Origin of the sequence: Saccharomonospora amisosensis, from assembly GCF_011761185.1 — a bacterium.
Classification (GTDB): domain Bacteria; phylum Actinomycetota; class Actinomycetes; order Mycobacteriales; family Pseudonocardiaceae; genus Saccharomonospora_A; species Saccharomonospora_A amisosensis.
Genome location: NZ_JAAOYM010000001.1, coordinates 3,857,197 through 3,970,983 on the forward strand (window position 1 = coordinate 3,857,197; position 113,787 = coordinate 3,970,983).

The 113,787-nt window shown below is 68.8% G+C and carries 111 protein-coding genes, 1 tRNA gene and 3 pseudogenes (2 of these 115 cut by a window edge); 48 read left to right on the forward strand and 67 right to left on the reverse strand.

Annotated features, from left to right (window positions below; genetic code table 11):
• Window positions 1–769 carry the 5' portion of a threonine ammonia-lyase gene (locus FHU38_RS18730; RefSeq protein ID WP_167173216.1) on the reverse strand. The gene continues 191 nt to the left of window position 1, outside the view, so the window shows 769 of its 960 coding nt (coding positions 1–769); its start codon is at window positions 767–769; its stop codon lies off the left edge, out of view.
• Window positions 770–1,240: 471 nt separating this feature from the next.
• On the opposite strand from FHU38_RS18730, the gene soxR reads away from it, so the two are divergent.
• Entirely contained in the window at window positions 1,241–1,705 is a 465-nt protein-coding gene (gene soxR, locus FHU38_RS18735) for a redox-sensitive transcriptional activator SoxR (RefSeq protein ID WP_167173218.1), read from the forward strand.
• Window positions 1,706–1,719: 14 nt separating this feature from the next.
• Here the strand turns inward: soxR and FHU38_RS18740 are convergent, their stop codons facing one another.
• On the reverse strand, window positions 1,720–2,292 hold the full coding sequence (locus FHU38_RS18740) for a TetR/AcrR family transcriptional regulator (RefSeq protein WP_167176277.1): 573 nt from the start codon (window positions 2,290–2,292) through the stop codon (window positions 1,720–1,722).
• 203 nt (window positions 2,293–2,495) lie between these two features.
• On the opposite strand from FHU38_RS18740, the gene FHU38_RS18745 reads away from it, so the two are divergent.
• Window positions 2,496–4,673: an MMPL family transporter gene (locus FHU38_RS18745; protein WP_167173220.1), complete on the forward strand. Its 2,178-nt coding sequence runs from the start codon at window positions 2,496–2,498 to the stop codon at window positions 4,671–4,673.
• A gap of 7 nt (window positions 4,674–4,680) precedes the next feature.
• Here FHU38_RS18745 and FHU38_RS18750 read toward each other — a convergent pair whose 3' ends face one another.
• From FHU38_RS18750 to hisD, 4 genes are read right to left on the reverse strand one after another with little or no spacing between them, the layout of a single operon-like run.
• Window positions 4,681–4,833, reverse strand: coding sequence for a hypothetical protein (locus FHU38_RS18750; RefSeq protein ID WP_167173222.1), 153 nt, complete (start codon window positions 4,831–4,833; stop codon window positions 4,681–4,683).
• Window positions 4,834–5,433, reverse strand: coding sequence for an imidazoleglycerol-phosphate dehydratase HisB (hisB, locus tag FHU38_RS18755; RefSeq protein ID WP_167173224.1), 600 nt, complete (start codon window positions 5,431–5,433; stop codon window positions 4,834–4,836).
• Window positions 5,430–6,527, reverse strand: coding sequence for a histidinol-phosphate transaminase (locus tag FHU38_RS18760; RefSeq protein WP_167173226.1), 1,098 nt, complete (start codon window positions 6,525–6,527; stop codon window positions 5,430–5,432). Before FHU38_RS18760 ends, hisB begins: the two co-directional genes overlap by 4 nt.
• Window positions 6,524–7,849: a histidinol dehydrogenase gene (gene hisD, locus FHU38_RS18765; RefSeq protein ID WP_167173228.1), complete on the reverse strand. Its 1,326-nt coding sequence runs from the start codon at window positions 7,847–7,849 to the stop codon at window positions 6,524–6,526. Before hisD ends, FHU38_RS18760 begins: the two co-directional genes overlap by 4 nt.
• A 48-nt stretch (window positions 7,850–7,897) precedes the next feature.
• Between hisD and FHU38_RS18770 the strand changes: the two genes are divergently transcribed.
• On the forward strand, window positions 7,898–8,698 hold the full coding sequence (locus FHU38_RS18770) for a carbon-nitrogen hydrolase family protein (protein ID WP_167173230.1): 801 nt from the start codon (window positions 7,898–7,900) through the stop codon (window positions 8,696–8,698).
• Window positions 8,699–8,721: 23 nt separating this feature from the next.
• Here the strand turns inward: FHU38_RS18770 and nadC are convergent, their stop codons facing one another.
• From nadC to nadA, 3 genes are read right to left on the reverse strand one after another with little or no spacing between them, the layout of a single operon-like run.
• Window positions 8,722–9,588, reverse strand: coding sequence for a carboxylating nicotinate-nucleotide diphosphorylase (nadC, locus tag FHU38_RS18775; protein ID WP_167173232.1), 867 nt, complete (start codon window positions 9,586–9,588; stop codon window positions 8,722–8,724).
• Window positions 9,585–11,225 (reverse strand): L-aspartate oxidase, encoded by a 1,641-nt coding sequence (locus FHU38_RS18780; RefSeq protein ID WP_167173234.1) that lies wholly within the window; start codon window positions 11,223–11,225, stop codon window positions 9,585–9,587. The genes nadC and FHU38_RS18780 overlap by 4 nt, the downstream gene beginning before the upstream one ends.
• Window positions 11,222–12,229: a quinolinate synthase NadA gene (gene nadA, locus FHU38_RS18785; protein ID WP_167173236.1), complete on the reverse strand. Its 1,008-nt coding sequence runs from the start codon at window positions 12,227–12,229 to the stop codon at window positions 11,222–11,224. The genes FHU38_RS18780 and nadA overlap by 4 nt, the downstream gene beginning before the upstream one ends.
• 93 nt (window positions 12,230–12,322) lie before the next feature.
• Between nadA and FHU38_RS18790 the strand changes: the two genes are divergently transcribed.
• Complete coding sequence (locus FHU38_RS18790) at window positions 12,323–13,048, forward strand: NUDIX hydrolase (RefSeq protein WP_390623326.1); 726 nt, start codon at window positions 12,323–12,325, stop codon at window positions 13,046–13,048.
• Window positions 13,049–13,057: 9 nt separating this feature from the next.
• Window positions 13,058–13,771: an LON peptidase substrate-binding domain-containing protein gene (locus tag FHU38_RS18795; RefSeq protein ID WP_167173238.1), complete on the forward strand. Its 714-nt coding sequence runs from the start codon at window positions 13,058–13,060 to the stop codon at window positions 13,769–13,771.
• A gap of 123 nt (window positions 13,772–13,894) precedes the next feature.
• On the opposite strand, the gene FHU38_RS18800 is transcribed toward FHU38_RS18795, so the two are convergent.
• The 6 genes from FHU38_RS18800 to FHU38_RS18820 form a co-directional block, all read right to left on the reverse strand.
• Complete coding sequence (locus FHU38_RS18800) at window positions 13,895–14,482, reverse strand: DUF2567 domain-containing protein (RefSeq protein WP_167173240.1); 588 nt, start codon at window positions 14,480–14,482, stop codon at window positions 13,895–13,897.
• Window positions 14,483–14,521: 39 nt separating this feature from the next.
• Window positions 14,522–14,731 (reverse strand): biotin synthase auxiliary protein BsaP, encoded by a 210-nt coding sequence (gene bsaP, locus FHU38_RS28045; RefSeq protein ID WP_313886826.1) that lies wholly within the window; start codon window positions 14,729–14,731, stop codon window positions 14,522–14,524.
• Entirely contained in the window at window positions 14,728–15,744 is a 1,017-nt protein-coding gene (gene bioB / locus FHU38_RS18805) for a biotin synthase BioB (protein ID WP_167173242.1), read from the reverse strand. The genes bsaP and bioB overlap by 4 nt, the downstream gene beginning before the upstream one ends.
• A 108-nt stretch (window positions 15,745–15,852) precedes the next feature.
• Entirely contained in the window at window positions 15,853–16,575 is a 723-nt protein-coding gene (gene bioD, locus FHU38_RS18810; RefSeq protein WP_167173245.1) for a dethiobiotin synthase, read from the reverse strand.
• A 34-nt stretch (window positions 16,576–16,609) separates the two neighbouring features.
• Window positions 16,610–18,883 (reverse strand): SulP family inorganic anion transporter, encoded by a 2,274-nt coding sequence (locus FHU38_RS18815; protein ID WP_243852295.1) that lies wholly within the window; start codon window positions 18,881–18,883, stop codon window positions 16,610–16,612.
• A 258-nt stretch (window positions 18,884–19,141) separates the two neighbouring features.
• The gene (locus FHU38_RS18820) at window positions 19,142–20,467 is read right to left on the reverse strand and encodes an adenosylmethionine--8-amino-7-oxononanoate transaminase (protein ID WP_167173247.1); all 1,326 of its coding nucleotides are present in this window, start codon (window positions 20,465–20,467) and stop codon (window positions 19,142–19,144) included.
• A gap of 83 nt (window positions 20,468–20,550) precedes the next feature.
• On the opposite strand from FHU38_RS18820, the gene FHU38_RS18825 reads away from it, so the two are divergent.
• Window positions 20,551–21,198 (forward strand): uridine kinase, encoded by a 648-nt coding sequence (locus FHU38_RS18825; RefSeq protein WP_167173249.1) that lies wholly within the window; start codon window positions 20,551–20,553, stop codon window positions 21,196–21,198.
• Here FHU38_RS18825 and FHU38_RS18830 read toward each other — a convergent pair.
• The 6 genes from FHU38_RS18830 to FHU38_RS18855 all read right to left on the reverse strand — a co-directional run bounded on the left by FHU38_RS18830 (window position 21,195) and on the right by FHU38_RS18855 (window position 28,335).
• Window positions 21,195–22,361, reverse strand: a complete 1,167-nt coding sequence (locus FHU38_RS18830) for a glycosyltransferase family 4 protein (RefSeq protein ID WP_167173251.1) — start codon at window positions 22,359–22,361, stop codon at window positions 21,195–21,197. The two genes, FHU38_RS18825 and FHU38_RS18830, sit on opposite strands and share 4 nt — an antisense overlap.
• Window positions 22,362–22,399: 38 nt before the next feature.
• Window positions 22,400–23,449 carry a C40 family peptidase gene (locus FHU38_RS18835; RefSeq protein ID WP_313886827.1) on the reverse strand — a complete coding sequence of 350 codons (1,050 nt, stop codon included), beginning with the start codon at window positions 23,447–23,449 and terminating at the stop codon, window positions 22,400–22,402.
• 438 nt (window positions 23,450–23,887) lie between these two features.
• Window positions 23,888–24,121 carry a hypothetical protein gene (locus FHU38_RS18840; protein ID WP_167173255.1) on the reverse strand — a complete coding sequence of 78 codons (234 nt, stop codon included), beginning with the start codon at window positions 24,119–24,121 and terminating at the stop codon, window positions 23,888–23,890.
• Between the two features lie 43 nt (window positions 24,122–24,164).
• Window positions 24,165–25,943 carry a D-alanyl-D-alanine carboxypeptidase family protein gene (locus tag FHU38_RS18845; protein WP_167173257.1) on the reverse strand — a complete coding sequence of 593 codons (1,779 nt, stop codon included), beginning with the start codon at window positions 25,941–25,943 and terminating at the stop codon, window positions 24,165–24,167.
• A 118-nt stretch (window positions 25,944–26,061) separates the two neighbouring features.
• Window positions 26,062–27,453 carry an NYN domain-containing protein gene (locus FHU38_RS18850; protein WP_167173260.1) on the reverse strand — a complete coding sequence of 464 codons (1,392 nt, stop codon included), beginning with the start codon at window positions 27,451–27,453 and terminating at the stop codon, window positions 26,062–26,064.
• Window positions 27,454–27,462: 9 nt separating this feature from the next.
• Complete coding sequence (locus FHU38_RS18855; RefSeq protein WP_167173262.1) at window positions 27,463–28,335, reverse strand: endonuclease/exonuclease/phosphatase family protein; 873 nt, start codon at window positions 28,333–28,335, stop codon at window positions 27,463–27,465.
• 116 nt (window positions 28,336–28,451) lie between these two features.
• Here FHU38_RS18855 and FHU38_RS18860 point away from each other — a divergent pair, with 116 nt between their 5' ends.
• Window positions 28,452–30,143, forward strand: a complete 1,692-nt coding sequence (locus FHU38_RS18860) for a DEDD exonuclease domain-containing protein (RefSeq protein ID WP_167173265.1) — start codon at window positions 28,452–28,454, stop codon at window positions 30,141–30,143.
• Between the two features lie 128 nt (window positions 30,144–30,271).
• Window positions 30,272–30,556: an Lrp/AsnC family transcriptional regulator gene (locus tag FHU38_RS18865; RefSeq protein ID WP_167176283.1), complete on the forward strand. Its 285-nt coding sequence runs from the start codon at window positions 30,272–30,274 to the stop codon at window positions 30,554–30,556.
• A gap of 75 nt (window positions 30,557–30,631) precedes the next feature.
• Here FHU38_RS18865 and qcrB read toward each other — a convergent pair whose 3' ends face one another.
• The 4 genes from qcrB to ctaE are packed head-to-tail and all read right to left on the reverse strand — an operon-like array spanning window position 30,632 to window position 34,955.
• Entirely contained in the window at window positions 30,632–32,293 is a 1,662-nt protein-coding gene (gene qcrB, locus FHU38_RS18870; protein WP_167173266.1) for a cytochrome bc1 complex cytochrome b subunit, read from the reverse strand.
• Window positions 32,290–33,438, reverse strand: coding sequence for a cytochrome bc1 complex Rieske iron-sulfur subunit (qcrA, locus tag FHU38_RS18875; protein WP_167173267.1), 1,149 nt, complete (start codon window positions 33,436–33,438; stop codon window positions 32,290–32,292). Before qcrA ends, qcrB begins: the two co-directional genes overlap by 4 nt.
• A gap of 14 nt (window positions 33,439–33,452) precedes the next feature.
• Window positions 33,453–34,280 carry a cytochrome bc1 complex diheme cytochrome c subunit gene (gene qcrC, locus FHU38_RS18880; RefSeq protein WP_167173269.1) on the reverse strand — a complete coding sequence of 276 codons (828 nt, stop codon included), beginning with the start codon at window positions 34,278–34,280 and terminating at the stop codon, window positions 33,453–33,455.
• 45 nt (window positions 34,281–34,325) lie between these two features.
• Window positions 34,326–34,955 (reverse strand): aa3-type cytochrome oxidase subunit III, encoded by a 630-nt coding sequence (gene ctaE, locus FHU38_RS18885; RefSeq protein ID WP_167173271.1) that lies wholly within the window; start codon window positions 34,953–34,955, stop codon window positions 34,326–34,328.
• A gap of 172 nt (window positions 34,956–35,127) precedes the next feature.
• On the opposite strand from ctaE, the gene FHU38_RS18890 reads away from it, so the two are divergent.
• Window positions 35,128–35,538, forward strand: coding sequence for a response regulator (locus tag FHU38_RS18890; protein WP_167173273.1), 411 nt, complete (start codon window positions 35,128–35,130; stop codon window positions 35,536–35,538).
• A gap of 6 nt (window positions 35,539–35,544) precedes the next feature.
• Window positions 35,545–36,573: an anthranilate phosphoribosyltransferase gene (gene trpD, locus FHU38_RS18895; RefSeq protein ID WP_167173275.1), complete on the forward strand. Its 1,029-nt coding sequence runs from the start codon at window positions 35,545–35,547 to the stop codon at window positions 36,571–36,573.
• Between the two features lie 55 nt (window positions 36,574–36,628).
• On the opposite strand, the gene FHU38_RS18900 is transcribed toward trpD, so the two are convergent.
• Entirely contained in the window at window positions 36,629–37,045 is a 417-nt protein-coding gene (locus tag FHU38_RS18900) for a cytochrome c oxidase subunit 4 (protein ID WP_167173277.1), read from the reverse strand.
• A 65-nt stretch (window positions 37,046–37,110) separates the two neighbouring features.
• Window positions 37,111–38,058 carry an aa3-type cytochrome oxidase subunit II gene (gene ctaC / locus FHU38_RS18905; RefSeq protein ID WP_167173279.1) on the reverse strand — a complete coding sequence of 316 codons (948 nt, stop codon included), beginning with the start codon at window positions 38,056–38,058 and terminating at the stop codon, window positions 37,111–37,113.
• Window positions 38,059–38,193: 135 nt separating this feature from the next.
• Here ctaC and asnB point away from each other — a divergent pair, with 135 nt between their 5' ends.
• Complete coding sequence (gene asnB, locus FHU38_RS18910) at window positions 38,194–40,122, forward strand: asparagine synthase (glutamine-hydrolyzing) (RefSeq protein WP_167173281.1); 1,929 nt, start codon at window positions 38,194–38,196, stop codon at window positions 40,120–40,122.
• Window positions 40,123–40,358: 236 nt separating this feature from the next.
• Here asnB and FHU38_RS18915 read toward each other — a convergent pair whose 3' ends face one another.
• On the reverse strand, window positions 40,359–41,348 hold the full coding sequence (locus FHU38_RS18915; RefSeq protein WP_313886828.1) for a carbohydrate kinase family protein: 990 nt from the start codon (window positions 41,346–41,348) through the stop codon (window positions 40,359–40,361).
• Between the two features lie 95 nt (window positions 41,349–41,443).
• Between FHU38_RS18915 and FHU38_RS18920 the strand changes: the two genes are divergently transcribed.
• Window positions 41,444–41,611 (forward strand): hypothetical protein, encoded by a 168-nt coding sequence (locus FHU38_RS18920; RefSeq protein WP_167173283.1) that lies wholly within the window; start codon window positions 41,444–41,446, stop codon window positions 41,609–41,611.
• 171 nt (window positions 41,612–41,782) lie between these two features.
• Here the strand turns inward: FHU38_RS18920 and FHU38_RS18925 are convergent, their stop codons facing one another.
• Window positions 41,783–42,160 (reverse strand): HesB/IscA family protein, encoded by a 378-nt coding sequence (locus FHU38_RS18925; protein ID WP_167173285.1) that lies wholly within the window; start codon window positions 42,158–42,160, stop codon window positions 41,783–41,785.
• A gap of 137 nt (window positions 42,161–42,297) precedes the next feature.
• Here FHU38_RS18925 and FHU38_RS18930 point away from each other — a divergent pair, with 137 nt between their 5' ends.
• Window positions 42,298–42,957: a DUF3043 domain-containing protein gene (locus FHU38_RS18930; RefSeq protein ID WP_167173287.1), complete on the forward strand. Its 660-nt coding sequence runs from the start codon at window positions 42,298–42,300 to the stop codon at window positions 42,955–42,957.
• Window positions 42,958–43,024: 67 nt separating this feature from the next.
• Here the strand turns inward: FHU38_RS18930 and FHU38_RS18935 are convergent, their stop codons facing one another.
• Both FHU38_RS18935 and FHU38_RS18940 read right to left on the reverse strand, forming a co-directional pair.
• Window positions 43,025–43,513, reverse strand: a complete 489-nt coding sequence (locus FHU38_RS18935) for a hypothetical protein (protein WP_208415733.1) — start codon at window positions 43,511–43,513, stop codon at window positions 43,025–43,027.
• A 108-nt stretch (window positions 43,514–43,621) separates the two neighbouring features.
• Window positions 43,622–44,194, reverse strand: coding sequence for a hypothetical protein (locus FHU38_RS18940; protein WP_167173289.1), 573 nt, complete (start codon window positions 44,192–44,194; stop codon window positions 43,622–43,624).
• Window positions 44,195–44,248: 54 nt separating this feature from the next.
• On the opposite strand from FHU38_RS18940, the gene FHU38_RS18945 reads away from it, so the two are divergent.
• Both FHU38_RS18945 and FHU38_RS18950 read left to right on the forward strand, forming a co-directional pair.
• On the forward strand, window positions 44,249–44,944 hold the full coding sequence (locus tag FHU38_RS18945) for a TetR/AcrR family transcriptional regulator (protein ID WP_167173291.1): 696 nt from the start codon (window positions 44,249–44,251) through the stop codon (window positions 44,942–44,944).
• 51 nt (window positions 44,945–44,995) lie between these two features.
• Window positions 44,996–45,988, forward strand: coding sequence for an aldo/keto reductase family protein (locus FHU38_RS18950; RefSeq protein WP_167173293.1), 993 nt, complete (start codon window positions 44,996–44,998; stop codon window positions 45,986–45,988).
• A 13-nt stretch (window positions 45,989–46,001) separates the two neighbouring features.
• On the opposite strand, the gene FHU38_RS18955 is transcribed toward FHU38_RS18950, so the two are convergent.
• The 10 genes from FHU38_RS18955 to srlA form a co-directional block, all read right to left on the reverse strand.
• Window positions 46,002–46,352: a hypothetical protein gene (locus tag FHU38_RS18955; RefSeq protein WP_167173295.1), complete on the reverse strand. Its 351-nt coding sequence runs from the start codon at window positions 46,350–46,352 to the stop codon at window positions 46,002–46,004.
• Window positions 46,353–46,357: 5 nt separating this feature from the next.
• Complete coding sequence (gene ispD / locus FHU38_RS18960) at window positions 46,358–47,095, reverse strand: 2-C-methyl-D-erythritol 4-phosphate cytidylyltransferase (RefSeq protein ID WP_167173297.1); 738 nt, start codon at window positions 47,093–47,095, stop codon at window positions 46,358–46,360.
• A gap of 7 nt (window positions 47,096–47,102) precedes the next feature.
• Window positions 47,103–48,239 carry a dihydrolipoamide acetyltransferase family protein gene (locus FHU38_RS18965; RefSeq protein WP_167173299.1) on the reverse strand — a complete coding sequence of 379 codons (1,137 nt, stop codon included), beginning with the start codon at window positions 48,237–48,239 and terminating at the stop codon, window positions 47,103–47,105.
• Window positions 48,233–49,237, reverse strand: a complete 1,005-nt coding sequence (locus FHU38_RS18970; protein WP_167173301.1) for an alpha-ketoacid dehydrogenase subunit beta — start codon at window positions 49,235–49,237, stop codon at window positions 48,233–48,235. The genes FHU38_RS18965 and FHU38_RS18970 overlap by 7 nt, the downstream gene beginning before the upstream one ends.
• Entirely contained in the window at window positions 49,234–50,205 is a 972-nt protein-coding gene (locus FHU38_RS18975; protein ID WP_167173303.1) for a thiamine pyrophosphate-dependent dehydrogenase E1 component subunit alpha, read from the reverse strand. The genes FHU38_RS18970 and FHU38_RS18975 overlap by 4 nt, the downstream gene beginning before the upstream one ends.
• The gene (locus FHU38_RS18980; protein ID WP_167173306.1) at window positions 50,196–51,503 is read right to left on the reverse strand and encodes an NAD(P)H-dependent oxidoreductase; all 1,308 of its coding nucleotides are present in this window, start codon (window positions 51,501–51,503) and stop codon (window positions 50,196–50,198) included. Before FHU38_RS18980 ends, FHU38_RS18975 begins: the two co-directional genes overlap by 10 nt.
• A gap of 167 nt (window positions 51,504–51,670) precedes the next feature.
• Entirely contained in the window at window positions 51,671–52,066 is a 396-nt protein-coding gene (locus tag FHU38_RS18985) for a transcriptional regulator GutM (RefSeq protein ID WP_167173308.1), read from the reverse strand.
• Window positions 52,063–52,437, reverse strand: a complete 375-nt coding sequence (locus tag FHU38_RS18990; RefSeq protein ID WP_167173310.1) for a PTS glucitol/sorbitol transporter subunit IIA — start codon at window positions 52,435–52,437, stop codon at window positions 52,063–52,065. Before FHU38_RS18990 ends, FHU38_RS18985 begins: the two co-directional genes overlap by 4 nt.
• A gap of 81 nt (window positions 52,438–52,518) precedes the next feature.
• Window positions 52,519–53,565: a PTS glucitol/sorbitol transporter subunit IIB gene (srlE, locus tag FHU38_RS18995; RefSeq protein WP_167173312.1), complete on the reverse strand. Its 1,047-nt coding sequence runs from the start codon at window positions 53,563–53,565 to the stop codon at window positions 52,519–52,521.
• Window positions 53,565–54,212: a PTS glucitol/sorbitol transporter subunit IIC gene (gene srlA / locus FHU38_RS19000; RefSeq protein ID WP_243852296.1), complete on the reverse strand. Its 648-nt coding sequence runs from the start codon at window positions 54,210–54,212 to the stop codon at window positions 53,565–53,567. The genes srlE and srlA overlap by 1 nt, the downstream gene beginning before the upstream one ends.
• A gap of 125 nt (window positions 54,213–54,337) precedes the next feature.
• Between srlA and FHU38_RS19005 the strand changes: the two genes are divergently transcribed.
• Genes FHU38_RS19005 through cobT form a run of 3 tightly spaced genes read left to right on the forward strand, consistent with a single transcriptional unit; the run spans window position 54,338 to window position 56,579 of the window.
• Complete coding sequence (locus tag FHU38_RS19005) at window positions 54,338–54,604, forward strand: HPr family phosphocarrier protein (protein ID WP_167173314.1); 267 nt, start codon at window positions 54,338–54,340, stop codon at window positions 54,602–54,604.
• A 4-nt stretch (window positions 54,605–54,608) separates the two neighbouring features.
• On the forward strand, window positions 54,609–55,562 hold the full coding sequence (locus FHU38_RS19010) for a sugar-binding transcriptional regulator (RefSeq protein ID WP_167173316.1): 954 nt from the start codon (window positions 54,609–54,611) through the stop codon (window positions 55,560–55,562).
• A 9-nt stretch (window positions 55,563–55,571) separates the two neighbouring features.
• A complete protein-coding gene (cobT, locus tag FHU38_RS19015) occupies window positions 55,572–56,579 on the forward strand; it encodes a nicotinate-nucleotide--dimethylbenzimidazole phosphoribosyltransferase (RefSeq protein WP_167173318.1) in 1,008 nt (335 codons plus the stop codon).
• A gap of 73 nt (window positions 56,580–56,652) precedes the next feature.
• Here cobT and FHU38_RS19020 read toward each other — a convergent pair whose 3' ends face one another.
• The gene (locus FHU38_RS19020; protein ID WP_167173320.1) at window positions 56,653–57,762 is read right to left on the reverse strand and encodes a branched-chain amino acid aminotransferase; all 1,110 of its coding nucleotides are present in this window, start codon (window positions 57,760–57,762) and stop codon (window positions 56,653–56,655) included.
• 53 nt (window positions 57,763–57,815) lie between these two features.
• On the opposite strand from FHU38_RS19020, the gene FHU38_RS19025 reads away from it, so the two are divergent.
• Complete coding sequence (locus tag FHU38_RS19025; RefSeq protein WP_167173322.1) at window positions 57,816–58,127, forward strand: hypothetical protein; 312 nt, start codon at window positions 57,816–57,818, stop codon at window positions 58,125–58,127.
• Here FHU38_RS19025 and FHU38_RS19030 read toward each other — a convergent pair.
• The gene (locus FHU38_RS19030) at window positions 58,112–58,744 is read right to left on the reverse strand and encodes a DUF402 domain-containing protein (protein WP_313886829.1); all 633 of its coding nucleotides are present in this window, start codon (window positions 58,742–58,744) and stop codon (window positions 58,112–58,114) included. The genes FHU38_RS19025 and FHU38_RS19030 overlap by 16 nt on opposite strands.
• Window positions 58,741–59,649 (reverse strand): hypothetical protein, encoded by a 909-nt coding sequence (locus FHU38_RS19035; protein WP_167173324.1) that lies wholly within the window; start codon window positions 59,647–59,649, stop codon window positions 58,741–58,743. Before FHU38_RS19035 ends, FHU38_RS19030 begins: the two co-directional genes overlap by 4 nt.
• Before the next feature lie 72 nt (window positions 59,650–59,721).
• Between FHU38_RS19035 and FHU38_RS19040 the strand changes: the two genes are divergently transcribed.
• Both FHU38_RS19040 and FHU38_RS19045 read left to right on the forward strand, forming a co-directional pair.
• Window positions 59,722–61,215 (forward strand): leucyl aminopeptidase, encoded by a 1,494-nt coding sequence (locus FHU38_RS19040; protein ID WP_167173326.1) that lies wholly within the window; start codon window positions 59,722–59,724, stop codon window positions 61,213–61,215.
• Window positions 61,216–61,229: 14 nt separating this feature from the next.
• Complete coding sequence (locus FHU38_RS19045; protein ID WP_313886830.1) at window positions 61,230–62,192, forward strand: SMI1/KNR4 family protein; 963 nt, start codon at window positions 61,230–61,232, stop codon at window positions 62,190–62,192.
• 67 nt (window positions 62,193–62,259) lie between these two features.
• Here the strand turns inward: FHU38_RS19045 and FHU38_RS19050 are convergent, their stop codons facing one another.
• Complete coding sequence (locus tag FHU38_RS19050) at window positions 62,260–62,634, reverse strand: oxidoreductase (RefSeq protein ID WP_167176293.1); 375 nt, start codon at window positions 62,632–62,634, stop codon at window positions 62,260–62,262.
• 169 nt (window positions 62,635–62,803) lie between these two features.
• On the opposite strand from FHU38_RS19050, the gene lpdA reads away from it, so the two are divergent.
• The 5 genes from lpdA to lipB all read left to right on the forward strand — a co-directional run bounded on the left by lpdA (window position 62,804) and on the right by lipB (window position 68,458).
• The gene (gene lpdA, locus FHU38_RS19055; protein ID WP_167173328.1) at window positions 62,804–64,177 is read left to right on the forward strand and encodes a dihydrolipoyl dehydrogenase; all 1,374 of its coding nucleotides are present in this window, start codon (window positions 62,804–62,806) and stop codon (window positions 64,175–64,177) included.
• A gap of 61 nt (window positions 64,178–64,238) precedes the next feature.
• Window positions 64,239–66,104 carry a 2-oxoglutarate dehydrogenase, E2 component, dihydrolipoamide succinyltransferase gene (gene sucB / locus FHU38_RS19060; RefSeq protein ID WP_167173330.1) on the forward strand — a complete coding sequence of 622 codons (1,866 nt, stop codon included), beginning with the start codon at window positions 64,239–64,241 and terminating at the stop codon, window positions 66,102–66,104.
• Between the two features lie 72 nt (window positions 66,105–66,176).
• Window positions 66,177–67,061 (forward strand): TIGR01777 family oxidoreductase, encoded by an 885-nt coding sequence (locus tag FHU38_RS19065; RefSeq protein WP_167173332.1) that lies wholly within the window; start codon window positions 66,177–66,179, stop codon window positions 67,059–67,061.
• A 15-nt stretch (window positions 67,062–67,076) separates the two neighbouring features.
• Entirely contained in the window at window positions 67,077–67,724 is a 648-nt protein-coding gene (locus tag FHU38_RS19070) for a phosphatase PAP2 family protein (RefSeq protein WP_167173334.1), read from the forward strand.
• Window positions 67,721–68,458: a lipoyl(octanoyl) transferase LipB gene (lipB, locus tag FHU38_RS19075; protein WP_167173336.1), complete on the forward strand. Its 738-nt coding sequence runs from the start codon at window positions 67,721–67,723 to the stop codon at window positions 68,456–68,458. Before FHU38_RS19070 ends, lipB begins: the two co-directional genes overlap by 4 nt.
• Before the next feature lie 16 nt (window positions 68,459–68,474).
• Here lipB and FHU38_RS19080 read toward each other — a convergent pair whose 3' ends face one another.
• Together FHU38_RS19080 and FHU38_RS19085 are read right to left on the reverse strand one after the other, a co-directional pair.
• Window positions 68,475–69,410, reverse strand: coding sequence for an LLM class F420-dependent oxidoreductase (locus tag FHU38_RS19080; protein WP_167173339.1), 936 nt, complete (start codon window positions 69,408–69,410; stop codon window positions 68,475–68,477).
• Between the two features lie 22 nt (window positions 69,411–69,432).
• Window positions 69,433–70,032 carry a TetR/AcrR family transcriptional regulator gene (locus FHU38_RS19085; protein ID WP_167173341.1) on the reverse strand — a complete coding sequence of 200 codons (600 nt, stop codon included), beginning with the start codon at window positions 70,030–70,032 and terminating at the stop codon, window positions 69,433–69,435.
• 130 nt (window positions 70,033–70,162) lie between these two features.
• Between FHU38_RS19085 and FHU38_RS19090 the strand changes: the two genes are divergently transcribed.
• The 4 genes from FHU38_RS19090 to FHU38_RS19105 all read left to right on the forward strand — a co-directional run bounded on the left by FHU38_RS19090 (window position 70,163) and on the right by FHU38_RS19105 (window position 73,554).
• A complete protein-coding gene (locus FHU38_RS19090; protein WP_243852297.1) occupies window positions 70,163–70,699 on the forward strand; it encodes a hypothetical protein in 537 nt (178 codons plus the stop codon).
• Between the two features lie 76 nt (window positions 70,700–70,775).
• Window positions 70,776–71,726, forward strand: coding sequence for an oxidoreductase (locus FHU38_RS19095; protein ID WP_167173345.1), 951 nt, complete (start codon window positions 70,776–70,778; stop codon window positions 71,724–71,726).
• 36 nt (window positions 71,727–71,762) lie between these two features.
• Window positions 71,763–72,770, forward strand: coding sequence for a lipoyl synthase (gene lipA, locus FHU38_RS19100; protein ID WP_167173347.1), 1,008 nt, complete (start codon window positions 71,763–71,765; stop codon window positions 72,768–72,770).
• A 127-nt stretch (window positions 72,771–72,897) separates the two neighbouring features.
• Window positions 72,898–73,554, forward strand: coding sequence for a DedA family protein (locus tag FHU38_RS19105; protein ID WP_167173349.1), 657 nt, complete (start codon window positions 72,898–72,900; stop codon window positions 73,552–73,554).
• A gap of 24 nt (window positions 73,555–73,578) precedes the next feature.
• On the opposite strand, the gene FHU38_RS19110 is transcribed toward FHU38_RS19105, so the two are convergent.
• A complete protein-coding gene (locus FHU38_RS19110) occupies window positions 73,579–75,513 on the reverse strand; it encodes an acyl-CoA dehydrogenase family protein (RefSeq protein ID WP_167173352.1) in 1,935 nt (644 codons plus the stop codon).
• Between the two features lie 119 nt (window positions 75,514–75,632).
• Here FHU38_RS19110 and FHU38_RS19115 point away from each other — a divergent pair.
• Window positions 75,633–76,402, forward strand: a pseudogene (locus FHU38_RS19115) (SIR2 family NAD-dependent protein deacylase).
• A 251-nt stretch (window positions 76,403–76,653) separates the two neighbouring features.
• On the opposite strand, the gene FHU38_RS19120 reads toward FHU38_RS19115, so the two are convergent.
• Window positions 76,654–78,126, reverse strand: coding sequence for an MFS transporter (locus tag FHU38_RS19120; protein ID WP_167173354.1), 1,473 nt, complete (start codon window positions 78,124–78,126; stop codon window positions 76,654–76,656).
• Between the two features lie 26 nt (window positions 78,127–78,152).
• Window positions 78,153–81,731 carry a DNA polymerase III subunit alpha gene (gene dnaE / locus FHU38_RS19125; protein ID WP_167176295.1) on the reverse strand — a complete coding sequence of 1,193 codons (3,579 nt, stop codon included), beginning with the start codon at window positions 81,729–81,731 and terminating at the stop codon, window positions 78,153–78,155.
• Window positions 81,732–81,988: 257 nt separating this feature from the next.
• On the opposite strand from dnaE, the gene FHU38_RS19130 reads away from it, so the two are divergent.
• Entirely contained in the window at window positions 81,989–82,744 is a 756-nt protein-coding gene (locus FHU38_RS19130; RefSeq protein ID WP_167173356.1) for a PP2C family protein-serine/threonine phosphatase, read from the forward strand.
• A 46-nt stretch (window positions 82,745–82,790) separates the two neighbouring features.
• Here the strand turns inward: FHU38_RS19130 and FHU38_RS19135 are convergent, their stop codons facing one another.
• Together FHU38_RS19135 and FHU38_RS19140 are read right to left on the reverse strand one after the other, a co-directional pair.
• Entirely contained in the window at window positions 82,791–83,339 is a 549-nt protein-coding gene (locus FHU38_RS19135) for a DUF4383 domain-containing protein (RefSeq protein WP_167173358.1), read from the reverse strand.
• A gap of 203 nt (window positions 83,340–83,542) precedes the next feature.
• A pseudogene (locus tag FHU38_RS19140) lies at window positions 83,543–84,225 on the reverse strand (DUF998 domain-containing protein).
• A 103-nt stretch (window positions 84,226–84,328) separates the two neighbouring features.
• Between FHU38_RS19140 and FHU38_RS19150 the strand changes: the two are divergent.
• Window positions 84,329–84,799: a MarR family winged helix-turn-helix transcriptional regulator gene (locus FHU38_RS19150; RefSeq protein ID WP_167173362.1), complete on the forward strand. Its 471-nt coding sequence runs from the start codon at window positions 84,329–84,331 to the stop codon at window positions 84,797–84,799.
• Between the two features lie 280 nt (window positions 84,800–85,079).
• A complete protein-coding gene (locus FHU38_RS19155) occupies window positions 85,080–85,604 on the forward strand; it encodes a 2'-5' RNA ligase family protein (protein WP_167173365.1) in 525 nt (174 codons plus the stop codon).
• 37 nt (window positions 85,605–85,641) lie between these two features.
• On the opposite strand, the gene FHU38_RS19160 is transcribed toward FHU38_RS19155, so the two are convergent.
• The 6 genes from FHU38_RS19160 to FHU38_RS19185 all read right to left on the reverse strand — a co-directional run bounded on the left by FHU38_RS19160 (window position 85,642) and on the right by FHU38_RS19185 (window position 88,599).
• Window positions 85,642–86,598, reverse strand: coding sequence for a neutral zinc metallopeptidase (locus FHU38_RS19160; RefSeq protein ID WP_167173367.1), 957 nt, complete (start codon window positions 86,596–86,598; stop codon window positions 85,642–85,644).
• A gap of 286 nt (window positions 86,599–86,884) precedes the next feature.
• Window positions 86,885–87,157: a hypothetical protein gene (locus FHU38_RS19165; protein WP_167173369.1), complete on the reverse strand. Its 273-nt coding sequence runs from the start codon at window positions 87,155–87,157 to the stop codon at window positions 86,885–86,887.
• A 4-nt stretch (window positions 87,158–87,161) separates the two neighbouring features.
• Window positions 87,162–87,395, reverse strand: a complete 234-nt coding sequence (locus FHU38_RS19170) for a hypothetical protein (protein WP_167173371.1) — start codon at window positions 87,393–87,395, stop codon at window positions 87,162–87,164.
• 105 nt (window positions 87,396–87,500) lie between these two features.
• Window positions 87,501–87,572 (reverse strand) — tRNA-Val (locus FHU38_RS19175).
• Between the two features lie 37 nt (window positions 87,573–87,609).
• The gene (locus FHU38_RS19180; protein ID WP_167173373.1) at window positions 87,610–88,071 is read right to left on the reverse strand and encodes a peroxiredoxin; all 462 of its coding nucleotides are present in this window, start codon (window positions 88,069–88,071) and stop codon (window positions 87,610–87,612) included.
• Between the two features lie 102 nt (window positions 88,072–88,173).
• The gene (locus FHU38_RS19185) at window positions 88,174–88,599 is read right to left on the reverse strand and encodes a DUF3052 domain-containing protein (RefSeq protein ID WP_167176297.1); all 426 of its coding nucleotides are present in this window, start codon (window positions 88,597–88,599) and stop codon (window positions 88,174–88,176) included.
• 392 nt (window positions 88,600–88,991) lie between these two features.
• On the opposite strand from FHU38_RS19185, the gene aceE reads away from it, so the two are divergent.
• The 7 genes from aceE to FHU38_RS19220 all read left to right on the forward strand — a co-directional run bounded on the left by aceE (window position 88,992) and on the right by FHU38_RS19220 (window position 98,034).
• Window positions 88,992–91,802 carry a pyruvate dehydrogenase (acetyl-transferring), homodimeric type gene (aceE, locus tag FHU38_RS19190; RefSeq protein ID WP_167173376.1) on the forward strand — a complete coding sequence of 937 codons (2,811 nt, stop codon included), beginning with the start codon at window positions 88,992–88,994 and terminating at the stop codon, window positions 91,800–91,802.
• 67 nt (window positions 91,803–91,869) lie between these two features.
• Complete coding sequence (locus FHU38_RS19195) at window positions 91,870–93,081, forward strand: alpha-hydroxy acid oxidase (RefSeq protein WP_167173378.1); 1,212 nt, start codon at window positions 91,870–91,872, stop codon at window positions 93,079–93,081.
• Window positions 93,082–93,249: 168 nt separating this feature from the next.
• A complete protein-coding gene (locus FHU38_RS19200) occupies window positions 93,250–94,443 on the forward strand; it encodes a PucR family transcriptional regulator (RefSeq protein ID WP_167173380.1) in 1,194 nt (397 codons plus the stop codon).
• A gap of 114 nt (window positions 94,444–94,557) precedes the next feature.
• On the forward strand, window positions 94,558–95,460 hold the full coding sequence (locus tag FHU38_RS19205) for an ACP S-malonyltransferase (protein ID WP_167173382.1): 903 nt from the start codon (window positions 94,558–94,560) through the stop codon (window positions 95,458–95,460).
• Entirely contained in the window at window positions 95,457–96,443 is a 987-nt protein-coding gene (locus FHU38_RS19210; RefSeq protein ID WP_167173384.1) for a beta-ketoacyl-ACP synthase III, read from the forward strand. The genes FHU38_RS19205 and FHU38_RS19210 overlap by 4 nt, the downstream gene beginning before the upstream one ends.
• Window positions 96,444–96,511: 68 nt before the next feature.
• Window positions 96,512–96,757 carry an acyl carrier protein gene (locus FHU38_RS19215; protein ID WP_167173386.1) on the forward strand — a complete coding sequence of 82 codons (246 nt, stop codon included), beginning with the start codon at window positions 96,512–96,514 and terminating at the stop codon, window positions 96,755–96,757.
• A 29-nt stretch (window positions 96,758–96,786) separates the two neighbouring features.
• Window positions 96,787–98,034 carry a beta-ketoacyl-[acyl-carrier-protein] synthase family protein gene (locus tag FHU38_RS19220; protein WP_167173388.1) on the forward strand — a complete coding sequence of 416 codons (1,248 nt, stop codon included), beginning with the start codon at window positions 96,787–96,789 and terminating at the stop codon, window positions 98,032–98,034.
• Window positions 98,035–98,046: 12 nt separating this feature from the next.
• Here the strand turns inward: FHU38_RS19220 and FHU38_RS19225 are convergent, their stop codons facing one another.
• From FHU38_RS19225 to FHU38_RS19235, 3 genes are all read right to left on the reverse strand, one after another.
• Entirely contained in the window at window positions 98,047–98,634 is a 588-nt protein-coding gene (locus tag FHU38_RS19225) for a hypothetical protein (RefSeq protein ID WP_313886831.1), read from the reverse strand.
• Between the two features lie 21 nt (window positions 98,635–98,655).
• A complete protein-coding gene (locus FHU38_RS19230; protein WP_167173390.1) occupies window positions 98,656–99,147 on the reverse strand; it encodes a DUF3145 domain-containing protein in 492 nt (163 codons plus the stop codon).
• 208 nt (window positions 99,148–99,355) lie between these two features.
• Window positions 99,356–100,852 carry a S8 family serine peptidase gene (locus FHU38_RS19235; protein ID WP_167173393.1) on the reverse strand — a complete coding sequence of 499 codons (1,497 nt, stop codon included), beginning with the start codon at window positions 100,850–100,852 and terminating at the stop codon, window positions 99,356–99,358.
• A 161-nt stretch (window positions 100,853–101,013) separates the two neighbouring features.
• On the opposite strand from FHU38_RS19235, the gene FHU38_RS19240 reads away from it, so the two are divergent.
• Window positions 101,014–102,336, forward strand: coding sequence for a hypothetical protein (locus tag FHU38_RS19240; protein ID WP_167173395.1), 1,323 nt, complete (start codon window positions 101,014–101,016; stop codon window positions 102,334–102,336).
• A gap of 187 nt (window positions 102,337–102,523) precedes the next feature.
• Window positions 102,524–103,300, forward strand: coding sequence for an Lsr2 dimerization domain-containing protein (locus FHU38_RS26995; protein ID WP_208415737.1), 777 nt, complete (start codon window positions 102,524–102,526; stop codon window positions 103,298–103,300).
• Between the two features lie 24 nt (window positions 103,301–103,324).
• Here the strand turns inward: FHU38_RS26995 and FHU38_RS19250 are convergent, their stop codons facing one another.
• Genes FHU38_RS19250 through FHU38_RS19260 form a run of 3 tightly spaced genes read right to left on the reverse strand, consistent with a single transcriptional unit; the run spans window position 103,325 to window position 106,130 of the window.
• Window positions 103,325–104,710, reverse strand: a complete 1,386-nt coding sequence (locus FHU38_RS19250; RefSeq protein ID WP_167173397.1) for an NAD(P)(+) transhydrogenase (Re/Si-specific) subunit beta — start codon at window positions 104,708–104,710, stop codon at window positions 103,325–103,327.
• A complete protein-coding gene (locus tag FHU38_RS19255; RefSeq protein WP_009153074.1) occupies window positions 104,707–105,015 on the reverse strand; it encodes an NAD(P) transhydrogenase subunit alpha in 309 nt (102 codons plus the stop codon). The genes FHU38_RS19250 and FHU38_RS19255 overlap by 4 nt, the downstream gene beginning before the upstream one ends.
• Complete coding sequence (locus FHU38_RS19260; protein ID WP_167173399.1) at window positions 105,015–106,130, reverse strand: Re/Si-specific NAD(P)(+) transhydrogenase subunit alpha; 1,116 nt, start codon at window positions 106,128–106,130, stop codon at window positions 105,015–105,017. Before FHU38_RS19260 ends, FHU38_RS19255 begins: the two co-directional genes overlap by 1 nt.
• A 138-nt stretch (window positions 106,131–106,268) precedes the next feature.
• On the opposite strand from FHU38_RS19260, the gene FHU38_RS19265 reads away from it, so the two are divergent.
• Window positions 106,269–106,679, forward strand: a complete 411-nt coding sequence (locus tag FHU38_RS19265) for a secondary thiamine-phosphate synthase enzyme YjbQ (RefSeq protein WP_167173402.1) — start codon at window positions 106,269–106,271, stop codon at window positions 106,677–106,679.
• On the opposite strand, the pseudogene FHU38_RS19270 reads toward FHU38_RS19265, so the two are convergent.
• Both FHU38_RS19270 and FHU38_RS19275 read right to left on the reverse strand, forming a co-directional pair.
• Window positions 106,623–107,690, reverse strand: a pseudogene (locus tag FHU38_RS19270) (ABC transporter permease); the annotation flags it as partial. The gene FHU38_RS19265 and the pseudogene FHU38_RS19270 overlap by 57 nt on opposite strands.
• 105 nt (window positions 107,691–107,795) lie before the next feature.
• Window positions 107,796–109,544, reverse strand: coding sequence for a proline--tRNA ligase (locus FHU38_RS19275; protein ID WP_167173404.1), 1,749 nt, complete (start codon window positions 109,542–109,544; stop codon window positions 107,796–107,798).
• A gap of 110 nt (window positions 109,545–109,654) precedes the next feature.
• Between FHU38_RS19275 and FHU38_RS19280 the strand changes: the two genes are divergently transcribed.
• The 3 genes from FHU38_RS19280 (at window position 109,655) to FHU38_RS19290 (ending at window position 112,468) form a co-directional block, all read left to right on the forward strand.
• On the forward strand, window positions 109,655–110,008 hold the full coding sequence (locus FHU38_RS19280; RefSeq protein ID WP_167173406.1) for a VOC family protein: 354 nt from the start codon (window positions 109,655–109,657) through the stop codon (window positions 110,006–110,008).
• Between the two features lie 34 nt (window positions 110,009–110,042).
• On the forward strand, window positions 110,043–110,786 hold the full coding sequence (gene yaaA / locus FHU38_RS19285) for a peroxide stress protein YaaA (RefSeq protein ID WP_167173409.1): 744 nt from the start codon (window positions 110,043–110,045) through the stop codon (window positions 110,784–110,786).
• A 305-nt stretch (window positions 110,787–111,091) separates the two neighbouring features.
• Window positions 111,092–112,468 carry a DEAD/DEAH box helicase gene (locus tag FHU38_RS19290; protein WP_167173410.1) on the forward strand — a complete coding sequence of 459 codons (1,377 nt, stop codon included), beginning with the start codon at window positions 111,092–111,094 and terminating at the stop codon, window positions 112,466–112,468.
• Window positions 112,469–112,486: 18 nt separating this feature from the next.
• On the opposite strand, the gene FHU38_RS19295 is transcribed toward FHU38_RS19290, so the two are convergent.
• Window positions 112,487–113,191 (reverse strand): PIG-L deacetylase family protein, encoded by a 705-nt coding sequence (locus FHU38_RS19295; RefSeq protein WP_208415739.1) that lies wholly within the window; start codon window positions 113,189–113,191, stop codon window positions 112,487–112,489.
• Window positions 113,192–113,262: 71 nt separating this feature from the next.
• Between FHU38_RS19295 and FHU38_RS19300 the strand changes: the two genes are divergently transcribed.
• A protein-coding gene (locus FHU38_RS19300; protein WP_167173414.1) for an 8-amino-7-oxononanoate synthase crosses the window boundary here: on the forward strand, window positions 113,263–113,787 show its beginning. Its footprint extends 663 nt past the window's final position; only the first 525 of its 1,188 coding nucleotides appear in the window; the start codon lies at window positions 113,263–113,265; its stop codon lies off the right edge, out of view.

The following is a 113,787-nucleotide window of genomic DNA, read 5'->3' on the forward strand; positions in this document are numbered from 1 at the left end:
CCTCGCTGACGGTGGTGATGCCGTCCAGCACCTGCCGAAGGTGCGCAAAGGTGAGTTCGGAGGGCTGTGAGCGAAGGCCGTCGGCGATGGTGCGTGCCCTGCGTTGCACCGGCCAGTCCACCAGGGCCCCAGTCCGCAGGCTCTCAACGGTGTCCGCTGCCAGCTCTGGTTCCACCGCGATCACCTTCGCGCCGGGACACAGTGCCTTCACCGCCGTGCCGATTCCGGAGGCGAGTCCGCCTCCGGACACCGGCACCAGCACCACGTCGACGCCAGCCAGGTCGGCCGCGATCTCCGCGCCGATAGTGCCCTGCCCCGCGATGACATCCGGGTGGTCGAAAGGGGGAACGAGTACGGCGCCGCGGTCGGCGACGATCTCATTGGCGGCGGCCTCGCGTTGCCCGATCGGCACCAGAACCACCTCGGCGCCGTACTCCCGCGTGTTGTCGATCTTTACTTGCGGCGTCACCTCGGGCATGACGATGGTGGCTTCGACACCGAACGCGCGGGCCGCATAGGCGACGGCCTGCGCGTGGTTGCCACTGGAGTACGTCACGACACCCCGTCGCCGCAGACGTTCGTCCAGGCGTGCGATCGCGTTGTACGCGCCACGCAGCTTGAACGCGCCGATGGGTTGCAGCGACTCTGGCTTCAGCCACAGCGGCCGGTCGGAGGCCGCCCACGGCGCGGGCAACAGCGGGGTGCGCACGACCGCGCCCTCGATGCGCTCGGCGGCGGCTCGGATGTCGTCGATGGTCACTAGTTCCACATCCCGGAGTCTGCCCCACCGGCGGCGCCGTTCGCGAACGAGAATCACGTCCGCTGTGGATGACCGCGAACGTGGGCAGGCATCTCTACAGTGGAACAGGCGTCACCGCGAATGGGCCTTACGGGCCAGTGGTCTGCCACCGAGGCGAGACGCGAATGCGCCGATCAGAGGTTCGACCTCGGCTGTTGCCGGGTAGTACTCTTGACACGGTCACTCCCTGTGGAGGCCACATGGTCCACGAAGATGCCTTGGACCGGCTGCTCCGGGCATGGCGGGAGGATATCGACAGCGAGCCGTTCCCCGTCATCACCGATGTGGTGCTGCCGCGGCAGCGACGCCGGCAAGTAGGCAATGACGAGAATCACACCGGCCGCGGTGGGCGGCCTCGGGACAACCACACATCCTCGCCGCGGTAAGCGGCACAGCCGCCAGTACCTCTACCTAGGTGGAACTCGGAGTAGGGTGGCCGTCGTGACGACGAAGCTTGCCGACTACCTCAGCATCGGTCAGGTCGCCGAGCGCAGCGGCGTGCCACACACCACGTTGCGGTTCTACGAGGAGCGCGGCCTGATCACCTCCGAGCGGTCGGCGGGTAACCAGCGGCGCTACCGGCGCGCCGTGCTGCGCCGGATCGCGTTCATCCGCGCGGCGCAGCGGGTTGGACTCAGCCTTGAGCAGATCGGCGAGGCGCTAGCCGAACTACCCCGCGACCACGCCCCGACGAAGGCCGACTGGGCAAGGCTGTCCCGCAACTGGCGTGCGGAGCTCGACGCCCGCATCGACGCGCTGCAGCGCCTGCGTGACCAGCTCACCGGTTGCGTGGGCTGCGGCTGCCTTTCGCTACGTACCTGCGGCCTGCACAACGTCGACGACAGGCTCGCGGGCTTCGGGCCGGGCGCACCGCTACTGAAGCCCGCCACCGAGGGCGGCATCTGACAGCGGCGCCCACCTCACACGCGGCGTTTCGGTCGGCCGAGCATTCGCCTGCCCACCTCGAACAGATGCGAGCGCAACGTGTCGTCGTCGAGGTCCTCGTGGTCGGCGGCACCCCCGGTCAGCGCCAGCCCGGCGAGTATCACGTGCACGGTGATGACGCCCGCGAGGTCGGGGTCGGGTCCCGCCAGCAGCGCCACCATCCTGGTCTTGAAGTTCTGGGCGCCGCGCAGCGACCTGTCGATGGCCCGTGCCACGCCGGGGTCTGTGTTGAACAGCGCGACCAGCGCCCGATGCCGCACGATCAGGTCAACGAACCCGGCGAGCGCGTGGTCGATCTGGGCTCCCCTTGATCGTTGCGCGGCAGCCTCGTCAAGGATCTGTTCCAGCTCCCGTAACGCGGGCGCGGCGACGGCCTCGGTGATCTCACCTTTGGTCTTGAAGTGGTAGTAGACGGCAGCCTTCGTCACGCCGAGTTCGTCGGCGATCATCTGCAATGACGTACCACCCACGCCGTGCTCGCTGAACAGTCGCACCGCCGTGGCCAGTAACCGTGACTTCGTGTCCTCGGCGACGGTGCCGACGGTCATTGAAGCCATTCAAGCCTCCTCACCGAACAGCGGCGACAGTACGCGCAGACCCTTCTCTCGCCAAGCATGCACTTGTCGATCGGCAAGTGGACCATAGTGTTCGGCCGATCACATCACTAGCCGGTCGGCTTGGACGAAGCTAGCCGATCGGCTAGCTTTCTCGTTGAACACATTCGTCCGCCCGCACCGAAACGGAGCCTGGCGTGGCCACCTTCCTGTCCCGTCTCGGCCGGTTCTCCTTCCAGCGCCGCTGGCTGGTCACCGGCATCTGGGTCGTCCTTCTCGCGGCGTTCGGCGTCGGCGCACTCACGCTGTCAGGGCAGACCACCAACTCGGTGGCCATCCCGGGCACCGAATCACAGCGGGCGATCGAACAGTTGAAGCAGAAGTTCCCCGAAGCCGGGGTGGGAGGAGCCACCGCCCGCGTCGTGATGGCGGCGCCGGAGGGCGAGAAGCTGGACCCCGCGACCGTCGCCGAGGTCGTTGACGGCCTGCGCGCCGCGCCGAAGGTCGCAGGCGTCACCGACCCGTTCCAGGCACGGATGGTGTCGCCGGACGGCAGGATCGCGCTGGCCCAGGCGACCTACCAGGTGAAGAACTTCGAGCTGACCGAATCCGACCGTGAGGCGCTGCTCTCGGCCGCTGACCCGGGCAGGGCCGAGGGCCTGACGGTGGAGTTCGGCGGCGACGCGATGCAGCCGATGCCGCAGACCCAGCCGACCGAAGGCATCGGCGTCGCCGTCGCCGCGGTGGTGCTCATCATGACATTCGGCTCGCTGCTCGCCGCTGGCCTGCCGCTGCTGACCGCGCTCATCGGCATCGGGATCGGCATGGCGGGCATCACCGCCGCGTCCGGCTTCCTGGAACTGAACTCCAACACGCCGGTGCTCGCACTCATGATCGGGCTCGCCGTCGGCATTGACTACGCGCTGTTCATCCTCTCCCGGTACCGCCACGAGTTGCGGCAGGGACGTGAACCGGCCGACGCCGCCGCCCTCGCCGTCGGCACTGCGGGTTCGGCGGTCGTCTTCGCGGGCCTGACGGTGATCATCGCGCTGGCGGGCCTCACCATCGTCGGTATCCCGGTGCTCGGCGAGATGGGGGTCGCCGCGTCGGTGACCGTCGCGGTCGCGGTGCTGATCGCTCTCACCCTGCTGCCCGCCGTCCTCGGCTTCGTTCGCACGAAGGTGCTGGGCGGGCGAATCCCCGGGCTGCGGGGCGGGCACGGCAGCGGACCGACACTGGGTGAGCGCTGGGCGGCCTTCGTCGCGCGCCGCCGCGGCATCGTTCTCATCCTCTCGGTGGCTGGGCTCGCCGTGCTGGCCATCCCCGCCACGGACATGCGACTGGGGCTTCCCAACGACAGCACCGCGCCTGCGGACTCCACGCAGCACAAGGCCTACAACCTGATCAGCGAGGGTTTCGGCCCCGGGTCCAACGGTCCGCTCATCGTCATGGTGGAGGCGCAGACCGATCCCAGGGCCGCCGTGGGCGCCGCGGCCAGGCGGATCAGCGCGCTCGATGACGTCGCTGCCGTGATGCCGCCCCGCTTCAACGCCACGGGCGACACCGCACTGCTGAACGTGGTGCCCAGGAGCGGCCCGAGCAGCGCCGAAACCGAGCAGCTCGTCACCGACATCCGCGCCGAGGGCCAGGCGCTTAACGACCGGACCGGCGCGACCGTGTCCGTCACCGGTTACACCGCGCTGAACATCGACGTCTCCCGCAAGATGGCCGACGCTTTGCTGCCCTACCTTTCGCTGATCGTGGGCCTGGCGTTCATCCTGCTCATGCTGGTCTTCCGCTCCGTGGTGGTGCCGTTGAAGGCGGCCGTGGGCTTCCTCGGTTCGGTGGCCGCCACCTTTGGCGCCGTCGTCGCGGTGTTCCAGTGGGGCTGGCTCGGTGACCTGCTCGGTGTGGAGTCGACCGGCCCGGTGATGAGCATGCTGCCCATCCTGCTCATCGGCGTGCTGTTCGGCCTCGCGATGGACTACCAGGTGTTCCTGGTGACGCGGATGCGTGAGGAGCATGTCCACGGCGCCACACCCGACAAGGCGATGGTCATCGGCTTCAAGCACGGCTCGCGTGTGGTGGTCGCCGCGGCACTCATCATGATCAGTGTGTTCGCCGGGTTCGTGCTCGCCAAGGAGACACTGATCCAGTCGGTCGGCTTCGCGCTGGCGTTCGGAGTCGCCATGGACGCCTTCGTGGTACGGATGACCATCGTGCCCGCGGTGATGTCACTGCTGGGCAAGCGGGCGTGGTGGCTGCCGCGCTGGCTGGACCGCGTGCTGCCGAGGGTGGACGTCGAGGGCGAGCGGCTCGCCGCGAAGCCCCCGGAGGGTGGGCACGGCACCAACCGCGCGCTGGAGCCGGTGTAACGGGTCGTCAGTACAGCCAGGCGATGGCCGCACCCGCGGCCAACAGCGCGGTCACGCCGAGCGCCACGGACAACCAGCGCGACTTCTTCCACACGCTGTAGGCGCCTCCGGCGAGGAACCCCGCCACGCCGAACAGCACCAGTGGCAACCAGGTCTGCATCTACAGCACGCCCTTCGTGGAGGGAACGCCACCCACTCTGGGGTCCGGCTCCGTCGCCGCCCGCAGCGCTCTGGCCACCGCCTTGTACTGCGCCTCGGCGATGTGGTGCGGGTCGCGGCCGTGCAGCACCCGAACGTGCAACGCGAGCTGGGCGTGGAAGGAAAGCGACTCGAACACGTGCTTGGTGAGCACGAACGGGTAGTTGCCGCCGATGGTGAAGGTATTGAACTCTTCCGGCTCGCCGAGCTGGACACAGTAGGGGCGCCCTGAGACGTCGATCGCGGCATGGGCGAGCGTCTCGTCCATGGGAATCCACGCGTCACCGAAGCGGCGGATGCCCGACTTGTCGCCGAGGGCGTCGCGGATCGCCCTCCCGAGCACGATCGCGGTGTCCTCGACCGTGTGGTGTGCGTCGATGTGGACGTCGCCGCGGGCTTCGATTCTGAGATCGAGCGAACCGTGCACCCCGAAGGAGTTCAGCATGTGGTCGTAGAACGGCACACCGGTGTCGACCTCGACCTGGCCGGTGCCGTCCAGGTCCACCTCCACGCGGATCGAGGACTCCTTGGTGGTGCGTTCCACCTTGCCTACCCGAGTCACCTCGGGACCTCCTTGCTCGCCTCGAGAAAGGCGTCGTTCTCCTCCGGCCTGCCCACGGTGACCCGCAGGTGCCCCTCGATGCCGACATCTCGGACCAGCACGCCCCTGTCCACGTAGGACTGCCAGGCGGCAGCCGCGTCGCTGAATCCACCGAACAGAATGAAGTTGGCGTCGCTGGGAACCGTAGTAAAACCCATGCCCTGCAACGTTTCCGCGACGCGATCACGCTCGGCCGCCAACCTGGCCACCGACGCCAGCGTCGCCTCGGCGTGCCGGAGCGCGGCACGCGCGGCCGCCTGTGTCAGCGAGGAAAGGTGGTACGGCAGGCGCACCAGTTGCAGCGCGTCCACCACCGCGGGCGCGGCCGCCAGATAGCCGAGCCGGCCACCCGCGAAGGCGAACGCCTTGCTCATCGTGCGAGAGACCACCAGTTTGGCCGGGTACCTCTCGAGCAGCCGCACCGCGCTGGGCCGTGCCGAGAACTCCGCGTACGCCTCGTCGACGACCACCATGCCAGGAGCAACCCGCAGCAGCGACTCGAGATCCGCAGGCGGAATCGAGCCGCCCGTGGGGTTGTTGGGGCTGGTCAGGAACAGCACGTCCGGTTGCCGCTGAGCGACAAGGCGAGCGGCCTCACGCGCGTCGAGCGAGAAGTCCGGCCTTCGAGGTGCTGGCAGCCAGTCGGTGCGCGTGCCCGCCGCGATGATCGGATGCATCGAGTACGACGGCTCGAAGCCGAGCGCGCGGCGGCCAGGCCCGCCGAAGGCCTGCAACAGCTGCTGCAGGATCTCGTTGGAGCCGTTGGCCGCCCACACGTTGCGCTCGGTGAGCGGTACCCGGGTGGACACCGACAGGTAGGCGGCCAGATCCTGGCGAAGCTCGACGGCGTCGCGATCGGGGTAACGGTGCAGCGTGCTCGCCACTTCCCGCACCGCCTCGGTGACATCGGCGACCAGTTCGGCGGGCGGCGGGTAGGGGTTCTCGTTGGTGTTCAACCGGACCGGCACATCCAGTTGCGGGGCACCGTAGGGGCTTCGGCCTCGCAAGTCGTCTCGCAGCGGCAGCTGATCCAGCGTCACCTCGTCGGCGCTCACGCCTCACCCTCCGAGAACCGCGCGGAAACCGCCTCGCCGTGCGCGGGCAGGTCCTCGGCCTCGGCGAGCGCCACAACCTTGTCCGCCACCGCCCGCAGCGCGTCGGCGCTGTAGTCCACCACGTGGATGCCGCGCAGGAAGCTCTGCACCGAAAGCCCCGACGAGTGCCGCGCGAACCCTCCCGTCGGCAGCACGTGATTGGAGCCCGCGCAGTAGTCACCGAGCGAGACCGGGGCGTACGGTCCGACGAACACCGCACCCGCGTTGCGAACCCGCGCCGCGACGGAGGCGGCCCGCGCGGTCTGTATCTCGAGGTGCTCCGCGGCGTAGGCGTTCACCACGCGAAGCCCATCGTCCACTGTCGACACCAGCACGGTGCCTGACTGCTTGCCGCGCAGCGCCTGCTCCACCCGTTCGGTGTGCTTGGTGGCCGCTACCCTGCGCTCGAGTTCGGCGTCGACCGCGTCGGCGAGCGGCTCGGACGTGGTCACCAGCACGCTGGCGGCGAGTACGTCGTGCTCGGCCTGACTGATCAGGTCGGCGGCCACGTGCCCGGGATCGGCCGTGTCGTCGGCCAGGATCGCGATCTCGGTGGGGCCTGCCTCTGAGTCGATGCCGATGAGGCCACGCAGCATCCGCTTGGCGGCGGTGAGGTAGATGTTGCCAGGGCCCGTGACGAGATCGGCGGGCTCCAGCGGCCGCCCGTCGGTGTCGGTACCGCCATAGGCGAGCAGCGCGACAGCCTGCGCCCCGCCGACCGCCCACACCTCACGCACGCCGAGCAGCGCGGCGGCGGCGAGGATCGTCGGGTGTACGAGCCCACCGAACTCGGCCTGCGGTGGCGAGCACAGCACAAGCGACTCCACCCCCGCTGCCTGGGCGGGCACGACGTTCATCACCACGCTGGAGGGGTACACGGCCAGCCCACCCGGCGCGTAGAGGCCGACCCTCTCCACCGCAACCCAGCGCTCGGTGACGGTGCCGCCGTCGACGACACGCGTGGTCACGTCGGTTCGGCGCTGGTCGGCGTGCACGGTGCGGGCCCGGGAGATCGACTCCTCCAACGCCTCGCGCACCTTCGGGTCCAACTCGGCCAGCGCGCGGTCGAGCTCGGCCTCCGGTACCCGGACGGTGCGCGGCCGCACCTGGTCGAAGCGCTGCGTGTACTCCAGCACCGCCTCGACCCCTCGGTCGCGCACGGCCTCCACCACCGGCCGCACCTGATGCAGTACCGCGTCCACGTCCACCTCGGCGCGCGGCAGGGTGGCGCGCAGCTCGGCAGGGGACGGGACACGACCTCGCAGGTCGGTGCGGCTCAACATAAGGTCTAGGGTACGAGCCAGTACCGCGTCCGCGACCGGGAGGTAGCCGTGCTGCGAGTCGCCCTGTGCCAGCTCACCTCGAGCACCGATCCGAAGGCCAATCTCGATCTCGTTCGGGAATGGGTGGGCCGGGCCGCGGGTGAGGGCGCCCGCGTGGTCGTGTTCCCCGAGGCGATGATGGCACGCTTCGGGGTGCGGCTCGCGCCGCTCGCCGAGCCGGTCGACGGGCCGTGGGCGCTGGCGGTCAGCGAGGTCGCGCGCGAGGCGGATGTGCTGGTGATCGCCGGAATGTTCACCCCTGACGGCGACCGGGTGCGCAACACGCTGCTGGTGACCGGACTCGGCGAGCACCGCGGCTACGACAAGATCCACCTGTACGACGCCTTCGGGTTCCGCGAGTCCGACACGGTGGCGGGCGGCTCCGAGCAGGTCACCGTGGCCGTCGATGGGGTCAGGCTCGGCCTTGCCACCTGCTACGACGTGCGGTTCCCCGAGCTGTTCCAGTCGCTGGCCGACGCCGGCAGCAGTGCGGTGGTGCTGCCCGCGTCCTGGGGCGCGGGCAAGGGCAAACGCGAACAATGGGAACTACTGGTACGGGCCAGGGCGCTGGACTCCGGCTGCTGGGTGCTGGCGTGTGGGCAGGCACATCCGGCCGCGACCGGCACCGAGGTCAATCCCAAGGCGCCCACCGGCATCGGGTACTCGGCCGTGGCCGACCCGTTCGGGCACCTGCACGCGGAGCTGGGCGCCGGACCGGATCTGCTCGTCACCGACATCGATCCCGAACTGGCCGCCAAGTCGCGCGAGGCGACCGGCGTGCTGGCCAATCGCAGGCTCGGTCGGGAATGAGGCTGCGGCCTCGACGGCCCCGATCACCCAGCCTCGCGCAGGTCCATCCCGATGTCCAGCGCCGGGACCGAGTGGGTCAGCGCCCCCACCGCCAGGTAGTCCACCCCCGATTCGGCGTAGGCGCGGGCGTTCTCCAACCGCAGCCCGCCCGAGGCCTCCAGCCTGGTCCTCGGTGACCGCGCGTCACGCAGCCGCACGCCGTTGGCGCAGTCGGCGGGGGTGAAGTTGTCCAGCAGCACCTCGTCGGCGCCCGCGTCGAGTGCCTCAGCGAGTTGGTCCAGGTTGTCGACCTCTACCTCGCACGGCAGCCCCGCCGCGTGCTCCCGCGCGAGCCGCAGCGCCTCGGAGACCGAACCGGCGGCCACCACGTGGTTGTCCTTGATGAGCACCGCGTCGCCAAGGCCCATCCGGTGGTTCACCCCGCCCCCGAGGCGCACCGCGTACTTCTGCAGCAGCCGCAGCCCCGGCAGCGTCTTTCGGGAGTCGCGGATCGCGCAGCCGGTGCCCCGCACGGCCGAAACCCACGCCGCCGTCGCGGTCGCCACCCCGGAGAGGTGGCACAGCAGGTTCAGCACGGTCCGCTCCGCGGTGAGCAGGCCCCGCACCCCGCCGCGCACCACAAGCACCGGTTCGCCCGCCACCACGGCGCTGCCGTCGAGGCGGCTGCTCACCACCTCGTAGCCGTCACCGAGCACCGCGTCGAACACCGTGAGCGCCACGGGTATGCCCGCGACGACACCCGGCGCGCGGGCTGTCAGTTCGGCCGTCGCCGTGGCGGCTTCGGGCACGGTCGCGGCCGTAGTGGCGTCTGGCCCGTACCGCAGGTCCTCCTCCAGTGCGGTGGTGACTACCCTGCGCGCGTCGTCCAGATCGAGTTCTGTCGCCGTCACGCCGCGGTCTCCAGCACCGGGTCGGCGAGCACCGGCCTGCCTGACGGCCCGAGCCGGACGTACAGGCTGCGCTGCCAGGAGGTGTCGTCGCGTCGTGGGTGGTCGGTGCGCACGTGGCTGCCTCTCGACTCCTGCCTGCGCTCGGCCGCCGCGACCAGCGCCTGCGCCAGGAGTGTCAGCGCCGCGTCCTCCACGGCCCGGTGTGTCCACAGCGGTCCGTTCTCCGTGGACAGATCGAGCACCGAGCCCGCGACGGCCAGCCCTTCTGCGTCCCTGCCGATAGCGGCGTAGCGGCTCATCACCCGTTGCAGCACGTCCCGGTCGGCGATCGGCACGGCACCGGTTCGCGGGTCGATGCCGTACGCGGGGTCGGCGAGGCGCCGGGTGGTCAGGTCCTCGGCGACGGCTTCGGCGGCGCGCTCGGCGAGCACGAGCCCTTCGAGCAGGCTGTTGGACGCCAGCCGGTTGGCTCCGTGCAGTCCGGTCCGCGCGACCTCGCCCGCCGCGTACAGCCCGGGCACTCCGGTACGCCCGTCGGTGGCGGTGACCACGCCACCGCAGGCGAAGTGCGCCGCTGGAGTGACCGGAATCGGGTCCACCGCCGGGTCGACGCCCTCTGCCAGGCAGGCTGCGTGCACCGTGGGGAACCGGCGCTCGAACCCGGCGATCCCGGTGGCGTCGAGGAATACGTGGTCGTCGACGCCGCCGGGTGCCGAGGCCATCCTGCGTGCGATCGCGGCGGACACGACATCACGTGGCGCGAGGTCGGCCAGCGGGTGCACTCCCCGCATCACCGGCTTGCCCGTGGCGTCCACCAGCACGGCTCCCTCACCGCGCACCGCCTCGGTGACAAGCGGGCGCCTGCCCCGCGCAGAGGGCGTGTAGAGCACCGTGGGATGGAACTGCACGAACTCGATGTCGGCCACACAGGCGCCCGCCCGCAGTGCCAGCGCGATGCCGTCGCCTGTCGCAGGCTCAGGGTTGGAGGTGGCCTGGTAGAGCTGTCCGAAGCCGCCGGTGGCCACGAGCACGGCGGGCGCACGCAGCAAGCCGGGCACGCCCTGCTCGTCAAGTACCGACACACCGGCAACCTCGCCCGCCGGGGTGCGCAGCGCGTCGATGGCCACATGGTGCTCGAGCACTGGGATGCGCTGCCTGCCCGCCGCCGCCACAAGTGCGCGTTCCACCTCGGCGCCGGTGGCGTCGCCTCCGGCGTGAATCACACGGAAGGCGCTGTGCCCGCCCTCCCGGGTTCTCGCCAGCCCGGAGTCGGTGGTGTCGAAGCGCGCGCCGCGCCTGCGCAACCTCGCGACGGCGCCCGGACCCGCGCGAACGATCTCACGCACGGCGTCGACGTCACACAATCCCGCCCCCGCGGTGACGGTGTCGGCGGCATGTGAAAGCAGTGAGTCGCCCTCGGCGTGTTCGCCGTCGAGTACGACGGCGACACCGCCCTGTGCCCACCGGGTGTTGCCGTCGGCAACGGAGCCCTTGGTGACCACGAGAACCCGTAGCCCCAGTTCCGCGGCCCGAAGCGCCGCCGTCAGCCCGGCGACCCCGCTGCCGAGCACGACCAGGTCAGCCGCCGCCTCCCATCCTGGAGTTTTCGCCCCTTGGTCGGTAACCGGCGTGCTCATTCGCCGCCCCCCGGCTGGCCGATCTCGATCATACGCTGCACCGAGGCGCGCGCAAGCCGCGCCGTCTCCGGATCGACGTGCACCTCGTCGACACCCTCCCGTAGCGACCGCAGCAACGCGGCGGGGGTGATCAGCTTCATGTAGCGGCAGGTGGCGCGGTCGTTGACCGCCCGGAAGTCGATCTCGGGTGCGGTCTTGCGCAACTGGTGCAGCATGCCCGTCTCCGTGGCCACCAGCACCGAACCCGCCTTGGTCTGCTTGGCCGCCTTGAGCATGTCTCCTGTGGACAAGATCTTCACCCGATCCGGGGCGACCGTGCCCTCCCCTGCCAGGTACAGGGCCGAGGTGGCACACCCGCACTCGGGGTGGATGAACAGCTCGGCGTCCGGATCGGCCTCGGCCCGCTCAGCGAGTTCGGGGCCGTTGATCCCGGCGTGCACGTGGCACTCGCCCGCCCAGACGTGGAGGTTCTCCCTGCCGGTCTCCCGCCTGACGTGTGCGCCGAGGAACTGGTCGGGGCAGAACAGCACCTCGGTGTCCGGCGGAATCGAGGCGACCACGTCCACCGCGTTTGACGACGTGCAGCAGATGTCGGTCTCCGCCTTCACCTCCGCCGTGGTGTTGACGTAGGACACCACGACCGCGCCGGGGTGCTGCGCCTTCCATTCCCGCAACTGCTCACCCGTGATGGAGTCGGCCAGCGAGCAACCCGCCCTGGCATCGGGGATCAGCACGGTCTTCTCCGGCGCGAGGATCTTCGCCGTCTCGGCCATGAAGTGCACGCCGCAGAAGACGATGGTGGAGGCATCACTTGCGGCGGCGATCCTGCTCAGCGCGAGCGAGTCGCCGGTGTGGTCGGCGACCTCCTGTATCTCGGGCAGTTGGTAGTTGTGCGCGAGCAGCACCGCGTCTCGCTCGTCGGCGAGCCTGCGCACCTCCTCGGCCCAAGCCTCGTCCGCACGGACGCCCCCGTACGGAATGAGTTCGTCCACATGCGCCGTCATGTTGAGCCTCCGTTAGTTTTCGCCTTACAATCGAAAACCGTGCTATCACATATTAACAGCAACAACCCGGTGGCACACGAGGTGCTGGCGGCCGTGCTACAGGTGCGTTACGCCACAGCAGCCGGTGAGCGACCGCCCGCACACGGGCCCGCGAGCCTGCGGGTGCTGCTGTGGCGACGTGCGCTCGATCCGCATATCGGCAGGTGGTCGCTGCCGGGCGGCAGGCTGCGACCCGACGAGGACGTGGAGACCTCGATCCGCAGGCAGCTCGCCGAGAAGGTCGACGTGAAGCAGCTTTCACACGTCGAGCAACTGGCGGTGTTCAGTGCACCGGACCGGGTGCCGGGCCCCAGGGTGGTCGCCACCGCCTTCCTGGGATTGGTGCCCGCGGGGGTGGACCCCGTGGTGCCGGAGGACACCGCCTGGCATCCGGTGGACGCGCTGCCGCGCACAGCCTTCGACCACGAGGCGATCGTGCTGCGCGCCCGGGACCGGCTGCGGGCGAAGCTGAGCTACACCAACCTCGGTTTCGCGCTGGCACCGAAGGAGTTCACGATGTCCACGCTGCGCGAGCTGTACTCGGCGGCCCTTGGGTATCCGGTGTCGGCGACCAACCTGCAACGCGTGTTGTCCCGGCGCGGGCTGCTGGTGCCGTCCGGCCGCACGGCCTCCCCCGGCCGCACCGGCGGGCGCCCCGCCGCGCTGTACTCGTTCGCGCACGCCGGAATGCAGGTGACAGACCCCTTCGCGGTACTCAAACCACCCACACCGAAGCGGCCTGCCACGCGCGAACGAGCACGCCGGTCCCCGACGCCGTAACGTGAGAACGTGACCCAAAGGAGACAGGAGGATGCAACCGCCTCACTGCCGCTGTTTCCGCTGCACACTGTGCTGCTACCGGGTGTGCATCTGCCGTTGCACATCTTCGAGCCCCGCTACCGGCAACTCACCATCGACCTGGTGACCGAGGTGGTGCCCGACCGGATGTTCGGCGTTGTCGCCATCAAGACCTCCGTGGTGCGCGAAGTCGAGCGGCTCGAGCACGTCCACGGCGTCGGCTGCGCCGCGTTGCTGCGGGAGGCCAAGCGCTTGCCGGACGGCCGGTTCGACATCATCACCACCGGGCACCGGCGGTTTCGGCTGCTCGACCTCGACACCCGATCCGCGCCCTACCTCGTGGGCACGGTGGAGTGGCTCGACGACGCACCGCTTCCGGAAGGTGGCGAGGAAGTCGGCGAGCGACTCGCGGATGTGGCCAGGGCGGCACACCGACGCTACTGCGCGTTGGCGTGGGACAGCGACGGCTGGCGTTCTCCGTCCGCCGATGTCGCACCCGCCGAGCTGGCCTACCTGCTCGCCGCCGACTGCATGCTGCCGCTGTCCGACCGACAGGCCCTGCTGGAGGAAACCCAGCCGCTGCACAGACTGCGGCTGGCCTGCCAGTTGCTCAGCAGGGAGGCTGGGTTTCTTTCCGAACTGCGCGCCGTGCCGCCGCCCTACAGTGAGGTGGGCGAGCACCCGGCCCGGCCCAGCCTGAATTAGCACGGGCCCGCCGCGCCGTGCCCGTGCGATCGATACCCCAGCGTCGCACTCGACAGAACCCGAACGCAGAACTCGCGGGCAGGAACGGGGGACTCGCGGGCAGGAGCGGGGGACTCGCGCTGGTCAGGTCAGCCGCCTGCCCAGGTCGTCGTGTCCGTTCCAGGCGGCCAGCACCCCATAGGCGAGCGCGGCCGTCATCGGCTGCGCCAGCAGCACCCAGCGCGATTCCAGCACCGGCGCCCGCTCGATCACCGCGCCCAGTCGTGGCGACTCGGGCACGGCGTAACGCGCGTCCGCGAACGCGGGCCCCAACCGCATTGCCAGCCACCCGGCCAGCAGCGAGCCGGCAACCACCGCGAGCAGCGTCACCGGCCCGCGCCGGTCCCGAAGCAACCACACCACGGTCCCGACAACCAGGCCCGCCGAAAGACCCAGCAGCAGGAAGATCGCCATGTCCTCGAAGCGGTGCCAGCTTTCCAGCTGCAGCGGCACCAGCCTGCCTTCCTCGGTGACCACCCGCATGCGCTGCGTCGGTGCGAGCAGGGCCCACAACCAGCCGAGTGGGATGCCCAGCAACCCCACCAGTGACACCACGCTGACGGCGGGCAGCAGATCGACCTTGACGGTGAAACCGGCCGCCGGTGCACGCTTCACGGCGGGTTGCGCGGGCGGCGGCAACGCGATGTCAGCTTGCTCCGCCTGCTCCGGCACTCCCGACCTCCCTCTGCGACGCCCCCGTCAGCGGCGAGCCTAGCCGGTCGGGAAGGCGTCCATCGAGGAGGTTTCCCCATGCCTGCTGCACCGCGCCGACCACCCCGCCGGAGTCACCTGCACCACCATCCTGCGTGCGCAGTGCGGGCAGAACCGGGGCGGTTCCAGGGCAGTGCGCGGGCTGCGGCACGACTCGTGTCCGGCCAAGGCCTCTTCACGGCCGCAGTGGACACAGAACCGCTCGCTCACAGCGTCTCGCTCAGCGCCTTGATCGGCATCTTCAGCTCGCCGAGCATGTCGAGGTCGCGCTGCGCGGGACGGCCGAGGTTGGTCAGGTAGTTGCCGACGATGATCGCGTTGATCCCGCCGAGCATCCCCTGCTCGGCACCCAGGTCCCCTAGGGTCAGCTCGCGACCGCCCGCGAACCGCAACATCGTGCGAGGCATGGCAAGCCGAAACGCCGCCACGACCCGTAGCGCGTCCTTACCCTCGACAACCTCGTACGACTCGTACGGCGTACCCGGCTGCGGGATCAGGAAGTTCATCGGCACCTCGTCAGGCTCAAGTGCCGCGAGCTGAACGGCGAACTCCGCCCGCTGTTCGTCGCTCTCCCCCATCCCGATGATGCCGCCGCAGCAGACCTCCATGCCCGCGGCGCGCACCATCCGCAGGGTCTCCCACCGTTCCTCCCAGGTGTGAGTAGTGACCACGTTCGGAAAGTGCGACCGTGCCGTCTCCAGGTTGTGGTTGTACCGGTGCACACCCATGTCGACGAGTTCGTCCACCTGATCCTGGGTCAGCATCCCCAGCGAGCACGCGATCTGGATGTCGTTACCGGACTCTCTGATGGCGGCGATACCGTCACGCACCTGCGACAGCAGCCTGGCGTCCGGGCCGCGCACGGCGGCGACGATGCAGAACTCGGTGGCACCGGTGGCAGCGGTCTCGGCGGCCGCCTTCACCAGTCCAGGGATGTCGAGCCAGGCCGACCGCACCGGGGTGGGAAATCGGCCCGACTGCGAGCAGAAGTGGCAGTCCTCCGGGCAGCCGCCCGTCTTGACGCTGACGATTCCCTCGACCTCGACCTCGGGACCGCACCAGCACATCCGCACGTCGTGCGCGAGCGCGAGCAGACCGGTGAGGTGTTCGTCACCGAGCCGCAGCACCTGTAGCACCTGTTCCTCGGACAGTCCCTCGCCCCGCTGGAGTACCTGCTCACGCGCGATCGTGAGGATTTCCGCCTCGGTGGTTGCGGCCGTCACGCCATCTCCTTCGCCTGCTGTTCGCCTGTTCGACCGAGTGTGACCTACCCGCGCGGCGCCACACAGCGACCTGGGTCACGTCGGGGCTGAGCGGCTACCGCGCGGGGCTCAGGTCGGGCTCGCCATCCTGCCGGTGAAGCATTCCGGGTCGAACTCTCCGCCGAACCACGGTGACAGCCCGTACCTGGCATGTTCGAGGAACCGGTGTGCCTGCTCCCCCGCCGCTCCCTCTGCGATCGCACCGAGCAGCGGGGCACCCGCCGCAACCGGAAGGTCACCGAGGTTGCAGCGTGAGGCCAGATCCGGTTCGGCAGGCCAGGAGCCGATCACCACCCCGGCCACGTCAAGACCTCTGCGCGTGGCGACTTCAGCAGTCAGCGCTGTGGCGTTCAGCGTGCCCAACCCCGCCTGCGCCACGATCAGCAACGGCGCACCAAGCGACCACGCGACGTCGGCCAGCGTGCCTCCCGCCGGATCGAACCGCACCAACAGCCCACCCGCGCCCTCCACCAGCACCAGATCGTGGGTGGCGTGCAGCTCACAAGCCGCGCTCGCCGCCTCCGCCGGTGTGACGGGGTCGAGACCGCAACGGCGGGCAGCCGCCTCCGGAGACAGCGGGTCCGGATAGCGGCGCAGCTCGCGGGTGGTGACAGCACCAGCAAGGCGGCGCACCTCCGCGAGATCACCCGGTTCCGCGTCTACGACCCCGGTCTGCGCGGGCTTGAGCACCGCGACCCGTTCGCCACGCTCGGCGGCCAGCGCGGCGATGGCCGCGGTCACGACTGTCTTGCCGACGCCGGTCCCCGTTCCAGAGATCACCAGCACGGTCACGCTCGCGACCCTAGTCCGAGCCGGCCACCTCCCTTCACCCGGCCTTCACGCCCGCGGGGACGAAGCAGCCGACATCGGGGTCGAACAGGTACACCTGCGCCTTGCCGACGTCGAAGTACATGCCGGTCAGGTGCAGTTCGCCGCTGCGCTGTGCCCGCTCCACAACCGGGTGGACCCGCAGGTGGTCGAGCTGTTGCAGCACGTTGTGCAACGCCAGCCGGTCACCGGGGCGCTCGGGAACGTCACCGTCGAGCGTGGCCGCCAGTTCGGTCACGTGGCGGTGCCGGGTCGGCTCGCCGTGCCGCAACCATCGGGACAGCGCTGGCATGCCGGGTGGAAGATCACCGAGCAGTGCCGCCATCGCCGCGCACGAGGAATGGCCGCACACCACGATCTCGCGGACTTTCAGCACCTCCACCGCGTACTCGATCGACGCCGACACCGACACGTCCGGCGAAGCCGGGTCCGCGCCCGCCTGGTCGTCGCGGACCGGCGGAACGAAGTTGCCGATGTTGCGAACCGTGAACAGGTCTCCCGGGCCGCTCGTGGTGATGACATTGGGCACAATCCTGGCATCGGCGCACGCGATGAACAGGGTGTGCGGCTGCTGACCTTCGGCCAGCCTGCTGAGCATCTCCTGTACCAGTGGTGCCGTTCGCCACTGGAACTCCGAGGCACCTCGATGCAGCGGGCGCGCACGTTGCCCGGGGATCGCGACCCCGAAGTCCTTCGCCATCCACTCCGACCACGGCGCCAGCCAGCGCGGCACCGGACGCCGTGCCTCATTCCTGCGCACGGTCGGCGCCTCGGACTTGCCACTCGCGAACCACGGGTGCCCGATCTCGTCGACCACCACCGTGCCGCCGGTCCGCTCGTGTTCCTGTTGCCAGCTCGACAGGCACTCGAACGCCGCGTGATCGAGGTAGTCGACCACGAGTTCCAGCCGGACCGTCGTGCCGGAGCCGATGGTGCCGAGCACGGCCGAAAGCCGCGGCACCGACAGGAAGGTGAGCACACCCTCGATGACGATGCGACGCTGAGCGCCATCGCCCACCACATGGATGCCCGACCACATGGTGCGGCGCAGCATGAGTGCGAGCGCCAACCCGATGCCGATCAGCACGCCGGAGAGCAGGTCGAGCAGCACCACGCCCAGCAGGGTCACGGCGTACACCGGGAGGTCACCATGCCCGCGAACCTGCCGGATGTGCCGCATGTCCACCAGCCGGGCGCCGACGTAGACCAGCAGCCCGGCCAGCGCGGCCAGCGGAATGCTCTCGATGAGCCCGGCCAGTGCAACGGTGAACAGCAGGACCCACAGTCCGTGCAGCACCGCCGAAGCCCGCGAACGGGCCCCAGCACGCACGTTGGTGGAACTGCGCACGATCACCCCGGTCACCGGGAGGCCGCCGAGCACGCCGGACGTCATGTTGGCCACGCCCTGACCGACAAGTTCGCGGTTGAGGTCGGCGCGCCGAACGGTGTGCATCTTGTCGACCGCAACCGCCGACAGCAGTGTCTCGACACTGGCGATCAACGCGATCGTCAGCACGGCTACGGAGAACTCCAGCCAGCGCCCCTCCGGCAGTCTCGGTGCCAGTTCGATGGCGAGCAGGTCGTCGGGCAGGCTCACTCGCTCCACCGACATGGCGGTCGCGGTGGCCAGCGCGGACACCAGGGTGATCGCGGCAAGCGGCGCGGGTACCACTTTGAGCACCGGCAGCCTCGGCCACAACAGCAGGACGCCCACCGTCAGCACGCCGAGCAACGCGGCGGCGTCGTGGTGCCCGACGAGTTGTCCCGGAAGTTGCGTGATGTTGGCGATCGCGGAGCTCTGCGGGGAACCGCCGAGCACGACATGCAGCTGTCCCAGCACCAGCGTCACGCCGATGCCCGCCAGCATGCCGTGCACGATCGCGGGCGAGATCGCCAGTGCCGCACGGGCGACGCGGCTCAACCCGAACAGCACCTGCAACACCCCGGCCGCGACCGTGATCGCGCACGTGACGACCCAGCCGAACGACTCGATGGTCTGTGCCATCACCACCGTCAGGCCCGCGGCGGGCCCGCTCACCTGCAGCACCGAGCCACCGGCCGCGCCAGCCACCACACCACCGACGATCGCGGCGATCAGGCCTGCGGCGATCGGCGCGCCGGAAGCCAGCGCAATGCCGAGCGACAGTGGTACGGCGACGAGGAAGACCACGAGCGAAGCGGGCAGGTCGTGGCGCAGCAGGCTGCTCACCCGCGTCGTGTGTCGGGCACGCTGCCGCTGCCCGTCCGCACCCTCGCAGGCTCTGCTTGCCATGGACAACCCTTCCACTCGGCTTGCGGTGTCCACACCAGATAACCGAAGAGTCGCCGAGTTGTCCGCCACCGCAGGCAGGCGGACCCGGTTCGAGGCGGCGCGGCCGTCACGAAGCGAACATCCACCACCTGCCTGCGTACACAAGGCACATTTCACTCTCACCCGATCCACTACCGCACAACGAAAAAGCGTCGCGGTACGTGATCGTTTACGACCGCCAATCGACGGTCCAAACCAGATCAGGTGATCTTGAATGGATCACGCCACTCGCGCTGCGGCGACCATCGCGCCTGCTATCGCCGCGATGTCGGTGTCGTCACACACGTAGGGCGGCATGGTGTAGATCAGGTCGCGGAACGGGCGCAGCCACACACCGCGCGCGGTGATCGCCTCGGTCGCCGCCGCCACATCCACCTGGTGGTCGAGTTGGACGACCCCGATGCCGCCGAGCACCCGAACGTCCACGACGCCGGGCACGGCGGCGGCCGGTGCCAGTCCGGCGCGCAACCCGGCCTCGATCCTGGCGACATCGGCACGCCACGAACCGTCGGCCAGCAGGTCCACCGAGGCGTTCGCGACCGAGGCCGCCAGTGGGTTACCCATGAACGTCGGTCCGTGCGCTAGCACCGGCACCTCCCCTGCCGAGATGCCCCGCGCCACCTCGGGTGTGCACAACGCGGCCGCCATGGTCAGGTAGCCGCCCGTCAACGCCTTACCGACGCACAGCACGTCGGGGCTCACCCCCGCGTGTTCCGCCGCGAAGAGCGCGCCGGTTCGCCCGAAGCCGGTCGCGATCTCATCGAAGACCAGCAGCACGTCGCAGGCCTCGGTCACCTCCCGCAGTACGCGCAGATACTCCGGGTTGTGGAAGCGCATCCCGCCCGCGCCCTGCACCACCGGCTCCACGATCACGGCGGCCAACTCGTCGGCATGGCGTTCCACGGTGCGCACGAGTTCCTCGATGTAGGCACGGTCGGGCTCGGCGTCGAAACCCGGTGGCGGCTCTGGAACGAACAGCTGCTGCGGCAGCACTCCCCGCCACAGCGCGTGCATCCCGCCCTCGGGATCGCACACGCTCATCGGGTGGAAGGTGTCGCCGTGGTAGCCGCCGCGCCACGTCAGTAGCCTGCGCTTGCCTTCCCTGCCCAGCGACCGCCAGTACTGCAGGCACATCTTGATGGCGACCTCGACCGAGACCGAGCCGGAGTCGCACAGGAACACGTGCCGCAGCTCGCCGGGCGTGATTTCGGCGAGAGTGGTGGCCAACCGGATCGCGGGCTCGTGCGTCAGGCCGCCGAACATGACGTGGCTCATCCTGCCCACCTGTTCGGTCAGCGCGGAGTCGAGCGCGGGGTGGCGGTAGCCGTGGATCGCCGACCACCACGAGGACATGCCGTCTACCAACTCCCGCCCGTCGGCAAGCCGCAGGCGCACCCCGTGTGCCTCCTCGACCAGCAGCGGCGCCACCGTGCCCGGCATCGGCCCGTAGGGGTGCCACACGTGTTCGGCGTCGAGCGCGAGCAGTTCCCGGATCGAGTCGGCGGAGCGCGCCTGCGGGGGTGTCGAGGGGTCGGAGGGGGTCATAGCGCGCACTCTACGACGCCACCGACCGGCCACCCGTCCCCGTCCGCCGGTCCCTCAGCCGCGCGCCGACTACGGTGACCGGCATGGCGACCAGCACGCGATTTCGGCCCATTTCGCCGGAACGGCTCGTATCGGAGCTCGCCGATCGGGTCGCCGCCCTGCCAGCAACGCGGTGGGCGCGCGTCGCCCTCGACGGGGCAGCGATCGCCACCGACCCGGCCGCACTCGCCGACGCGCTGGTGGACCCGCTGCGCGTGCGAGGGCGCGACGTGCTGCGCGTGTCGGCCTGGGATTTTCTCCGGCCTGCTTCGCTACGGCTGGAACGGGGCCGCCACGATCCCGACGCGCGCTACGACGACTGGCTCGACACCGGCGCGCTGCGCCGCGAGGTGCTCGGTCCGCTCGCAGGCGGCGGCACGGGAAAGGTGTTGCCCGCACTTTGGGACCGCGGCCGGGACCGCGCCTACCGGCTGCCGCGCACCGAAGTCGCGCAAGGCACGGTGCTCCTGCTCGACGGCGAGTTACTGCTCGGCAGGGGCCTGGACTTCGACCTCACGGTGCACCTGTGGCTTTCCGCATCGGCCCTGCACCGCAGGCTGCCGATGCGGGAGCACTGGGCGCTTCCCGCCTACCGGCGCTACGAACAAGAGGTCGCACCTGCCGAAACCGCCGACGTCGTGGTGCGCATGGACCACCCCGACCATCCCGCCGTGCGCGAAGGTGAAAGCTAGCGAGGACGCGTGCCCTCGGACACCGGGGTGCCGTCCAGCAACGCGGCCAGCCGTCGCGCGAGCACGTCCCAGCGCCAGTTCTCGCTGACCCAGCGCCTGCCCGCCTCTCCCATGCGCGCCGCCCGCACCGGGTCGGAAAGCAGCGGCGCCAAGGTGTCCACTATCGCGTCGAGCTTGCGTCCGTCCACCACGTGCCCGGTGACCTCGTCGAGCACCGTCTCCGGGGCGCCACCGGAGTTTCCCGCCACCACCGGCAGGCCGGTGGCCGAAGCTTCGAGGTAGACGATGCCGAGCCCTTCCACGTCGAGCCCACCACCCCTGGTGCGGGCGGGCATCGCGAACACGTCTCCGGCGGCGTAGTGCCCTGGAAGTTCCCGCCACGGCACCGAGCCGGTCAGCACCACGTGCTCGGCGACACCGCACTGCCTGGCCAGTTCCGCGAGCCGGTTGCGGTACGGACCGCCGCCCACTATCAGCAAGGCCGCGTCGCCAACCCGCTTTCGCAGTAGCGGCAGCGCGCGGATCAGCATGTCCTGCCCCTTGCGAGGCACGAGTCGGGATACACACACGACGGTGGGCCGATCGCCGAGACCGTAGCGCTTCCGCAGCTCGGCCCGAGCGGCGTCGTCCGGTCGAAACAGTTCGCAGTCCACTCCCGACGGAAGAGGTTCCAGGCCCGCGAGCGGACCGAACGCCGACGCGAACCTGCGGCGGGTGTACTGACTGACGAACGTGACGACGTCGGCGGTGTCGCCGATGCGACGCAACGCCTGCCTGGCACCTGGCAGCATCGACCAACCGACCTCGTGGCCATGGGTACAGGCGACGACGCGTCGCGCTCCCGCGTCGCGCAGGGAGGGGCCGAGCAGCGCCAGCGGCGCGGCCGCACCGAACCACACGGTTTCGCAGTCACGCGAGCGCAGCAGACTCCGCGCACGCGCGAGAACGTCGGGAGTGGGAAGCATGAGTGTGGTCGGGTGGCGCACCACCTCGAAACCGGCTTCGGCGTCGAACTCTCGGTGCGAGGTGTGCCCGCGTTCCCATGAAGGCGCGTATACCACCAGATCGTCAGCGGGCAGCCGCGTGGCCAGCGCGTTGAGATAGGCCTGGATGCCACCCGGCCGGGGTGGGAAGTCGTTGGTCACCAAGAGCGTGCGGCGCATGGTGGGAGACTATCCCGCCCCGGCGAGGTGGCTGATCGTCACGCGACTCGGCGCGCTCCGCTGTACTCGTCCTGCAACGGCGAGACCTTGACCACGTCACCTGAGGTGGGCGCGTGCACCATCATGCCGTCGCCGAGGTAGATGCCGACGTGTGAGACCGGTGAGTAGAAGAACACCAGGTCACCAGGTTCGAGTTGGCTGCGTGACACCGGGGTGCCGTACGTCGACTGCGAACTGCTCGTACGGGGGATGCTGATTCCGGCCTGTGCGTAGGCCCACTGGGTCAGCCCGGAGCAGTCGAAGGAATCCGGCCCGGTGGCGCCCCAGACGTAGGGGCTGCCCCGCACGCTCAGCGCCGCGTCCACCGCCGCCTGCGCGGCCGGTCCGGGTGCCTGCACAGGGCCGATGTCGGCACCGGTGTCCTGCTGTGCCGCGACATCGGAGTCGGAAAGCAGTCCCGCCTGCTCGGCGAGGTCTTCGACCTGCTCGTCGAGACGCTCCTTGCGGGCCTCGATGTCGGCGGCCAGCTTCGCGGCGGCGTCCTTGGCCTGCTGTGCCTTGCGGCGCGCGTCCGACGCCTGCTGCTCCGCGGCCGTGGCCTGATCCACCGCACCCTGCAACCGCCGCAGCGCCTCGTTCTTGTCGGTGGCGAGGACGTCCAGCGCGGAGGAACGGGCGAGGAAGTCCTGCGCGGAACTACCGGTGAGCAGAGCCGACATCTTGTTCAACTGGCTGCCCGCGGTGAACGAAGCACCGGCGAACCTGTCGACGTCGACACGGAAACGCTCCACATCGGCCATCGCCCGCTTCTCGGCCTGCTGGGCCTGCTTCAGCGTGCCGCTGACCTTTTTGAGTTCGGCCTCTTTGGCCTTGAGGTCCTCCTTGGCCTTCAGATACTCCTCGTTGAGCTTCTCGGCCTTGCTCGCCAGCTCACGATATTTCTCCAAAGCCTCGGAACTGCTCTGGGGTTGTTGGAGGGCGGGGGTAGGGGAAGCCGTGGCTGGTGCCTGGGTGAAGGTGACTGCCGCGATCACAGCGGAGGCCGCCAGCGCTCCCGACACCACACGTTTCACGGGATGCGACTGCACGTCGCGCGTCTCTCCTTTGCTCTCCGGCCGCCTGCCCGCCCACCCGCACGAGGTCGGGGGCCCTCGACGATCGTGATTCACCAGGCAGCGCGGCGCGCAGCTAGTGACGCGTCGCGCCTGACATCACGTGGTGGTCCGGCACAGCTCCCCGACAAGCTGCCTCGGCGGCGATCCCGCGTCGCCGACCCTGTTGGAACGGCTGACTGGCGCGAGATCTCGGACAGGTTACGAAACAGAAGCCACGGAGTCCACCGGCGCACAGTGCCGAATCGGCCACCGTACGTTCGCGCACCTTCGGACCAGCGAATAGTCGCCCGATGTGATACATACGACACACTTGAGCTAAAGCACCAAAAACCGTTCACCTGATCGGAGTGACCGCTCGTCGAATGCTTAGCGCTCAGTGGTTTCGTCGGGTGTAGCAGAACTCGAAACGGTTCACCCGGCGCGGCGCGGCCGATCCGGCCCGTCCGGCACCAGCCGTAGCCGAGGAACCATACCCGCTTCCGCGAGCACGTCAACCGCATGGCGCTCGGCTCGGTCCCACTCCACCGACGGCGGGGCACCGAGCACGACGCTGACGACGCAGCTTTCGCAGGCGTCGCCCCGTACCTGGCACCGATCGCAGTCGATGATCAGTATGTCGTCGTCGAGGTAGTCGATGTCGTCCATACGCCGCACGCTAAGCAGCCGCACCGACAATTCCGGCCACCACTCACCCGATCGTGCCGACGTATTCCCAGTGCCACGGCTCCTCACGTCCGCCGCCCTGCCGGGCCCAACCAGGGTTGACCCAGCCGAACGCAGGCGCGTTCGCCGCGAGCCAGCGGTACTGGGGTGTGCCGAACGACTCGACTCCGCCGCACATATCGACCGCGAGTCCCCACCCGTGGTTGCTCGTGCCGGGTACGGCCGCCAACGAAGGCTTGCGCCGGTACAGATCCACCTGCACATCGAAGGTGCGGTAGGAGTCGGTGATGCACAGTGGGCTGCCGAACCTGCCCGCATACGCCCGTGACATCGCGTGGTAAGCCTGTGCGGCGTCACAGCGAAGCACGTGCGAACCGGCGCCTGTCGAACACAATGCCGCCGCCGGGATGAGGCCGTTGGGATAGCCGCCCCAGGCGCCCGCAGCCTCGTCCGCCTGCCGCCTCGGCAGTTCGACGCCGCCGCAGCGCCAGATCAGCTCGCCCTCAGCTCGCTGCGGCACCGGCCGCGCCGCCTGCCTGCCCAGTGTGGGACGCACCACGCCGAGCACCGAGTCAGCCGCGGGACGATCGGTCACGACCACACCCGCGAGTCTGGCGTCGGCGACCAGCATGGTGCGCAGATCGAGCACGATGCCCACCGACTGCACGCCGTACCGCTCCGGGCCGACGAAAATGAGGTCGCCGGGTTGCGCGTCGCCGGAGGGCACCCGCCTGCCGGTGGCGAGTTGCCTACTCGCCGAGCCAGGCAACTCGATACCCGCGCTGGTGAACACGGAACTGACCAGCCCGTCACAGGAGTAGGCCAGTGGCCCCTGGCCGCCCTCGTGCGGCACATAGGGTTTGCCGAGGGCGGCCACCGCCGCCGAAACCGCCGCGATCGTCTCCCTCGGCAGTACAAGCACCCGCTGTCCGTCCACACCGACCTGTGCGACGCCAGGCTGTGGTTCGCCGTCTCGGCCCAGCAACGGCCGAAGCCCGGCGGGTAGCCGCGCCGGGTCGGCGAGCGCGGGCGCCGCAGGCGCCGAGACACCCGCCCGCTTCAATCGCCGAAGGTAGGCCTTCCAGTTGTCCGTGGTCCTTCGGTTGCGCTCACGTTGTGCCCGCTGCTGCGCGATCACTGCCTCATTGGCCGCGTCGACAGGACCCGCCAACTCGGCCGAGACGGCATCGGCGCGGTTGGTCGCGTCCACGCTGCGTTTCCGCAACTCCGACTCACGTGCCACCGCGGACCGCTTGGCGGCCTCGGCCGACTCCTCGGCACGCACGGCATCGCGGTGTCGTCGCAACGCACCGGAAAGCCGTTCGTCCTGTGCGGCCCGCAGCCTGCCAAGCATGGAAGTGCCGTCGAGCAGCTCCTTCCCGTTCGCCGCGGTGACGAGCAGCCGGAACTCATCCGCCCTGCCCATCGCCTGAAACACCGACTTGGAGAAGGCGTCGACCTCGTCCTGCCGCGCCGCGACGAACCGTTCGGCCGCCTGCCGTTCCTGCTTCGCCTTCCGAACCCGCGCCGCCGCCGCATCGGCCCGTTCCCGCGCCGACTCGATACGCTGTGACAACGTGCCGAGTTCTCGTTGCACCTCACTCGCGGTGCGCTGCAGTTGGGCGACGGCGGGATCCGCGAACGCCTCGCCAGGACGCCGATCGGGCACCGGGGTGCCCGGCGCGATTCCCGCCTCGACACGGCGATCGTCGGAGTCGGCCGGGGGTTGCTCCTGCCCGTAGGCAGGAACCGCCACCAGTGTTGCCGCCGACAGCAGCGACAACGTGACCGCAGCGACCCGCAACCCGCACCTCCGTACTCGCGTGAAATCCAGCAGTAACAACGATGTGCCGCGCTGATCGTCACGCGTTGCGGTACGAGATTGGCTGCCGCCGTGTCACAAGCGGGCGACGGCGACCTCGCTAGACGCGGCCGAGTCTGGTGAGCAGGACACGCGCCGCTACGGCGTGGGCACCCTGTCCGCACACCGAGCTGACCACCGCCTGGTCGGAGGTGGCCACCACCAACGGCCTGCCAGCCGGCTCCGCCGCCACCAGTGCCCTGATCACGTCGTCGGCGAGTACACCGGGGTCGGAGAACAGCACCCGCACTCCCTTCGGCGTCGCCGAGGGGATGGACGTCACGTCCGCCCCGTCGAACACCACCGTGACCTCTGCACCGGTACGAGCAGCGAGCGCGGAGAGTTGGCCAACCAGCCTGCTGCGCTGTTCGGCCAGCGAAAGGTCTGGATAACCTGTCTTCGTCACGTTGTACCCGTCGACGATGAGGTGCACGTTGGGCAGGCTCAGCAGCTTCTCCAGGATGGCTGGCTCGGAAACGCGGCCACCGCTGGTGGCCGTGCTCGCACCACGCACGATGTCGGCGGGGCGCCGCCGCACCGCACCGACGGAAAGCTCCCGGCGTAGCCCGTCGACCGCACCGCTGAGCGTATCCAGCAACATCGACAACCGCACTTCGTCGGCGTCGCGCGCCTCCCGCGCGGACTGGCGAGCGACCTCGGCCTCGCCGACGGCGCGCTCGGCCCGCTCCCTCTCCCGTGCTGCCCTGTGGCGTTCCCGCTCCAGTTGCGCTGCCATCCCCTCCAGTTCGGCGGCTTGCTCGGCCCGTGCCCGCTCGGCTTCGGCCCGTGCCTGCTCGGCCTCGTCCCTGGCCTGCCGCAGCACCATGCCCTGCTCCCTGAGTCTGCCGCGCAGCCGGTCGAGTTCGCTCTCGCGCCCCCCTCGCGCCTGCTCGACCTCCTGCCTGGCCTGCTCGAGGTCAGCACGAAGTCGCTGCACCTCGGCCTCCAGCTTGCGGCTACGCGCCACGGCCGCGTCCCGTTCGGCACGCAAGGTGGTTTCCTCCGCGTTCTTGGCCACAAGCCGGATCCGCGAGGACGCACTGGACTCGCCGAGCAACACGGCGGCGGCCGCCGCGGCGACCGAATCCTCGTCGTTGGGGTTCAGCGCGTCGAAGCGGTTCTGCCGCAGCCACTCCAGCACGGCGGTGCGAAACCGGCTGGAGTCTCTCAGCCCGGTGAGCAGGGCGTTACCCCCGAGCCGTGCCCGTTTGGCCGGGGCGAACCGGGCCACCGGCCGCAACTGCCTGGGAATGTCGTCGCCTGTCAGCTTGCCGAGCGCGGCGGCCGTCAGCTCGGCGATTCGCTCTCGCACCGGTTCAGGTAGCCCTAGCCAGTCGACGGGCTCGGATTCGGGTTCGGGTTCCGGTGACGGCGCCGGGTCACCGGGCGCGCCTGTGACGTGCCCGGAGGCGGTCTCCTCGGGTCGCTCTGGGTGCGCGGGTGACGGCAGCATCCATCCAGCTTAGGTTCTGTATGCCGCCAACCGCGCCCCCCTGAGGTCACGGGGTGGCTCGACCACCAGCCTGGCGGCGAGCGGGAGGTGATCGGAGGCCGCGGGATCGGCGTCGATCACCCTGGCCCACACCGGGCGCACCCCTGTGCCGGTGAACACGTAGTCGATCCGGCGGTCGGGAGTCTCAGCGGGGTAGGTGCCGCCCGCACCGTGCCCCGCGGCGACCCAGACGTCGGTGAACTCCTCCGCAACGGTCGTGATCTCGGCCGCCGAAGGCAGCGCGTTGAGGTCACCGACGAGCACGGCGGGCTCGGTGTCACCGATGAGCTCGGTGAGCTGCCGCGCCTGCCGCAACCGGTCGGTGCGCGAACTCGCGGCGAGATGGGTGTCGTAGACATGCACCGGCGTGCCGCGCACGTCGAGTTCGGCGTGCAGCAGACCGCGCTGCTCCTGGTCAGGCGAGCGGTACAGGTAGGTGTTGGTCGAGCGCACGATCGGGTACCTGGACAGGATCGCGGTGCCGTACTGGATACGCGGCCTGCCCGCCTCGGGCGGATCACGGTCGATGTTGGCGCCGAAGGCGGCGTGGTAGCCGAGTCGCCTGGCGAGCGCGCCTGCCTGGTCGGCCCAATCGCTGCGACCCGAGTAGTGCCGGTCCACCTCCTGCAGCCCCACGACGTCGGCCCGGCTCTCCCGGATCACCTTGGCGATCCGGTCGAGGTCGAGTACGCCGTCTGTGCCCTCCCCGTGGTGGATGTTGAACGACAGCACCGTGACCGTCCTCGCCCCGTGTGCGGCCGCTCCCGCAGGCGTCACCATCGCCACCGTTGTCGTCAGCGCGCCACACACCAGCAGCACGATTGCGAGGCCTCTTCGCATCATCGGCGTCTCCGTCCATTCGGTTCGCAATGATCGTCGCCACCGAGGCTGAGCGAAGCGTGATGTCCCGGTGAACCGAGGGCGAAAACTGTCGGTGGGTGTGCCTATGGTCGCCGATCATGCAACTGACGTTCGACGAACTGGGCACACCGTTGCGGGACACCACGTTCGTGATCGTCGACCTGGAAACCACCGGCGGTGCGCCCGGGCCGAGGGGCATCACCGAGATCGGGGCCGTGAAGGTCCGTGGCGGCGAGACGCTCGGCGAGTTCGCCACGCTGGTGGACCCTGGCGCACCCATTCCGCCGCAGATCGTCGCGCTGACCGGTATCACCAGTGCGATGGTGAGCGCCGCTCCCCGGATAGAAAGCGTGCTGCCTGCCTTCCTGGAGTTCGCCTCCGGAGCGGTGCTGGTAGCACACAACGCCGGCTTCGACACCACATTCTTGCGGGCAGCGTGCCAGGCGCACGGCTACGCCTGGCCTCGCCCGCCAGTGGTGTGCACACTGCGGCTGGCCCGCCGCGTGCTGGCACCGGAGCAGACAGGCGGCTACCGGCTTTCCGCGCTTGCCGCACTGCTCGGAGCGAGGACGAAGCCGACACACCGCGCGCTCGACGACGCCCACGCGACCGTCGACGTGCTGCACGCGCTGCTGGAACGCCTCGGCTCGGTCGGCGTGCACTCGCTTGAGGAGTTGCTGGACTACCTGCCCGACGTCACACCGGCGCAGCGCAGGAAACGGGGCCTTGCCGCGCACCTTCCCGACAAACCAGGGGTGTACCTGTTCCTCGGCCCCGGTGACGAGGTGCTCTACGTGGGCACCGCCAAGAACCTGCGTCGCAGGGTGCGGCAGTACTTCACCGGCTCCGAAAGCCGTGGCCGGATTCGGGAGATGGTGGCGCTGGCCGGGCGGGTGGACGGCATCGAGTGCGCACACGCGCTGGAGGCCCAGGTTCGCGAGTTGAGGCTGCTCGCCGCGCACCGGCCCGCCTACAACCGCCGGTCCAAGAACCCGCGCAAGGTGTGGTGGGTAGTGCTCACCGACGAGGCGTTTCCCCGGCTTTCGGTCGTGCGCCGGGCCAGGGACGGCGCGCTCGGCCCCTTCAACTCGCGGACACGTGCCAAGGCCGCCGCCGAAACGCTGGCGAGCGTCGCACGGCTACGAACGTGCACCCAGCGGATCGCGCGTACCGGCGGCGACTCATCGCCGTGCGTGCTCGCCGAACTGGACCGCTGCGGCGCGCCCTGCGCGGGCAGGCAGACCGTCGAGCAGTACCGGCCTGGGGTGCGACTGGTCACCGAACTGGTAGCGGGTACGTCCGACGCGGCGTTGCACGCGGCTCGCGAACAGGTGGAGGCGCTGGCGGCCGCCCAGCACTTCGAACGGGCGGCTCAGCGGCGGGACGAGTTGGCCGCGTTGTTGCGGGCCGTGCACCGTGGGCACCGCCTCGCCTCGCTGGCCGCGATCGCCGAACTCGTCGCTGCTGCCCCTGACGGCAATGGCGGTTGGGAAATCGCCGTGATCCGCCACGGCAGGCTGGCCTCGGCCGGGGTCGCGCGTCGTGGGGTGCCGCCGATGCCTGTTGTCGACACGCTCGTGGCCTCGGCGGAGACCGTGCTGCCCGGCGAGGGGCCACTACGGGGGGCGGGCAGCGAGGAGGTGGCCGTGCTGCTGCGCTGGCTGAGCCGCCCCGGTGTGCGGCTGGTGCGCACCACCGACCCGTGGGTGGAGCCGGTGCGCGGTGCGGGTGGCTGGGACCCGTGGCTGCGGCGAGCCGCGACAGCGGTTTCGCTCGAGGCTGTCGGGTAGAAATCCGGTAGAAATCCGGTAGCCATCGGTAGGCGTCAGGTAGGCAATGAGTAGCTGTCGTGGCCGCCGCGTTCCCCGCTGACGAGGGATACGATCGCGGCGAAGGCAGCAACCGCGAGGAGGCCACGTTGATCACTGCGATCGTCCTGATCCACGCCGCGACGGACACCATCCCCGAGACCGCGCAGGCGATCGCGGACATCGACGGCGTCTCGGAGGTCTACTCCTGCGCCGGTGACGTTGACCTGATCGCGATCGTGCGCGTGGGGGCACACGAGGAACTCGCCGACCTCATCCCGGCCAGGATCGGCAAGGTGCCAGGAGTCCTGGACACCGACACCCACATCGCGTTCCGCTCCTACTCCAGCGCCGACACCCAGTCCGCTTTCGATATCGGCATCGACGGCGACTGATTCGAGACGGTCCCGCAACGGCCAGGCCGCCGAGGTTCACGTAGAACCTCGACGGCCTGGTCCGCTTCCTCGATCTCAGCGTTCGCTGGTGGTGGTGGCCTCCTCCGGCTGGGGTGCCTCCAGCTCACCTGTCGCGTAGTCGCCCTCGGCTTCCTTGGCCCGCTCCAGCGCGGCCGTCTGTTCCGGCGGGTCCGGCGTGAGCAGCGAGCCGGGTACCGCCTTGCCAGCGGTGCCGAGCTGGTTCATCCGCTTCGGCACGGGCGCACCCTGGTACTCCAGTTCCACCGGGTGACCGTGCTCGTCGACCGGGCCGAGCGGCTGGTGCAGCTCGATGAACTCACCGTGCGGCAACCGCTTGATGATGCCGGTCTCCACACCGTGTTCGAGCACCTCGCGGTCGGCTCGTTGCAGGCCGAGACAGATCCGGTAGGTGACGAAGTACGCCAGCGGCGGCAGCAACAGCAGACCGATCCGGCCCATCCATGTCGTCGCGTTCAGCGAGATGTCGAACGCGTACGCGATGATGTCGTTGAAGCCGGACAGTTCCAGCACCATGAAGAACGTCAGCGCCATCACGCCGAGGCTGGTGCGTACCGGCGCGTCCCTCGGCCGCTGCAACAGGTTGTGGTGAGCGGTGTCCTTGGACAGTTTCCGTTCCAGGAACGGGTAAGTGATCAGCAGCCCGAACAGCAGGCCCATACCGATCGCACCCGCGAAGAACACCGGCGGCACCGTGTAGTTGCCCAGGTAGAGCTCCCACGCCGGATAGATCCGCAGGATGCCGTCCGCCCACGCCAGATACCAGTCGGGCTGTGAACCCGCGGACACCTGTGAGGCGACATACGGGCCGAGGTTCCACACCGGGTTGATCTGGAACAGCCCGGACATCAGCGCGGTGAGGCCGGTGACCACGGCGAACCACGCACCGCCCTTGACCGCGAACACCGGCATGATCCGCACGCCTACGACGTTGGTCTCCTTGCGTCGCACGCCGGGGAACTGGGTGTGCTTCTGGTACCAGACCAGCGCGAGGTGCACGGCCACCAGGGCGAGCATCACCCCGGGGATGATCAGGATGTGCAGCGCGTACATCCTTGGCACGATCACCACGCCGGGGAACTCGCCACCGAACAGCGCCCAGTGCAGCCAGGTGCCGATCACCGGCACCGAGAGCGTGATACCGGACAGCGTCGCGCGAATACCGGTACCGGAAAGCAGGTCGTCCGGCAGCGAGTAGCCGAAGAAGCCCTCGAACATGCCCAGGATCAGCAGCAGCGCGCCGATGACCCAGTTGGCCTCGCGTGGCCTGCGGAACCCGCCGGTGAAGAACACCCGGAACATGTGCACGAACATGGCGGCCACGAAGATCAGTGCCGCCCAGTGGTGCAACTGCCGGATGAACAGCCCGCCCCTGACCTCGAAGGAGATTTCCAGCGTGCTCTCGAAGGCACGCGACATCTCCACACCCTGAAGGTTGACGTAGGGACCGTCGTAGACGACCTCCGCCATCGAGGGATCGAAGAACAGCGTGAGGTAGATCCCCGACAGGATGAGGATGATGAAGCTGTACAGCGCCAGCTCACCGAGCAGGAACGACCAGTGCGTCGGGAACACCTTGTTCAGCTGGTGCCGCAGGCCACGCGCCACGCGGTACCTCTGGTCGGCGTCCGTCGCCGCCCTGGCGGCCTGCTTCTCCAGAAAGCCGGAGCTCTTGGTCGGTGTGGTGAGTGAACTCATGACCTACGGCTCCAATACCCAGGTCCGATCGGCTCGATGAAATCGTGCCGGGCGATGAGATATCCGTCGGTGTGCACGGTGATCGGCAGCTGCGGCAGTGCCCTCGTGGCGGGCCCGAAAACCGGCTTCGCGTAGGTGAGCATGTCGAACTGCGACTGGTGGCACGGGCACAGCAGCCGGTTGGTCCGCTGCTCGTACAACGAGGCCGGGCACCCGACGTGGGTGCAGATCTTCGAGTACGCGTAGTAGGTGCCGTAGTTGAAGTCTTCCTGCCCCTTGCGCTTGACGACCCGCTGCGCGTCCTCCGACCGAAGCCGGATCAGCATCACGGGGTTGTCGCCACGGCGCAGCGCCAGCGACAGCGCATGCGCGTCGCCACGCTCGGACTCCCGGAACGGGAAGACCGTCTCCATCGCGCCAGCGTCCAGGTCTTCCGGGCGGACCAACGAGATCTCTTCCGGGTCGCCGGTGTTGCGCCGCAGATAGACGATCTCGCCGGGGAACTGCTGCATCCAGCCGGTGTGGATGAGCGAATCCGGGCTGTCCGGGTTGTCCCACGGGTTCTTGACGAAACCGGCAAGTGGCAGCGCGACCGCGCCGAGTCCGAGCACGCCCGCACTGAGCCCGGCGCTGCGCTTGATCATCGAACGCCGTGCGATCGTGCTGCGGTTACCCGCGTCCGCGAGCTGCGCGAGGATCGTCTGCTTGTCGATCTCGGCGGAGCCCTGACCCATGTTGTCGTCACGCTGCTGCACGGCGAGTTCGGCGGGAATGAACCGCTTGCTGTAGATGAGCACGCCGATCGAAAGCGCCAGCACCGCGACGCCCAGCGTGATACCGAGCATCGGCGTGTACAGGGCGTACCAGAAGTAGGCGTCCTCATCGGACGGCGGCGCGTACTGCCAGGGCCACCAGATGAGCGCGCCCACGAAGGCCACCCCGGCCAGCGCCGCGATCAGGAACCACAGGCCGATCCTGCGCTCGGTCCGCTTCTCCGCCCTCGTGCCCTTGACCGGCCAGGGCTCGGGGTAGTTGACGATCTCGACCCCGTCCAGCTTGCTGCCAAGCTTGACGAGTTCGTCGCGGCTCATCGCCGCGACCTCCTCGTCCGTGGGCCGCCGCTCCGGCTCGTTGCCGCTACTCATTGTCGTATGCCGTCCTATGCCCTTGATCCGATCCACAGGGTCGCGCCTATCAGCGCGCCGATACCCACGACCCACGCGATGACGCCTTCCGATGCGGGCCCGAGGCCGCCCAGCGGGTTGCCGCCCGGCGAGTTCTCGCCCTCGGCCACCGACTTGACGTAGGCGATGATGTCCTGCTTCTCCTCAGGCGTCAGTTGCCGGTCGGAGAACTTGGGCATGTTCTGCGGGCCCGTGAGCATCGCGGTGTAGATCTGTTCCTCGGTGGCGGGAGCCAGCGCTGGGGCGAATTTGCCCGAGGACAGGGCACCACCCTGCCCGGTGAAGTTGTGACAAGAAGCGCAGTTGAGCCGGAAAAGTTCCGCGCCTCGCGCCGAGTTCGATCCCCGCAGTTCCTCGCCCGACTCAGCGGGCCGCTCCGGGCCACCGCCGTGTGCCTGGATGTAGGCACCGAGCGCGTCGATCTGGTCGGGAGCCAGCCGGGCAGGCTTGCGCTGTGCCTGCGCCTCCTGCCGCACCATCGGCATGCGTCCGGTGGACGTCTGGAAGTACACCGCGGCCTCGCCCACACCGATCAGGCTCGGACCTCGGCCCTGCACACCCTGCAGGTTCTCGCCGTGACACGTGATGCACGTGTTGTTGTAGATCTGCTCGCCCTTGCGCAGCAGCGCGGGGTCGGTCTGCGCCTGCGCGGTCTGCGGCTCGGGCGCGAACACGGCGTACAGCGCTCCCGCGCCCATCAGCGCGACGCCGAGCGCGAGCAGGCCTGCCATCCGACGGCGGAATTTCGTGCGGCGGCCCTGCCGCCGCTTGGCGGCTGAGGCGGGGTTCTTGCTGATGGTCATCTTCTGCGGCAACCCTTGCTGTCAGTTCGGCCGATGGTGTTCTCGTCAGGGAATGATGTAGATCACCGCGAACAGGCCGATCCACACGATGTCGACGAAGTGCCAGTAGTACGAGACGACGATCGCCGAGGTCGCCTGCGCCGGGGTGAACTTGCTCATACCCGTTCGGATCAGCAGGTAGACAAACGCGGCGAGACCGCCGATGACGTGCAAGCCGTGGAATCCGGTGGTGAGGTAGAACACCGTGCCGTATGCGCCGGACGGGATCGTCACACCCTCGCTGATCAGCGTGATGTACTCGCCGACCTGCCCGCCGACGAAGATCGCGCCCATGATGAGGGTGATCAGGTACCAGCGGCGCAGCCCGAACACGTCACCCCGTTCGGCGGCGAACACACCGAACTGGCAGGTGAACGACGACGCCACCAGGATGATCGTGAACGGCAGCGCGTACGGGATGGACAGGTGAATCGGCTCGCCGGTAGCCGGATTCAGCGGGGGCCAGTGACCCGTGTCGTTCTGGGCCTTGACCGTGAAGAACATGGCGAACAGGCCAGCGAAGAACATGAGCTCGCTGGACAACCACACGATCGTGCCGACGCTGACCATGTTGGGCCGGTTCAGCGAGTGCACCCGCTGGCTGATGGTGGGAGCTGCCGTTGTCACGCGTCGCATTATGTCTCCCCCCGTGGGGGGCTCGCAGATCGGGTCCTACGGACGGTCGTGGAACGGCCCCTCCGGACCCGCTGTCGAGCGGTCCCGACTCGCTCAACCCCCTGGGTGAAGTGGGGTCCGGGCGGCTAGCATCGTCGGCAGCAAACACCGAGGGCGTGGAGGCGAACAGACCATGACCGAGCAGCCGATGAGGATCCTGGTTTTCAGTCACCGGCCCGAGGTACGCGACGCGATCATCAACGCCGTCGGCCGCAGGCCCGCCACCGACCTCGGCAAGGTCACCTACGTCGAGGCGAGCGGTGTGGCCGATGTCATCACGGAGATGGACTCCGGCAACGTCGACCTGGCCATCCTCGACGGCGAGGCGCAGCCCACCGGTGGGATCGGCCTTTCGCGGCAGTTGAAGAACGAACTCGACGACTGCCCGCCCATCGTGATCGCCGTCCGCCGCAAGGACGACCGCTGGCTCGCCACGTGGTCGCAGGCCGACGCCGTACTGGTGCATCCGCTCGACCCGCTGAGTGCGGCAGAGACCGTCGCCGACGTGCTGCGCACCCGACGGGCCCCCGTCGTCCGCGGCTGAGGCGTCATGGCCGCCACACACACCTGGCCCGCCCTGCTCGGCCCGCTCATCGAGGGAACGGATCTCTCAGAGGACGACACGGCCTGGGCGATGGACCAGATCATGTCCGGGTCGGCCACGCCTGCCCAGATCGCCGGATTCGCCGTCGCGCTGCGCGCCAAGGGAGAGACAGCCACCGAGATCGCCGGGATGGCCAAGGCAATGCTCGGCCACGCGCGTCGCGTCGAACTCGAGGTCCCGGCGGTGGACATCGTCGGAACGGGTGGCGACCAGTCCGGCTCGGTGAACATCTCGACGATGGCTTCCCTGGTGGTCGCCGCGGCAGGCGCGCCCGTCGTCAAGCACGGAAACCGAGCCGCTTCGTCGAAGTCCGGCGCGGCCGACGTGCTCGAGGCGCTCGGCGTGACGATCGAGTCCACCCCCGAACAGGTACGCGAATGCGTCGAGCGGATCGGGATCGGGTTCTGCTTCGCACCCGCGTTCCACCCCGCGTACCGCCACACCGGTCCACCCCGGCGCGAGCTGGGCGTGCCCACCATCTTCAACCTGCTCGGCCCGCTGACCAACCCTGCCCAGCCGCGGGCCGGGTTGGTCGGCTGTGCCTACGCCGACAAGACCCGGCTACTGGCCGAGGTGTTCGCCCAGCGCGGTGCCAGCGTCCTGGTGGCGCGCGGCGACGACGGCCTTGACGAGATCACCACCACCACGAAGAGCACGTTGTGGGTCGTTTCGGGCGGGACGGTGCACACCGAGTCGTTCGACCCGGCCACGCTGGGCATTCCCAAGGCGACGGCGCAGGACCTGCGCGGTGGCGACGCCTCGGTGAACGCCGAGGTCGTGCGCGAACTGTTGAGCGGCAAGCCTGGTCCGGTTCGCGACGCCGTTCTGGTGAACGCGGCGGGAGCGCTCGCGGCGTTCGAGGGGTTCTCCGGCGACCTCACCGCCGACCTGCGTGCCGGGTTGGTAAGGGCCGCCGAGGCCGTCGATTCGGGAGCCGCGGCGGACCTGCTCGCCCGCTGGGTCGGTACGGCGTAGCCCGGCGACCGGCCGATAAGCCGGACCGCCGGGCAGCGTCCGCGGCGCGGGAAGGTTAGTGGTGGCTCGGCCCGGTGTGGTACTCGAACAGCAGCCCGCCGATGGCGATGAGCAGGGCCACCCCACCGATAATGAGCAACCAGATCTGGAAGAACGCCAGCGCCACGCCGACGATGGCCGCGCAGGCGGCCAGCGCCACCGGCCAGTAGCTGCCGGGGCTGAAGAAGCCCAGTTCCCCGGCACCGTCACTGATCTCGGCTTCCTCGCTGTCCTCCGGTCGCGGCTCGATGCGGCGGGACACGAACCGGAAGTAGCTGCCCACGAGCAGCGCCAGACCACCGGTGAGGAGCAGCGCGACCGTGCCGATCGGTTCGACGCCCTCCGTCATGGTGCCCGTCATCACCGCGTACACAGCCGCTACGACGAAACCGAAGACCGCGACGATGTCGAAAACCGTGGATTCGACCTTCATGAACGTGTCCTTCTCACTCGATCCGGGTTCGGAAGGGGCACCTGAGGGGTGCTTCTCCCCCGACCTCAGCCAGACGCGGTGCGTGCCGTGCGGTCGGTGGCGAACGGCTTGGTGGTGGTCGCCACCGGGCTGCAGAGCTGCTCGTCACAGCCCTCGCCCTGCATGATGCGCAGCGCGTCCGAGGCGGTGTTCGGCTGACCCGTCTGCGGGTTCAGCTGGCTACGCAGTTCCAGGTACCGGTCGAACTTGTCCGGGGAGAGCGCGCGCACCTCGAAGTTCATCATCGCGTGGTAGGTGCCGCACAGTTCGGCACAGCGGCCCACGAAGGCGCCCTCACGGTCGATCGTGTTCTGGAACTGGTTGTCCTGGTTGTTCTTCTCCGGGTACGGCATGACGTCCCGCTTGAAGTGGAACTCCGGCACCCAGAACGAGTGGATGACGTCGGTCGAACGCAGCGTGTACTGGATCCGCCTGTCCGTGGGCACTACCAGCAGCGGAACTTCACTGGAGGTGCCGACGGTGCTGACCGGCTGGCCGTTCGGGGTCCGCGTTCCGGGATAGGAGAACTCCCAGTTCCACTGGAACGCGGTCACGTCCACCGTGACGTCGGGGTCCTCCTCCTTGGCCAGCACCGAACTCTCGGTCACCGCGGTGAAGAAGAACAGCACGCAGACCATGATCACCGGCACGACCACGACGAAGAGTTCGAGTGGCACGTTGTACTGGAACTGCCGTGGCAGGGCCTCGGTCGAGCCCTTCTTCCTGCGGTGGAAGGCCACCGACCAGAAGATCAAACCCCACACGATGACGCCGACGGCCAGCGCCGCGACGACCGACCAGGTCCACAGCAGGCGCATCTTCTCTGCTTCCGGAGTGACCCCGACCGGCCACCCGAACCGCAGGACCTCCTCGCCGGAACACCCGGTCGCCGTGACGGCGACAAGCCCGGCGAGCGCGGCGACCCTGGCGGCCTTGCCCCGTCGTGTCTCCCGGGTGCGCTCTACAACGCCCACTCCGCGATGCCTCCTCGCCCGATCTCTCTGACGTTTCGGACTTTAGCCCAGACCCGGCGAGCCCACGTCACCGCCCATCCCGGCATACTTGCCACTTCGTAAAGCGGCGACGAACAAAAGGGTGAGTGAAGAGGCGTGTGCGGCCTGCTTGGACTGGTCTGTGCCAGCGAAGAAGACGCGGCCAAGGCCCGGGACGCGGTCGGGGCGGCGCTGCGTTGCCAGCGGCATCGCGGCCCCGACGAGACCGACACGTGGGCCGACAGCGAGGTGGTGTACGGCTTCAACCGGCTCGCCATCATCGACGTCGAGCATTCACACCAGCCGCTGACCTGGGGACCTTCCGAGAACCCGCAGCGCTACACGATCAACTTCAACGGTGAGATTTACAACTATCTCGAGCTTCGGCAGCGGTTGGCTGACGAACACGGTGCGACGTTCACCACAGAGGGCGACACGGAGGCGATCGTCGCGGCTTACCACTACCTCGGGCCTGCGGCGGTCGGGCGGCTTCGCGGCATGTTCGCCTTCCTCATCTGGGATTCCGAGCGCAAGGTGGTGTTCGGCGCGCGTGACCCGTTCGGCATCAAGCCGCTGTTCTACTCGGCGGGCCCATCCGGCGTGGCCTTCGCCAGCGAGAAGAAGAGTCTGCTCGAACTGTCCGCGACACTGGGCGTCACCGACGAACTCGACCGCACCGCACTACAGCACTACCTGGCGCTGCAGTACGTGCCGGAGCCGGAGTCGCTGCACATGGGCGTCAGGCGGATCGAGTCGGGCACCTCGTTCACGGTCGCGCCGGGCGGTGAGCTCAAGACAGAGCGCTACTTCTCCCCCGAGTTCCGTGCCACACCGGTGTCGGGCGCCGCGGACGTCGCCGCGCTGCACGAGGAGATCGCCGAGGTCATGCGTGACTCGGTGGCCAAGCACATGCGTGCCGACGTCACCGTCGGGGCATTCCTGTCCGGCGGCATCGATTCCACGGCGATAGCCGCGCTGGCCAAGGAGCACAACCCCAACCTGATCACCTTCACGACCGGGTTCGAGCGCGAGGGCTATTCGGAGGTGGATGTCGCCGCCGAGTCGGCTGCCGCGATCGGTGTCAAGCACATCGTGCGCACCGTCACCGCCGACGAGATGATGGACACACTTCCTCTGATCGTGTGGTATTTGGACGATCCGGTGGCCGATCCGGCGCTGGTGCCGCTGTGGTTCATCGCCCGCGAAGCCCGCAAGCACGTCAAGGTTGTGCTCTCCGGTGAGGGCTCCGACGAGCTCTTCGGCGGCTACACCATCTACCGCGAGCCGCTGTCGCTCGCACCGTTCGAGAAGTTGCCCGGCGGGATACGCAAGCTGCTCGGGAAGGTCTCCACGGTGATTCCGGAGGGCACAAGGGGCAAGGACCTGCTGCGCCGAGGTGCGCTGTCGCTGGAGGAGCGCTACTACGGCAATGCCCGCATCTTCCGCGACGACCAGCTTCGGCCGGTGCTGCGCACCTTCGCAGAGGGCGTCGGACACCGTGACGTCACCGAGCCGTGGTACCGGCTTTCCCGGGATTGGGACCCCGTGGCTCGGATGCAACACGTCGACCTGTTCACCTGGTTGCGTGGTGACATCCTGGTCAAGGCCGACAAGATGACGATGGCCAACTCGCTGGAACTGCGCGTGCCCTTCCTCGACCCCGAGGTGTTCCGGGTCGCTTCCAGGATCCCGCTCGACCAGAAGATCACGAGGGAGACCACCAAGTTCGCGCTGCGCCGCGCGCTGGACGGCATCGTTCCCTCGCACGTGCTGAACCGGCGCAAGCTGGGTTTCCCCGTGCCCATCCGGGTGTGGTTGCGCGACGAGATGTATGACTGGGCACGCGGCATCATCAGCGACTCACAGACCGCTGACCTGCTGGACAAGACCGCCGTACTGGCCATGCTCGACGAGCACAAGGCTGGCACGCTCGACCACAGCAGGCGGTTGTGGGCGCTGCTGGTGTTCATGCTGTGGCACGGCATCTTCGTGGAGAACCGCATCAAGCCGGACATCCCGGAGCCGCAGTACCCCGTCAAGCTCTGAGGCCGAACCCCCGGCGTGGCGGCGAGCCACCACGCCGGGGGTTCGGCACGGACTGGTCGCGCGGCGAGCTGGAACCTGGCCGGTACCGTCGATCGCGGAATGGGTTGTCGGGTCCGCAAGCACCGCGAACACTCTGGCGGCGGGCACGTCGATGGTCAGAACCGCACTGACCTCTCTTCGACCACGGGTGTGCACGCTCCTCGTCAGCCCACGAGAGGCGGCGCCGCGACGTCGACTCAGTCCGGCAGCACCGCTTCCAGTTCCGCCGCGGCGTCCTTGCCGAACGCGTCGCTCAGCCGGTCGAGCACGGTGGCCTGGTCAAAGCTCCACTCCTGAGTGCCAACCGTTTCCAGCACCAGCACGGCGACCATGCATCCCAGTTGCGCACAACGGGGCAGGCTCAGGTTGAAGTGCAGGCCCGCGAGGAAACCGGCGCGGAAGCCGTCGCCGACTCCGGTCGGGTCGATCTTCGACAGCGCGGGCACCGCCCCCACCCGAAGCACGCTGCCGTCGGCCGCCGCGATCTCGACGCCGTTCTCACCCGAGGTGGTCACGCGCATACCGACCCTGGAGAGCACGTCCGACTCGGTCCAGCTGGTCTTGCGCAGCAGCAGTTCCCACTCGTAGTCGTTGCTGAACAGGTACGACGCGCCCTCGACGAACTCGCGGACCTGCTCACCGTCCATCCTGGCGAGTTGCTGCGAGGGGTCGGCGGCGAAGGTGTAGCCGCGCTCGCGGCACTCCTGGGCATGCCGCAGCATCGCGGCCGGATCGTCGGGGCTGATCATGATCAGGCTCAGTCCGCCGACGCGCTCGGCCACCGGTGCGAGTTCGATGTTGCGCGCCTGCGCCATCGCGCCCGCGTAGAAGGTCGCGATCTGGCAGAGGTCGTCGTCGGTGGTGCAGACGAAGCGCGCCGTGTGCGCCAACTCCGAGACGTGGACACCCGAGGTGTCCACCCCGTGCCGGTGCAGCCAGGCCTCATAGTCCGCGAAGTCGTTGCCGACCGCCCCCACGAGCACCGGGGACACACCCAACACGCCGAGCCCGAAGGCGATGTTGGCACCGACGCCACCCCTGCGGATCACGAGGTCGTCGGCGAGGAAGCTGAGCGATACCCTGTGCAACTGCTCGGGGACCAGTTGCTCGGCGAACCGGCCAGGGAAATGCATGAGATGATCGGTCGCGATGCTGCCCGCGACCGCGATCCGGGCCTTCCCTGTCACCGGTTCCTCCAGAAAAGGTCGTCGGATTGGCCCGGCCGTGAGACTACCGAGCGGTAAGGGTGTCGCGCATCGTCGCGACCCCCTACCGTACCGGTGTGAACTTCGCCACTGAGCCGGACACGCTGGCCGAGTTGATCGCCGACTGCGCCGAGATCCCGCGTGGGCCGGAAGTGCCTGCGGCGCGGCAGCAGCGCCCCGCGGCACCGTGGACGGTCGACGATGCCTGCCACGCACGGGTCGTCGAGCTGGACGAGTACGTCTGAGCCGGGACAATCCGGGCCTTCGAAGGGTGCCGACTCACGGGGGACCGCGGTCAACGACGCCCGCGGCCCCTGTGTCCAAACCAGGTAACAACCGACGGGCGCCGGTCACGCGATTCGCGTGACCGGCGCCCGCTGTCTTATGACCGGTTGTGACCGTGCTTCGGTCGCGGCTCAGTGGAAGGAGTCGCCGCAGGCGCATGATCCGCCCGCGTTGGGGTTGTCGATCGTGAAGCCCTGCTTCTCGATGCTGTCGACGAAGTCGATCTCGGCGCCCTGCACGTACGGAGCGCTCATCCGGTCCACGGCCACCCGCAGCCCGTTGAACTCGCGGAACAGGTCGCCGTCGAGCGTGCGCTCGTCGAAGAACAGCTGGTACCGCAGCCCGGCGCAGCCACCGGGCTGCACGGCGATGCGCAGATGCATGTCGTCGCGGCCCTCTTGATCGAGCAGCGCCTTGGCCTTACTGGCCGCGGCCTCGGTCAGGGTGACGCCGTGCGTGGCCTCGCCGGCGTCGCCGGGGGTGTTGCCGGTCTGCTCAGCGGTCGTCATGACTCTCCCTCAAGGTCTTGGTGCAGGCGGGGCACTGGTGCCAACAAGCCCGGCTCCCGTTCTGTTCCCATCGTCCATGGTGACACATCTTGCGACCGGCTGAACATCGCCAGTGCGTCCTGCAATACCCTGTCAAGGTGAGGTTCCTGCGCCGTACCAGCACACAAGAGGCCGACGCCGTCCAGACTGACGCAGGCGAGGACGAGTCGTCGGTCGAATCTCACACGTCGAAGGGCTTCACCCCCGGCAAGGGACGGCCGACCCCGAAACGGCGGGAGGCGGAAGGCAAGCGGCGCGGTCCCGTCGCACCACCGCCACGTACCACCAGGGAAGCCATCAGGCGTAGCCGGGAGCTGCGGAAGAAGAACCCGGTCAGCAAGGACGAGCGCAGGGCCGCTGCGAGGGAGCGGCGCGAGCGCATGATGGCCGGTGACGAGCGCTACCTGCTGCCCCGCGACCGCGGGCCGGTCAAGGCGTATGTACGGGATCTGGTGGACTCGCGACGTAACGTGCTCGGCCTTTTCATGCCGCTGGCCATCCTGGTGTTCATCACCTTGCTGATCCCGATTCCGGAGATACAGCAGTACGCGACGTTGCTGACCACGGTGATGCTGCTGGGCATGGTGGTGGAGGGTTTCCTCAACGGTCGCCGCATCAGCCGCCAGGTTCGGGCCAAGTTCCCGAAGGAGAACGTCAAGGGAGCCTCCATCGGCTGGTACGCGTTCGTACGCGCCAGTCAGATCCGCAAGCTCAGGATGCCGAAGCCAAGGGTGAGCCCGGGCCAACCGGTGAACTGAAACGGCGCCGCGCCCCGGATGCGTTCCCGGAGCACGACGCCGTCGACCGCGCCGGTCAGTTGGCCGCTCAGTGGAACACGAACTCCGCGTCGGCCGTCGTCGAGCTCGGGCACAGGAAGCTGCCGCCGGACTTGTCGATGGTGACGCCGGTGGCCGTGTAGGTCCTGGTCGTTCCCTCCCGCTGCGCTTGAAGGCCTGCCGCCTCGTACTCACAGGTAATGCCCGACATCTGGACCGTGACGTTGATGAGGTCGGCGGTCGCGGTGCCCGCCGTGTCGTCGAAGCTGATCGTCGGGTCGTTGTTGAGCGTGACGCTGACGCTACCGGTGCAGGTGACGTTGGGATTCACGGTCGTACGGTCGAGGGTGACCGTCTGCGGCGGGTTGCCACTGATGCTCCCGTCGGTCCAGCTGCAGGTCTCGCCCGCGGCCGTGATGGACCCGTCGACCTTCGCGTGATCGGCGAGTGCGACGCCGGCTGTGAGGCCGGAGACCGCCATAGCGCCGACGACCAGTCCGGTGATCTTCGTGGTGAGCCGAGCCACTGCTACCTCCATTGGTCGCTGTTACCGACGAGTAAACTCATCGGCATAAAAAGAAAAACACTCGCGTTTCTATATGTCAACCCTGCGTTCCGATTGACTACTCAGCGAATTACTTCCTGGTCAGCGACCGGACGCCGTTACCGCGAATGGGGCAAGATCCAACACACTGCGTCGAAGTTCGGTGAACTTCACACCGCTTTCCAGGCCTCGACCGATCACCTGGCAACACAGCCCGACCAGGAACTCGGCGTGGGTACGGCCGGCAGGCGAGTTCGGATCGGGCCGGTCGAACAACGCGACAAGGGACTGCTTGAACTTGCTGTGTCGCTTCAGCAGAGCGGAATCTCCTGACTGAGCCGGGACCACGAACAACATCCTCGCCATCCCGGGCCGGCCGACCGTCCAGCACAGCACGGCCTCGGTGAGCCGCAGGAAGTGCTCGCCACAGTCTTGCGCGGCCGAAGGCATCGACCGGGCGCACACCACGCCGCACTCCCGTGCCGCCTCGTCGAAAGCATCAAAACCACAGTCGGCGACCGTTCGGTAGTGTCGGGTGAAGGTACTGACTTCGAGTCCGGCGGCTGCCGCGACGGTGGCCGCGGTGATGTCGCGCCAGCCAATCTCCACAAGGACAGCCCGCAACGCCGACCGCAGCCGGGCACACCCGGAACAGGCGGCTGTGCTTGGAGTCACATCCGAAGAGTAACGGCAGCTTCACGGCGAGCAAAGCAGGCAACCGGAGGCAACGTGGGCGGAACCGGACAGGGCACACGGCAGCTGCCACCGGGCAGACACGGCTTCACCCGTGACTACGTCACCGAGAACCAGCGCGCCCGCCTGCTGGCGGCTTTGGCACAGGCCGTGGCCGAACGCGGCTACCCAGACCTCACCGTGGAGTCCGTCGTCGAAAGGGCGGGCGTTTCCCGCAAGACGTTCTACGAGCATTTCAAGAACAAGGAAGAGGCCTTCCTTGCCGCCTACGACGACTTCGCCGCCCACCTGGTCAAGCAGGTGAAGCGGGCCAGCAAGCCGACGGCGTCCTTCTCCGAACAGGCCGAGGCCATCCTGCGCACGATCCTGGAACTGTTCGCCGAGCACCCGGCACAGGCTCAGCTCGTGGTGGTGGAAGTGCTCGCAGCGGGCCCGAGGGCGGTGCGCAGACGCAACGACTCGCTGAAGCTCATCGTGGAGGTGGTGGACCGCGGCACCTGCACGCTCGCCGAGGAGCAGGGCATGCGTCCGCCACCCGCGATCACCGCGGAAACCGTCGTCGGTGGCCTGCTCGAGGTGATCTACAGCCGGGTGGAACGCGGTGAGGCGACGCGGCTGCCCTCACTGCTGCCCGACCTGATGTACTGCGTCCTGCTCCCCTACGTCGGCCCGACCGCCGCTGGTGCCGAGCACGCACGCCTGAGTAGCCAGACCCGATCGGCACACACCTGAAGTAACTCCAGGTGTTTAGCCTTGCGAAGGATTTCTGGATAGGGTGAGCCCATGGAGTTTCGTCGTCTCGGCCGCAGCGGCCTTTCCGTCAGCGAGATCGCCTACGGCAACTGGCTCACCCACGGCTCCCAGGTGGAGGAGGAGCAGGCACGGGCGTGCGTCAAGGCGGCGCTCGACGCGGGGGTGACCACCTTCGACACCGCCGACGTGTACGCGAACACGGCGGCGGAGTCTGTGCTCGGGCGCAGCCTCGCCGGACAGCGCAGGGAAAGCCTGGAAATCTGCACCAAGGTGTTCTGGCCGACCGGGCCGGGTGGCCCCAACGACAAGGGGCTGTCCCGTAAGCACATCATGGAGTCCGCGCACGCCTCGCTGAAGCGGCTCGACACCGACTACATCGACCTTTACCAGGCACACCGCTTCGACCACAGCGTGCCGCTCGAGGAGACGATGGTCGCCTTCGCCGACCTCGTCCGGCAGGGCAAGGTGCTCTATCTCGGCGTCTCGGAGTGGACGGCGGAGCAGATCACCAGGGGCGCGCAACTTGCCCGCGAGCTGCGGGTACCACTGGTGTCCAACCAGCCGCAGTACAACATGCTGTGGCGCGTCATCGAGGAACAGGTCGTACCCGCCTGCGAGCGCGAGGGCATGAGTCAGATCGTGTGGTCGCCGATCGCGCAGGGCGTGCTCACCGGCAAGTACCGAAGCGGGCAGGCACCGCCCGCCGGGTCACGGGCCACCGACACCAACGGCGGCGCGAACTTCGTCAAGCGATTCCTCTCCGACGACGTGCTGGCCGGTGTCGAACGATTGCGCCCGCTCGCCGACCAGGCCGGGCTGTCGCTCGCCCAGCTCGCCGTCGCGTGGGTACTGCAGAACACCAACGTGGCATCCGCCATCATCGGCGCTTCCCGGCCGGAACAGGTGCACGAGAACGTGAAGGCCGCGGGTGTGCGGCTGGAGGCCGACCTGATGCACGCGATCGACGAGGCCCTAGGTGACATCGTCGAGCGCGATCCCCGGATGACTCAAAGCCCACGCTGAGGTTGTCCGCCTTTCACTCCCGGTCGCGCTTGGGCCGGGAGTCGTGCCTGCGTGCATCGGCGGCGGCGCTCCAGACCAGCCTCACCTCCTCCAGCAGCTCCCACGGCTTGAGTACGGTGGTGCGCGGCAGCGAGCCCGCGAAGCTCACCGGATGCTTGCGGAACCGGCGCAGCATCCGGCCGGGCTTGCTGGTCATCCGCTGCCGCAGGTCGGCGAGGTAGCGGCGCCGCACGTCCCGCTCGATTCTGGTGCCACACCGGGTGCACGTCGTGACGACTAGCAGCCGCCCCGCGTACGCCAGCTCGTGCGGGGTCTCCTCACCACAGTGGTGACACAGCAACGTGGCCCGCTCGACGACACCCATCCGCGTCACCCCTGATAGTCCTCGGCCGCGAGCACCTGCTCGGCGATCACCAGATCGTGCGGGTACGTGATCTTGAAGTTGCGCTGCTCGCCGCGAACCCAGCGCACCGGTAGCCCGGAGAACCGTTCCATGCAGGAGGCGGTGTCGGTGCCGAGGAACTCCTCGCGCGCCGCCTGCTCGTAAGCCGCGAGCAGCGGCGTCGCACGGAAACCCTGCGGCGTCTGCGTTCGGATGATCGCCCCCGGTGGCTGTTTGGCGAGTGTGCTGCCGTCACCGCCCACCGCCACGATGTCGTCCGCGGGCAGTCCGGGAATCGCGCCACCGTGCTCGCGCGCCGCATGCAGTACCCCGGCGATCAGCGACGGGCTGACCAGCGGGCGCGCGGCGTCGTGCAGCAGCACCGTGTCGACGGTTCCCTCGTCGATACGGCTCGCGAGGTGCCGCAGCGCCTTCAGCTCGGATTCCTGCCGCGTGTCGCCGCCGTGGACGAGCTCCACCTCGGTGCCATCGACCTCGCGGTCCAGCACCCACTCCACCAGTTCGGTGTCCTGGGGCCGGGTCACGAGCACGAGCACGCCGATCTCGGGCACCCTGGCGAACGCGCCCAGCGACCAGGAGACGAGACGGCGGCCCGCGAGCGGCAGGTAGACCTTGTTCATCCCGGCCCCAACCCGGGTCCCGGCCCCACTCGCCAGCACGACTCCCGCGGCGTACGGCGTGCGTCGCGCTTTCCGTCGTGCCACACCGCGATCATACGAGCTCACCGTCCAGCAACTCCTGGACTGTCGCCAGCAGCCGCGCACCGTCGGCGCCGTCGGCGACCCGGTGATCCACACTCAGCCCGACGGTGCAGCGCAGGCGGGTGCCGACGCCACCCGGCACGGGCACCACCTTCGGCGTCACCGCGCCCACCGAGAGCGCCGTTGCCTGCGGTGGCGTGAGCAGCGCCTGGAACGCCTCCACCCCAAGCCCGCCAAGGTTCGACATGGTGGTAGTGGCCGGTGTGGACAGCTCCGCCAGCTCAAGCCTGCCCGCTCGCGCTCTGGCCACGACGTCGGCGATGCGTGCGGACAGCATCTGCAGGCTCTGCCGGTCCGGGTCGGTGAACACGGGTGCGAGCAGCCCGCGCTCGGTGTCTACGGCGAGCGCGACGCCGACGTGCTCGTGCCGTCGCGGCGCGCCGTCCACCCAGCTCGCGTTCAGCGCAGGATGGCGGCGCAGCGCCGCCGCGAGCACCGCGGTGAACACGGCCGTCCACCCGTGCCCCGATCGCGCCGCTGTGTCCAGGTCGACATCGCGGTACAGCACGAACTGCGGCACGTCGACGCTGGCGGCCATCCGCCGCGCGATCACGGCCCTGCCACCACGCGGCCTCCGCACCTCTGGCTGGTCCATGGTGTCCAGATCGGACAGCCGGATGGTGTTCCATGGCCCGGTAGGCGTTACGTCTGCCAGCTCGATACCGCGGGCAGCGGCGAGCCTGCGGGCCGCCGGTACGGCGGCCACCCCGTTGGCCCGTACCGCGACAGCGGCGGGCTGGGGTTCCTGCTCCTGCTCCTGCTCCTGCTCCTGCTCCTGCTCCTGCTCCGGTCTCGGCCGCGGAGACGGGGTGTCGAACAGGCCCTCCAGCAGGTCCTCGGCCTCGGAAGCGACGTAGGCGATCGGCTCCCCCACCGCGATGATGTCCTCGGGCTCGGCGACGATCCTGCTCAGCGTGCCGTCGACCGTGGCCTCCACCTCCATGTCCACCTTGTCGGTGGTCACCTCGCATACCACGTCGCCCTGGCGCACGCGGTCCCCCACGGCCTTGCGCCAGGCCACGAACACGCCCTCGGTCATCGTCATCGACAGCTTCGGCATGACGAGCGGGATCTCCCTGGCTACCATGCCGTCACCAGCTCCCGCGCCCCGCGCACGATGTCCTCGGTCTGCGGCACGGCGGCCCGCTCCAGCCGCGGCGCGTACGGGATCGGCACGTCCAGCCCGCACAGCCTCGCCACCGGCGCCCGCAGGTGACCGAACGCGCTGGATTCGACGATCGTGGCAGCCACCTCCGCCATGAACCCACCGGTCCGCGGCGCCTCCTGCACCAACAGCGCCCTTCCTGTCGCCGTAACGCTGTCCACAATGGGCGCCGCGTCGAGCGGTCGCAGCGTGCGCGGGTCGAGCACACTCGCCTCGATGCCGTCGGCCGCCAGCTGCTCGGCCGCCTGCAGCGCCCGCGACACCATCACCCCGGTCGCCACGATCGTCAGGTCGCCCCCGGTTCGCCGCACGGTGGTCTCCCCCAGTCGCACCCGCGTGGCCTCCTCCGGCACCGGGCCGCTCTGCTTGTAGAGCAGCTTGTGCTCCAGCACGATCACCGGGTTCGGGTCGTCGATCGCCGCGAGCAGCAGCCCCTTGGCGTCGGCCGCCGTGCTCGGCATGACGACCTTGAGGCCGGGCACGTGCGCGAACCAAGCCTCCAGGCTCTGCGAGTGCTGCGCCGCGGCGCCCGTGCCCGAGCCGCCGGGAGCTCGCAGCACCATCGGCACGCTCGCCGCCCCACCGAGCATGAAGTGGATCTTGGCTGCCTGGTTGACAATCTGGTCCATGGCCTGGGCGGTGAAGTCCGAGAACTGGATTTCCACGACTGGGCGCATGCCCGCCAGCGCGGCCCCCACCGCCGCGCCGACGATTCCCAGCTCGCTGATCGGCGTATCTCGTACCCGCCGCTCGCCGAACCGGTGCACCAGGTCGCCGGTGACGCCGAACGCGCCGCCGTAAGTGCCGATGTCCTCGCCGAGCAAGAACACTCGCTCGTCGACCTCCATCGCCTGCGCCAGCGCCTCGCGCACCGCCTCGGAGTAGGTCAGGGTGCGGTGTTTCGGCAGTACCGCGGTCATGCGTCACCCCTCGCGTACACGGCGTCGGCCAGCGAGTCCGCCCGCGCGTCCGGTGCCGCGTTGGCCACGCGGATCGCCTCCCGAACAGCGTCCCTCGCCTCGTCCCTGCAGGCGGCGACGTCCGCTTCGGACAGTGTCGCCGCCACCACCCGCTCGAACCGCGCGATCGGGTCCTGCTCCCGCCAGGCCTCGATCTCCTCCCTGGGGCGGTAGAGATTCTTGTCGCTCTTCGAATGGCCCTTCCAGCGGTACGTCACGGCCTCCACCAGGCTCGGTCCCTGCCCGGCCCTGGCCCGGTGCACCGCGTCGGAAACCGCGTCGTGCACGGCCTGCGGGTCGTTGCCGTCAACGGTCACACCGGGGATGCCGTAGGCAGCGGCGCGCTCGGCGAGCCGCTCTACCTTGAACGCCTTGCCCACCGACATGGACATGCCGTAGTGGTTGTTCTCGCACACGAACACCACGGGCAGGTCCCAGATAGCGGCGAGGTTGACTCCCTCGTGCCAGGCGCCCTCGTTCACCGCGCCATCGCCGAAGAAGCTCACCACCACCTCGTCGCCACCGCGCATTGACACGGCCAGCCCCGCGCCGGCCGCGATCGGCACGCCGCCCGCGACGATGCCGTTCGCGCCGAGGTTGCCGGTGGCGACGTCGGCGATGTGCATCGAGCCACCTCGGCCCCGGCAGTAGCCAGTCTCCTTGGCCAGCAGCTCCGCCATCATCGCGTCGAGCCGTGCACCTCTGGCGATGCAGTGCCCGTGCCCGCGATGGGTCGAGGTGATGTAGTCGCCCTCGCGCAGCGCCAGGCAGGCGCCGGCGGGCACCGCTTCCTGCCCGATCGACAGGTGCATCGTGCCGTGCATCAGCCCACGCGCGAAGAGATCGTCCACCGCCTCCTCGAACCGGCGGATCGTCCACATCGTCCGCAACGTGGCCCGCGCCGCGTCCGCGTCCTTGGTCAGGTCCATGCCACCCCCACCTCCTCGCCCATGAGCACCCGGTCCTGCAGCCTGCGCAGCGTCGCGATCGTGGTGGTCTCGTCGACCGCGACGTCGGCGGCGGTCAGCGCCGTCCCAGCGGGCACGTCACGCAGCACCCGCGCTCCGGCGACCAGCCCGAGCGGGATGTGACCCCCGCCGGCGGCGCTCGCGGCGCTGTCGGTGACGCCGTAAACGGTCTCACCACCGATGCCGTCGATCGACTCGCCCTCGCGCAGGTCGCGCTTGGCCACGGCGAGCACCTCGGCGTTCCAGGCACGCGGCGCGAGGCTCGGCCTGCGATCGAGCACCGCTTCTGCCACCGACAGCGGCGCCTCCACGCTCGCCAGGTGGTAGGGCCGGTAGAACGCGTAGTACGGGCCCTTGCCCATGCTCAGGTACGCCATCTCCGCCACGACGACGGGGTGGTCGCTGCGGCCGATGACGAACACGCCGGGCGCGACCGGGCCGGTGCAGTAGTCCACGACGCCCGAGCCGGGCAGCACGCCACCTTCGGCGGCGGGCCGGAAGGTCTCGGCCAGCCCTTCCACCGTGCAATGTGGACCGGTGAGTCCGCGGGCGGGCACAGCCAGGTCCGCGCCGTTGGCGAGCGCGGCCAGCTCGATCATCGTCTTGGAGCCGTCGACGAAGCTCGCGAGCATGTGCGGGTTCATGCCCTTGGCCGCTGCGGTGTCGGTCACCGACGCGGGCGTGGCCGCCGGGTCGAGCGGGTTGTTCTTGCCCTTGCCTGCGCACACGACCTCGAAGCCGAGATCGCGGACGTAGTCCACCAGGACCTTGCATTCGACCGGCTCGTCGCCCCTGCACACGGTGTATACCCGGCCGAGCCGTTCCGCGAGGCGCGCGAGCAGCAGCCCCACGGTGACGTCACACTCGACGTTGAGCATCGCGATGTCCTTGCCCGCCAGTAGACCCGCGAACGCGATCCGCGCGCCGACCTCCGGTACGCCGCTGGCGTCGACGAGCACATCCAGCGGCAGGCGGGTGAGTGTGGTGGCGTCCTCGGTGACCACCACACCGCCGTCGGTGATGATGCGGGAGGCGCCGCCTGGCTCGTTGGTGACGACGACGTCGTCGCGCCCGGCCTGCTCGAAGGCGCGCCGTCCGCGATCCGGCGCGAGGTCGGCGATGGCGGCGACCTCCATGCCGTCGATGCGGCTCGCTTGCACCACGAAGCCGAGGCCCATCTGGCCCGCGCCGACGAGACCGACTCTCACCGGGCGGCCCAGCTCGCGCTGCCGCGCCCGCAGCCGATCGACATAATTCATCCGCACACCCTCCGGTCTGCACATATGTGCACATGATGTGCACCGCCGTGCTTTCTTTGGTAGCACGGAAAATCAGTCGCACACAAGACCGACGACGCGCACATATGTGCAAATAAGACGGTGCCCCACGCGCATTCGCGTGGGGCACCGTCGCTTCTCCCGCTCCGTCAGGCCGCCTTCGATTTCAGCGTTCCAGCGTTGAGCCTGCTGGCCATGCCCAGCGCCTCGTGCACGGCCTTGGCCATCGCCTTTGACCCAGCGCGTTCCTCGGCGCCCTCCACGGGACCGGCCAGCTCGGGACGCTCGCGAAAGCCCGCGAACACCGACGCGCCCTCCATCGCCCTCGCCCGGATGACGTGACCGCGACGCCGGTCGATCACCAGCAGCACGATGGCGCCGCGGAGCCTGCCCTTGGCTCTACCGCTGACCAGCAGCACACCGCTGCGGTTCTCCGCGTCGGCCAGCTCGTTCACCGCTCGCTGGTAGCCCAGATGCTGGCGGTAGCTCAGCACTCCGGCGACGACGAACCCGCTCAGCAACAACACCATCGCCTGCCAGGTCACGACGCTGCCCCGCTCAGCGCGAGCCGGACGCCCGCCGCTGGCACCGTCACCGTGCCGCGGCCGTGCACCGCACCCGGCAGCAGCGAGGTGCCCTCGTCCGGGTTGAGGTAGACGACGATATGGCCGAGGGTGCACAGGTTCTCGTGCGCCCGCTCTCCCACGGCCACGAGCTCGACCCGCTGCTCGCCCAGCGAGAAGACGTCGCCGGGCCGGATCTCGCGCTCGGGTCCCTTCGCCGGGCCGTGCACGACGCTGACGCTCTCCAGCGCGTCCGGGATCGGGTCGGCGTAGAGGATCACCACCCCGCCTTCGACCATGTCCCCCGCCTCGTTTCCCGCCCGCAGGACGGTGCTCTCGTAGTACACGCTCATGCTTGCTCACCTCCTTGTTGCCGCAGCCCTGCGCGCTCAGTGCTCGCTCGCCGGCCGCGCCCCGCCTCATGCGCGTGGCCGCTACAGCCCGAAGCTTGCGGCCCAGGCGATCACGACCGCAAGGGGCGCGGTGACCATCCGGCTGACCAGCACCGCAGGGGTGCCGACGGCGACCGTCTCGGGTTTCGCCTCGCCAAGGGCGAGACCAACCGGCACGAAGTCGCAGCCGACCTGACCGTTGATGGCGAACAGCGTGGGCAGCGCGTACTGCACCGGCAGCGCGCCGATCGCGATCTGGCTGCCCATCAGCGTGCCGATCACCTGTGCGATGGCCGCGCCGGGACCGAGGATCGGCGACAGGAACGGCAGCGCGACGACGAAGCTGATCGCCACGAGCCCGATCGGGTTGCTCGCGATGGGCGAGAGCACCCGGCCCATCCACTCGGCGACCCCGGTGTAGGTGACGATGCCGAGCAGCAGGCTCACGTAAGCCATGAACGGCAAGATCGTCTTGAGCGTGAGGTCCACGGTCTGCCGTCCGGCGGCGAGCATCGTGTTGACGAAGGAGCCGACGCCGGAACCGAACTTGACGAACACGCCGGTGACGGAGTTGAAGGTCTGACCGAACTTTCCTCCGCCCGCCACGGTCGCCGCGACCTCCCGCGACGACGGCCGCTCCTCGCGCGGCGGCACGGCTGGCCGCTGCGCGGCGGCCCCTTCCTCCACGGGAGCGTCGTCCGTCGTGGACGGTGCGACCTGGTCGACGCCGACGGCGGATACGAACAGGTCCTCGGTGATGAACTGCGCGAGCGGGCCGCCCGGCGCACCGGGGTAGACGTCGACGGTGGGAATGCCCTTGCGCGGGTACACGCCGATTCGCGCGGTGCCGCCGCAGTTGATGACGGCCGCGACGACCTGGTCGTCGGGCACGGTCGTGGTGAAGCCGTCGACCGCCTCCGCGCCGGCGAGCTCCGCGATCCGTGCCGCCACCGGGTGGATGCCGCCGCCGGTGACCGACAGAACCTTCGTGCGTGTGCCGTCGGTGCGCAGCAGCAGGCCGCGGCCCCAGCCGCCCGGCCCGGGCTTGACGAACACCGCCCGCGAGGTGTGGGTCTCCATCTCGCTCATCAGCGTCCACCTGCCTTGGCTGCCTCGAACTCACGGTCGAAATCGGCGAACACCTCGGTGCGGCCGGTTCGCTTGATCATGAACGCGGTGATCTTCTCGGTGACGATCCCGCGAATGAAGATCACGAGGATGCCGACGAGGAAGTACCGCAGTGCCAGCGGAACCGTCGACTCCCCGAGCTGCGTGACCCCGTTGGCGATGCCGAGCCAGACGAACAGCTCACCCGCGTTGGCGTACGGGAAGAACGTCGTCACCGGGTGCACGAACGACACCGCGGAGTCGTAGAAGGCCGGCTTGTGCCGTTCTGGCAGGAACCGGCCGAACGAGTAGCACATCGGGTTGGTCAGCATGAGCACCGCGATGATCGGCATCACGGTGTAGCGGGTGATCCACCAGCGGGCCGACCACTGCACCGCCCTGGTGACCCGCTGCTCACCGATGAACGTGGTGAGCGCGTACATGAACGTGAGCAGCACGATCAACGTCGGCAGAATGCCGGTGATCAGCCCGACGAACTGCTCGCCCGACTCGTTGAACAGCCCGATGAAATGGGTGCCCAGCCATTCGAAGACTCCGAGCACACCACCGCTCGTCTCGCCTTCCGGCTGTGCCGGCTGCTGCTGCGCCATTACAGCAAGCACGTGCATTCCTGGCCTCCTTCTCGGCCCCCCATCGGCATGTGCACATCTGTGCGTATGTTCTTCACGTTTGCCAGTGATGTGTGTAACATGCCGCTCAATCGGCGACAAGACCCAACCGCGAAGGAGCCCGCATGCCGGAGATCCGTGTCAAGATCGCATCCCCCGTCGGCCTGCATGCACGGCCGGCGAGCCAGTTCGTCAAGGCCGCGGCCCGGCATCCCGGGTCCGTCTTCATCGGACGGCCGGGCACGGAGCCGGTGGACGCGCGCAGCATGCTGTCGGTGCTGAGCCTGGCCATCGGGCACGGCGAGGAGGTGGTGCTGCGCACCGAGGGCGAGGGTGCCGACGCCGCGCTGCGCGAGCTGTCGCGGCTGCTCGTTCACGACGGGGACGCGTGAGCCGATGCCCCCACCGCGCGACCAGCAACTGCTGGTGAAGGCGGCCCGGCTGTACTACGAGGAAGGCCGTTCGCAGAACGAGGTCGCGACGGCATTGCAGGTGAGCAGATCGAGCGTGTCGCGGATGCTGGCGGCCGCCCGCGAACGCGGCATCGTCCGCATCCAGATCAACGATCCCACCGGCAGGGACATGGACCTGGAGTCGGAGTTGACGGCGCGCTTCGGGCTCAGGGACTGCCGGGTCGCCGAGATCCACAGCGACGACCGTCCACTGTCGAGGGTCGGCGACCTCGGTGCCCGCTGGTTGCTGGACAACCTGCATCCGGGCCAGCAGGTCGGTGTCTCGTGGGGACACGGGTTGCAGGCTGTCGTGCAGCACATTCCCGACGAGGGCGGGCTCGACGTCGAGGTGCTGCCGCTCGTGGGCGGGCTGTCCGCAGTGGACTCGGCGATCAGCGGTGAGGAGCTGGTGCGCGACCTCGCCGGCCGGCTCGGGGGCCGGTTCCAGCGGCTGCACGCGCCCGCGCTGCTGACGTCAAAGGCGGGCCGCGACGTGCTGCTGGCCGAACCGTCCATCAAGCGCACGCTCGACGCCGCACGGCGGGTGCAGGTGGCGCTGGTGGGTATCGGCAGCGCGGGACACGGCTCGTCGGCATCGCTGGTGAAGGCGATGAACCTGAGCGACACCGAACGGCAGGGGTTCGAAGCCGCGCACCCGGCAGGTGACGTGTGCGCGCGGTTCTTCGACGCCGAGGGCAAGGCGATCCTCGGCCCCACCGACAACCGCGTGCTGGGCGTGTCGCTGGCCGACCTCGCCACCATCCCGCTGGTCGCAGGCGTCGCGGCGGGGCCGGAGAAGGCCGGTGGCGTGCTTGGCGCGCTGCGCACGCGTGTGCTCGACGTGCTGGTGTGCGACAGCTCGCTGGCCAGAGCGCTGCTCGCTTGGGATGCCCGGTAGCTTGTGCGCGTGCGCATCGAGTTCCCGACCGTCCCCATGCCCGACGAGCTCGTCCGTGCCGAGGCCCGCAAAAGGCAGGGCATGGTGCTCAAGCCCGCGGGTTCGCTCGGCACTCTTGAAACGCTCGCCGCGTGGATCGCGGCCTGCCAGGCCCAGTCGCCACCGCGGCCGTTCCGTCGGCCGCGCATCGTCGTGTTCGCCGCCGACCACGGCATCGCGGCCCGCGGCGTCTCCGCTCACGAACCCGCGTACACACGCAGCTTGCTCGCGGCCGTCCGGGAGGGCGGCGCCGCGCTGAACGTGCTCGCCGAGGCGGCTGGCGCGGGCCTACGGGTCGAGGACATCGCGGTGGACAGCGACGAGGGCGGCCAGTTCAAGGTCCGCCGAGGCTGCGGCTCCATCGACGTCGAGGACGCCCTGAGCCAGACGCAGGCCGAGGAGGCTGTGCGCGCCGGGATACGGCTGGCCGACACCGAGGTGGACGAAGGCGCGGACCTGCTCGTGCCTGCCGAACTGGGCGTCGGCGCGAGCACACCGGCTTCCACTCTCGTCGCCGCGCTGACCGGCACCGAGCCGGTCGCCGTCATCGGTCGCGGGTCCGGCATCGACGACAACGGGTGGATGCGCAAGGCCCTCGCCGTGCGCGATGCCCTGCGCAGGGCGCGGCCGGTGCTGGGCGACCCGGTGGACCTGGTGCGCACGGCCGGCGGCGCCGACCTGGCCGCGATGGCCGGGTTCCTCGCGCAGGCGGCCGTGCGCCGCACGCCGGTGGTGCTTGACGGGCTCTCTGCGGCCGCCGCCGCACTCGTGGCCGAGGAACTGGCCCCTGGCGCGCGGAACTGGTGGGTGGCGGCACACCGTTCCACCGAACCAGCGCACGCACTGGCTCTTGATCACCTCGACCTGGAACCGATCGTGGACCTCGGTATCGGACTCGGCGGCGGAACCGGAGCAGCCGCCGCTCTGCCCTTGCTGACGGTGTCCGTCCGCCTGCTCGCCGAACTACAACCGTCGTAACCGAGTACCCGGGACTTCCCGATGTGGCATTCGGTCCACTGGATGGAGCGAATGCCACATCAGGGAGCTTGGGTCAGGCGCTCGCGAGCTTGTACATCCAGCCGTGCGGGTCGGGGCGGGTGCCGTTCTGAATGCCGGTGAGCTCCTCCCGCAGCCGCATGGTGACCTCGCCCGGCTGGCCGCCCGCGATGGTGAACTCCCCGCCCGCGTGCTTCACCCTGCCGACAGGCGTGATGACCGCGGCAGTGCCACATGCGAACACCTCGGTAAGCTCTCCGGAGGCCGCCGCCTTCTCCCACTCCTCGGTCGAAATCCTGCGCTCCTCGACCTTGTGGCCGAAGTCGGCCGCCAGCGTCAGCAGCGAGTCCCGCGTGACACCCGGCAGCAACGAGCCGGTCAACTCGGGCGTCACCAGGCGCGCATCCTTACCGGAGCCGAAGACGAAGAACAGGTTCATCCCGCCCATCTCCTCGACCCACCTGCGCTCCACCGCGTCGAGCCACACGACCTGGTCACAGCCGTGGTCGACGGCCTCTGCCTGCGCGACGAAGGATGCCGCGTAGTTGCCCGCACACTTGGCGAAACCGGTGCCACCCGGTGCGGCGCGCACGTAGTCGGTGGACAGCCACACGCTCACCGGCTTCACGCCGCCCGCGAAGTAGGAACCTGCCGGAGACGCGATCAGGGAGTACAGGTACTGCGCGGAGGGCTTGTTCACGCCGAGCCCGGCCTCCGTCGCGATCAGGAACGGCCGCAGGTAGAGGGTGTCGCCCTTACTGGTGGGCACCCACCGGCCGTCCACCTCGATCAACTCGTGGATCGAGCCGAGGAACAGCTCGTCCGGCAGCTCCGGCATCGCCATCCGGCGTGCCGACCTGCGGAACCGGGCGGCGTTCAGCCGCGGGCGAAAAGCGCTGATGGAGCCGTCCGGCTGCCGGTAGGCTTTCAGCCCCTCGAAGATGGCCTGCCCGTAGTGCAGGACCGCGGTGGCAGGGTCGAGTGTCAGCGGCTCGTAGGGGCTCAGCCGCGCGTCGTGCCAGCCAACGCCTTCCGACCACCGCACGGTCACCATGTGGTCGGTGAACCGCGTCCCGAAGCCCGGCTTCGCCAATACCTCCGCTACCGCCTCCGCCGAGGCGGGGGTCGGGCTGAGGGTACGGCTGAAGGGAATGGCGGTCGTCATGGAGTGAGCATATCTCGTTTACTTGGACGTCAGAACATCCGTTTGGCTCTACGATGACGTCCGTGATCCAGCAGTCTTCTCGGCCGACCGGGGGCAATCGCGTCTCCGCGGGAACGGCCTCCGACGTCAAGACCTTCATCGCCGCGGCACTGCTGACCTTCGCGGCGGGAATGCTCGTGCTGATCGGCTACATCATGGCGGGCGGCTTCGGCGGTTTCCTCGGCATCATCGGTGCCGTATGGAGCGTGTTCTGGTGGAAGGGCGTGCACGGGAAGGTGTTTCCGCGTGACCTGCCCGGCAAGTCCATGGCGGGTCTTGCCGTGACCGCCGCGATACTCCTCGGCCTTGCCTACGCGATGTCCTGAGCCCACAGCTCGACGGGCAGCCGGGGCATCGGCCAGCGAGGGTCCGGCCGAAACTCCGTCCACGTGCCGTCGAACGGAAACGCGCCTGACTCGGCGCGTTCGATCAGGCGCTCCCCCTCGGCGCGCAACCTGGCCAGCTGCTGCCTGCTCAGCCTGCCCGCTCGCACCGCCTCGGCCGCCTCGTCCTCGTCCTTCCAGCTCCAGCGCCCGCCCGGCTCGACGACGACGTCCAGCGCACCATCAATGCGCTCCGGCCCGTACCTACCACGCCCCAGCGGAATCTCGAGGTTGACGTACCAGGCAAGGAAGCTGCCGCCGCCGTCGAAGAACCACCACACCGACGACCACTCGTCCTCCCGGATCAGGCGCAACGTGGAGCAGTCCCGCCACCGGTCACGAACCCGCATCCGTGGCAGGACGAACCGCTGACCCAACGGCGCCTCACGGATCTGCCGCCCGTCCGCGAGCCGGGTACCGACGATCTCGGTGCCCGCGGGCAGCCAACCGAGCAGTTCCGTGCCGTCGTCGGCGAGCACCCGCAATGGATGTCGTTGACTGACGCTGGCGTCCGAGCGTACGAAACTGAGCACGGCCGTCTCACCCGGTGCCCACCTCACACCACGAACACTAGTCCGGCGAGAAGCACCAACGCGACAGCCGCCGTGGCCACACCGAACGTACGAACGCGGCCCGCCACCATCACCCCGACGATCACCTCGAGCAACGCGGCGGCCGCCGCGAGGAACAACGCCCCGACCATGCTCAACACGGCGGCGAGCAAGGTCACGACCGCGCCGAGGGCCAGCAGGCCGCGCATGCGAGAGCGCGCGGCGACCACCTCGACGGACTCGTCGAGGGCGAGCATGGCGGCGGGCACCGTCGCCAGCACCACCACCGCCACGAAGACCCCTCGCAACGCGGCGGCGTCCGCCGCGGCGAGCACCTCCTGTGGCGCGGTGGGCGAGAGACCGAGCCGCACCGGGCCCAACTGGTACAGCGCGGCCGAGGCCACGGCCGCCGCTACCGCCGCGCCCGCGGCGAGTCTGCCGCCCCGCAGCCCGGCGAACAGCGGAAACAGCACGGCAGCGGAAAACAGCAGACCTCCCGGCGCAAACGCCGTCGCCCCGGGCGGCGATGCCGGGGGAATCGCGAAGCACAGCGCGACGAAGGCCGCCGCGGCCACCAGCAACATCCCGGTCAGCCACCTGCGCCAAGTCCGGCTCACGCGGACGCCGGCGGCCAACGCGACGGTCACCAGTACGGTGAAACCGACCGCGGCAGGCACCCGGTGAGCGGGCGCGGCATAGGAAACGAAAACCGTGGCGAACAGCACCAGCAGCGCCAGCCGCGACGAGGCCCGCAGCCCCGAAGCGATTCCGGAGTCGGGTTCGCCGACCACGCGCCTCGCGCTTTCGGCCAGCGCGGCCGCGACCGCCATCCCCGCGAGCAACCACCAACCCGCGGCCGAGGCGGCCATGGCCAGCGCACCAAGAATGCCCGCACCGAGCAACACGCGGCGCACCTACCTCTCACCACGGACAATGTCGTCAATAGCATGGCTTGAGCCATCACAGACAGCAGCGAGGAGCCCGACGTGACCCTGCCAAAACTTGCCCTGACCGAGAACACCGAGGCGGCGCTGGCCAAGAGCCGCGCCGAGGTCGTGGTGATCGGTACCGTGCAGGGGCCCGACGGGCTTGAATTGGCCGAGGGCGCGCAGGCGGTGAACGCCGCGCTCGGCGGCGACCTCGTCGACACGCTCCGCACGCTGGGCGCCACCGGCAAGGCAGAGGAGATCGTGAAGCTGCCGACGCTCGGCCGCATTCCCGCACCGGTGGTGCTCGCCGTCGGTCTCGGCACCCAGCCCACGACGTCGGAGCAGCTACGTCGCGCGGCGGGAGCGGCGGCTCGCGCGTTGTCGGGCACACCTCGCGCGCTGTCAACGCTGTCCGCGCGGGATCTGCGGGCGGCCGCGGAGGGCACGGTACTCGGCGCGTACACCTTCACCAGGTACAAGTCGGAGCCAGGCGACGCGCCGGTGTCGACGGTGGACCTCGTCTACCCGGAGGAGGGCACCGCGCGGGCACACAAGGCCACGCTGAAGGCGGCCGTGGCGGTGGCCGAGGCGGTGGCCACGGCGAGGGATCTGGTCAACACTCCACCGAACGACCTGTTTCCGGCGTCGTTCGCCGAGCGGGCCCGAGAACTCGCCGAGGACGCGGGCCTGGAGTTCGAGGTGCTCGACGAGCGAGCGCTGAAGCGCAAGGGTTTCGGCGGCATTCTGGGCGTCGGCGGCGGGTCCTCGCGGCCTCCTCGCCTGCTGCGGCTGCGCTACCGCGGCACGAAGGTGACGAAGAAGGTGGCGCTCGTCGGCAAGGGCATCACCTTCGACACCGGCGGCATCTCGATCAAGCCCGCGGCGAACATGGACCACATGACCTCGGACATGTCCGGGGCCGCCGGTGTGCTCGCCTCGGTGGTGCTCGCAGCGAAGCTGAAGTACCCGCTGGAGGTCATCGCGCACATCCCGCTGGCGGAGAACATGCCGTCGGCGACGTCGTACCGGCCGGGTGACGTGCTCACCATGTACGGCGGCAAGACGGTCGAGGTGCTCAACACCGACGCCGAGGGCAGGCTCGTACTCGCCGACGCCATCGTGCGCGCCGCGGAGGACGAGCCGGACTATCTCATCGAGACGTCCACGCTCACCGGCGCGCAACTGGTCGCGCTTGGCAATCGCACACCGGGCATCATGGGTTCGGACGAGTTCCGTGACCGGGTCGCCGCCATCGCCGCGGCCACCGGCGAGAACGGCTGGCCGATGCCGTTGCCGGAGGAGCTGCGCTCGGATCTGGACTCCAAACTCGCCGACCTCGCCAACGTTACGGGGCATCGCTGGGGCGGCATGCTCGCCGCCGGGGTGTTCCTGCGCGAGTTCGTGCCCGACGGCCTCCCGTGGGCGCACATCGATATCGCTGGGCCCGCGTTCAACACGGGTGCGCCGTGGGGTTACACCGGCAAGGGCGGCACGGGTCTGCCGGTGCGCACCATCGCCGCCGTACTCGCGGACATCGCCGAGACCGGGTAGGGCGCGCCTTCCCGGTGTCCGAAAGCCCCGAGAGCCCCGAGAACTACGCCGAGACCGCCGTGCGTGAAGTGCTCATGGCGGACGACGCGAGGGTGGACGCGGCGGTCGGTTACGCAGCACTGTTGTTGGCGTGTGTCGGCGCGGCAGGCGAGTCGGACCGGCTGGTGTGCCGCTGGCAGGCGGTCACGTCGCGACCCACCGTCCTACTCGTGCCGGACGAGGTGACCGCGCGGGCGTGGGCGATGCTCTTCGCCGCGCGCGGCACCCCGGACTGGGGCGGCGAGCTGCCGCCGCTCGATCTGGACGCCGAGGAACGGGCACACCGAAAGCACCTCGCCGCGGGCGGACCGCTGCGGGAGTTGGCCGCCGAGGCGGAGGACCGCGCGAGGGAGGGCGATCTCCAGGGCGCGAGTTCCGCGCTCACCGGGTGGGCGCGGCAAGCGCGGCGATCGGCGCGGCCCGACATCGCCACGCTTGCCGCGTGCCGCCATGTCGCACCGCTGCTGGTGCGAGGCACGCTGACGGTCGCGGACGGTTGGGCCCGCGACTACGCGGGAACGCTCATCGCCGCACTGCACACGCGCTACCGTGGCGAGTCCGAACCGATGGACTGGCGAGGACTGATCGAGCGGATCATGTGGCTGCGCGGCGAACCGGGCAATATGCCGCCGCCCGCGACCAACGCCGGGATCGACGACGCACAGCGCAGGCTCGGGGTGAGGCTGCCGCTGGAGTACCGGGAATTCCTGCTGACCTGCGACGGGTTACCCGCCGATGTGGTGTTCCCCCGGCTGCTCGGAACCGCCGAGCTGGAGACCAGCGGGCAGGGAGTGCGCATCAGCGACCCCCCTGGCCTGGTGTTGCTCGCGCAGAGCGGTCGGATCGTGGAGTCCGACCCGTTGTTCGGGGTCACCACCCATTCCGGGATACGTGACCTGCTCCGGGAACACCTGCGGCTGCTGGAGGCCGCACTCTGACGAGGTGGCCCACGTTTGGCTGCACCCAGGGCACCCTGAGCGCAGGACTCGCGGGCAGGTGGCAGGGTCAGCCCTGCGAGTCGCGTTCGGTCTGCTGCCTGCGGCGTAGGATGCGTTGCCGCTCGGTGTACTCGCGCATCCGTTTCGGGTAGCCCGTCTTGGCCACCTCGTATACCGGTATCGACCGCTTGCGGCCGAACTGCTGCGCGGTACCGAGGCTGCCGATGCGCCGCCTCGTCCACTCGCCGTCGTGTGCGACCAGCACCACGGTGGTCTCGGTGACGGTCGTACGAGGTTCGACGTAGGCCTCGACCCCCCGCCTGGTCGCCGCCCATTCGTCCAGGTGCCGGGTGTCCGCGTCGGTGGCGCCCCGTAGCCCCCCGTTCGCCCGTCCACCCTTTCCGCGTCTGCGCAACAAGTCGAACAGGCCCACCTCGACCACCTTCCTCTCACGCGTCGCCAACGATCATTATCCCGACGCCAAAACGGTGTGTCCGGCGCACACCAGCACTAGGTCGCAAGCTTGTCAGGCGAGGTGACAAGATGAGGTGTGATGAGCGCACACAGCGCCCGTGGACACGATCGACACTGCCTGCCGAGGAGTTTGAGAAGTGACCGACGCTGAAGCCGACCTGGTGATCCTCGGTGGCGGATCGGGTGGTTACGCCGCGGCGTTCCGCGCCGCCGAGCTGGGCCTTTCCGTCACCCTTATCGAGAAGGACAAACTGGGCGGCACCTGCCTGCATCGCGGCTGCATCCCCACCAAGGCGCTGCTACACGCGGCAGAGGTGGCCGACTCCGCGCGAGATGGTGAGCAGTTCGGCGTCAAGACGGTGTTCGAAGGTGTGGACATGACCGGTGTCCACAAGTACAAGGACACCGTCGTCACCCGGCTCTACAAGGGGCTGCAGGGGCTCGCGAAGGCCCACAAGATCAATTACGTGGAGGGGACCGGAACGTTCGCCGGTGGCACGACCGTGGAGGTCGACGGCGCTCGCTACACCGGCAAGAACGTGGTGCTGGCCACGGGCTCCTACTCGCGCACGCTGCCCGGTCTGGAGCTGGGCGGCAGGATCATCGCCAGCGACGAGGCGCTGAACCTCGACTACGTCCCCGAACGGGTCGTCGTGCTCGGCGGCGGTGTGATCGGCGTCGAGTTCGCCAGTGTCTGGGCGTCGTTCGGGGCCGAGGTCACGATCGTGGAGGCCCTCCCCCGGCTGGTGCCCGCAGAGGACGAGTTCGCCTCGAAGCAGTTGGAGCGAGCCTTCCGCAGGCGCAAGATCGCGTTCAAGACCGGTGTCCGGTTCACCGGAGCCAAGCAGGACGAGCGCGGCGTGAGCGTGTCGCTGGAGTCGGGCGAGACCCTGGAGGCCGACCTGCTACTGGTCGCCGTCGGTCGGGGCCCCAACACGGCGGGCCACGGCTACGACGAGGCAGGCGTGCGCATGGAGCGTGGTTTCGTGCTCACCGACGACCGGTTGCGCACCAACCTGCCCGGTGTCTACGCCGTCGGCGACATCGTGCCGGGACTCCAGCTCGCCCACCGCGGCTTCCAGCAGGGCATCTTCGTCGCGGAAGAGATCGCGGGACTGGCTCCCCGGCCGGTTGAGGAGGCGGGCATTCCCCGCGTTACCTACTCCCACCCCGAGGTCGCGTCGGTGGGGCTCACCGAAGCCGCCGCGAAGGAAAGGCACGGCTCGGGCGTCACCACCTTCACCTACGACCTCGCGGGCAACGGCAAGAGCCAGATCCTCAAGACCTCGGGAGCGGTGAAACTGATCAAGGCGCCGGACGGTCCGGTTGTGGGCCTACACCTGGTGGGCGACCGCGTCGGCGAGCTGATCGGCGAGGCACAGCTGATCTACAACTGGGAAGCCTTCCCCGAAGACGTCGCGCCGCTCATCCACGCACACCCCACCCAGACCGAAGCCCTCGGCGAAGCGCATCTCGCTCTCGCAGGCAAGCCGCTGCACGTCCACGGCTGAGCCGACCTGAACGCCGACCTGAACAGACCACACCAGACACACTCAAGGGAGTCAGCGAACGATGGCGTACTCCGTCACACTGCCGGAGCTGGGTGAGAGCGTCACTGAGGGCACGGTCACCCGCTGGTTGAAACAAGAGGGTGACACCGTACAGGTGGACGAACCCCTGTTGGAGATCTCCACCGACAAGGTGGACACCGAGGTCCCCTCCCCCGTCGCGGGAACGGTGAGCAAGATCGTGGCGCGGGAGGATGAGACGGTGGAGGTCGGCGCGGAGTTGGCCGTGATCGACGACGGCACCGGTGACGCCGGCGCGCCCGCTGCCGCACCGCGGGCCACCGCGGAACCGGCGCAAGCGCCCTCGGCACCCGCCGAGCCCGAACCACCCCGGCAGCCGGAGCCCGCGCCCACGGCACAGGCACAGCCACAGCAGCCCGCACCGGCTGCCCAGCCGCAGGCAGGCCAGGCGGAGGGCACTCCCGTTCGGCTGCCCGAACTGGGCGAGAGCGTCACAGAGGGCACGGTCACCAGGTGGCTCAAGCAGGTGGGCGACACGGTTCAGGTCGACGAACCGCTGCTGGAGATCTCCACCGACAAGGTGGACACCGAGGTCCCCTCCCCCGTCGCGGGAACGGTGCTGGAGATCAGCGTCGCGGAGGACCAGACCGTGGAGGTCGGTGGTCAGCTCGCGGTGATCGGTGAGCCCGGTGCGGCGACCACCGCGCCGCAGCAGGCACCACAGCCGACGCCCGAGCCCGCGCCACAGCCAACACAGCAGGCGCAGCCCGAGGCGTCGCAAGCGGCACAGCCCGCACCGGCACCCGCCGCGCAGCCGGAGCCGCAGTGGCCAAGCGCCCGGCCTTCGGAGGAGCCTGCCGCGGCAGCGGCCGCGCCCCGGGAGCAGGCACCCACCCGCGAGCCATCCCAACCGAGCGAGTCCGGCAGGGAGGACGGCGCCACGCCCTATGTGACGCCGCTGGTACGCAAACTGGCCGCCGAGCACGACATCGACCTGAACACCCTGCGCGGAACCGGGGTCGGTGGGCGCATCCGCAAGCAGGACGTGCTCGCCGCCGTCGAGGCCAAGCAGCGGCAGGCACCCGCACCCGCACCCGAGCAGCCACAGCAGGCACAGCAGGCACCGGCGGCCGCACCGTCGGCACCGGCCGCCGCGGTGCCTGTCTCCGACGCGGAGAAGGCGGCACTGCGCGGCACGGTGCAAAAGGCCAACCGCATCAGGCAGATCACAGCGCAGAAGACCAAGGAGTCGTTGCAGGTCTCGGCGCAGCTCACCCAGGTTCACGAAGTGGACGTCACCAAGATCGCCAGGCTGCGGCAGCGGGCGAAGGCGGCCTTCCGCGAGCGGGAAGGTGTCAACCTGACGTTCCTGCCCTTCTTCGCCAAGGCCACAGTGGAGGCGCTGAAGCAGCACCCCAACGTCAACGCCTCCTACAACGAGGAGACCAAGGAGATCACCTACCACGGCGCGGTGCATCTCGGCGTCGCGGTCGACACCGAGCGCGGCCTGCTCTCCGTGGTGATCCACGACGCGGGCGAACTCAGCCTGGCCGGGCTCGCGCACCGCATCGCCGACCTGGCGCAGCGAGCGCGCAACAACAAGGTCACGCCGGACGAGCTGACCGGCGGCACGTTCACGATCACCAACATCGGCAGCAACGGCGCGCTGTTCGATACGCCGATCATCGTGCAGCCGCAGTCGGGCATGCTCGGCACCGGTGCCGTGGTCAAGCGCCCTGTGGTGCTCACCGACGCCGAGGGCAACGACACCATCGCGATCCGTTCGATGGCGTACCTGCCGCTGACCTACGACCACCGGTTGATCGACGGCGCTGACGCGGGACGGTTCGTGACGACCATCAAGCAGCGCCTCGAGGAAGGCAACTTCGAGGAAGAGCTCGGCCTGTAACCACTGTCCGGCTGTGCGGGGCATCCACCGCTCGGTGAGCGTCCCCGCACAGCCGGTGCCTAGAGTGTGCACATGCGTGTTCTCGTTGCCGGTTCCAGCGGCCTCATCGGCAGCGCTCTGCTCGACCATCTGCGCGGCAGCGGGCACGAGGTGCGTCGACTGGTGCGGAGGATGCCGCGGTTGGCCGACGAGTTTGGGTGGGACCCACCCGCGGGTCGCATCGACGACGGCGCGTTCGACGGTGTGGACGCGGTTGTGAACCTGTGCGGTTCCCCGCTGGCATCCGGCAGGTGGAGCGGGGCCCGCAAGCAGTTGCTCACCGACTCCCGGCTCGAGCCCACCGAGGTACTTGCCGAGGCCGTCGCCGACCACGGGGTGGGCGCACTGCTCAATGCCTCTGGCATCAGCTACTACGGCGACACGGGATCGGCCGAGGTCGACGAGTCGGCGCGTGCGGGTTCAGGTTTCCTCGCCGGGCTGTGCGTCGCGTGGGAGGCGGCCACGACCCCAGCGACGAAAGCGGGCGCCAGGGTGGTCCTGCTTCGCACCGCGCCGGTGCTCTCCTCCCGCGGCGGCATGCTGCGAATGCTGTTGCCGCTGTTTCGGCTGGGTCTCGGCGCGAGGCTGGGCAGCGGTAGCCAGTACCTACCGTGGATCTCCCTGCGTGACCAGGTATCGGCCATCACCTTCCTGCTCGAGCGGGTCGACATCACCGGTGCGGTGAACCTGACCTCGCCGAGCCCGGTGACGAACGCCGAATTCACGCGCGAACTCGCCCGCGCGGTGCACCGGCCCGCACCGTGGTTCGTGCCCGCGCTCGCGTTGAAAGCGGCACTCGGTGAGGCCGCCGAGGAGACCTTGCTGAGCGGACCGAGAGCGGTTCCGGGTGTGCTTCGTGACGGCGGGTTCGACTTCGCCGACCGCGAACTCGACGACGCACTCGCCTTGGCGGTCTGATCGGCGGTGCGCACCGTGACCGCCGTGACCACCGCGCGCTCCAACGTCGTTCTCGGCGCGGTGCTCCTCGCGGTCTTCGTCGCACTCGGCCTCGTGGTGCGCGGGTCGCCTGGCGTGGTAGACGACGCGCTGCGGGAGACGATCGGCGGGCAATGGCAGGGCGCCGTCGGTACCGTCGCCGCCTGGGTGAGCCTGGTGCTGGGCCCGCCGCTTCCGGTGATCACCGGTGTGGCGCTGATCGTGGTCACCGTGCGCCTACGGCAACTCGACGACCCGAGGACGCGGACCCTGCTCCGCGTGTTGATCCTGCTCGTCGCATGCCGGATCACCAGTGTCGTCGCCAAGCCGATCTTCGCGAGAGACCGCCCTCGCACTTACCCCGACGCGTTCAGCTACCCCAGTGGGCACGTGGCCTCCGTCGCGAGCACGGGTTTCGCGCTCGCCGTGCTGTGCGCATGGCTCTACCCGCACCTGGTACGGCTGGTGTCGTGGCTTGCCGTCGTGGCCACCGCCCTCGCGGCCGCCGCGAGGGTGGCGCTGGCCGTGCACTGGCTCACCGACACCGTCGGCGCGGTCCTCGCCGTCGGCGGGGTCGGCCTGCTGGTCGGGGTGGCCCTGAAACTGTTGCCGCCACCTCGCGGCGGCGTAGCCTCAGCATCGTGACCGAGACTGCGAACAGATCATGCCGGGCCGACGTCGAACCCGTCGACGTGCGACAGCTCGGCACGATCGACTACCTCCAGGCATGGGAACTGCAGCGCGGCTACGCCGAGGCACGCGCCGACGGCCGTGGGCCCGACACGATGCTGCTGCTGGAACACCCGTCGGTCTACACCGCGGGCAAGCGCACCCAGCCGCAGGACCGGCCCACCGACGGCTCGGAAGTGATCGATGTCGACCGCGGCGGCCGGATCACCTGGCACGGACCCGGGCAACTCGTCGGCTACCCGATCGTGAAGCTCGCCGACCCGATCGACGTCGTGCACTACGTCCGGCGCATCGAGGAAGCTCTCATCAGCGTGTGCGACGAGTTCGGCGTGCGCACGGGCAGGATCGAGGGCCGCAGTGGCGTGTGGCTGCCGCGCGACGAGCGGGGCGGCGAACGTAAGATCGCCGCCATCGGGATCCGCGTTCAACGCGGGGTCACTATGCATGGCTTCGAGTTGAACTGCGACGCCGACCTCGCGGCCTTCGACAAGATCGTGCCCTGCGGCATCGACGACGCGGGCGTGACGTCGCTTTCGGCCGAGCTCGGTCGTGACGTGTCGGTGGCGGAGGTGCTTCCGGTGGCGTGCAAGGCCGTGTTGGCCGCACTCGACGGCGAACTGCCGGTCAGCGAGGACCGGTGGCTGCCGCGATCGCTACAGCCACCGGAAGCCATCGCCGCACCGAGCTGACGGGCGCGCTTAACTCCTAGTCGAGCTGGGCCATCACCTGTGAGGCGATCAACTCCAGATGGTCAAGGTCGGACAGGTCGAGCACCTGCAAGTACAGCCTTTTGACGCCCGTCGTCTCGGTCCACCGGCCGATGGTGTCGACAGCCTCGGCCGGTGTTCCCGCGACGCCGTTGCGCCTCAGTTCCGAGACGTCCCTTCCGATGGCGTCTGCCCTGCGGGCGAGCTCTGCCTCGTCCCTGCCGACCGCCACCACGAGCGCGGCCGACCGCACCAGCTTTTCGGGATCCCGCCCCAGCGCCGCCGCTGCCGCGTCCACCCGCTCGAACTGCTCGAGCGCGGTGCTGGTGTCGTTGAACGGGATGTTGAACTCGTCGGCGTACCGCGCGGCCAGCTCGGGTGTGCGCTTCCTGCCGGTGCCACCAAGGATCACCGGCGGCCGGGGCCGCTGGGTGGGTTTCGGGAGGGCGGGAGCGTCAACGAGCGTGTAGTGCTTGCCGTTGAAGGAGAACGTGTCACCTTCCGGCGTCTCCCACAAGCCGGTGATGATCTCCAGTTGCTCGGCATAGCGGTCGAAACGCTCGCGAAGCGGCGGCAGCGGGATGCCGTAAGCCTCGTGCTCGGCCGCGTACCAGCCGGACCCCAGACCGAACTCCACCCGGCCACCGGACATCTGGTCCACCTGCGCGACCGAGATCGCCAGCACCGAAGGGTGCCGGAAGGTCGCCGCTGTTACCAGCGTGCCGAGCCGGATACGGGAGGTTTGACTCGCCAGCCCTGCCAGCGTGAGCCAGGCATCGGTCGGGCCGGGCAGGCCCGACACCGACCCCATCTTCAGGAAGTGATCGGATCGGAAGAAGGCGTCGAAGCCCGCTTCCTCGGTCGTCTTGGCGACCCTCAGCAAATCGTCGTAGGTGGCGCCCTGTTGCGGCTCGGTGAAGATCCTCAGTTCCACCCCGGCGAGCCTAGTCCTCGCATCAGCCGCGTGTGCCGGACCTGACTTGGTGCAGCAGCCTCACGATGACCTCCTGCACCTGTGCACCCACCCGCTCCGGCTCCGGCGAGCTGGCGATCTCGGTGGCCGCGCTTGACAGCGCACCGAACAGCAGCCTCGAGGTGATCTCCACCGGCACGTCCACGACGTCGCCCGCGTCGATGAGGTCCTGCAGCCCAGCACGGATCAGGCCGAAGCTGTAGCGGTCCTCGGCCTGCCGCCACCGCTGCCAGCCCATCACCACCGGCGCCTCGTGTATCGCGATGCGCTGGTAGGCCGGGTCGAGGCAACTGTTGACGAACTCGCGCAGGCCTTCCAGCGCGCGTTCCCACGGCGGCTGCGAGCCGCGCAGAATCTTTTCCAGGCGACCTTTCACCTCGGTCTCCACCGCGTCGAACGCGGCTTCGAAAATGGCCTGCTTACCACTGAAGTGGTGATACAGCGCACCTTTCGTCACCCTGGCACGCCTGGCAATCTCGTCGAGTGAGGTGCCGGCGTAGCCACGTTTGGTGAACAGCTCCACGGCACTCCTGACCAGCGCCGACCGGGTGGATTCCGAATAGCTCTCTCGCCTGGACCTCATTGTCGCCACGCTCACAACCTTACGCCCGCGCATCGGCTCCATACCGGTGGTATGTTGATCGTGTCAGGTCCGTACCGGGAGTATGCCGGAAACCGACGGTATGACCCGGCTCACGGAAGGGGATCAGGCCATGAGCTGGAACGACTTCTACCGCAGGCGAGACGTCATGGACGCCGTCCTCAAGCAGGCACGGCGCGACCCACGGGCACCGTTGCCATTCGCCGGGATCAACGGCGCCGAGCAGGCCTTCGACAGCGAGGAGGAACTGCTACTGGCCTTGCACTACCGCTGGATGCAGGCGCTGAGCGGGCACCTGCGGGCGGCTGTCGCGGGGCCGGAGGACACCGCCGACGTGCCGGGCGGCTGGGAGCGCGACCACGTCGAGGCGGTGTCCAAGGCATGGCGGGCGGCCGTTCGCGAACACCCGACGTTGCATGCCGTTCTCGACGCCAACGTCGAGCGATACCCTGCGCTGCGCCCCGCACACGAGGGCGAGCTTCGCATGCTCGCTCTCACGGCGGGGCTCGCGGACCCGGGCGAACCACGCGACGAGGTGGCACGCATCGGCGGCACCCTGGTGGCGCTGCTACGTAGCAAGGGCGCGAGCCCGACCAGGAGTTCCAACCCGGTGAGCGAATGGTTGCGCAGGCTGGCGCCGACCGGATGACGCTGGGGTAGCGGTGCGCGCACGAAGCCGCACACTGTGTTGGCGTGGTGCCAGCAGTTGTAGTTAGCTGTGCGCCATGGCCGAATCGAGCGGGTGGAGCGAGTCCGACATACCCGATCAGACGGGCCGCACCGCGCTCGTCACCGGCGCCAACTCCGGGCTGGGGCTGCGTACCGCCAGGGTGCTCGCCGCAGCGGGTGCCCACGTGCTGCTCGGCTGCCGGTCGACGCGGCGGGGTGAGCGCGCGCTGCACGAGGTCTCAATCCTGGCTCGGACCAAGCCAACACTGGTGACTCTGGACCTCGCAGACCTGGCGAGTGTGCGCAAGGCGGTCGCGAACGTGCGGGAACTCACCGGCGACGCGCTCGACATCCTCGTCAACAACGCCGGGGTGATGGGGACGCCGAAGGGAACCACCGTCGACGGGTTCGAGACCCAGTTCGGCACCAACTACGTCGGGCACGCGGCACTCACCTGGTTGCTCATGCCCGCCCTCCGCGGAGGCACCGACGCCAGGGTGGTCACGGTGTCCAGCCGCTCGGCGATCGCGGCCCGGCTCAACCTCGACGACCCGAACTTCACACGGCGCAGGTACAACGCCGCTACCGCCTACGCGCAGGCAAAGCTGGCCGAGGAAGTGTTCGCCATGGAACTGGACCGGCGGTTGCGCGCGCACGGCGAGCCGGTGTCGAGCCTGGCCGCCCATCCCGGTTACGCGGCGACCGGGCTAGCGCAGGGCATGGCACGCTCCTACCCAAACCGGACGGTGCGTCGCGCCGTCGAAGCAGCGGGGCGGGTGGCCGCACTCTTCGGCCAGAGCATCCGGCTGGGCGCGCTGCCGCAGCTGTACGCCGCGACAGCACCCGGTGTCAGCGGTGGCGACTACTACGGCCCTCGTGGCCTCGCCGGGTTGTGGGGACGGCCAGGGCCCGCACGGCCGACCCGCGCGGCGCTGGACCCCTCGCTTGGTGCGCGGCTGTGGGAACTCACCGCGCGATTGACCGGGATCACGCCCGATCCCGCGTAGTCGTGTGGGACCACGCCACGGGCGTACCCTGAGGCCGTGACTGTGGTGCCGGAAGGCAGGAAGCTGCTGCGACTCGAGGTCCGCAACAGCCAGACGCCGATCGAGAAGAAGCCGTCGTGGATCAGGACACGCGCGCGAATGGGCCCGGAGTACACCGAACTGAAGGGCCTGGTTCGGCGCGAGGGGCTGCACACCGTGTGCGAAGAGGCGGGCTGCCCCAACATCTACGAGTGTTGGGAGGACAGGGAGGCCACCTTCCTCATCGGAGGTGACCAGTGCACGCGCCGGTGCGACTTCTGCCAGATCGACACGGGCAGGCCCGCCGAACTGGACACCGACGAGCCTCGCCGGGTGGCGGAGAGCGTGCAGGCCATGGGGCTGCGGTACTCGACGGTCACCGGGGTGGCCCGCGACGACCTGCCCGACGGCGGCGCGTGGCTGTACGCCGAGACCGTGCGGCAGATCCACGCGATGAACCCGGGCACCGGCGTCGAGCTGCTGATTCCCGACTTCAACGCCGACGACGAGCAACTCGCCGAGGTGTTCGGCTCGCGGCCCGAGGTGCTCGCGCACAACATCGAGACGGTGCCGCGCATCTTCCGCCGCATCCGGCCGGGTTTCCGCTACGAGCGTTCGCTCGAAGTGATCTCGCGGGCGAGGCAGGCGGGGCTGGTCACGAAGTCGAACCTGATCCTCGGGATGGGTGAGCGGCCCGACGAGGTCGAGCCCGCGATGCGTGACCTGGTGCGGGCAGGCTGCGAGATCCTCACCATCACCCAGTACCTGCGGCCCTCCGTCCGACACCACCCGGTGGACCGCTGGGTCAAGCCGGAGGAGTTCGTCGAGCACACCAGGGCCGCGGAGGCGCTCGGCTTCGCCGGGGTCATGGCCGGTCCGCTGGTGCGCTCCTCCTACCGTGCGGGCAAGCTCTATGCCCAGACCAAGCAGCACCGAGGCGAACCGCTGCCGGACAATCTCCAGCACCTGGCCGCCGCCGCGCCCGCCGCGCAGGAGGCCAGCAGCGTCCTCGCCCGGCAACGATGAACGGGGAGCGTGGATGATCCCCGGGACAACCCTGAGATCGGGTGAACCCGAAGAGCGCTAATGTCGTCGTAGTGGTGACAGCGTCGCGGGGGGAACGCGCCGCGGGACGACACACAAGGGGACGCCGGTGGTAACCGATCTGCTCGACTGGCTGCAGAGCCAGCCTCAACCCGCGCTCGTCGGAGCCACCGGACTACTCGTGTTGCTCGAGTGCACCATCGGGCTCGGGTTCATCGCGCCGGGCGAGTCCGGCCTGCTGGTGGCCGCCACCACCGCGACGACCGCACCCCGATTCCTGACCCTGTGGGTCGTCGTCACCGCCTGCGCGGGCATCGGCGACTCCATCGGGTACGCGATCGGTAGGAGATACGGGCCACGCCTGCGCGAGACCAGGCTCGTCCAACGTTACGGCACCGACGCCTGGGACAAGGCGACCCGGTTCCTGCAGCGACGCGGCGCGTGGGCGGTGTTCTTCGCCCGGTTCCTTCCGGTGGTACGGACGCTGACCCCGGCGGCGGCAGGCACGTCGGGGCTGCCCTACCGCAAGTTCCTCCCCGCCGTCGTCTCCGGCGCGGCGGCCTGGTCGTTGCTGCACATCAGCCTTGGAGCCGCGCTCGGCGAAGCGGCGAGGCGAGTGGAGGGCGTGCTCAGCACCGGCGGCATGATCGTGGTCGGCGCACTCGCGGCCGTGGCCGTGGTCGCGCTCGTTCGGTACAAGCGCAGGAAGCTCGCCGCTCGGCTGGCAGCCCAGCCGAGCGGCGAGCCTGTCGCCCGTCAGGACTGAGATCCCGAGATCCCCGTACCTGACTCAGCGCGTGGCCGAGAGGTAGCGGCGCGCGACGTTGTCGTGTTGCGAAGCGCCGGCCCGCCAGTCGGCGATCCACGGGCCGGTCCCCTCGCTCGGGTCGAGCACGCCTGCCTCCAGCCAGCTGTACCGGCCGTCGAGCACCGCCTTGGCCAGTCGCCTGTCGCCGGAGTCGGTGTTGTACCACAGCTCGTCGAACAGCCGAGCGATCCGCAGTCGCGATTGCTCGCAGAACGCGTCGGCGAGTTCGTAGGCCGACGCACCGCGCTCGGCATCGTCCTCGCGCTCCATCTCGGCGCGTACGCAGCTGGCCGACATCGCGAACAACTCCGCACCGATATCGACGATCCTGGCGAGGAACGCCTGCCGTTTCTCCAGCCCGGCCTGCCAGCGGGCCATGCCATAGAACGTCGACCGCGCCAGTTTCCTTGCCGTGCGTTCGACGAACCGAAGATGCCCGGCCAGCGGCCCGAACTCCCGAAACGACGTCGGTAACTGGCCCTTGCCCGCAACGAGTTGCGGCAGCCAGCGCGCGTAGAACCCGCTGGCCTTGGCCGCGGCGGTCGCCTTGCTGCGAAGGTCGGCCTCGGCATCGGCGAGGTCACCCGCCGCGCCGAGGTGCGCGTCAACCGCCTCCCTCGCGATGAGCAGGTGCATGATCTCCGTCGAACCCTCGAAGATCCGGTTGATCCGCAGGTCCCGGAGCAACTGCTCGGCGGGTACCGCGCGCTCCCCGCGTGCGGCCAGCGACTCCGCCGTCTCGTAACCGCGGCCACCACGGATCTGCACCAGCTCGTCGGCGATCAACCAGGCCATCTCACTTGCCCACAGCTTCGCCAGCGCGGCCTCGATGCGGATGTCGTTCCTGCCCTCGTCGGCCATGTGCGCCGAGAGATCCACCACGGCCTCCAACGCGTACGTCGTGGCCGCGATGAAGGAAATCTTTCGCGCTACGGCCTCGTGGTCGCCGACGGGCTTGCCCCACTGCACCCGTTCCGCAGACCACTGCCTTGCGATCTTGAGCGCCCACTTGCCCGCGCCAGCGCAGGAGGCGGGCACGGACAACCTTCCCGTGTTCAGCGTCGCCAGCGCGATCCGCAGTCCCTTGCCCTCGCCGCCGACGACGTTCTCCTTGGGCACCCGCACCTTGTGGAAGCGGGTGACGCCGTTCTCGATGCCGCGCAGTCCCATGAACGCGTTGCGCCGCTCCACGGTGATACCCGGCGAGTCCGCCTCGACGATGAAGGCCGTGACACCGCCGGGGTGCCCCTCGCTCTTGGGCACCCTCGCCATGACCACCAGCAACTCGGCGACAACGCCGTTGGTGGTCCACAGTTTCACACCGTCGAGTTCGTAGGCCTTCCCGTCGGAGGTGGGCGTCGCCAATGTCGCCAGTCTGGCCGGATCGGAGCCCACGTCCGGTTCGGTGAGCAGGAACGCCGACACCGCACCCTTGGCGCAGCGCGGCAGGTACTTCTCCTTCTGCTCCGGCGTGCCTGCCAGCTTCAACGGCTCCGGTACGCCGATGGACTGGTGTGCCGACAGCAGCACGCTCAGGGTCGAGTGCACCGACCCGACCAGCATGAGCGCCTGGTTGTACGCCACCTGGGTCAGTCCGAGCCCACCGTAGGGCTCGGGGATCTTGATGCCGAAGCAACCGAGTTCGGCCAGGCCCTTGACGTAGGTGTCAGGAATGCGGGCCTCCCGCTCGATCACCGCGGGGTCGAGGGTTTCGCAGTACTCCCGCAGCCTGGTGAGGAACCGCTCGGCTTTCGCGGCCTCCTCCGAACTGGGCCTCGGGTGCGGGTGGACGAGATCCATCCGGAAGCGGCCGAGGTACAGCTCCTTGGCGAACGAGGGCTTCTGCCAGCCGCTCTCCCTCGCCTCCTCGGCGACCGCCCTGGCTTGCTTCTCCGTGACCTGCGTGTGGTCGGTCATCGGTCCTCCTCGCCGTCGGCAGCTCATCGCATGTGACCAGTGTTACTCAGCGGTAGCGGATCCGAAACCCGGAGAACGAATGGACAACCTGCCCCATCGGGGGAGGCATCATTGAAGGCATGGCCGGTGCCGAGGAGTTTCAGCAGGCAAGGCGCCTGCTCGCGGCCGCATGCCGCATCGTTGTCATGACAGGAGCCGGGGTGTCCACGGAATCCGGTATCCCGACTTTCGCGGCCCCAACGGGGTCTGGACGCGTGACCCCGGCGCGGAGCGGCGCTCCGACATCAACTCCTACCTCAACGACAGGCAGGTACGGGAGCAGACCTGGCGCGCGCGGGTGGAACATCCCGGCTGGCAAGCCCACCCCAACCCGGCCCACACCGCGTTGGTGGACCTGGAACGGTCCGGCAAGCTGTCGTCGATCATCACCCAGAACATCGACGGGCTGCATCAGAAGGCTGGCTCGGACCCGGCTCGGGTTATCGAACTGCACGGCACGATGTTCGAGACCGTGTGCCTGAGCTGCTCCGATCGACGCGACATGCGCCGCGCGCTCGACCGGGTGCGGGCGGGCGAGACCGACCCGCCGTGTGAGGTCTGCGGTGGCATTCTGAAGTCGGCCACCGTCTCCTTCGGTCAGTCGCTCGACCCGCTGGTCCTGGACAAGGCACGGGTGGAGGCGGTGTTCTGCGATGTGCTGCTCGTGGCAGGCAGTTCCCTCACCGTGCAACCGGCGGCAGGCCTCGTCGGTCTCGCCGCCAGTTCAGGGGCGAGCGTCGTGGTGTGCAACGCCTCCGAAACGCCCTACGACGACGCGGCGGCAGCGGTGCTGCGTGGCCCGCTCGGCGAGGTGTTACCCGACCTGGTCGGCAGCGTGAGGCCGGACTGAACCGGGTGGAACCCCGGCCCCTACCTTCCGGGGCCCACCCGGGTTGGAGCCCTCCGCATCACGTCCCCGCTCGATCCCCCGCGGTCGCCGACAACGCTGCAGAAAGGTCACTCAGGGCACTTGGCCGAGCCGGTGTCAGCGGCCCCGCCGTGGCCACTCCGCGCGGCGAATGACCTCGTAGCAGGCTCTCCTAACGTCTACCCGCTCGCAGTGGGTACTGCCAGATGGCGCAATAAGTTCGAGAGCCAACCTCACTCGAATGGCCGAGCTTCGGTGACGTCGTGTGATCGCGGGGTGAGATGCCGGTGCGGGTTGCGCTGTGCGTCCAGCACCGCGAGAGCCAACGCGACCAGCAGCAACGCCACCGCACATAGCAGCGCGAGCGACAACGCGAGCGGATAGTTGCCGCCGTCATCGGTCACGACCGCATGGAACACGGAGGCGAGCGCGGCCACACCCACCGCGGTGCCGAGCCGCTGCCCCGTCTGCAACGCACCTCCGGCGGCCCCGGCCATGCGTGTCGGCACCCTGTCGAGCGTCAGCGTGGTGTTCGGTGAGACCACCATGCCTCCCCCGACACCGGCGGCCAGCAAGGGGCCCGCCGTGGCAAAACCGGTCACCGAGGCGGTCACCTGCGGCACGATCAGGGCGACGATGCCGAGCCCGGCCGCCACCAGCGACAACCCCGCGACCGTCAGCCTGCGGCCCCAGCGGTCGACGAGTCTGCCCGCCACCGTGGCCGAAACCGCCGCGCCGAGCGCGAACGGTGTGACGGCCAGCCCGGACTGCAGCGGGGTGTAGCCAAGCCCGTGCTGGAAGAACAGCGCGAACACCAGCCAGATGCCCGCGAAACCGGAGAAGTAGACGGTCGCGATGGCCGCACCCGTGGCGTAGCCAGGAGTGCGGGTGAACAGCCGCAGGTCCAACAACGGGGAACCGCGCCTCACCAGCACCCGCCGTTCCCAGCGCACGAACGCGAACCCGAACCCGACCGCGAGCGGAAGCAGCCACCAAAGCTGCCGAAGCCCGTCCTGCTCGAAGCGCACCAACGGCAGCAGCACCGCCAGCACCGCCGCACCGAGCAGCACGATGCCCCCCATGTCCAGCCGCGAACGCAGCGGCACAGCCTGCCGTGGCGCCCGAGGCAGCAGCCGTGCGGCGAGCACCAGCGCCAACACCCCGATCGGGACATTGACGTAGAACACCCAGCGCCAGCCGTTCTCCACCCCGAACGCCGCGATGATCAAGCCGCCGAGGATGGGGCCGAGTGCGGTGGAGATGGCCACAGTGGTGCCGAAGATGCCGAACGCCCTGCCCCGCTCGGCGCCGTGGAACAGTTCCTGGATCAGTCCGGTGTTCTGCGGGGTGAGCAGTCCGGCGGCCACGCCCTGCGCAAGCCGCGCCGCCACCAGCATCAACTCACTCGTCGCCGCCCCCGCTGTGGCGCTGGTGACCACGAACGCCGACAGTGCGACGAGGAACATTCGCCGCCGTCCCAGCGCATCACCCAGCCTGCCGCCTGACACCAGCACGAGGCCGAACGTGAGGGCGTACCCGGACACCACCCACTGCACGCCAGCCTCTGACGCCTCGAGGCCGCGCTGGATCGACGGCAGCGCGACGTTCACGATGCTGACGTCCAGCAAGGACATGAACCCCGCGGCCAGGGTGACGGCGAGGGAGCGCCAGCGGCGTGGATCTGGCTCGGATGGTTCGGACGCCACCCCCTCCACGCTATTGCGGGGTGCGCTCAGCTGCTCGCCGTGATCCCCGGGATGCCTTTCAGCTCACCCATCAACATGGACGTGACCTTGACCGGGTAGTCGTACAGCGCGAACACCGTTTCGCGGTTCGTTCCGAGCAGCTTCAACCGCACCGGGGTGTCGCCACGGTGTGCCTGAAGCGTCTGTTTGAGCTCGGTCACGACACCGTGGGTGATCTTCTCCGCCGAGGCGAGCAACACCAGCGGCGGTTCCTCGTCGCCGTCGGTGACGTCGCTGAGGTCCAGTGGCACGAGTCCGGCGCCGAAGACCGACATCTTCTCCTCACGCCAGTTGACCCTGCCCTTGACCACCACTGCGTTGTCCTCCACCAGGTCGGCCGCGAACAACGCGTAGGACTTCGGGAAGAACAGCACCTCCAGTGCGGCGTCCATGTCCTCGATCGTGCAGATCGCCCAGGGCTCGCCCCTCTTGTTGACCCGCCGCTCCATCGACGTGATGAGGCCCGCGACCTCGATCTCGCCCTCCTTCGGCGGGTCGGCCAGGATCGCGGCGATCGGACGCTTGGCGTGCTTGCGCAGGATGCGCTCGGCGCCGTCCAGCGGGTGCGCCGAGACGTACAGGCCGAGCATCTCGCGTTCGTAGGCGAGCAGTTGCTTGCGCGGGTACTCCTCTTCGTCGAACCGCAGGTGCGCCAGCGGGGAGGACGACGACGCCTGAGCACTGTCGTCACCGCCGCCGAAGAGGTCGAACTGCCCCATCGCCTCCTGCCGCTTCAGCGGCACGACGGCTTCCACCGCCTCCTCGTGCACCCGAACCATGGCCAGCCGGGAATTGCCGAGCGAGTCGAACGCACCGGCCTTGATCAGCGACTCGATCACCCGCTTGTTGCAGACCACCAGCTCGGACTTGTCGAGGAAGTCGGTAAAGGAGGAGTACTTACCCTTCGACTCGCGCGTGGCGATGATCGAGTCCACCACGTTGGCGCCGACATTGCGCACGGCACCCAGACCGAACCGGATGTCGTCGCCGACCGCGGCGAACCGCTGGCCCGACTCGTTGACGTCCGGTGGCAGCACCCTGATACCGAGCCTGCGGCACTCGGACAGGTACACCGCCGACTTGTCCTTGTTGTCGCCCACGGAGGTGAGCAGCGCGGCCATGTACTCGGCCGGGTAGTTCGCCTTGAGGTAGGCCGTCCAGTACGCGATCAGTCCGTATCCCGCCGCGTGGCTCTTGTTGAACGCGTATCCCGCGAAAGGCAGGATCGTGTCCCACAGCGCCTGGATCGCCTCGTCGGAGAAGCCGCCGGGAACGAGTTCGCTGCTTCGCATCCCTTCCCGGAAGCCCTCGAACTCCTTCTCCAGCACCTCCTTCTTCTTCTTGCCCATCGCCCGCCGCAGCACATCGGCGCGACCCATCGAGTAGCCCGCGACCTTCTGGGCGATCTGCATGATCTGCTCCTGATAGACGATCAGGCCGTAGGTCTCGGCCAGGATGTCTTTCAGGGGCAGCTCGAGCTGTGGATGGATCGGCTTGATCTGCTGCCGCCCGTTCTTGCGGTCGGCGTAGTCGTTGTGGGCGTTCATGCCCATCGGTCCCGGCCGGTACAGGGCGAGCACCGCGACGATGTCGTCGAAGCCGGTCGGCTGCATCCTGCGCAGCAGGTCGCGCATGGCACCGCCGTCGAGCTGGAACACGCCGAGCGTGTCGCCTCGCCCGAGCAGCTTGTAAGCGTCGGGGTCGTCCAGTCCGAGCCGGTCGAGGTCGATCTGTTCACCGCGGTTGGCCTTGACGTTGTCGATGGCGTCACCGATCACCGTCAGGTTGCGCAGTCCGAGGAAGTCCATCTTCAACAGGCCGATGGCCTCACAGGACGGGTAGTCCCAACCGGTGATCACGGCCCCGTCGTCGCGCTGCCACAACGGAATGGCGTCCAGCAACGGCTCGCTGGACATGATGACCGCGCAGGCGTGCACACCGGCGTTGCGGATCAGTCCCTCGAGACCGCGGGCGGTATCGAAGATCGTCTTGACCTCCGGGTCGCTCTCCACGAGCGAGCGCACTTCCGCGGCCTCGGGGTAGCGCTCGTGCTCGGGGTCGACGATGCCCGCGAGCGGGATGTCCTTGGCCATGATCGGCGGCGGTAGTGCCTTGGAGATCCGGTCCGCGATCGCGTAGCCGGGCTGGCCGAAGTGCACCCTGGCCGCGTCCTTGATCGCGGCCTTCGTCTTGATGGTGCCGAACGTGATCACCTGGGCCACCCGGTCGGCGCCGTACTTCTCGGTGGCGTAGCGCACCATCTCGCCGCGCCTGCGGTCATCGAAGTCGATGTCGATGTCGGGCATCGACTCCCGCTCGGGGTTGAGGAACCGCTCGAACAGCAGCTTCTGTGGGATCGGGTCCAGGTTCGTGATACCGAGCGCATAGGCGACCAACGATCCGGCCGCCGAACCACGACCCGGCCCGACCCGGATACCGACCTGACGCGCGTAGTTGATGAGGTCCGCGACCACCAGGAAGTAGGACGGGAAGCCCTTCGCGGCGATCACCTGCAACTCGAACTCGGCGCGCTCGTGGTAGCCGTCGGGAACCCCGTCGGGGAAGCGCCACCGCAGGCCCTTCATCACCTCGTGGTGCAGCCAGCTCGCCTCGGTGTGTCCCTGCGGCACCTCGAACTTCGGCATCCGGTCGCGGTGGGCGTACACCTCCTCGTAGGACTGCACCCGCTCGGCGATCAGCAGGGTCGCGTCGGCCGCGCCGGGGACCTCCGTGTCCCAGTACTCGCGCATCTCGGCTGCGGACTTGAGGTAGTAGCCGTCGCCGTCGAACTTGAACCGGTTGGGGTCGGACAGGGTCTTGCCCGACTGCACGCACAACAGCGCCGAGTGCGAGTCGGCCTGGTCCTTGGTGACGTAGTGGGAGTCGTTGGTCGCCAGTGGGCGAAGACCGAGCTCCCTTCCGATCTCAAGCAGGCCCTCGCGCACCGACCGCTCGATCGGCAGCCCGTGGTCCATCAACTCGAGGAAGAAGTTGTCCTTGCCGAAGATGTCGCGGTAATCGGCGGCCGCCCGCAGTGCCTCGGCCTTCTGCCCCAGCCGCAACCGGGTCTGCACCTCGCCGGAGGGACAGCCGGTGGTGGCGATGATGCCCTCGGCGTTCTCGGCGATCAGCTCCCTGTCCATCCTTGGTTTGCGGTAGTAGCCCTGCATGCTGGCCAGCGACGAGAGCTTGAAGAGGTTGCGCAGCCCGGTGGCGTTCTCCGCCAGCATCGTCATGTGCGTGTAGGCGCCACCGCCGGAGACGTCGCCACCCTCACCGAACTCGTCGGCACCTCGCTGGCTGCTCTGCCCCCAGAACACCGGCTTCTTGTGGAACCGGCTCTCCGGTGCGACGTAGGCCTCGATCCCGATGATCGGCTTGATGCCCGCCTTGCGCGCCTGCTGGTAGAACTCGTCGGCGCCATACATGTTGCCGTGGTCGGTCATCCCCACCGCGGGCATTCGCAGCCTCGACGCCTCGCCGAACAGGGGAGCGATCTTCGCCGCACCGTCGAGCATCGAGTACTCGGTGTGGACGTGCAGGTGGACGAAGGAATCGTTCGACACCAGCGAGAACCTCCCATTGAACGACATGAGCGCACGATGCGGCGCGAACCTCAGACTGCATACCCTAGACCGCGCCCGCGACAGAAACGCGGAGACTGGCCGCGCACGGCGGCAGGCGGAATCGCGGGGGCTGGAGTGGCGGACAAGGTGCACATGATCGGCGACACCGTGACGACATCGAGACCCTCAGGGGTGCTGCCTCACCTGATGCACCTTCTGACGTCGTCAACCGCTTCGAGCAATGGTTCACTGCACCCATGACACGAGACGAGGCCCTCACCCTTCGCTACGCCGCTGGCTCCGACGTCGGTCAGCGGCGCAGTGAGAACGAGGACTCCGCCTATGCGACCGCGCACCTGCTCGCCGTGGCCGACGGCATGGGCGGCCACGCGGCGGGCGAGGTGGCGAGCGCTCTCGCGATCGCCGCGATGGAAGCTCTCGACAACCGGCTCGCGGAGACGGGGCGAGCCGATGTCGACCTCGTGGAGGAACTGGCCGCCGGGGTGGCCGACGCCGCCGAGCGGCTCGACCGGCGTGTGGCCGAGGACCCCGCACTCACCGGGATGGGCACTACGCTGACCGCGATGCTGTGGGCGTACCCCAGCTTCGCGCTGGCCCACGTCGGTGACTCCCGTGGCTACCTGTTCAGAGACGGCGAGCTCACACAGCTCACCAGGGATCACACGATGGTTCAGACCCTCGTGGATCAGGGCAGGATGCCCGCCGAACTGGCCGCGCGTCACCCGAGCAGGTCCGTGCTGGTTCGGGCACTGATGGCGGGCTCCCCGGGTGAGCCCGACCTTTCGCTACATACCGCGCGGCCCGGTGACAAGTACCTACTGTGCTCCGACGGGCTCACGGACGTGGCGACGGCCGAGGACCTGAGTACGGTCCTCGGCCGCGCGGCCGACCCCGAGGAGGCCGTTCACCAGCTGATCGATTTGGCCAACGAAGGCGGCGGACCGGACAACATCACCTGTGTGGTGGCCGAGGTCAGCTCACCCTCGTCGTGACGGCCGGCCTGCCTCGGCCGGTGCCATGTGGTCTCCCATTGGCGGCTCAATGGGCGGTACCCCTTCGCCACAGCCGCCGGTGCGCCCCGCCACGCTCCGAACCACGCGACTCCTCGGTGGGCTCGGTGGGCTGGGTCCCCACGTGCTCGACCACCTTGCGTGCGGGCATCACCGCGATGAGCAGTCCGGCGATCGCGGTACCGAAGTGCAGCCACGTGTCGGCGGTGTCGATGGCCAGCGGGTTGCCGAGACCGCTCACCGGGTTGCTGGTGAACACGCCGGTAATCGCCAGCCCCCACACGAAGAGCAGGCCGAAGGCCACGAACAGCACCCAGCCGTAGGTGCGCGCCAGTCCGGAGTTCAGCGCCATGAGCACACCCAGCAAGCCGACGCCGAGGTGGACCACGTTGTGCAGCGGGTTGACCGAGAAGATCCACATCGTGCTGTGCGTGCTGGCGGTGAAGTCGCCGAAACCGCTGATCACCAGGCCGATGATGCCCAATGCCAGGTAGATCAGACCAACCAGACCGGCAACGACCTGTACGGGCTGCAATCCGCGCACGCTCACGCGGGTCTCAGTCGGGGAACGTGTCATGACCGCCTCCTCATGGGTGTGCTAGGCGACACATCCTTTCGGGTACCCGTGGTGACCAGCGCGGAAACCGCGTCACCGTCACTGGCCACAAGGCTTGGTGCCCGATCGGCGGCATCGAGCCGGTGCGTTTCCTCGCACGGCAAGAGCGTCCAACCGAACACAGGCGAGCAGCGGTTCGCCTCAGCGAAGTCCCGTTGGCGTGATCAACGCGATGACGGTTCGCGGCTGGCGTAGGCATCGCCGGTGCCAGCGGCGTGCTCGGGCCGCTGAGCCACCTCGGACCGGATTCGCCAGGCAGTCCAGGCGAGGTAGCCGAAACCGACCAGGATGGAAAGCCGTTGAAACAGTCCCGCGGGCGCGGGCGACCAGACACCCGCGTAATCCAAGCCGTTCACCGCTCCCGCCGCCATCCACAGCGCCACCACCGCGGCAGCCGCGGTCCAGCCGATCCAGCGGGTGAAGCGCCGCAACAGCACTACCACAGCCGCCGCGATGGCGGCGAAAGCGATCGGCCCGACGATGTCGTGCAGGAGGCCGTGCCAGGTCCGCTCGGTGGAGACGCCGGCCGGTGAGTATGTGCCCGGATCGATCACAAACACCCCCGCCAGGACAAAGGCCACCCCGGCGGCCATGACCCATCTGGGTGCCCAGACCGCACCCGTTCCGCGGGTGAGAGTGCCGCGCAGGGCGAGGCCGTACAGCGCGAGAAGCAGTCCAGTGGCAGGAAGTTCACGATCTGGATCCAACCACGTTCGGACAAGGCCAGCTCACTGATCCAGTTGCGCATGGGGTCATAACCGGGTCTGAGCACGCCCTCGACCAACCAGATCAGAGTGAACAGGGCTGGCCCCGCGACTCCTGTCCACCACAGCTTTTCCGGTCTCATCCAACATCCCCTTTTCCTGCATTATGCAGATAATGTGTTGTGCAGAGTATGACGCACTCAGATAGATGCATGTCAACCCCTGCCGCCAAGCCAAGATGGATGCATGTCGACCCCTGACCGCGAAGCCCTGCTCAAGCACCTGCAGCACGAACTGACCCAGACCATCGCCGACGGCGTACTGCTCCAACAGGCGGTGGCCGACCGCCTGGGCCTGAGCCTTGGCGACTTCAAGTGCCTGACCGCCGTGAGCGAGACCGAGGAGGTGACCGCGGGCGACCTGGCCACGCGAACCGGACTGACCACCGGAGCCGTCACCCGCATGATCGACCGGCTGGAACGAGGGGGTTGGGTCAGGCGCGAACACGACCGCCAGGACCGGCGACGGGTGCTCGTGCGTGCCGTGCCTGAACGGTTGGCACAGATCGAGCCGCTGTTCACCGGAATGCAGCACGCTTGGGCACAGGCGCTGGCCGAGTACGACGACAAGCAGATCCAGATGCTGCTCACGCTGTTCACGCGGATGCGCGCCGTGGCACGCCAACAAGCGAACCAGATCCGGGCGACCACCGGGTGATCCGCCGCAACGGCAACCGATCACGACAACCCTCGCGACCTTGATCCACAGGTATCGACCGTTCGTCGTCCGCGTCGACCGGTGAGCACATCGAGCGGCGAAGGGACAGGCTGGTGGCCGCACCCGCGTTCGACCTCGGTCTCAACCCACAGCGTCACGCCGTGAAGTGCGGGATCAACCTACGGAAAGGAAGCTGCCGCTGCCTTCCGTTGCCACGATGGACTCTGATTGAGCGTCCGCACCGACACCAGTTCCTGAACACGCCCTAAGCTCGTTGTCCGTGGCTCTCGGCGTGTGCCTGCTCTTCGACGGCGGGTCCGAGCGAGCTCTGCGCAGGTTGTGGCTCCGGCTGGAGTCGCAGGGTGTGCCAACGCTGCACTCCCACACCCACGGGCAGCACCATCCGCATGTGTCCTACGTGGTGCTGCTGGACTACGACGTCGAGGCGGTGCGCGCCGCGGTGGACGCGCTCGCCGACCGGGGCGGCTTCGATCTCACCTTCGACGCCATCGCGGCGTTTCGCCGTGGCAGGGTGGCTCTCGTGCCCGCCGTGCCCGCTGATCTGGTGCCACGGCAACAGCAGGTGGTACAGGCCGTGCGTGGCACCGGCGCGGTGGTGCACCGGCATTACGAGATCGGGCGATGGCTGCCGCATTCCTCGCTGGCGACGAGGGCAACGACACAGCAACTGCCGCTGGTCGCCGCTGCCGCCTACGAGGTGCTGCCGCTGACCGTCCGGGTGAACAGAGCGGCCTTGATCGACAGTTCCACCGCGAGACTGTGGCCGCTGGCCACGCTGCCCTGACGCGGCGAACCGGCGCACCGAACCGGCACTGCCCCAGCTATTCGACCTGGTGGAGGGTAGCTTGCCAGGTGTCACACGCCGCCACCGTCTTGCCGTGGTAGCCGCGCATCGCCCACCGCCGCTGTGTCCGGCTGGAGCCGTGGGTTTCGCTGTCGACCCAGTTGCGGAAGTCGTCGACGGCCGCTTCCGCGAGATCGACACTGACCGCCCCGCTACCCGAGGCGCTGCCAAGGAACATTCCGGCGAAGCAGTTGGCCTGCAACTCCACGCGCCTGCCCAGTTCCTTGTCCTGCGGACTATCCGGCTCGACCCTTGCGAGCCTGCGGTTAACAGCCGCCAGAATCCCGCTGAGATGCTGGACGTGGTGACCGTACTCGTGGGCGAGGGTGGCCACGTGCGCTTCCCGCGCCAGGCCGAACGCGGCGAGCGTGCGGTCCCTTGGCAGATAGATGGTCATGTCCTTGTCGCAGTAGAGCCCCGTGGCCTCCTCCTGCGGCGGAAGCGCTCCGCACGCGGTACGAGGTTCGTCGACGATGCGCACCCGCACCGGTTCGAAAGGAACTCCCGCCCGATCCAGCGCGGGCTTCCACGCCGCGTCCAGACAGCGCAACTGCGCCCGGTAGTAGGCGCGCAGCGCTGGGCGCCCCGCTCCCAGCCTTGGGAGGTCACACGTGACCTTGCCCAGGCTTACCCCTGCCGTCAGCAACGCCGAGTCCTGCGGCTGTGCCGCGGGCCTCGCCGATGTTCGGGCAGCGGCGGGTGCGTCGCCGACCGCGCGGTCGAAGGTGGGCACCACCAGCACAAGCGTGGCCACCAGTAGCAGCGCGGCACCGACGGGCAGAGCCCACCGCCACCCACGGTCAGCACGCGGCGGGTGAGGCCGCTGCGGGTCGTCGTCGCCTTCCCACAACGTCAGCGGCAGGTCCTCGATGTACGGCCGGCCGGCTTCGATGTCGCTCGCCGGCCGGCCGGCATCGTCGCCCGCAGTGTCCACAGCAACCTTCTGGATCAGTGTCGTCTACCGGCAACGAGAATAATCCGGGAACGCGACCGGCAAGGTCACGAATGGGGAACGTAGTCGGCAAGGTCGGCTTGGCGACTACCGGGCCGAAGTAACGCTCGGTGGGCGCAGCAGGGTTCGAACCTGCGACCCCCTGCTTGTAGAAATCGTGGGTCCAGCGGTGTGCTCGTACTTCGTTCTTGCGCGTCGCAATGTAAGCGAAGGGCCCACAATTATCGGGTCGTTGAACGATCACGTGCCCGCAGGATGGTCAGGCTGTTCACATGTGTGCGTGCCGGCCGTAGCGTTGCCGGGCGGCTTCGCCCGAGGTGCCGACGATCGCGCCGATCGCGGCCCACGAGTAGCCGGCGTCACGGGCTGCGGTCACGGCGTCGAGAAGGTCGCGCTCGGCCTGGGCACGCTTTGCCATGGCCTTGCGCATCGCGGCCAGAGGCGCGGGGTCTCGGCGATCAGCCGGGTCCGGCTCGTGATCTTCGAACCTGCGGGCAAGCTCGTCCTGCTGGTTGAGGATCTCTTGCAGCGTGCGTGGCATCGTCTCACCTCCTGAGGTATTTCCTTCGCGCGAGCATGCAGTGCACGATCACAGGCCCTTCGTCGCTGTCGACGAGACCGACTTCCAGCAGCCGCGCCGAGTTGCTCGGGCCGATGAGCATGGTCACGTCGTCGTCCTGCTCCCATACGTCGACGGCGTTGCGCCAGGCGTGCAGGATGTCCTCCTCGGAGATCCCATGCTTGTGAGCGCTGGGCAGGATTACCGGCTCGGACCACACAATGCCAAGTTACCTTGCCATCGTTTGCCAAGTTACCTTGCCGCCAGCTCGATCGCAAGTTAACTTGCAAGCCGCGATGCGTTACATGAGAAGTCGAGTGTTCGGTGGGCGCAGCAGGGTTCGAACCTGCGACCCCCTGCTTGTAAGGCAGGTGCTCTTCCGCTGAGCTATGCGCCCGGCGGCGGCGCCCCGCAGCAGGGGCACCGCCGAGAAGTCACGTCAGGTCGGCGACGGCCTTCTTCCACGCCTGCTGGTCGCGGGGCTCACCAGGCGCGTTGACCTCGGCGAACCGCACGATGCCCTCGGTGTCGACCAGAAACGTCCCGCGAACGGCAAGCCCCGCGTCGGCGTTGAACACACCGTACGCCTTCGCGACCTCGCCGTGCGGCCAGAAGTCCGACAGCAGCGGGAACTGGTAGCCCTGCTGCTCCGCCCACGCCTTCAACGAGAACGGCGTGTCCACCGAGATGCCAAGGACCTGCACGTTCTCGCTTTCGTAGTCGGCGAACTCGTCCCTGAGCTGGCACAGCTCACCCTGGCAGATGCCGCTGAAGGCGAACGGGTAGAACACGAGTAGGACCGGCTGCTGCCCGCGGAACGAGGACAGTGTGACTTCTTGCTTGTTGTAGTCGTTGAGCGTGAAGTCCGGGGCCTGCTGCCCCACCTCGACCGCCATAGACGCGTTTCCTTCCACTCCGGTGGTGCGGCAACGAAAGATCAGGTGCGCCGCATAACCCTATCGTGGTGGTGGGCGCGTGAGCACGCGCCCACCTGGGCGTCAACGACGTGATTTCGACCTCGGAACCAGGCGGGTGCCGGTCCAGCCCTCACCGACGCTGAGGTTGGAGGTCTGCGAAAGCCCCACGGTCGGCACCGCCTCGGCGATCTCGCTCGGCTCGACGTGCCCGGGCTGCCCCGTCTTGGGGGTCAGCACCCAGATGACGCCGTTCTCCTCCAGCGGAGCGCGAGCATCCACCAGAGCGTCACCCAGGTCTCCGTCGCCGTCCCGCCACCAGAGCAGTACCACGTCGATAACCTCGTCCGCGTCCTCGTCAAGCAGCTCACCTTCGATGTGCTCCTCGATGGCCGCTCGGACCTCCTCGTCGACGTCCTCGTCCCAGCCCAGCTCCTGGACCACCATGTCCGGCTTGATCCCGAGCCTCTCGGCGACGCTGTTCTGGTCAGCGTCTCCCGCGGCGACCACGACAGTCACTCCTCCAACTACAATTGTGTGCGGCGCGTCACTGGCGTGACAGCCGCACGTCTCGTACACGGATGGGGCTAGCGAACACTGGCGCGGCGCACGACGCAACCGTCCACACCGGATCGACCGCAACTCGTGTCCCGCAGCGTAGGAGCGTAGTGCCGACACCGCGACCGGTACCGGCCCGACTCCTTGCCGTGGACGCCGCGCACAGGGTGCGCTGAACTAGGCTGGCAGTGTAGCTCCACCTGCGGCTTCAGCAGCGAGAACGCGACGAAGAGAGCCTCGCGACGTTACCACTGAGTAGTGGTGACGGAAGCCGTTTTTGCGACGACGATGGCAGATGAACCACTAGATACCCGAAGTGAGACGAGAACCGGCGAGGAGATCCCTTGGCCCCCGACAACCACAGGACCGGCCGCGACGGTGCCGCTGGTCAGGGAGCGCCAGCGCGTGTCCGTGTCATCCGTGACGGACTGGCGGCACACCTTCCCGACATCGACCCGGAGGAGACCGCGGAATGGCTGGACTCCTTCGATGCGGCGCTGGCGAGAGGTGGTCGGCAGCGCGCGAGGTACCTCATGCTCAGGGTGCTGGAGCGCGCGCGCGAACGTAACGTCGGCGTCCCCCCGCTGACGGCGACCGACTACGTCAACACCATCCCCACCGAGAACGAACCGTGGTTCCCAGGTGATGAGGAGATCGAACGTCGCTACCGTGCGTACATCCGGTGGAACGCGGCGATCATGGTGCACCGGGCGCAGCGTCCCGGGGTCGGCGTCGGCGGCCACATCTCCACCTACGCATCCTCGGCGGCGTTGTACGAGGTTGGCTTCAACCACTTCTTCCGAGGCAAGAACCATTCCGGCGGCGGCGACCAGGTCTTCATCCAGGGCCACGCCTCCCCCGGCATCTACGCGCGAGCCTTCCTCGAGGGCAGGCTCACCGCCGACCAGCTCGACGGCTTCCGGCAGGAGTACTCGCACGCGGGCGAGGGCGGCGGGCTGCCTTCGTACCCGCACCCCAGGCTGATGTCCGACTTCTGGGAGTACCCCACCGTTTCGATGGGCCTCGGCCCGATGAACGCGATCTTCCAGGCCCGGTTCAACCGGTACCTGCACGCCAGAGGCATCAAGGACACCAGTGACCAGCACGTGTGGGCGTTCCTGGGTGACGGCGAGATGGACGAGCCGGAATCGCGCGGCCTCATTCACGTGGCCTCCGGCGAGGGCCTGGACAACCTCACGTTCGTCATCAACTGCAACCTGCAGCGACTGGACGGCCCGGTGCGAGGCAACGGCAAGATCATCCAGGAGCTGGAGGCCTACTTCCGCGGCGCGGGCTGGAACGTGATCAAGGTCATCTGGGGTCGCGAGTGGGACGCGCTGCTGCACGCCGACCGCGACGGCGCACTGGTGAACCTGATGAACACCACGCCGGACGGCGACTTCCAGACGTACAAGGCCAATGACGGCGCGTACGTGCGTGAACACTTCTTCGGGCGCGACCCACGCACCAAGGACCTCGTCAAGGATCTCTCCGACGCCGACATCTGGAACCTCAAGCGCGGTGGGCACGACTACCGCAAGGTCTACGCGGCCTACAAGGCGGCGCTGGAACAGCACGGGCAGCCGACCGTGATCCTCGCCCACACGATCAAGGGCTACGGTCTCGGTCCCGCGTTCGAGGGCCGTAACGCCACCCACCAGATGAAGAAGCTGACGCTGGACGACCTCAAACTGTTCCGCGACGCCCAGCGCATCCCCATCAGCGACCGGGAACTGGAGCGGGACCCGAAGCTACCGCCGTACTACCACCCCGGTGAGCAATCACCGGAGATCGAGTACATGCTCGGCCGCCGCAAGGCGCTCGGCGGTTTCCTGCCGCAGCGCCGAGGCAACGCGGCCAAGCCGCTGGTACTTCCGGGCGACAAGGTCTACGAGGCCATCCGCAAGGGCTCCGGCAAGCAGGAAGTGGCCACCACGATGGCGTTCGTGCGGCTGGTGCGTGAGTTGGCCAAGGACCCCGAGATCGGGCACCGGCTGGTGCCGATCATCCCGGACGAGGCACGCACGTTCGGCCTCGACTCGATGTTCCCCACCGCCAAGATCTACAACCCGCACGGGCAGACCTACACCTCCGTCGACGCGCAGCTCATGTTGGCCTACAAGGAGTCCGAGCAGGGCCAGCTGCTGCACGAGGGGATCGACGAGGCCGGCTCCACGGCATCGTTCACCGCCGCGGGCACGTCCTACGCCACGCACGGTGAGCCGATGATCCCGATCTACATCTTCTACTCGATGTTCGGGTTCCAGCGCACCGGCGACGGGCTGTACGCGGCGGCGGACCAGATGACCCGCGGCTTCGTGCTAGGGGCCACCGCTGGCCGCACCACGCTCACCGGTGAGGGACTACAGCACGCCGACGGCCACTCGTTACTGCTGGCGGCCACGAATCCGGCGGTGGTTTCCTACGACCCGGCGTGGTCGTTCGAGATCGCCCACATCGTGCGCGACGGGCTGCGCCGGATGTACGGCGAGGGCGGACCCGACGGCAACGGGGAGAACGTCTACTACTACATCACCGTCTACAACGAGCCCTACCAGCAGCCTGCCGAGCCGGAGGACCTCGATGTGGACGCGCTGCTGAAGGGTCTCTACCGGTACCGCTCAGCGCCCGACGGCGACGGGCCGAGGGCCCAGATCCTCGCTTCCGGTGTCGCCATGCCGGAAGCGCTTCGCGCACAGGAGATGCTGGCGCAGGAGTGGAACGTCCGCGCCGACATCTGGTCGGCGACCTCATGGAACGAGTTGCGCCGCGAGGCGGTGGAGGTGGACCGCGACAACTTCCTCTACCCGGCGGACACTCCGAGGGTGCCGTTCGTGACCAGGATGTTGCAGGACGCCGAGGGACCCATCGTCGCCGTGTCGGACTGGATGCGTGCCGTTCCCGACCTGATCCGCCCGTGGGTACCCACCGACATGCTCACACTGGGCACGGACGGGTTCGGCTTCTCCGACACCCGGCCCGCCGCCCGCAGGTACTTCCTCGTCGACGCGGAATCGATCACGGTCGGAGTGCTCGCGATGCTCTCCAGGCGCGGGCAGCTCGCTCAGGAGTCGGTTGTCGAGGCCGCACGCAGGTACCAGATCCATGACGTCACCGCCGCCGGACCGCAACTGTCGGACTCCGGCGTCGCTTGAGGTGGATTCCGCAGCGGCCCGTCGCCCTTCTCGGCGGCGGGCCGCTCGTGTCATAAGGAGGCATCCCTTGTCGAAACGCCGCCTGCCACGACCCACCGAGCTGGCGCAACTGCTGCGTCCGAAGCCGATCGTGTTGAACCCGACCGACCGCAGGCTCGCGGGGGCACACACGATCGCCGACCTGCGAACCGTCGCCAGAAGCCGCACACCCAGGGCGGTGTTCGACTACACCGACGGTGCGGCGGAACTCGAGGACAGCTTGCGCAGGGCGCGGCAGGCGTACCGCGCGGTCGAGTTCCGCCCGAACGTGTTGCGTGGTGTGTCCGATGTAGACACCAGCGTGGAGGTGCTCGGCACCCGTAGCGAGCTGCCGTTCGCGTTCGCGCCCACCGGATTCACTCGCATGATGCACCACGAGGGCGAGCGCGCCGTCGCCCGCGTCGCCCAGCGCAGCGGAATCCCGTACTCGCTGTCCACCATGGGAACGACCTCGATCGAGGACGTAGCTGCCGCCGCACCGCAGGCCAGGAAATGGTTCCAGCTCTACGTGTGGCGCGACCACGGCGCGGGTGCCGAACTGATGCGGCGGGCGTGGGAGTCGGGTTACGACACGCTGATGTTGACGGTGGACACCCCGGTCGGCGGCTCGCGCCTGCGTGACCTCCGCAACGGGCTGACCATCCCTCCTGCGTTGACACTGCGTACCTTCGTCGACGGAGCCGTGCACCCGACATGGTGGCTGAACCTGCTCACCACCGAACCGCTGGCGTTCGCTTCTCTGAAGACGTGGGGCGGCACCGTCGAAGAGCTGATCAACAGGATCTTCGATCCCACCCTCGACTACGACGATCTCGCCTGGGTGCGCGAGAAGTGGCCTGGCAAACTCGTCGTCAAGGGCATACAGAATCCAGTCGACGCGCGTGATGTGGTCAAGGCGGGCGCGCAGGCCGTGTTGCTTTCCAACCATGGCGGGCGGCAGCTGGACAGGGCGCCAACACCCCTGGAGTTGTTGCGGCCGACCCTGGACCTCGTCGGAGGGGACGCCGAGGTGTGGATCGACACCGGCATTCTCAGCGGTGGCGACATCGTGGCGGCCACGGCCATGGGCGCTGATCTTTGCCTGATCGGCAGGGCCTATCTGTACGGGTTGATGGCGGGAGGGGAGCGCGGAGTGCAGCGCGCCGTGGACATCCTGCGCGCCGAGATCGTGCGGACGATGCAGCTACTCGGCGTGCGCACCATCGCAGACCTGAACAGTTCTCACGCCACGCTCCGGTGAGCCACGAACGGGTGAGAACACTGGCGCCCCATGATCTCGAGGGTCCATAGTGGAATTACCGGTGGGGACCGGGGAGACGAGGCCGCCCGATGCAGCGAGAACCGCAGCGTGTCGGGCGGTCTCGTAATTTCTGGGCCGGAAGTGGGCCAGCGTAGTATCCCACCCACGATGTCTTCGCAGAAGCGGCACGGGTTGTCCGCCAAGACCCTACGGGAACTCGAACGAGCCTCCGGCAGACTCGCCAAGGCCAGCGTTGCCGCCATGGAGGAGCGGCTGCCGTGGTTCGGCAGGATGCCTGCGGACCAGCGAGCCAGTGTGTTGCTCATCACGCAGGCGGGTGCGGCGGGTTTCGTCCGCTGGCTGCGTGACTCGCAGGAAGCACTGAAGCTCACCACCGACGCGTTTCGCACCGCCCCGCGCGAGTTGTCCCGCTGGATCAGCCTGCGGCAGACGGTCGGCCTCGTGCGGCTCGCGATCGAGGTGTTCGAGGAACAACTGCACGAGTTCGCGGCCGACGAGCGAGAACGCGCCGCGCTCGTCGAGGGCATTCTGCGCTACGGCAGGGAGGTAGCCTTCGCCGCCGCGAACTCCTACGCGGCCGCCGCCGAGGCGCGGGGTGCGTGGGACGCGAGGCTGGAAGCGCTCGTCGTGGACGGCGTCGTGCGTGGCGACGCGGAGGAGTCCGTGCTGTCCAGAGCGGCCGCGCTCGGTTGGGACCCGGCGGCGAGCGCGACGGTGCTCGTGGGCAACCCGCCGTCGGACGACCCTCCCGCGGTGGTGTTCGAGGTACGCAGCAAGGCGGCGCGCATCGGTAGGCCGGTGCTGCTCGGTGTGCAGGGATCGCGACTGGTCGTGGTGGTCGCGGGGGCAACGGAAGGCGGTTCGAAGGAACGGGAGGTCCTGCCGACGCTGTCCACCGCCTTCGCGCAGGGACCTGTCGTCGCGGGCCCCACCGTCGCGAGCCTGGCGCAAGCCCACCACAGCGCGGCCGAGGCACTGTCGGGCCTGCGCGCGGTTGTCGGCTGGCCTGCGGCACCGAGGCCCGCCAACGCGGCCGACCTGTTACCGGAGCGGGCGCTCGCAGGCGATGCCGAGGCGGAACGCCAACTCATCGAGTCGATCGCCCGCCCGCTGGAGGCGGCGGGCCCCGCGCTGCTGGAGACGATCGACGCCTACCTCGAGTGCGGCGGCGTGCTGGAAACCTGCGCGAGGCAGTTGTTCGTGCACCCGAACACGGTCCGCTACCGGCTGCGCAAGGCCGCGGAACTCACCGGCCGCAACGCGGGCGACCCCAGGGACGCGCTGGTGCTGCGCACGGCACTGACGGTCGGCAGGCTAGCCAGGTCGCGCGGGCTGTGGTGAGCCCCGGATGACACCAGCTCGAACCAGGTTTGTAGGACTCCCACAACGTCGCTCGATGGACTTCGTGACTCGGCGGCATCCCGGTGACACCCTCGCGAAGTGTTCCCTTGACCGGTGACCACCGCTCTGCTCTGCCCCGGACAGGGGTCCCAAGCTCCCGGCATGCTCACCGCCTGGCTCGAGTTCGACGGCGCCAGAGACCGCCTCGAGCAGTGGTCGACACGTTGCGGTCTCGATCTGGTCCGGCTCGGCACCGAAGCCGACGCGGATGAGATCCAGGACACCGCGATCACCCAGCCGCTGATCGTCGCCGCGTCACTACTCGCCTTCGAGTACCTGCCTGGCGAGGTCGGCGGCGACGGCCCCGTCGCAGGGCACTCGGTCGGTGAGTTGGCCGCCGCCGCCATCGCTGGTGTGTTCTCCGCCGACGACGCGGTCGCGCTGGCCGCCGTACGTGGCGCGGAGATGGCCAAGGCGTGTGCCGCCGAGCCGACCAGCATGGCCGCCGTGCTGCTCGGCGAGCCGGAACGGGTGGTCGCCTGGCTGCACGAACAGGGACTCGAGGCCGCCAACCGTAACGGCGCTGGACAGATCGTGGCATCCGGCTCTGCGGAGGCCATCGAACGGATTGTCGCCGAGCCGCTGGAAGGCACTAAGGTCCGCCAGTTGAAAGTCGCGGGCGCGTTCCACACCCGCTACATGGCGCCCGCAGAGGAGGCCCTGCGCGCGCACGCGGGCGGCATCACGCCCGCCGACCCGAAGCGGCCGCTGCTCTCCAACGCCGACGGCGACGTCGTTAGCAGTGGCGAGGAGTACCTGCGCAGGCTCGTCGAGCAGGTCACCAGGCCGGTACGCTGGGACCTCACCATGCGCGGGCTGGTCTCGCTCGATGTCACCCGCACGGTCGAACTGCCGCCAGCGGGCACCCTCACCGGGCTGGTCAAGCGAGAACTCAAGGGCACCGTTACCGACCTCGTAGCGTTGAAGACGCCCGCCAACCTGGAGGAACTGCGATGACGCAAGCCCGGCCGACCCTGCGGCTGAGGCAGGGTGCACCGGCCACGCGCATTTTCGGGGTTGGTAGCACACAGCCGGACCGGATCGTCACCAACCACGAGTTGGCGCAGCGGATGGACACCAGCGACCAGTGGATCCGCGATCGGGTCGGCATCGTCGAACGCAGGTTCGCCAGCGACGACGAGCGGCTGGTGGACATGGCAGTCACGGCGGGTGCCAAGGCACTGGCGGACGCGGGCGTTGATCCCTCCGAAGTGGACACCGTGGTGCTGCCGAACTGCACGATGCTCTCGCCCATTCCCAACGCCGCTGGGCAGGTCGCCGACCGTATCGGGATCAAGGCCGCCGGCGCGTTCGACATCAATGCCGCGTGCGCCGGATTCTGTTACGGACTCGGGCTGGCATCCGACCTGGTACGCGCGGGCTCGGCGGGCAAGGTGCTCGTGATAGGTGCCGAGAAGCTCACCGACGTTGTGGACCCGCAGGACCGCTCGACGGCCATCATCTTCGCCGACGGCGCGGGCGCTGCGCTTGTGGGACCGTCGCAGGAGCCCGGCATCGGCCCCGTTGTATGGGGCAGCGCGGGCGATCTCGTCGACATGATCTACATGCGCGACCACAAGTACATATTCCAGGAAGGGCAATCGGTCTTCCGCTGGGCGACCACGCAGATGGCGCCGGTGGCGATGCGGGCGGTGGAACTTGCCGGGCTCGAATTGTCCGATGTGGACGTCCTTATCCCGCATCAGGCGAACCTGCGTATCGTCGAGGCCATCGCCAAGCGGCTACGGGCAAAGGGAGCAAGGCAGGACATGGTGGTGGCTGACGACATCAAGTACTCCGGCAACACCTCCTCTGCATCGATCCCGCTCGCGCTGGACCATATGCGTGCGGCGGGCACCGCCCGCAAGGGTGATGTCGTGCTCCTGATCGGCTTCGGCGCCGGGCTCTCCTACGCGGCGCAAGTGATCATCTGCCCGTGATACCACTTACGCCGACGGCGTAAGGTTCGTCGCAACCGCAACAGGGAAAACCAGGAAGGAAACACCCAGTGGCAGACAAAGCGGAGATCCTGTCCGGCCTCGCCGAGATCGTCGAAGAGGTCGCCGGTGTGGCGCAGGACGATGTGAGCCTGGAGAAGTCGTTCGTCGACGACCTCGACATCGACTCGCTGTCCATGGTCGAGATCGCGGTCCAGGCCGAGGACAAGTTCGGGGTGAAGATCCCCGACGACGAGCTGGCGAACCTCAAGACCGTCGGCGACGCCGTCGACTACGTCGCGACGAACGCCAAGTAGGAGCTGTTGGACACCTCGGGGAGACTTCCATGAGCAACATCGACGTCGTCATCACCGGGCTGGGCGCCACCACGCCGCTCGGCAGGGACGTCACGTCCACGTGGGACGGGCTGCTCGCAGGCCGCAGCGGCGTCCGCAGGATCGACGCCGAATGGGTGGAGCGGCTCGACCTACCGGTGAAGATCGGTGCCGCACTCGCCGAGGAACCAACGGAGCAGATCCCGCGCGTGCAGGCCCGCAGGCTGGACCGCTGTGAGCAGGTGGCGCTCATCGCGGCCCGGCAGGCGTGGGCCGACGCGGGCTTCACCGAGCCGACCGAAGAGCACAGCGACGTCGATCCCGACCGGCTGGGCGTCTCCATCGGGTCCGGCATCGGTGGCCCCGTCACGCTGCTCAACCAGCACGACCTGCTCGCGGAGCACGGCATCCGCAAGGTGTCGCCGTTGACGGTCCCGATGCTCATGCCCAACGGGCCCGCCGCCCACGTGGGAATCGACCGCAAGGCCCGCGCCGGGGTGCACTCGCCCGCATCGGCCTGTGCCTCCGGCGCGGAGGGGATCGCCAGCGGGTTCCAGATGATCCAGAACGGGCGCGCCGACGTGGTGCTCGCAGGCGGGGCGGAAGCCTGCATCGCACCCATCACGATCGCCGGGTTCGCCCAGGCCAGGACCGTGTCGACCCGCAACGACGACCCTGAGCACGCTTCCCGGCCGTTCGATGCCAACCGGGACGGCTTCGTGCTCGGGGAGGGAGCCGGGGTGGTGGTGCTGGAGCGCGCCGACCGGGCGAAAGCACGTGGTGCTCGCGTCTACGCGCGGCTGAGCGGCTACGGGATCACCTCCGACGCCTACCACATCACCGGCAATCACCCCGACGGCATCGGGCAGATCGCCGCGATGAACAACGCGATCCAGATGGCCGGGCTCACTCCCGGCGATGTCGGGCACGTCAACGCACACGCGACCTCGACGGTCGTGGGTGACGTCGGCGAGGCCGCGGCCATCCGCAAGGCGATCGGCGACCAGCCCGTTGTGACGGCGCCCAAGGGCGCACTCGGTCACCTGGTCGGTGGCGCGGGGGCTGTCGAGGGCATAGTGACGATCCTGTCGCTGTACCACGGGATCGTGCCCGCGACGCTGAACCTGACCAACCTCGACCCCAAGGTTGACCTCGACGTGGTCGCCGGTGAGCCGCGCAAGGTGCAGCTGAGCGCGGCCATCAGCAACTCGTTCGGCTTCGGCGGGCACAACACCGCGCTGCTGTTCACCGCGGCGTAGCTCGGCGGACCGTCAGCAGCTCGTGTACTCGGGTGTGCTGCCTGCGGGCAGGGTGTCGATCCGCCACCCATCGTGCTGCCTCGCCAGTGGCAACGCCAGCCGCCAGCGGATGCACGCTTCGGGCAGTTCGGGTGGTGCGTCCGCCACGTCCTGGGTGCTGGTGAATCCGATCAGCACGGTCAACCCGTTGGGCGCGGCCTCGATCCGGTAGACCAGGATGCTGCCGTCCCTGGTACTGCGGTAGTTGGCGAGCCATTCCGGTCGCGGCTGGGTCTGTGTCCGCTCGGCGACGACCGTCCTGGCCCACCGGTCGTAGTCACGGGCGTTGATGGCGTCGAAGTGCTCCTGGAGCAGCCGCCTCACCGGCTCCGCTTCAGGGTGGGCCGCCGCGTCGCCGGTGAACCCGACCTTAGGGGAACCGGGCTGGCGGCCAGGCGGCCACGGCGTCGTGGCGCGCACGCTCGTGGCGGGGCCATCGTCACGGCGGGGAGGCTGGTACAGCTCTCGTGCCAGCAGGCCGCCGCCCACGGTCAGCGATACCACCACGATGAGCACCGGAACCAGCCAGCGAAGCAGGCCTGGAGACGGGGTGGCGGGCACCCGGCAAGACTAGCCAGAGCGTCAGCCGACCTGGTGCAGCCAGGTGACCGGCGCCCCATCACCGGCGTGGCGGAACGGCTCGAGCGCCTCGTCCCAACTCACGCCCAGCAACTTGTCGAGTTCGTGCGCCAACTGCTCGCCCGCCCTGCAACGCGACGCCAGCCCGCGAAGGTGGTCCTCGCCGACGACGATGTCGCCGTTGGCGCTGGTTCTCGCGTGCCACAGGCCGAGGCCGGGCGCGTAGCAGAAGCGTTGTCCGTCGACACCGGGACTTGGCTCCTCGGTGACCTCGAAGCGGACCATGGGCCACGCCTTCAGCGCGGAAGCGAGCTTGCCCGCGGTACCCGCGGGCGCGCGCCAGTCACACTCGGCACGCAACTGCCCGGGGGCGGCGGGTTGGGCTGTCCAGCGCAACTCCACCCGGCCACCGAGCGTGCCGGAGATCGCCCACTCGACGTGCGGGCAAACCGCAGACGGCGACGAGTGGACGTACACCACGCCACGAGTGCTCACTGCTGACCTCCGCTACTCGACGAGGGGCGTCTTCCCCTACGACCTCGTCAATGGCGGAATAATCAACCCGCGGCGATGCTTGACCCACATTCTGCACCGCACTCACCCGTTTGGCCACACGAGCACCAGAAATCACACCGGCCAGTGAGCAAGGGAGTTCCGCCGCGGGGCCCACGGTGGAACTCCCTTACCCGGATGGCCGACCGGATCAGCCGTTGCTGGCTCCGAGCCTGGTGGCCGCTGCCACGGTGTCCGCAAGGCCGGTGCCCTTGTCGAAGCTGGACGTGTAACCGCCGTCGGGCTGGTACGGGGCTCCGTCGGTGTACTTGTACGCGGTCGCCTTCAGTGCGTCCTCGATCTCGCCAGGGGTCGCGCTCGGCTTGGCCTGGAACAACTGCGCGACGATCCCGGTGATCTGCGGCGCCGCCATCGAGGTGCCACTGATGACGTTGTAGGTGCCAACGTCGAGGGCGCCGGGACCGTTGACGAACTCCAGACCGGTGGAGCAGATCGGCAGGTACGGCCTGCACGCGGACACGATGTTCTCCCCCGGCGCGGAGATGTCCGGCCAGGTGCTGCGGTCGGCGGCGTCGCCACGCGAGGAGAAGTCGGAGACCGTGCCGTCCCGGGTGCCGATGCCCTGATCGTTGTAGGAGGCGACGGAAAGCACGCCGGGCGTCGGGTCCTGCCCCGGTGGGTTCGAAAGGCTCTCCGAGCCGTCTCCACCATCGTTTCCGTTGGCCCAGACGGTGACCACGCCTTCGGCGGCGAGTGCGCGTTGCAGCTTCACCGTCGCGGAATTGGGATCGAACTCCCCTCCCCCGCTGGGCCCGTAGGAGTTGTTGACCACCTTGATCGGCGGACACTCGCTCGCGGAGACTCCCTCACCGCAGGGTGCGGCGTGGTTCTCCAGCACCCAGTTCAGCGCGGCGTCGCTACCGAGAATGAGCAGCGCCGCGCCGGTCGAGATCGACACGATCTTGGAGCCCGGTGCGGACCCACCCACGCGGGTGTCACCCGCGAGTGTGTAGGGGGTGCCCGCCGCGATGCCGGTTACGTGAGTGCCGTGGCCGCCGACGGACAGCGTGTCGGTGTCCACGACCGTGGGCAGATTGACGATGCATCCCGTGTCGGTGCCGTCCGTACACAGGCTCTTCAGGTTCGCGACCACGCGCGTCGACCCGTCCTCGGCACGGAAAGCCGGGTGGTTCGGGTCCACCCCCGTGTCGATCACGGCGACGCCGACGCCCGTGCCGTCCAACGGCCTGCCACTGCCGTCGACGAGGCTCTCTCTCGCCTGCACCGACCGGGTCGCCGTAGTACCCGCGCTGGCGAAGAACCGGATCGGGTCGTTGTTCTCCACGTACGTGACGCCGTCGGCCGAACGCAGAGCATTGACCTGCTCGGTCGTACCGGTCGCGGCGACAACCGCGATCTTGCGGAAACTCGTGAGTTGAGTCATCCCAGCCTGCGCTACCGCGCGCTCCGCGGCGGCCAACCGGGTGCCGTGCACCAACACCGTCGCCTGCTCGTCACCGGAGGCCGTGGACAGTAACGCATCGAGGGTGCCGGACACGGGCGCGAGCGACGCCAGTTGCGCCGGCGCCGAGCCGGCACCGTATGCCGGGGCCATGCCGGTCAAGGCGAAAGCCGTGACGGTTGCGGCGATCAGCGAAGACCGCCGCAACCGACCGCGTGAGCGCATTGCAGCCTCCCGAGGAGTAGGGGATCGACTATCTACCCAGGAGTAGCACTCAACTAGGTGACAGCGATCACTGTCAATGATTACTTTGCGCGCAGGCGAAAACGTGAGTCACTGACCGGTCGGCTATAACGGAGCGAGTCACGCGCCAGGGGAGGTATGAGGTGCGACTCGTCCGTTTTCCCGGGCGGCCGGCCAAGGTGTTCGACGACATCCGCGCCGCGCTCGCCTCACTCGGCAGTGGAGCCGATGTCGCGGGCGGTGTCGCGCTGGTCGGGGTGCGTCCGCCCGGCGTGGAACAAGACGTCGACGCCGTGCTCGTGCTACCAAGGGGTGTCCTGGTCGTCGTCGGAGTCGACCTGCCCGATCCTGCCGTACGGCTGGAGGCGCCGATCGGCGCCGCGTGGAAAGTCGACGGTTGGCCGCTGGTGCGCGCCGACGACGTGGTGAACCCCGCTGTGGAGGCGCTCGCGCTGTCCGGCAGGGTCGCGGAACTGGCACGCGCGGTGGAACCCGGCATCGCCGTCGGCACTGTCATCGCGGTCGGCCCGTATGCCGAGACCGTGGAGCAACCGCCCTCGGAACTGTCCGGCCCGATCCGCGTCGTCTACCCCACCTCGGCGGCCATGCTTTCCTCGGCGGTCTCGTTGGCCACGGGAAAGGAGGATCTCACCGTTGACCGAGCGAGAGCGCTGCTCGACAACCTCGCGCCAACCCCGTGCGAGCTCGACGACGCAGCGCTGCTGGGCGAGGGGTTCGCCGACGCGGCACCCGGCGGGACAGCTACCGGCTTGCCCTATGACACAGCCGCCACGACTCCCGCCATCCCCGTCGTCACAAGCACGGGTCCGCACACCGTCGCGACACTCGCCGCTCAGCCAACCGCTTCGCCACCTGCGCGTCCACGACGTGGGCTGCGCGGCAGACGGGCGCTGCTCTCCACTGTCGGTGTGGTCGCCGTGGCGGTCACCGTCACGGTCTCGATCATCGCAGCAGGCGGGAGCGAACCGGCCGGGGTCGCTCAGAACACCGCCCGCCCGGTGGTCACGGCGGCGGGTGTGGAGTTCACCGAGCACGCGCGAGGCGACGACGCCGAATGCGCCAGGCATGCGCTCGGCGAGCTACAGGTCTTCCTCGACACCTCCGGCTGCTCGCGGGTGTGGCGGGGCAGCTACCAGGCACGCGTGGCTGGTAAGGCCGTCGCTGTCTCGGTGGCGGCGCTGACCTTCTCCGACGAGCCGGAGGCGACTGCCTTCCACACCCTCGCCGACACGCCGGGCAGCGGCGTCCTGATCGACCTCGCCGCCGAGCGAGCCGGCTGGCCCGGCGAGCCGCCCTCCTTCGCCAACGCTGCCTACGCCAGCGAGCGGCAGGGAAGCACCGTGCTGCTCGTGCTCGCATGTCCACGTACCGGGGCGTCCACACCGGACGACCCTGCCCTTGTCACCGCCGCCGAGGCGGCACTGCGGCTGCCGGGCAGGGGTTGAACCGTCTGTCCATTCCGGATTCACCTCCGGCGCAACCGGCTGCACCGATGCGCCAGCCGATGGCCTGCCACCGGGCTCGACCGGTCTCCCTCGACGCGGATGTGTGCCGCCTGCCGGGGCCCCAAGCCGAAACCGGGCAAGGCGTATCCTTTCGGCAGGCACGGCCCGGAGCAAGGGGAGGTCCTGGATGGCCAGGAGCACGTCGATTCAGACGCTGGACGACATCAACGGCGAACCCGCGGTGGAGACGGTCCGGTTCGCGTTGGACGGCGTCGAGTACGACATCGACCTCTCCAGCGAGAACGCGGGCAACCTGCGAGCGGCGCTGGATCGCTATGTCGGCTCCGGTCGCAGGGTCGGCGGGCGCAAGCGCAGGCCACGTCGGATCGGCACACCGCCCGCGCGGGGCAAGCGTGCGACCAGGAAGACACCAGGCTCCGCACTGCCAAAGCGGGCAGCCGCGGAAAAGACCAAACCCGCGACGAGCGACAAGTTGCGGGCGACTCCCCGCAAGGCCACCACCGCCGAACCCTCCGCTGGTTCCACCAAGACCACCGCGAAGACGTCGGGCAAGACACAGCGGGGCAGGGCGAAGTCGGCCACGACCGCGGACACAACACGTGCGAAGGCCAAGGCCACTCCGCAGAGCACCGCGAAGGCCACCCCGAAAAGCACCCCGAAGACCGCTGCGAAGAGCACCGCGAGAAGTACAACCAAGAGCACCAGTACCCGCGCCGCGACGGCAACGGCTACCAAGGGCACGAAGGCCAAGCCCACAGGCTCCACCAGCGGCAGGCGCACGGCCGCGAAGGACACCACCGAAGGCAGCGCCAAGCCCGCCCGAGGCGGCAAGCCTGCCAAGACCACCGCAGGTAAGACCGGCAAGGCCGGCACCGGTAAGGCTGACAAGCGGGCGTCGAAATCCTCCGGCGTGCCGAAGGTGACCTTCTCCGCTGTCAACTGACCGGGCCGGCCTCGCCCACCATGGTCACAACGCCTTGAGTTCCTCCACGATGTCGCTGACAGACGTCTTCGCATCACCGAACAGCATGCTGGTCTTCGGGTCGAAGAACAGCTCGTTCTCGATACCGGCGAAGCCCGAACCCATCGACCGCTTCAGCACGATGACCGACCGGCTGGCGTTCACGTGCAGGATGGGCATGCCGTAGATCGGCGAGTTCGGGTCGGACTGCGCGGCGGGGTTGGTGACGTCGTTGGCTCCGATCACCAGTGCGACATCGGTCTGCGGGAACTGCGAGTTGCTCTCGTCCATTTCCTTGAGCGACTCGTACGGCACGTCGGCCTCGGCGAGCAGCACGTTCATGTGCCCTGGCATCCGGCCCGCGACTGGGTGGATGGCGTAGCTGACCTCGATGCCCTTGGCTTCGAGCAGGTCCGCCATCTCCCGAACCGCGTGCTGAGCCTGCGCCACCGCCATGCCGTACCCGGGGACCACCACGACCTTGCTCGCGTACGCCATCTGAATGGCGGCATCGGCGGCGCTCGTGCTGCGCACCGGGCGCTCCTCGACAACCTTGGGTCCGCCCGCGGTGGCTCCGCCGCCGAATCCGCCCGCGACGATGGCGGGGATGGACCGGTTCATGGCCTTGGCCATCAGGTTGGTGAGGATCGAGCCGGACGCACCGACGATCATGCCCGCGACGATGAGCGCCGTGTTGTTCAGCGCGACCCCCATCGCGGCCGCCGACAATCCGGTGAGCGCGTTGAGGAGCGAGATCACCACCGGCATGTCCGCACCGCCGATGGGCAGCACCACCATCAGGCCGAACAGCGCCGAGGCCACCAGCACGCCGATGATGAGCCACTCCGAGTTCGCGCCGGAGGCGATGGCCACCGCGCAAGCCACGGCGGCCGCGAGCAGCACCACGTTGAGAGGCTGCTGCAGCTTGCCCACGGTGATCGGCCGCCCGGAGATCAGTTCCTGAAGCTTGCCGAAGGCGATGTTGGAGCCCCAGAACGACACCGAACCGACGATCGCGGCGAACAACGACGCGATCGCGACGTAGAGCGGTTCGTGCGCATACCCCGCGGTGTCGCGGAACTCCACCCAGGCGATCAGCGCGACCGCGCCACCGCCCACGCCGTTGAACAGTGCCACCATCTGCGGCATCGCGGTCATCTTGACCTTACGGGCCGCCGGAACGCCGACCACCGTGCCGATCCCGACACCGAGCGCGATAAGCCACCAGTTGCCCATCCCGGGCAACAGCAGTGTCGCGATGACGGCGATCGCCATGCCGACGGCGGCGATCCAGTTGCCGCGTACGGCGGTCCGTGGGCCGGTCAGCCCCATCAGGCCGTAGATGAACAGCGCGAAAGCGATGATGTAGAGGACGGAGACGAAGGTGGTCACTTCCGCGCCTCCTTGGCGGCGTCCTGCTTGGGCTTCTGCTTGAACATCCCGAGCATGCGGTCGGTGACGAGGAAACCGCCGACCACGTTGATCGTGCCGAACGCGATCGCGATCACGAGCAGCACCTTGTTGAGCACGCCCTCGGTACCCAGCCCGAGCACGATGAGCCCGCCGAGCAGCACAATGCCGTGGATGGCGTTCGTGCCCGACATCAGCGGTGTGTGCAGCGTGTTGGGCACTTTGGAAATCACCGCGAAACCGACGAATCCGGCGAGTACGAGGATCGCCAGGTTCTGGACCAGCATCAGTTCACCTCCTCGTCCGCTCCGGCGACGCAGGCGCCGGCCACGATCTCGTCGGAAAAGTCGAGCGCGAGCCTGCCTTCCGAATCCACCATCAACTCGAGCAATTCGGTGAGATTGCGCGCGTAGAGTTCGCTGGCGTGCACCGGCATCTCGGCAGGCAGGTTCAGCGGCGAGCAGATCGTCACGTCGTGCACCACGACGTCGGTGCCGGGCTCCGTCAGCTCACAGTTGCCACCGCTCTCCCCCGCCATGTCGACGACGACGCTGCCGGGCCGCATGCCGCGCACCGCGTCGGCGGTGACAAGCGTCGGGGCCTTGCGCCCCGGAACCAGTGCGGTGGTGATGACCACGTCGAACTCCGTGATCGCTTCGGTGAGGCGCCGCTGCTGTTCGGCACGTTCGTCCTCGGTCAGTTCACGGGCGTAGCCGCCTTCGCCCACGGCCTCGATCCCGAGGTCGAGCCATTGCGCGCCCACCGATTTCACCTGTTCGGCTACCTCGGGGCGCACGTCGTACCCGGTCGGCTGCGCGCCGAGGCGCTTGGCCGTGGCCAGTGCCTGCAGCCCCGCCACACCCGCACCGAGCACGAGCGCCTTCGCGGGCGGCACCGTCCCCGCCGCGGTGGTGAGCATGGGGAAGAACTTGGGTAGTCGCTGGGCCGCCAGCAGCACGGCGCGATACCCCGCGACGTTTGCCTGCGAGGACAGCGCGTCCATCGCCTGAGCGCGGGAGATCCGGGGAATGGATTCCACGGCGAAGGCGCGGATGCCCGCCTGTTTCAGCGCGGCAACCTCCTCCACGTTGGTCAGCGGCGCGAGGAATCCGATGAGCACGGTGCCCCGCGACAACCGTTCGATCTCGCTGGTTGTCGGCGGCGCGACCTTGAGCACGACGTCGGCGTTCCAGGCGTCGCCGACGGTGGCGCCCGCGTCGGTGAACAGCTCGTCGGACAGTTGGGCCGCGGCACCCGCGCCGGGTTCCACCACGACACGCAGCCCACGTCTGGTGAGCCGTTCGACAAGCTTCGGCACCAGCGCGACCCTGCGTTCGTCAGGCTTGGTCTCCTTGACCACGCCGATGGTCAGCGGCGTCGACGAGGTCTCGGTATCGGTCACTATGGCGTCCTCCTCAGGAGTGAGGTACGGCGTGCAGACCATACTTGACCAATACGCTGCCACGGGTCGGGTGATACGTGTCGCAATCACCACAATATTGCATACTGTATGCACTTCACCTGCCGCTACCGTTGTGCTATGCATTCCACGGAGATCGAGGTACGCACCGGGGGCCGCGCCACCGTCCACGACATCACCAAGGATGCGGAGCGCTTCCTTTCGGACGTGGCGGCCGATGACGGCCTGCTGCACGTCTGGGTCCCGCACGCGACGGCGGGGCTGGCGATCCTGGAAACCGGCGCGGGAAGCGACGACGACCTGCTCGCCGCCGTGGACGAGCTGCTGCCGAGGGACGACCGGTGGCGACACCGGCACGGCAGCAGTGGTCACGGCCGTGACCACGTGCTGCCTGCCTTCCTACCGCCGTACGCCAGCGTTCCCGTCCTCGGCGGGGCGCTCGCCCTCGGCACCTGGCAGTCGATCTGCCTTGTCGACACCAACATCGACAACCCCGTCAGGCGGCTGCGGCTGAGCTTCCTCAACGGCTGAACGCGTCGGCCACAGCACCATCAGCAGGCCCGCGACGAGCAACCCCGTTAGCACCCACGCGCCCGCGGCGACATCGGGTGCGTGCGGCGTGCCGAGTAGCAGGCTGCGCAACGCCTCGGTGGAGAACCGAAACGGCGTCCACGACCACAGCAACGTGCGGTATGCGGAGTCGAGCAGTTCCGGCACCTGGCCCGCTACGGCAGGTGCCAGCAGGTAAAGCGGTCCCAGTACGGCCATCGCCCGAAGTCCCAGTAACCGCAACAGACCTGCCTGCACGGCCGCGAACGCCAACGCGGTCAGGAAGACGAATCCGACCGTGGCCAGACCCAGGTCGAGCGAGGAGTCCCACAGCGCGAGCAGACCCAGCAACGCACCGGTGAGGAGTGTGCTGGTAACCAACACGTGGGTGATGCGGCTGCCGCGACGCGGCAGCACCCCACTCCGAGCCGACAGCACGGTCAGCGACGCTCCGGCCGCCAGGCCGCCGACCCACGCCAGCGCGCTGATCGCCAGCGGCGCGAACCGGCCCGCGGTGCCCGTCTGGTGCAGCGTTTCGACCTCGACGGGCACCGCCGCGACATCCGGCGTGGCCTGCGCCAGCCGTTCTGCCACGGCCTGACCCGTCATCGTCAGCACCTGCTGCGCCACCTGGGTGCCCGCCGGGTTGACCGCTGCCGAGACGACCACGTACACCGACGGCCCTCGCTCCTCCTGGCGGAGTTCGAGTACCCCGTAGACGTCCTTGTCCTCGAGCAGGAGCCTGGCCTGCCTCGCTGTCGTCACTCGCCAGTCCACCGCTTCCCCACCCCGGGTGGCGACCTGGCCGGCGACAGCCCGCAGCGGGCCACCCTCCGGCGCCGCCACAGCGACGGGGATGCCGTTCGGTTCCGCGGTGGCCTGCGCTCCGAAGGTGAGGAACCCCAGCACCGTGGCGGCGAGTGCGCCCAGCAGCGCGGTCAGTACGAGGAGCCGTCCGCCGCCGCGCGAGGGGTGCGGAGTTGGATCGACCATGCCCGCCTCCAAATTTTCTGCACGCGTTGAATTCAGGGTCGACGCTATGCCGAGGCCGGACTTATGTCAACGCGCGTTGAAAAAGAGCGGGGTCCGCCCGAGCCTTCAGGCCTTGACCAGCTCAACCAGGTGAGTCACGACCTCGTCAACCGCGACCTCGTCGCGGTTGCCGGAAGCACGGTCCTTGACCTCGACAACGCCCTTGGCCAGGCCTCGGCCGACCACCACGATCGTCGGTACGCCGATCAGTTCCGCATCGGCGAACTTGACGCCGGGCGTTGCCTTGCGATCGTCGAGCAACACACTCACACCGCGTCCGGCCAGCTCCTCGGCGATACGCTCGCCGCCCTGCGCCACCGCCTCGTCCTTACCCGCGACCACGACGTGCACGTCGGCGGGCGCCACCGAGCGCGGCCAGACGAGCCCCAGGTCGTCATGGTGCTGCTCGGCGATGGCGGCGACGAGCCGGGACACCCCGATGCCGTAGGAGCCCATCGTGATGCGGACCGGTTTCGAGTCGGGGCCCAGCGCATCCACCTCGAAAGCGTCGGTGTACTTGCGGCCGAGCTGGAAGATGTGTCCGATCTCGATGCCACGCGCCGAGACCAGCGTGCCCTTGCCGTCGGGTGAGGCATCTCCCTCGCGCACCTCCGCGGCCTCGATCGTGCCGTCCGGGGTGAAGTCGCGACCGCACACCAGGTCGACCACGTGGTGGTCCGGCTTGTCGGCACCGGTGACCCAGGCGCTACCCCGCACCACGCGTGGATCGACCAGATAGCGCACGCCGTTGGCGGCCAGTGCGCCCGGCCCGATGTAGCCCTTGACCAGGAACGGGTTGGCCGCGAAGTCGGCCTCCTCAAGCAGCGCCACCTCGGCGGGCTCCAGCGATGCCTCCAGCCGCTTCATGTCGACCTCGCGGTCGCCGGGCACACCGATCCCGAGCAGTCGCCACTCCCTCTCACCAGGGTTACGTGTCTTGACCAGCACGTTCTTCAGCGTGTCCGCCGCGGTGAAGGTGCGCCCGATTTCGGCCGCGTTGAGGAAGTCCACCAGCGTCTCGATAGTCGGTGTGTCCGGCGTGTAGTGCACCTGCGCCTGTGGCTTGCCCTCGATGGGCTGCTCCGGTGGCGCCGGGGTGGCCACGGCTTCGACGTTGGCCGCGTAGTCGGACTCCGTGCTGCGCACGTAGGTGTCCTCACCGGTCTGCGCCACCGCGAGGAACTCCTCCGATGCCGAGCCGCCCATCGCACCCGAGGTGGCGGCCACGACGACATAATCGAGCCCGAGCCGGTCGAAGATCCGCAGGTAGGCGTCGCGGTGCAGCCGGTATGACCGCGCCAACCCCTCGTCGCCGAGGTCGAAGGAGTAGGAGTCCTTCATCACGAACTCGCGGCCACGCAGCAGGCCTGCCCGTGGCCGTGCCTCGTCGCGGTACTTCGTCTGGATCTGGTAGAGGATGACCGGATAGTCCTTGTACGAGCTGTACTCACCCTTCACCGTGAGTGCGAACAGCTCCTCGTGGGTAGGGCCGAGCAGGTAATCGGCACCTTTGCGGTCCTTCAGCCGGAACACGCTCGGCCCGTACTCCGTCCACCTTCCGGTCGCCTCGTAAGGCTCCTTCGGCAGCAACGCGGGAAACTGAATCTCCTGTGCGCCGATCGCGTCCATCTCCTCGCGCACTACGGCCTCGATCCGGCGTAGAACCCGCAGCCCCAGCGGCAGCCAGGAGTACCCGCCCGGGGCCACCCGCCGGACGTATCCGGCACGTACCAGCAGCCGGTGGCTGGGCACCTCGGCGTCCGCCGGGTCCTCGCGCAGAGTGCGCAGGAACAGCGACGACATCCTGGTGATCACGGTGTTCTCCTAGCTGGGCAGGCTCTGGAAAAGGCGATGTACGAAGGGTAGTCAACACCGGGTGAGCTGCTGCAACCGGATTGTCGTACCTGCCAAATAGTGTCCCCGAGATGAACGCACTACTCGGCATGGTGACCATCGACTGCGTCGAACCCGCTCGGCTGGCGCGGTTCTGGACGAGAGCACTGGGCGTGGAGGTCGCCGCGGACTACGGCGATTTCGTGATGCTGACGAGTCAGGAAGGAACGGGCGTGCGGGTCGGGCTGCAACGGGTCGAGCAGCCGACGGCCGGTAAGAACAGCGTCCACCTCGACCTGAGCACCGATGACCGTGCGACGGAGGTGGCCAGGCTGGTGGAACTGGGGGCACGTGAGCTCGCCGAGCACGAGGTGCCCGGACTGCGCTGGACCGTGCTGGCGGACCCCGACGGCAACCGGTTCTGCGTGGGCAGCCACCACGACTGAGACGACGAGCGCGGCCGCGGTTACCCTCGCGGCCGTGCTCGTGCTGCTGCCACCCTCCGAAACCAAGGCCGACGGCGGGACAGGGACCCCGCTGGAGCTTGACTCCCTGTCCTTCCCCGAGCTGAACCCGGTGCGCCGAAAACTGGCCGACGCGCTGGTGGAACTGGCCGACGACCTTCCTGCCGCGGCAGCCGCGCTCGGCATCTCCGAACGACAGTCGGCGGAGGTGGAGCGCAACGCGCGACTGCGGTCGGCGCCCACCACCCCGGCGCTTCGCCGCTACACCGGTGTGCTCTACGACGCCCTCGACACCGCGGGCATGAGCAAAACGGAACTGCGGAGGGCCGGTCGCCGACTCGCCGTGGCTTCGGCGCTGTTCGGACTGTTGCGCGCCGACGACCCGATCCCGCCGTACCGGCTCTCGGCGGGCAGCAAGCTGCCCGGTTTCGGCTCGCTGCGCGGCCTGTGGCGGCCCGCGCTGGAACCGGTGCTGGCGGGGCTGGACGAACTCGTCGTCGACCTGCGCTCCAGCCCCTACGCGGCGCTGGCCAAGGTACCCGCCGCGGTGACCGTGCGGGTACTGACCGAGGACGGCTCGGGCCTACGCAAAACGGTCAGCCATCACAACAAGGCACACAAGGGCAGGCTCGCCGCCGCACTCGCCACCAGCCCGACCGAAGCGTCCACAGTGGAGGATGTACTTCGCGTGGCCTCGCGTGCGGGCCTCGAGCTGGAACAGGCAGGCGAGCGGCAGCTCGACCTGGTCATCGCTGGCTGAACCCTGGGGTCGGCAGCGGCGGCGGCTCACTCGGGCGCAGGCCGCTAGCCGCGCCGAACCATCAATTGTGGACACATCAGGGCGACGTCACCGGCTGCGAGGAACAGGTCGATCGACCGGGTGTAGACTTTCCTGAGCACCGCCTGAGCCCGCAGGCTCGCCCCGACGCGGTGTTCCATCCGTCAGCGGCGCAGAACCTGCTGCGCCGGGTTCGTCCTTGTGAACGCCCACCGCACCGTCATCGCGGCATCCTGCGTACGCGCACCCGGGCCTCCCTGTGACGTGCCACGTCCGAGAGGCATTGAGTGACAATCACATCTCCACAGGCACCCGCGACCGTCACGTTCGCCGACCTGAACCTGCCGAAGCCGTTGCAGCGCACGCTGCTGCAGTCGGGCATGACCGCCGCCTTCCCGATCCAGGCCGCGACACTGCCCGACGCGCTCGCAGGTCGGGACGTGCTCGGCCGGGCACAGACCGGGTCCGGCAAGACGCTTGCGTTCGGTCTTGCCCTGCTGACCAGGCTCGACGGCGGTAAGGCCCAGTCGCGACGCCCGAGGGCGCTTGTCCTGGTGCCCACAAGGGAACTCGCCATGCAGGTGGCCGACGCGCTCATCCCGCTGGCCAAGTCACTCGGCCTGTGGTGCCGGACCGCCGTCGGCGGGATGTCGTTCTCCCGGCAGGCCGACGCGCTGGCACGGGGCGTTGATCTGCTGATCGCCACGCCGGGCCGGCTTTCCGACCATGTCAGGCAGGGCACGTGCGCTCTCGACGGCGTCGAGCACATCGCCATCGACGAGGCCGACCAGATGGCCGACATGGGCTTCCTTCCGCAGGTCAGGGAGATCCTCGACCTCACGCCCAGCAGTGGTCAGCGGCTGCTGTTCTCCGCGACGCTTGACGGCGCCGTCGGCAGGCTCGTGGCGGACTACCTCACCGACCCGGTGACCCATTCGGTCGCACCGGTCACCGCGAGCGTCACCACCATGGAGCACTACCTGCTGCAGGTCCACAAGGACGACAAGCTGCCGGTGGTGACCGAGATCGGCGCGCGGGAGGGCCGCACGATCATGTTCGTGCGCACCAAGCACCACGTCGACCGGCTGACCACCCGCCTGCTTGCCAGCGGCGTGCGGGCGGGCGCGCTGCACGGCGGCAAGACGCAGGGACAGCGCAACCGGGTGCTCGCCGACTTCAAGGACGGCCGGACCCCCGTGCTAGTGGCCACCGATGTCGCGGCACGCGGTATCCACGTCGACGACGTGAGCCTGGTACTGCACGTGGACCCCGCGGCCGACCACAAGGACTACCTGCACAGGGCAGGCCGCACCGCCCGCGCGGGCGCGTCGGGAACGGTCGTGACACTGCTGACCCACGACCAGCGACGCACCGTCCGCCGCATGACGGAGAAGGCGGGCGTGCGGCCACGGTACACGGCCGTGCGCCCGGGAGACGTCGAGCTGGCGCGGATCACGGGCGCTCGCACGCCGAGTGGCGTGCCGGTGGCCGAGCACCGGCGACCCCGGCAGGCGGCGGAGCAGGGCAGGCCGCACCGCAGGGTCACCTCCGACCGGGGCAGGCCCTCGTTCGGCGCGCGACGCGAGCACGGCAAGGGCCGTGAGCACGCGGGCATGGGGCGGCCACAGCGGCCGGGTCGCCGCCAGCACCGCTCCAACGCCTGAGCCTGGCGGGCAGGCGGGCTACATCGGGATCAGCTCGAACGAGCACGCCAGTCCCCCGCCGAAGCGGGTGCCGGTCTCGGCAGCGGCCTTACGCAGGAAGCTGTCGGGATCGCCCGCGGCTTCGCCGAGCCCCTCCAGATAAGCGCGGTGTTCCAGCAGCGACCGCACAGCCATGTCGATCGTCGCCGAGATCTCCACGGCATGTGTCGCCAGCGGCGAGGCGGCCACGGCCACCCAACGCACCCCTTGCCACGGCCGCAGGCCCTTGTCGAGCAGTTCCCGGAACACCCACCGGTTGGCCGCGTCCCGCACCGCGTCGAGGGTGGCCAGCCCCACATTGCGGTGGTCGGCCATGTTGAGACCTCCGCCCGGCCAGCTCTCCCTGTGGTTGAGCAGCACCACCAGTTCCGGCCGGTGCCTACGAATCGCCGCGGCCAGGTCACGGCGCAGCGGCAGCCCGTACTCGATCACTCCGTCGGCGTGATCGAGGAACTCGACGGTTTCCACCCCGACGACGGCGGCACTCGCGATCTGCTCCCGCTCACGCAGCGGGCCCGCCTCCTCGGGGGACATTCCGTCGATTCCTGCCTCACCTCGGGTAGCGAGGACGTAGGCGACCGAGCGACCTTGCGACGTCCAGCGTGCGATCGCGCCGGAGGCGCCGTATTCCAGGTCGTCGGGATGCGCGACAATCGCCAGCGCTCGCTGCCAGTCCTCTGGCATAGCTTGCAGTGTTGAGTCGTGTGTCACCCTCCCTGTCTACCGTGCCCTGCCGCGATGCGAGACTGCCAGCCGTGAACTCACCCGGCTCAGCAACCACGGTCAACGCACCCGAGCAGGTGTTCGACTGGCTCGACTCGGAAGCAACGAAGCGTGCCGAAGCCGGGTTGGTGCGGCGGCTGCGGCCCCGAGGATCGGACACCGAGCAGCTCGATCTGGCGGGCAACGACTATCTGGGGCTGGCCAGGGACAAGCGCGTGGCTGGCGCCGCCGCTGCCGCCGCGCTGCGTTGGGGTGCCGGTTCGACCGGCTCGCGGCTCGTGACCGGCTCCACCGAACTACACGCGGAACTGGAGCACGAGTTGGCCCGGTTCTGCGGGGCACCTGCCGCGCTGGTGTTCTCCTCCGGCTTCACGGCCAACCTCGGCGCGGTGACCGCGTTGTCCGGAGCCGAGTCCGCGATCGTGACCGACAAGTACATCCACGCCTCACTCATCGAGGGCTGCCGCCTTTCGAGGGCCGACATCGCCGCAGTAGCCCACAGTGACCCCGATGCCGTGGCCCACGCGCTGGCCACCCGCCGCAGGCAGCGCGCGCTC

Bases quoted from the DNA above. Each gene is read 5' to 3' on its own strand.
- srlA (WP_243852296.1), bottom strand. From the start codon at position 54,212: ATGCACGTGCTTGCTGTAATGGCGCAGCAGCAGCCGGCACAGCCGGAA.
- FHU38_RS18740 (WP_167176277.1), bottom strand. From the start codon at position 2,292: ATGACCGTCGGCACCGTCGCCGAGGACACGAAGTCACGGTTACTGGCC.
- FHU38_RS19135 (WP_167173358.1), bottom strand. From the start codon at position 83,339: ATGACACGTTCCCCGACTGAGACCCGCGTGAGCGTGCGCGGATTGCAG.
- trpD (WP_167173275.1), top strand. From the start codon at position 35,545: ATGGCCGCCACACACACCTGGCCCGCCCTGCTCGGCCCGCTCATCGAG.
- FHU38_RS18890 (WP_167173273.1), top strand. From the start codon at position 35,128: ATGACCGAGCAGCCGATGAGGATCCTGGTTTTCAGTCACCGGCCCGAG.
- FHU38_RS18970 (WP_167173301.1), bottom strand. From the start codon at position 49,237: ATGACCGCGGTACTGCCGAAACACCGCACCCTGACCTACTCCGAGGCG.
- qcrC (WP_167173269.1), bottom strand. From the start codon at position 34,280: ATGACCATCAGCAAGAACCCCGCCTCAGCCGCCAAGCGGCGGCAGGGC.
- FHU38_RS19020 (WP_167173320.1), bottom strand. From the start codon at position 57,762: ATGACGACCGCCATTCCCTTCAGCCGTACCCTCAGCCCGACCCCCGCC.
- FHU38_RS18855 (WP_167173262.1), bottom strand. From the start codon at position 28,335: ATGATGCGAAGAGGCCTCGCAATCGTGCTGCTGGTGTGTGGCGCGCTG.
- FHU38_RS18860 (WP_167173265.1), top strand. From the start codon at position 28,452: ATGCAACTGACGTTCGACGAACTGGGCACACCGTTGCGGGACACCACG.
- FHU38_RS18850 (WP_167173260.1), bottom strand. From the start codon at position 27,453: ATGCTGCCGTCACCCGCGCACCCAGAGCGACCCGAGGAGACCGCCTCC.
- FHU38_RS19150 (WP_167173362.1), top strand. From the start codon at position 84,329: ATGTCGACCCCTGACCGCGAAGCCCTGCTCAAGCACCTGCAGCACGAA.
- FHU38_RS18925 (WP_167173285.1), bottom strand. From the start codon at position 42,160: ATGACGACCGCTGAGCAGACCGGCAACACCCCCGGCGACGCCGGCGAG.
- FHU38_RS19200 (WP_167173380.1), top strand. From the start codon at position 93,250: ATGTCTTCGCAGAAGCGGCACGGGTTGTCCGCCAAGACCCTACGGGAA.
- FHU38_RS26995 (WP_208415737.1), top strand. From the start codon at position 102,524: ATGGCCAGGAGCACGTCGATTCAGACGCTGGACGACATCAACGGCGAA.
- FHU38_RS19095 (WP_167173345.1), top strand. From the start codon at position 70,776: ATGGCCGAATCGAGCGGGTGGAGCGAGTCCGACATACCCGATCAGACG.
- FHU38_RS18935 (WP_208415733.1), bottom strand. From the start codon at position 43,513: ATGGAGGTAGCAGTGGCTCGGCTCACCACGAAGATCACCGGACTGGTC.
- FHU38_RS18955 (WP_167173295.1), bottom strand. From the start codon at position 46,352: ATGGGTGTCGTCGAGCGGGCCACGTTGCTGTGTCACCACTGTGGTGAG.
- FHU38_RS19295 (WP_208415739.1), bottom strand. From the start codon at position 113,191: ATGCCAGAGGACTGGCAGCGAGCGCTGGCGATTGTCGCGCATCCCGAC.
- FHU38_RS18750 (WP_167173222.1), bottom strand. From the start codon at position 4,833: ATGCAGACCTGGTTGCCACTGGTGCTGTTCGGCGTGGCGGGGTTCCTC.
- qcrB (WP_167173266.1), bottom strand. From the start codon at position 32,293: ATGAGTTCACTCACCACACCGACCAAGAGCTCCGGCTTTCTGGAGAAG.
- FHU38_RS19090 (WP_243852297.1), top strand. From the start codon at position 70,163: ATGAGCTGGAACGACTTCTACCGCAGGCGAGACGTCATGGACGCCGTC.
- nadA (WP_167173236.1), bottom strand. From the start codon at position 12,229: ATGACGGCGCATGTGGACGAACTCATTCCGTACGGGGGCGTCCGTGCG.
- FHU38_RS18815 (WP_243852295.1), bottom strand. From the start codon at position 18,883: ATGGCAAGCAGAGCCTGCGAGGGTGCGGACGGGCAGCGGCAGCGTGCC.
- FHU38_RS18840 (WP_167173255.1), bottom strand. From the start codon at position 24,121: ATGGACGACATCGACTACCTCGACGACGACATACTGATCATCGACTGC.
- FHU38_RS19130 (WP_167173356.1), top strand. From the start codon at position 81,989: ATGACACGAGACGAGGCCCTCACCCTTCGCTACGCCGCTGGCTCCGAC.
- FHU38_RS19255 (WP_009153074.1), bottom strand. From the start codon at position 105,015: ATGCTGGTCCAGAACCTGGCGATCCTCGTACTCGCCGGATTCGTCGGT.
- FHU38_RS18990 (WP_167173310.1), bottom strand. From the start codon at position 52,437: ATGAGCGTGTACTACGAGAGCACCGTCCTGCGGGCGGGAAACGAGGCG.
- FHU38_RS19065 (WP_167173332.1), top strand. From the start codon at position 66,177: ATGCGTGTTCTCGTTGCCGGTTCCAGCGGCCTCATCGGCAGCGCTCTG.
- FHU38_RS19235 (WP_167173393.1), bottom strand. From the start codon at position 100,852: ATGCGCTCACGCGGTCGGTTGCGGCGGTCTTCGCTGATCGCCGCAACC.
- qcrA (WP_167173267.1), bottom strand. From the start codon at position 33,438: ATGAGTAGCGGCAACGAGCCGGAGCGGCGGCCCACGGACGAGGAGGTC.
- FHU38_RS19180 (WP_167173373.1), bottom strand. From the start codon at position 88,071: ATGGCGGTCGAGGTGGGGCAGCAGGCCCCGGACTTCACGCTCAACGAC.
- FHU38_RS18900 (WP_167173277.1), bottom strand. From the start codon at position 37,045: ATGAAGGTCGAATCCACGGTTTTCGACATCGTCGCGGTCTTCGGTTTC.
- FHU38_RS18780 (WP_167173234.1), bottom strand. From the start codon at position 11,225: ATGAGCACGCCGGTTACCGACCAAGGGGCGAAAACTCCAGGATGGGAG.
- FHU38_RS18980 (WP_167173306.1), bottom strand. From the start codon at position 51,503: ATGAATTATGTCGATCGGCTGCGGGCGCGGCAGCGCGAGCTGGGCCGC.
- ctaE (WP_167173271.1), bottom strand. From the start codon at position 34,955: ATGCGACGCGTGACAACGGCAGCTCCCACCATCAGCCAGCGGGTGCAC.
- srlE (WP_167173312.1), bottom strand. From the start codon at position 53,565: ATGAGCGAGATGGAGACCCACACCTCGCGGGCGGTGTTCGTCAAGCCC.
- FHU38_RS18950 (WP_167173293.1), top strand. From the start codon at position 44,996: ATGGAGTTTCGTCGTCTCGGCCGCAGCGGCCTTTCCGTCAGCGAGATC.
- FHU38_RS19110 (WP_167173352.1), bottom strand. From the start codon at position 75,513: ATGACCGACCACACGCAGGTCACGGAGAAGCAAGCCAGGGCGGTCGCC.
- FHU38_RS18830 (WP_167173251.1), bottom strand. From the start codon at position 22,361: ATGCGCCGCACGCTCTTGGTGACCAACGACTTCCCACCCCGGCCGGGT.
- hisD (WP_167173228.1), bottom strand. From the start codon at position 7,849: ATGTTGAGCCGCACCGACCTGCGAGGTCGTGTCCCGTCCCCTGCCGAG.
- FHU38_RS18820 (WP_167173247.1), bottom strand. From the start codon at position 20,467: ATGACCCCCTCCGACCCCTCGACACCCCCGCAGGCGCGCTCCGCCGAC.
- FHU38_RS19280 (WP_167173406.1), top strand. From the start codon at position 109,655: ATGAACGCACTACTCGGCATGGTGACCATCGACTGCGTCGAACCCGCT.
- FHU38_RS18975 (WP_167173303.1), bottom strand. From the start codon at position 50,205: ATGGACCTGACCAAGGACGCGGACGCGGCGCGGGCCACGTTGCGGACG.
- FHU38_RS19010 (WP_167173316.1), top strand. From the start codon at position 54,609: ATGCCCCCACCGCGCGACCAGCAACTGCTGGTGAAGGCGGCCCGGCTG.
- FHU38_RS19085 (WP_167173341.1), bottom strand. From the start codon at position 70,032: ATGAGGTCCAGGCGAGAGAGCTATTCGGAATCCACCCGGTCGGCGCTG.
- FHU38_RS19165 (WP_167173369.1), bottom strand. From the start codon at position 87,157: ATGCCACGCACGCTGCAAGAGATCCTCAACCAGCAGGACGAGCTTGCC.
- FHU38_RS19025 (WP_167173322.1), top strand. From the start codon at position 57,816: ATGACGTCCGTGATCCAGCAGTCTTCTCGGCCGACCGGGGGCAATCGC.
- FHU38_RS19005 (WP_167173314.1), top strand. From the start codon at position 54,338: ATGCCGGAGATCCGTGTCAAGATCGCATCCCCCGTCGGCCTGCATGCA.
- FHU38_RS19265 (WP_167173402.1), top strand. From the start codon at position 106,269: ATGCATTCCACGGAGATCGAGGTACGCACCGGGGGCCGCGCCACCGTC.
- sucB (WP_167173330.1), top strand. From the start codon at position 64,239: ATGGCGTACTCCGTCACACTGCCGGAGCTGGGTGAGAGCGTCACTGAG.
- FHU38_RS19210 (WP_167173384.1), top strand. From the start codon at position 95,457: ATGACGCAAGCCCGGCCGACCCTGCGGCTGAGGCAGGGTGCACCGGCC.
- FHU38_RS18825 (WP_167173249.1), top strand. From the start codon at position 20,551: ATGGCGACCAGCACGCGATTTCGGCCCATTTCGCCGGAACGGCTCGTA.
- FHU38_RS19220 (WP_167173388.1), top strand. From the start codon at position 96,787: ATGAGCAACATCGACGTCGTCATCACCGGGCTGGGCGCCACCACGCCG.
- FHU38_RS18965 (WP_167173299.1), bottom strand. From the start codon at position 48,239: ATGGTAGCCAGGGAGATCCCGCTCGTCATGCCGAAGCTGTCGATGACG.